The sequence below is a fragment of the Thermosinus carboxydivorans Nor1 genome (assembly GCF_000169155.1).
GTDB classification, from domain to species: Bacteria; Bacillota; Negativicutes; order Sporomusales; family Thermosinaceae; genus Thermosinus; species Thermosinus carboxydivorans.
The window spans coordinates 57,400-171,333 of sequence record NZ_AAWL01000003.1 but is presented as its reverse complement, the minus strand read 5'-3'; the positions used below and the strand labels follow the sequence as shown (position 1 = coordinate 171,333).

General features: G+C 53.2%; 115 protein-coding genes and 3 pseudogenes (2 of these 118 cut by a window edge). 46 read left to right on the top strand and 72 right to left on the bottom strand.

Going from position 1 to position 113,934, the window contains the following annotated elements; all coding sequences use genetic code 11:
- The 5 genes from TCARDRAFT_RS16175 to TCARDRAFT_RS03740 all read left to right on the top strand — a co-directional run.
- Nucleotides 1-59, top strand: partial view of a hypothetical protein gene (locus tag TCARDRAFT_RS16175; RefSeq protein WP_007288736.1) — the 3' portion only. 67 nt of this gene lie to the left of the window's left edge; the window shows 59 of its 126 coding nt (coding positions 68-126); its start codon lies off the left edge, out of view; the stop codon is at nt 57-59.
- 29 nt (nt 60-88) lie between these two features.
- Nucleotides 89-274, top strand: coding sequence for a cation:dicarboxylate symporter family transporter (locus TCARDRAFT_RS16350; RefSeq protein WP_198003886.1), 186 nt, complete (start codon nt 89-91; stop codon nt 272-274).
- A complete protein-coding gene (locus TCARDRAFT_RS03750; protein WP_198003885.1) occupies nt 234-1,226 on the top strand; it encodes a dicarboxylate/amino acid:cation symporter in 993 nt (330 codons plus the stop codon). The genes TCARDRAFT_RS16350 and TCARDRAFT_RS03750 overlap by 41 nt, the downstream gene beginning before the upstream one ends.
- 101 nt (nt 1,227-1,327) lie before the next feature.
- A complete protein-coding gene (locus TCARDRAFT_RS03745; RefSeq protein ID WP_007288669.1) occupies nt 1,328-1,885 on the top strand; it encodes a flavodoxin family protein in 558 nt (185 codons plus the stop codon).
- Between the two features lie 248 nt (nt 1,886-2,133).
- A complete protein-coding gene (locus TCARDRAFT_RS03740; RefSeq protein ID WP_007288668.1) occupies nt 2,134-2,805 on the top strand; it encodes a DUF1836 domain-containing protein in 672 nt (223 codons plus the stop codon).
- Nucleotides 2,806-2,873: 68 nt separating this feature from the next.
- Here the strand turns inward: TCARDRAFT_RS03740 and madB are convergent, their stop codons facing one another.
- The gene (gene madB, locus TCARDRAFT_RS03735; protein ID WP_007288667.1) at nt 2,874-4,082 is read right to left on the bottom strand and encodes a Na+-transporting malonate decarboxylase, carboxybiotin decarboxylase subunit; all 1,209 of its coding nucleotides are present in this window, start codon (nt 4,080-4,082) and stop codon (nt 2,874-2,876) included.
- Between the two features lie 948 nt (nt 4,083-5,030).
- Here madB and TCARDRAFT_RS03730 point away from each other — a divergent pair.
- Together TCARDRAFT_RS03730 and TCARDRAFT_RS03725 are read left to right on the top strand one after the other, a co-directional pair.
- On the top strand, nt 5,031-5,630 hold the full coding sequence (locus TCARDRAFT_RS03730) for a hypothetical protein (RefSeq protein ID WP_007288666.1): 600 nt from the start codon (nt 5,031-5,033) through the stop codon (nt 5,628-5,630).
- Between the two features lie 98 nt (nt 5,631-5,728).
- The gene (locus TCARDRAFT_RS03725) at nt 5,729-6,553 is read left to right on the top strand and encodes a HipA family kinase (protein ID WP_007288665.1); all 825 of its coding nucleotides are present in this window, start codon (nt 5,729-5,731) and stop codon (nt 6,551-6,553) included.
- Nucleotides 6,554-6,860: 307 nt separating this feature from the next.
- Here TCARDRAFT_RS03725 and TCARDRAFT_RS03720 read toward each other — a convergent pair whose 3' ends face one another.
- Nucleotides 6,861-7,190, bottom strand: coding sequence for a winged helix-turn-helix transcriptional regulator (locus TCARDRAFT_RS03720; protein WP_007288664.1), 330 nt, complete (start codon nt 7,188-7,190; stop codon nt 6,861-6,863).
- Between the two features lie 173 nt (nt 7,191-7,363).
- Between TCARDRAFT_RS03720 and TCARDRAFT_RS03715 the strand changes: the two genes are divergently transcribed.
- The 3 genes from TCARDRAFT_RS03715 to TCARDRAFT_RS03705 are packed head-to-tail and all read left to right on the top strand — an operon-like array spanning nt 7,364 to nt 9,608.
- Nucleotides 7,364-8,218, top strand: coding sequence for a carbon-nitrogen hydrolase family protein (locus tag TCARDRAFT_RS03715; RefSeq protein WP_007288663.1), 855 nt, complete (start codon nt 7,364-7,366; stop codon nt 8,216-8,218).
- 28 nt (nt 8,219-8,246) lie between these two features.
- Complete coding sequence (locus TCARDRAFT_RS03710; protein WP_007288662.1) at nt 8,247-8,924, top strand: GNAT family N-acetyltransferase; 678 nt, start codon at nt 8,247-8,249, stop codon at nt 8,922-8,924.
- Nucleotides 8,925-8,936: 12 nt separating this feature from the next.
- On the top strand, nt 8,937-9,608 hold the full coding sequence (locus tag TCARDRAFT_RS03705; RefSeq protein ID WP_007288661.1) for a hypothetical protein: 672 nt from the start codon (nt 8,937-8,939) through the stop codon (nt 9,606-9,608).
- Between the two features lie 339 nt (nt 9,609-9,947).
- Here the strand turns inward: TCARDRAFT_RS03705 and TCARDRAFT_RS16170 are convergent, their stop codons facing one another.
- Nucleotides 9,948-10,793: a methyl-accepting chemotaxis protein gene (locus tag TCARDRAFT_RS16170; protein ID WP_007288660.1), complete on the bottom strand. Its 846-nt coding sequence runs from the start codon at nt 10,791-10,793 to the stop codon at nt 9,948-9,950.
- Nucleotides 10,794-10,977: 184 nt separating this feature from the next.
- On the opposite strand from TCARDRAFT_RS16170, the gene TCARDRAFT_RS03695 reads away from it, so the two are divergent.
- The 8 genes from TCARDRAFT_RS03695 to TCARDRAFT_RS03655 all read left to right on the top strand — a co-directional run bounded on the left by TCARDRAFT_RS03695 (nt 10,978) and on the right by TCARDRAFT_RS03655 (nt 22,084).
- Entirely contained in the window at nt 10,978-12,123 is a 1,146-nt protein-coding gene (locus tag TCARDRAFT_RS03695) for an iron-containing alcohol dehydrogenase (RefSeq protein WP_007288659.1), read from the top strand.
- A 310-nt stretch (nt 12,124-12,433) separates the two neighbouring features.
- Nucleotides 12,434-15,874 carry a pyruvate carboxylase gene (pyc, locus tag TCARDRAFT_RS03685; RefSeq protein ID WP_007288658.1) on the top strand — a complete coding sequence of 1,147 codons (3,441 nt, stop codon included), beginning with the start codon at nt 12,434-12,436 and terminating at the stop codon, nt 15,872-15,874.
- A 508-nt stretch (nt 15,875-16,382) separates the two neighbouring features.
- Nucleotides 16,383-16,997 carry an FmdE family protein gene (locus TCARDRAFT_RS03680; RefSeq protein ID WP_040683008.1) on the top strand — a complete coding sequence of 205 codons (615 nt, stop codon included), beginning with the start codon at nt 16,383-16,385 and terminating at the stop codon, nt 16,995-16,997.
- Between the two features lie 3 nt (nt 16,998-17,000).
- Nucleotides 17,001-18,602: an ABC transporter substrate-binding protein gene (locus TCARDRAFT_RS03675; protein WP_007288656.1), complete on the top strand. Its 1,602-nt coding sequence runs from the start codon at nt 17,001-17,003 to the stop codon at nt 18,600-18,602.
- A 13-nt stretch (nt 18,603-18,615) separates the two neighbouring features.
- On the top strand, nt 18,616-19,653 hold the full coding sequence (locus TCARDRAFT_RS03670; protein ID WP_007288655.1) for an ABC transporter permease: 1,038 nt from the start codon (nt 18,616-18,618) through the stop codon (nt 19,651-19,653).
- Between the two features lie 8 nt (nt 19,654-19,661).
- Nucleotides 19,662-20,471, top strand: a complete 810-nt coding sequence (locus TCARDRAFT_RS03665; protein ID WP_071934007.1) for an ABC transporter permease — start codon at nt 19,662-19,664, stop codon at nt 20,469-20,471.
- On the top strand, nt 20,468-21,268 hold the full coding sequence (locus tag TCARDRAFT_RS03660; RefSeq protein WP_083795378.1) for an ABC transporter ATP-binding protein: 801 nt from the start codon (nt 20,468-20,470) through the stop codon (nt 21,266-21,268). Before TCARDRAFT_RS03665 ends, TCARDRAFT_RS03660 begins: the two co-directional genes overlap by 4 nt.
- A gap of 15 nt (nt 21,269-21,283) precedes the next feature.
- Nucleotides 21,284-22,084 (top strand): ABC transporter ATP-binding protein, encoded by an 801-nt coding sequence (locus tag TCARDRAFT_RS03655; RefSeq protein ID WP_007288652.1) that lies wholly within the window; start codon nt 21,284-21,286, stop codon nt 22,082-22,084.
- Between the two features lie 72 nt (nt 22,085-22,156).
- Here the strand turns inward: TCARDRAFT_RS03655 and TCARDRAFT_RS03650 are convergent, their stop codons facing one another.
- Complete coding sequence (locus TCARDRAFT_RS03650) at nt 22,157-24,226, bottom strand: TonB-dependent receptor (protein WP_007288651.1); 2,070 nt, start codon at nt 24,224-24,226, stop codon at nt 22,157-22,159.
- Between the two features lie 432 nt (nt 24,227-24,658).
- Between TCARDRAFT_RS03650 and TCARDRAFT_RS03645 the strand changes: the two genes are divergently transcribed.
- Nucleotides 24,659-25,195, top strand: coding sequence for a pyruvate kinase alpha/beta domain-containing protein (locus TCARDRAFT_RS03645; RefSeq protein ID WP_007288650.1), 537 nt, complete (start codon nt 24,659-24,661; stop codon nt 25,193-25,195).
- Between the two features lie 107 nt (nt 25,196-25,302).
- Here TCARDRAFT_RS03645 and TCARDRAFT_RS03640 read toward each other — a convergent pair whose 3' ends face one another.
- The 3 genes from TCARDRAFT_RS03640 to TCARDRAFT_RS15945 all read right to left on the bottom strand — a co-directional run bounded on the left by TCARDRAFT_RS03640 (nt 25,303) and on the right by TCARDRAFT_RS15945 (nt 27,003).
- Entirely contained in the window at nt 25,303-25,590 is a 288-nt protein-coding gene (locus TCARDRAFT_RS03640; RefSeq protein ID WP_040683007.1) for an IclR family transcriptional regulator domain-containing protein, read from the bottom strand.
- Nucleotides 25,591-25,846: 256 nt separating this feature from the next.
- Nucleotides 25,847-26,383, bottom strand: coding sequence for an efflux RND transporter periplasmic adaptor subunit (locus TCARDRAFT_RS15950; protein WP_007288735.1), 537 nt, complete (start codon nt 26,381-26,383; stop codon nt 25,847-25,849).
- A 20-nt stretch (nt 26,384-26,403) separates the two neighbouring features.
- Nucleotides 26,404-27,003, bottom strand: coding sequence for an efflux RND transporter periplasmic adaptor subunit (locus TCARDRAFT_RS15945; RefSeq protein ID WP_232199085.1), 600 nt, complete (start codon nt 27,001-27,003; stop codon nt 26,404-26,406).
- A gap of 156 nt (nt 27,004-27,159) precedes the next feature.
- Here TCARDRAFT_RS15945 and TCARDRAFT_RS15700 point away from each other — a divergent pair, with 156 nt between their 5' ends.
- Both TCARDRAFT_RS15700 and TCARDRAFT_RS14510 read left to right on the top strand, forming a co-directional pair.
- Complete coding sequence (locus TCARDRAFT_RS15700; RefSeq protein ID WP_007288733.1) at nt 27,160-27,435, top strand: hypothetical protein; 276 nt, start codon at nt 27,160-27,162, stop codon at nt 27,433-27,435.
- A pseudogene (locus TCARDRAFT_RS14510) lies at nt 27,404-27,816 on the top strand (M23 family metallopeptidase); the annotation flags it as partial. The gene TCARDRAFT_RS15700 and the pseudogene TCARDRAFT_RS14510, both read left to right, overlap by 32 nt.
- Nucleotides 27,817-28,036: 220 nt before the next feature.
- On the opposite strand, the pseudogene TCARDRAFT_RS03625 reads toward TCARDRAFT_RS14510, so the two are convergent.
- From TCARDRAFT_RS03625 to TCARDRAFT_RS03525, 24 genes and pseudogenes are all read right to left on the bottom strand, one after another.
- Nucleotides 28,037-28,586, bottom strand: a pseudogene (locus TCARDRAFT_RS03625) (NADH peroxidase).
- A 216-nt stretch (nt 28,587-28,802) separates the two neighbouring features.
- A complete protein-coding gene (locus tag TCARDRAFT_RS03620; protein ID WP_007288646.1) occupies nt 28,803-29,126 on the bottom strand; it encodes a winged helix-turn-helix domain-containing protein in 324 nt (107 codons plus the stop codon).
- Between the two features lie 12 nt (nt 29,127-29,138).
- Nucleotides 29,139-29,372 (bottom strand): hypothetical protein, encoded by a 234-nt coding sequence (locus tag TCARDRAFT_RS03615; RefSeq protein ID WP_156784632.1) that lies wholly within the window; start codon nt 29,370-29,372, stop codon nt 29,139-29,141.
- Between the two features lie 5 nt (nt 29,373-29,377).
- The gene (locus tag TCARDRAFT_RS16345) at nt 29,378-29,701 is read right to left on the bottom strand and encodes an ArsR/SmtB family transcription factor (protein WP_083795376.1); all 324 of its coding nucleotides are present in this window, start codon (nt 29,699-29,701) and stop codon (nt 29,378-29,380) included.
- A gap of 415 nt (nt 29,702-30,116) precedes the next feature.
- Nucleotides 30,117-30,449 carry a type II toxin-antitoxin system PemK/MazF family toxin gene (locus TCARDRAFT_RS03610; RefSeq protein ID WP_007288731.1) on the bottom strand — a complete coding sequence of 111 codons (333 nt, stop codon included), beginning with the start codon at nt 30,447-30,449 and terminating at the stop codon, nt 30,117-30,119.
- Complete coding sequence (locus TCARDRAFT_RS03605; protein ID WP_040683005.1) at nt 30,442-30,639, bottom strand: DUF2281 domain-containing protein; 198 nt, start codon at nt 30,637-30,639, stop codon at nt 30,442-30,444. Before TCARDRAFT_RS03605 ends, TCARDRAFT_RS03610 begins: the two co-directional genes overlap by 8 nt.
- A 187-nt stretch (nt 30,640-30,826) precedes the next feature.
- Nucleotides 30,827-31,141, bottom strand: a pseudogene (locus tag TCARDRAFT_RS03600) (transposase); the annotation flags it as partial.
- Between the two features lie 173 nt (nt 31,142-31,314).
- Entirely contained in the window at nt 31,315-32,319 is a 1,005-nt protein-coding gene (locus TCARDRAFT_RS03595) for a DMT family transporter (protein ID WP_232199084.1), read from the bottom strand.
- Nucleotides 32,320-32,687: 368 nt separating this feature from the next.
- Complete coding sequence (locus tag TCARDRAFT_RS03590) at nt 32,688-33,380, bottom strand: aspartate/glutamate racemase family protein (protein ID WP_007288644.1); 693 nt, start codon at nt 33,378-33,380, stop codon at nt 32,688-32,690.
- A 362-nt stretch (nt 33,381-33,742) separates the two neighbouring features.
- Complete coding sequence (locus TCARDRAFT_RS03585) at nt 33,743-34,072, bottom strand: ACT domain-containing protein (RefSeq protein WP_007288643.1); 330 nt, start codon at nt 34,070-34,072, stop codon at nt 33,743-33,745.
- A 291-nt stretch (nt 34,073-34,363) separates the two neighbouring features.
- The gene (locus TCARDRAFT_RS03580) at nt 34,364-34,846 is read right to left on the bottom strand and encodes an HD domain-containing protein (protein ID WP_007288642.1); all 483 of its coding nucleotides are present in this window, start codon (nt 34,844-34,846) and stop codon (nt 34,364-34,366) included.
- A gap of 148 nt (nt 34,847-34,994) precedes the next feature.
- On the bottom strand, nt 34,995-35,474 hold the full coding sequence (rlmH, locus tag TCARDRAFT_RS03575) for a 23S rRNA (pseudouridine(1915)-N(3))-methyltransferase RlmH (protein WP_007288641.1): 480 nt from the start codon (nt 35,472-35,474) through the stop codon (nt 34,995-34,997).
- Between the two features lie 2 nt (nt 35,475-35,476).
- Nucleotides 35,477-36,583 (bottom strand): S1C family serine protease, encoded by a 1,107-nt coding sequence (locus TCARDRAFT_RS03570; protein WP_007288640.1) that lies wholly within the window; start codon nt 36,581-36,583, stop codon nt 35,477-35,479.
- Nucleotides 36,584-36,597: 14 nt separating this feature from the next.
- Nucleotides 36,598-37,380: an MBL fold metallo-hydrolase gene (locus TCARDRAFT_RS03565; RefSeq protein WP_007288639.1), complete on the bottom strand. Its 783-nt coding sequence runs from the start codon at nt 37,378-37,380 to the stop codon at nt 36,598-36,600.
- Between the two features lie 62 nt (nt 37,381-37,442).
- Nucleotides 37,443-38,726: a phosphomannomutase/phosphoglucomutase gene (locus TCARDRAFT_RS03560; RefSeq protein WP_007288638.1), complete on the bottom strand. Its 1,284-nt coding sequence runs from the start codon at nt 38,724-38,726 to the stop codon at nt 37,443-37,445.
- Between the two features lie 208 nt (nt 38,727-38,934).
- Nucleotides 38,935-39,807 (bottom strand): peptidase MA family metallohydrolase, encoded by an 873-nt coding sequence (locus TCARDRAFT_RS03555; RefSeq protein WP_007288637.1) that lies wholly within the window; start codon nt 39,805-39,807, stop codon nt 38,935-38,937.
- Nucleotides 39,808-39,889: 82 nt separating this feature from the next.
- Nucleotides 39,890-40,528 (bottom strand): deoxyribose-phosphate aldolase, encoded by a 639-nt coding sequence (deoC, locus tag TCARDRAFT_RS03550; protein ID WP_040683032.1) that lies wholly within the window; start codon nt 40,526-40,528, stop codon nt 39,890-39,892.
- Between the two features lie 182 nt (nt 40,529-40,710).
- Nucleotides 40,711-40,821, bottom strand: coding sequence for an RCKP-type rubredoxin-like domain-containing protein (locus tag TCARDRAFT_RS16275; protein WP_332248956.1), 111 nt, complete (start codon nt 40,819-40,821; stop codon nt 40,711-40,713).
- A 12-nt stretch (nt 40,822-40,833) separates the two neighbouring features.
- Entirely contained in the window at nt 40,834-41,253 is a 420-nt protein-coding gene (locus tag TCARDRAFT_RS03545) for a transcriptional regulator PerR (RefSeq protein WP_007288635.1), read from the bottom strand.
- 146 nt (nt 41,254-41,399) lie between these two features.
- Nucleotides 41,400-41,702: a spore coat protein gene (locus TCARDRAFT_RS03540; protein ID WP_040683031.1), complete on the bottom strand. Its 303-nt coding sequence runs from the start codon at nt 41,700-41,702 to the stop codon at nt 41,400-41,402.
- Nucleotides 41,703-41,723: 21 nt separating this feature from the next.
- Nucleotides 41,724-41,900 (bottom strand): spore coat protein, encoded by a 177-nt coding sequence (locus TCARDRAFT_RS16340; RefSeq protein ID WP_071934004.1) that lies wholly within the window; start codon nt 41,898-41,900, stop codon nt 41,724-41,726.
- Nucleotides 41,901-42,049: 149 nt separating this feature from the next.
- Nucleotides 42,050-43,843 carry a carbon starvation CstA family protein gene (locus TCARDRAFT_RS03535; protein ID WP_007288633.1) on the bottom strand — a complete coding sequence of 598 codons (1,794 nt, stop codon included), beginning with the start codon at nt 43,841-43,843 and terminating at the stop codon, nt 42,050-42,052.
- Nucleotides 43,844-44,009: 166 nt separating this feature from the next.
- Nucleotides 44,010-44,774, bottom strand: coding sequence for a LytR/AlgR family response regulator transcription factor (locus TCARDRAFT_RS03530; protein ID WP_007288632.1), 765 nt, complete (start codon nt 44,772-44,774; stop codon nt 44,010-44,012).
- Complete coding sequence (locus TCARDRAFT_RS03525; RefSeq protein ID WP_007288631.1) at nt 44,761-46,458, bottom strand: sensor histidine kinase; 1,698 nt, start codon at nt 46,456-46,458, stop codon at nt 44,761-44,763. Before TCARDRAFT_RS03525 ends, TCARDRAFT_RS03530 begins: the two co-directional genes overlap by 14 nt.
- 270 nt (nt 46,459-46,728) lie before the next feature.
- On the opposite strand from TCARDRAFT_RS03525, the gene TCARDRAFT_RS03520 reads away from it, so the two are divergent.
- The gene (locus tag TCARDRAFT_RS03520) at nt 46,729-47,292 is read left to right on the top strand and encodes a flavin reductase family protein (RefSeq protein ID WP_007288630.1); all 564 of its coding nucleotides are present in this window, start codon (nt 46,729-46,731) and stop codon (nt 47,290-47,292) included.
- Between the two features lie 40 nt (nt 47,293-47,332).
- Here TCARDRAFT_RS03520 and TCARDRAFT_RS03515 read toward each other — a convergent pair whose 3' ends face one another.
- Nucleotides 47,333-47,683 (bottom strand): hypothetical protein, encoded by a 351-nt coding sequence (locus TCARDRAFT_RS03515; protein ID WP_007288629.1) that lies wholly within the window; start codon nt 47,681-47,683, stop codon nt 47,333-47,335.
- Between the two features lie 78 nt (nt 47,684-47,761).
- Nucleotides 47,762-49,084: an MATE family efflux transporter gene (locus TCARDRAFT_RS03510; protein WP_007288628.1), complete on the bottom strand. Its 1,323-nt coding sequence runs from the start codon at nt 49,082-49,084 to the stop codon at nt 47,762-47,764.
- 270 nt (nt 49,085-49,354) lie between these two features.
- On the opposite strand from TCARDRAFT_RS03510, the gene TCARDRAFT_RS03505 reads away from it, so the two are divergent.
- Nucleotides 49,355-51,526, top strand: a complete 2,172-nt coding sequence (locus tag TCARDRAFT_RS03505) for a Tex family protein (protein WP_007288627.1) — start codon at nt 49,355-49,357, stop codon at nt 51,524-51,526.
- Nucleotides 51,527-51,566: 40 nt separating this feature from the next.
- Here the strand turns inward: TCARDRAFT_RS03505 and TCARDRAFT_RS03500 are convergent, their stop codons facing one another.
- The 6 genes from TCARDRAFT_RS03500 to TCARDRAFT_RS03475 form a co-directional block, all read right to left on the bottom strand.
- Complete coding sequence (locus TCARDRAFT_RS03500; RefSeq protein ID WP_007288626.1) at nt 51,567-52,016, bottom strand: hypothetical protein; 450 nt, start codon at nt 52,014-52,016, stop codon at nt 51,567-51,569.
- Between the two features lie 125 nt (nt 52,017-52,141).
- Nucleotides 52,142-52,822, bottom strand: a complete 681-nt coding sequence (locus TCARDRAFT_RS03495) for a cyclodeaminase/cyclohydrolase family protein (protein ID WP_083795375.1) — start codon at nt 52,820-52,822, stop codon at nt 52,142-52,144.
- A 271-nt stretch (nt 52,823-53,093) separates the two neighbouring features.
- Nucleotides 53,094-54,176: an ABC transporter ATP-binding protein gene (locus tag TCARDRAFT_RS03490; protein WP_007288624.1), complete on the bottom strand. Its 1,083-nt coding sequence runs from the start codon at nt 54,174-54,176 to the stop codon at nt 53,094-53,096.
- A 21-nt stretch (nt 54,177-54,197) separates the two neighbouring features.
- On the bottom strand, nt 54,198-55,841 hold the full coding sequence (locus tag TCARDRAFT_RS03485) for an ABC transporter permease (protein WP_007288623.1): 1,644 nt from the start codon (nt 55,839-55,841) through the stop codon (nt 54,198-54,200).
- Between the two features lie 83 nt (nt 55,842-55,924).
- Nucleotides 55,925-56,950 (bottom strand): ABC transporter substrate-binding protein, encoded by a 1,026-nt coding sequence (locus TCARDRAFT_RS03480; protein WP_007288622.1) that lies wholly within the window; start codon nt 56,948-56,950, stop codon nt 55,925-55,927.
- Nucleotides 56,951-57,101: 151 nt separating this feature from the next.
- Complete coding sequence (locus tag TCARDRAFT_RS03475) at nt 57,102-57,284, bottom strand: hypothetical protein (protein ID WP_040683004.1); 183 nt, start codon at nt 57,282-57,284, stop codon at nt 57,102-57,104.
- 255 nt (nt 57,285-57,539) lie between these two features.
- On the opposite strand from TCARDRAFT_RS03475, the gene TCARDRAFT_RS15940 reads away from it, so the two are divergent.
- From TCARDRAFT_RS15940 to TCARDRAFT_RS03460, 4 genes are all read left to right on the top strand, one after another.
- Nucleotides 57,540-58,676 carry a cell division protein FtsA gene (locus TCARDRAFT_RS15940; RefSeq protein WP_007288621.1) on the top strand — a complete coding sequence of 379 codons (1,137 nt, stop codon included), beginning with the start codon at nt 57,540-57,542 and terminating at the stop codon, nt 58,674-58,676.
- Nucleotides 58,654-59,676, top strand: coding sequence for a ubiquitin family protein (locus TCARDRAFT_RS15935; RefSeq protein ID WP_007288620.1), 1,023 nt, complete (start codon nt 58,654-58,656; stop codon nt 59,674-59,676). Before TCARDRAFT_RS15940 ends, TCARDRAFT_RS15935 begins: the two co-directional genes overlap by 23 nt.
- The gene (locus tag TCARDRAFT_RS03465; protein ID WP_007288619.1) at nt 59,648-59,950 is read left to right on the top strand and encodes a hypothetical protein; all 303 of its coding nucleotides are present in this window, start codon (nt 59,648-59,650) and stop codon (nt 59,948-59,950) included. The genes TCARDRAFT_RS15935 and TCARDRAFT_RS03465 overlap by 29 nt, the downstream gene beginning before the upstream one ends.
- Before the next feature lie 200 nt (nt 59,951-60,150).
- Complete coding sequence (locus tag TCARDRAFT_RS03460; protein ID WP_007288618.1) at nt 60,151-60,828, top strand: hypothetical protein; 678 nt, start codon at nt 60,151-60,153, stop codon at nt 60,826-60,828.
- A 64-nt stretch (nt 60,829-60,892) separates the two neighbouring features.
- On the opposite strand, the gene TCARDRAFT_RS03455 is transcribed toward TCARDRAFT_RS03460, so the two are convergent.
- The 3 genes from TCARDRAFT_RS03455 to hemL form a co-directional block, all read right to left on the bottom strand.
- Nucleotides 60,893-61,666: a serine hydrolase gene (locus TCARDRAFT_RS03455; RefSeq protein ID WP_007288617.1), complete on the bottom strand. Its 774-nt coding sequence runs from the start codon at nt 61,664-61,666 to the stop codon at nt 60,893-60,895.
- Nucleotides 61,667-61,683: 17 nt separating this feature from the next.
- A complete protein-coding gene (locus tag TCARDRAFT_RS03450) occupies nt 61,684-62,364 on the bottom strand; it encodes a Crp/Fnr family transcriptional regulator (RefSeq protein WP_007288616.1) in 681 nt (226 codons plus the stop codon).
- Nucleotides 62,365-62,427: 63 nt separating this feature from the next.
- Entirely contained in the window at nt 62,428-63,744 is a 1,317-nt protein-coding gene (gene hemL, locus TCARDRAFT_RS03445) for a glutamate-1-semialdehyde 2,1-aminomutase (protein WP_007288615.1), read from the bottom strand.
- Nucleotides 63,745-64,153: 409 nt separating this feature from the next.
- Between hemL and TCARDRAFT_RS03440 the strand changes: the two genes are divergently transcribed.
- On the top strand, nt 64,154-65,392 hold the full coding sequence (locus TCARDRAFT_RS03440) for an IS110 family RNA-guided transposase (protein ID WP_007288614.1): 1,239 nt from the start codon (nt 64,154-64,156) through the stop codon (nt 65,390-65,392).
- Nucleotides 65,393-66,113: 721 nt separating this feature from the next.
- Nucleotides 66,114-67,244: an HD-GYP domain-containing protein gene (locus TCARDRAFT_RS03435; RefSeq protein WP_007288613.1), complete on the top strand. Its 1,131-nt coding sequence runs from the start codon at nt 66,114-66,116 to the stop codon at nt 67,242-67,244.
- Nucleotides 67,245-67,335: 91 nt separating this feature from the next.
- Here the strand turns inward: TCARDRAFT_RS03435 and TCARDRAFT_RS03430 are convergent, their stop codons facing one another.
- Both TCARDRAFT_RS03430 and TCARDRAFT_RS03425 read right to left on the bottom strand, forming a co-directional pair.
- Entirely contained in the window at nt 67,336-68,190 is an 855-nt protein-coding gene (locus tag TCARDRAFT_RS03430; protein WP_007288612.1) for a UbiA-like polyprenyltransferase, read from the bottom strand.
- 13 nt (nt 68,191-68,203) lie between these two features.
- A complete protein-coding gene (locus tag TCARDRAFT_RS03425) occupies nt 68,204-68,941 on the bottom strand; it encodes a demethylmenaquinone methyltransferase (protein ID WP_007288611.1) in 738 nt (245 codons plus the stop codon).
- 143 nt (nt 68,942-69,084) lie between these two features.
- Here TCARDRAFT_RS03425 and TCARDRAFT_RS14505 point away from each other — a divergent pair, with 143 nt between their 5' ends.
- The 5 genes from TCARDRAFT_RS14505 to TCARDRAFT_RS03400 all read left to right on the top strand — a co-directional run bounded on the left by TCARDRAFT_RS14505 (nt 69,085) and on the right by TCARDRAFT_RS03400 (nt 73,325).
- A complete protein-coding gene (locus tag TCARDRAFT_RS14505) occupies nt 69,085-70,122 on the top strand; it encodes a metallophosphoesterase family protein (RefSeq protein ID WP_007288610.1) in 1,038 nt (345 codons plus the stop codon).
- Between the two features lie 290 nt (nt 70,123-70,412).
- Nucleotides 70,413-71,075: a nucleoside recognition domain-containing protein gene (locus tag TCARDRAFT_RS03415; protein WP_007288609.1), complete on the top strand. Its 663-nt coding sequence runs from the start codon at nt 70,413-70,415 to the stop codon at nt 71,073-71,075.
- On the top strand, nt 71,065-71,517 hold the full coding sequence (locus TCARDRAFT_RS03410; RefSeq protein WP_007288608.1) for a YjiG family protein: 453 nt from the start codon (nt 71,065-71,067) through the stop codon (nt 71,515-71,517). Before TCARDRAFT_RS03415 ends, TCARDRAFT_RS03410 begins: the two co-directional genes overlap by 11 nt.
- 65 nt (nt 71,518-71,582) lie before the next feature.
- Nucleotides 71,583-72,701, top strand: a complete 1,119-nt coding sequence (locus TCARDRAFT_RS03405; protein ID WP_007288607.1) for a M20 peptidase aminoacylase family protein — start codon at nt 71,583-71,585, stop codon at nt 72,699-72,701.
- Nucleotides 72,702-72,824: 123 nt separating this feature from the next.
- Nucleotides 72,825-73,325, top strand: coding sequence for a flavin reductase family protein (locus tag TCARDRAFT_RS03400; protein ID WP_007288606.1), 501 nt, complete (start codon nt 72,825-72,827; stop codon nt 73,323-73,325).
- A gap of 249 nt (nt 73,326-73,574) precedes the next feature.
- Here the strand turns inward: TCARDRAFT_RS03400 and TCARDRAFT_RS03395 are convergent, their stop codons facing one another.
- The 14 genes from TCARDRAFT_RS03395 to yedE all read right to left on the bottom strand — a co-directional run bounded on the left by TCARDRAFT_RS03395 (nt 73,575) and on the right by yedE (nt 88,752).
- On the bottom strand, nt 73,575-74,600 hold the full coding sequence (locus TCARDRAFT_RS03395; RefSeq protein WP_007288605.1) for a LacI family DNA-binding transcriptional regulator: 1,026 nt from the start codon (nt 74,598-74,600) through the stop codon (nt 73,575-73,577).
- Nucleotides 74,601-74,616: 16 nt separating this feature from the next.
- Nucleotides 74,617-75,639, bottom strand: a complete 1,023-nt coding sequence (locus tag TCARDRAFT_RS03390; RefSeq protein ID WP_007288604.1) for a sugar kinase — start codon at nt 75,637-75,639, stop codon at nt 74,617-74,619.
- A 35-nt stretch (nt 75,640-75,674) separates the two neighbouring features.
- Nucleotides 75,675-76,325 carry a bifunctional 2-keto-4-hydroxyglutarate aldolase/2-keto-3-deoxy-6-phosphogluconate aldolase gene (locus TCARDRAFT_RS03385; protein ID WP_007288603.1) on the bottom strand — a complete coding sequence of 217 codons (651 nt, stop codon included), beginning with the start codon at nt 76,323-76,325 and terminating at the stop codon, nt 75,675-75,677.
- 285 nt (nt 76,326-76,610) lie between these two features.
- Nucleotides 76,611-77,567 (bottom strand): 3-hydroxyacyl-CoA dehydrogenase family protein, encoded by a 957-nt coding sequence (locus TCARDRAFT_RS03380; protein WP_007288602.1) that lies wholly within the window; start codon nt 77,565-77,567, stop codon nt 76,611-76,613.
- Between the two features lie 24 nt (nt 77,568-77,591).
- On the bottom strand, nt 77,592-78,965 hold the full coding sequence (locus TCARDRAFT_RS03375) for a short-chain fatty acid transporter (protein ID WP_007288601.1): 1,374 nt from the start codon (nt 78,963-78,965) through the stop codon (nt 77,592-77,594).
- Nucleotides 78,966-79,194: 229 nt separating this feature from the next.
- Nucleotides 79,195-80,571, bottom strand: coding sequence for an NADPH-dependent glutamate synthase (gltA, locus tag TCARDRAFT_RS03370; protein WP_007288600.1), 1,377 nt, complete (start codon nt 80,569-80,571; stop codon nt 79,195-79,197).
- Nucleotides 80,559-81,407, bottom strand: coding sequence for a sulfide/dihydroorotate dehydrogenase-like FAD/NAD-binding protein (locus TCARDRAFT_RS03365; RefSeq protein ID WP_007288599.1), 849 nt, complete (start codon nt 81,405-81,407; stop codon nt 80,559-80,561). The genes gltA and TCARDRAFT_RS03365 overlap by 13 nt, the downstream gene beginning before the upstream one ends.
- 75 nt (nt 81,408-81,482) lie before the next feature.
- Nucleotides 81,483-82,859 carry a short-chain fatty acid transporter gene (locus TCARDRAFT_RS03360; protein WP_040683002.1) on the bottom strand — a complete coding sequence of 459 codons (1,377 nt, stop codon included), beginning with the start codon at nt 82,857-82,859 and terminating at the stop codon, nt 81,483-81,485.
- A gap of 316 nt (nt 82,860-83,175) precedes the next feature.
- Nucleotides 83,176-84,564, bottom strand: coding sequence for a sigma-54-dependent transcriptional regulator (locus TCARDRAFT_RS03355; RefSeq protein ID WP_040683001.1), 1,389 nt, complete (start codon nt 84,562-84,564; stop codon nt 83,176-83,178).
- Complete coding sequence (locus TCARDRAFT_RS03350) at nt 84,554-86,038, bottom strand: ATP-binding protein (RefSeq protein WP_040683000.1); 1,485 nt, start codon at nt 86,036-86,038, stop codon at nt 84,554-84,556. The genes TCARDRAFT_RS03355 and TCARDRAFT_RS03350 overlap by 11 nt, the downstream gene beginning before the upstream one ends.
- A gap of 338 nt (nt 86,039-86,376) precedes the next feature.
- Nucleotides 86,377-87,153: an HpcH/HpaI aldolase family protein gene (locus TCARDRAFT_RS03345; RefSeq protein ID WP_007288595.1), complete on the bottom strand. Its 777-nt coding sequence runs from the start codon at nt 87,151-87,153 to the stop codon at nt 86,377-86,379.
- A gap of 74 nt (nt 87,154-87,227) precedes the next feature.
- A complete protein-coding gene (locus tag TCARDRAFT_RS03340; protein WP_007288594.1) occupies nt 87,228-87,461 on the bottom strand; it encodes a DUF3343 domain-containing protein in 234 nt (77 codons plus the stop codon).
- 4 nt (nt 87,462-87,465) lie between these two features.
- A complete protein-coding gene (locus TCARDRAFT_RS03335; RefSeq protein ID WP_007288593.1) occupies nt 87,466-87,675 on the bottom strand; it encodes a sulfurtransferase TusA family protein in 210 nt (69 codons plus the stop codon).
- Between the two features lie 3 nt (nt 87,676-87,678).
- Nucleotides 87,679-88,752 (bottom strand): YedE family putative selenium transporter, encoded by a 1,074-nt coding sequence (yedE, locus tag TCARDRAFT_RS03330; protein ID WP_007288592.1) that lies wholly within the window; start codon nt 88,750-88,752, stop codon nt 87,679-87,681.
- A 136-nt stretch (nt 88,753-88,888) separates the two neighbouring features.
- On the opposite strand from yedE, the gene TCARDRAFT_RS03325 reads away from it, so the two are divergent.
- Nucleotides 88,889-89,797: a LysR family transcriptional regulator gene (locus TCARDRAFT_RS03325; RefSeq protein WP_007288591.1), complete on the top strand. Its 909-nt coding sequence runs from the start codon at nt 88,889-88,891 to the stop codon at nt 89,795-89,797.
- A 71-nt stretch (nt 89,798-89,868) separates the two neighbouring features.
- On the opposite strand, the gene TCARDRAFT_RS03320 is transcribed toward TCARDRAFT_RS03325, so the two are convergent.
- The 7 genes from TCARDRAFT_RS03320 to TCARDRAFT_RS03290 all read right to left on the bottom strand — a co-directional run bounded on the left by TCARDRAFT_RS03320 (nt 89,869) and on the right by TCARDRAFT_RS03290 (nt 97,869).
- Nucleotides 89,869-91,080 (bottom strand): NAD(P)/FAD-dependent oxidoreductase, encoded by a 1,212-nt coding sequence (locus TCARDRAFT_RS03320; RefSeq protein ID WP_007288590.1) that lies wholly within the window; start codon nt 91,078-91,080, stop codon nt 89,869-89,871.
- An 18-nt stretch (nt 91,081-91,098) separates the two neighbouring features.
- The gene (locus tag TCARDRAFT_RS03315; RefSeq protein WP_007288589.1) at nt 91,099-92,547 is read right to left on the bottom strand and encodes an anaerobic carbon-monoxide dehydrogenase catalytic subunit; all 1,449 of its coding nucleotides are present in this window, start codon (nt 92,545-92,547) and stop codon (nt 91,099-91,101) included.
- 3 nt (nt 92,548-92,550) lie between these two features.
- Nucleotides 92,551-93,105, bottom strand: a complete 555-nt coding sequence (locus TCARDRAFT_RS03310) for a 4Fe-4S dicluster domain-containing protein (protein ID WP_007288588.1) — start codon at nt 93,103-93,105, stop codon at nt 92,551-92,553.
- A gap of 33 nt (nt 93,106-93,138) precedes the next feature.
- The gene (locus TCARDRAFT_RS03305; RefSeq protein WP_007288587.1) at nt 93,139-93,780 is read right to left on the bottom strand and encodes a hypothetical protein; all 642 of its coding nucleotides are present in this window, start codon (nt 93,778-93,780) and stop codon (nt 93,139-93,141) included.
- Nucleotides 93,777-94,523 carry an ATP-binding protein gene (locus TCARDRAFT_RS03300; RefSeq protein ID WP_007288586.1) on the bottom strand — a complete coding sequence of 249 codons (747 nt, stop codon included), beginning with the start codon at nt 94,521-94,523 and terminating at the stop codon, nt 93,777-93,779. The genes TCARDRAFT_RS03305 and TCARDRAFT_RS03300 overlap by 4 nt, the downstream gene beginning before the upstream one ends.
- Before the next feature lie 218 nt (nt 94,524-94,741).
- Nucleotides 94,742-96,655 (bottom strand): sigma-54-dependent Fis family transcriptional regulator, encoded by a 1,914-nt coding sequence (locus tag TCARDRAFT_RS03295; RefSeq protein ID WP_007288585.1) that lies wholly within the window; start codon nt 96,653-96,655, stop codon nt 94,742-94,744.
- 104 nt (nt 96,656-96,759) lie between these two features.
- Nucleotides 96,760-97,869, bottom strand: coding sequence for a M48 family metallopeptidase (locus tag TCARDRAFT_RS03290; protein ID WP_007288584.1), 1,110 nt, complete (start codon nt 97,867-97,869; stop codon nt 96,760-96,762).
- A 146-nt stretch (nt 97,870-98,015) separates the two neighbouring features.
- Here TCARDRAFT_RS03290 and TCARDRAFT_RS03285 point away from each other — a divergent pair, with 146 nt between their 5' ends.
- From TCARDRAFT_RS03285 to TCARDRAFT_RS03270, 4 genes are all read left to right on the top strand, one after another.
- Nucleotides 98,016-98,540 carry a hypothetical protein gene (locus TCARDRAFT_RS03285; RefSeq protein WP_040682998.1) on the top strand — a complete coding sequence of 175 codons (525 nt, stop codon included), beginning with the start codon at nt 98,016-98,018 and terminating at the stop codon, nt 98,538-98,540.
- Entirely contained in the window at nt 98,534-99,775 is a 1,242-nt protein-coding gene (locus tag TCARDRAFT_RS03280) for a hydrogenase small subunit (RefSeq protein ID WP_007288582.1), read from the top strand. Before TCARDRAFT_RS03285 ends, TCARDRAFT_RS03280 begins: the two co-directional genes overlap by 7 nt.
- A gap of 1 nt (nt 99,776) precedes the next feature.
- Nucleotides 99,777-101,243 carry a nickel-dependent hydrogenase large subunit gene (locus TCARDRAFT_RS03275; RefSeq protein ID WP_007288581.1) on the top strand — a complete coding sequence of 489 codons (1,467 nt, stop codon included), beginning with the start codon at nt 99,777-99,779 and terminating at the stop codon, nt 101,241-101,243.
- 156 nt (nt 101,244-101,399) lie between these two features.
- A complete protein-coding gene (locus tag TCARDRAFT_RS03270; protein ID WP_007288580.1) occupies nt 101,400-101,783 on the top strand; it encodes a DUF302 domain-containing protein in 384 nt (127 codons plus the stop codon).
- 112 nt (nt 101,784-101,895) lie between these two features.
- Here TCARDRAFT_RS03270 and TCARDRAFT_RS03265 read toward each other — a convergent pair whose 3' ends face one another.
- Nucleotides 101,896-102,492 (bottom strand): nitroreductase family protein, encoded by a 597-nt coding sequence (locus TCARDRAFT_RS03265; RefSeq protein WP_040682997.1) that lies wholly within the window; start codon nt 102,490-102,492, stop codon nt 101,896-101,898.
- 290 nt (nt 102,493-102,782) lie between these two features.
- Between TCARDRAFT_RS03265 and TCARDRAFT_RS03260 the strand changes: the two genes are divergently transcribed.
- The 7 genes from TCARDRAFT_RS03260 to TCARDRAFT_RS03230 all read left to right on the top strand — a co-directional run bounded on the left by TCARDRAFT_RS03260 (nt 102,783) and on the right by TCARDRAFT_RS03230 (nt 107,184).
- Nucleotides 102,783-103,580, top strand: a complete 798-nt coding sequence (locus tag TCARDRAFT_RS03260) for an NRDE family protein (RefSeq protein ID WP_007288578.1) — start codon at nt 102,783-102,785, stop codon at nt 103,578-103,580.
- 208 nt (nt 103,581-103,788) lie between these two features.
- Nucleotides 103,789-104,217 carry a DUF134 domain-containing protein gene (locus TCARDRAFT_RS03255; RefSeq protein WP_007288577.1) on the top strand — a complete coding sequence of 143 codons (429 nt, stop codon included), beginning with the start codon at nt 103,789-103,791 and terminating at the stop codon, nt 104,215-104,217.
- A 59-nt stretch (nt 104,218-104,276) separates the two neighbouring features.
- On the top strand, nt 104,277-104,603 hold the full coding sequence (locus tag TCARDRAFT_RS15695; protein ID WP_007288576.1) for a DUF5320 domain-containing protein: 327 nt from the start codon (nt 104,277-104,279) through the stop codon (nt 104,601-104,603).
- Between the two features lie 28 nt (nt 104,604-104,631).
- Nucleotides 104,632-105,498, top strand: coding sequence for a nucleotide-binding protein (locus tag TCARDRAFT_RS03245; protein WP_007288575.1), 867 nt, complete (start codon nt 104,632-104,634; stop codon nt 105,496-105,498).
- Complete coding sequence (locus tag TCARDRAFT_RS03240) at nt 105,477-106,397, top strand: ATP-binding protein (RefSeq protein ID WP_007288574.1); 921 nt, start codon at nt 105,477-105,479, stop codon at nt 106,395-106,397. The genes TCARDRAFT_RS03245 and TCARDRAFT_RS03240 overlap by 22 nt, the downstream gene beginning before the upstream one ends.
- Before the next feature lie 16 nt (nt 106,398-106,413).
- Nucleotides 106,414-106,782, top strand: a complete 369-nt coding sequence (locus tag TCARDRAFT_RS03235; RefSeq protein ID WP_007288573.1) for a NifB/NifX family molybdenum-iron cluster-binding protein — start codon at nt 106,414-106,416, stop codon at nt 106,780-106,782.
- Nucleotides 106,783-106,806: 24 nt separating this feature from the next.
- Nucleotides 106,807-107,184 (top strand): NifB/NifX family molybdenum-iron cluster-binding protein, encoded by a 378-nt coding sequence (locus TCARDRAFT_RS03230; protein WP_007288572.1) that lies wholly within the window; start codon nt 106,807-106,809, stop codon nt 107,182-107,184.
- A gap of 97 nt (nt 107,185-107,281) precedes the next feature.
- Here the strand turns inward: TCARDRAFT_RS03230 and TCARDRAFT_RS03225 are convergent, their stop codons facing one another.
- The 6 genes from TCARDRAFT_RS03225 to TCARDRAFT_RS03200 form a co-directional block, all read right to left on the bottom strand.
- The gene (locus TCARDRAFT_RS03225; protein ID WP_040682996.1) at nt 107,282-107,968 is read right to left on the bottom strand and encodes a response regulator; all 687 of its coding nucleotides are present in this window, start codon (nt 107,966-107,968) and stop codon (nt 107,282-107,284) included.
- Nucleotides 107,968-109,566 carry an ATP-binding protein gene (locus TCARDRAFT_RS03220; protein WP_232199083.1) on the bottom strand — a complete coding sequence of 533 codons (1,599 nt, stop codon included), beginning with the start codon at nt 109,564-109,566 and terminating at the stop codon, nt 107,968-107,970. The genes TCARDRAFT_RS03225 and TCARDRAFT_RS03220 overlap by 1 nt, the downstream gene beginning before the upstream one ends.
- Before the next feature lie 96 nt (nt 109,567-109,662).
- Nucleotides 109,663-111,201: a citrate lyase subunit alpha gene (gene citF, locus TCARDRAFT_RS03215; RefSeq protein ID WP_007288569.1), complete on the bottom strand. Its 1,539-nt coding sequence runs from the start codon at nt 111,199-111,201 to the stop codon at nt 109,663-109,665.
- A gap of 11 nt (nt 111,202-111,212) precedes the next feature.
- On the bottom strand, nt 111,213-112,085 hold the full coding sequence (locus TCARDRAFT_RS03210) for an aldolase/citrate lyase family protein (protein WP_007288568.1): 873 nt from the start codon (nt 112,083-112,085) through the stop codon (nt 111,213-111,215).
- A 14-nt stretch (nt 112,086-112,099) separates the two neighbouring features.
- On the bottom strand, nt 112,100-112,372 hold the full coding sequence (citD, locus tag TCARDRAFT_RS03205) for a citrate lyase acyl carrier protein (RefSeq protein WP_007288567.1): 273 nt from the start codon (nt 112,370-112,372) through the stop codon (nt 112,100-112,102).
- Nucleotides 112,373-112,654: 282 nt separating this feature from the next.
- Nucleotides 112,655-113,934, bottom strand: the 3' portion of a protein-coding gene (locus TCARDRAFT_RS03200; protein WP_040682995.1) for a CitMHS family transporter. 49 nt of this gene lie beyond the right edge of the window; only the last 1,280 of its 1,329 coding nucleotides appear in the window; the start codon falls outside the window, past its right edge; its stop codon occupies nt 112,655-112,657.

Below are 113,934 nucleotides of genomic sequence, written 5' to 3'. Positions count from 1 at the left end.
ATTTCTTACCGCAAAAAACCTACCCGTTCATGAAAACCTTTACTGATTTTGCACTTTGACCGGTGCAGTATTCCTTAGATTGATTTTCATGGTCGTTGTGCCCCTGCTGGTATCAGCGCTGATGCTGGGTGTTTATGAACTGGGTAAAGGTCGCAACCTAGGCAAAGTAGCGGGCAGATCCATAGCGTTCACTCTGGTTTTAAGCTTTTTGGCAAGTAATTATCGCTGTTTCGTTGACCAGTATACTCCAGCCGGGTGTCGGGGTGACCTTTGATAAGGCTGAGCTCGCCAAAAACCAAGGCGTACTGTCTATTAGCAAAAACGTCGAAGCCGCAAAAAATAAACCCTGGTACCAGTATTTCATTGAACTAATTCCGCAAAACCCGGTTGACTCCGCGGCCAGAGCCTTCGGCGGCGAAATTATCGCGCTCATGTTTTTCTCGCTAATTTTCGGCTACGCGCTTAGCGTGACCGTTAAGGATGAAAATAATCCGCTTATCAAAGGACTTGACACCGTATTCACTGCCTCATTGAAGGTTATTGAGTGGGCTATGCTGCTCGCACCCTACGGCATCTTCGCCATCGTTTTCAATACCACCTACAGACTCGGCGCAGGCTTTTTGCAGAACGTGGCTTACTTCGCCGGCGTCGTCGTGCTCGGTCTGCTGATTCAACAGTTTGTTGTTTATAGCGCTTTCCTAAAAATCTTTGCAAAAACCAACCCCTGGGAGTTCTTCAAAGGCTGTAAAGAAGTTTACGTTTATGCGTTCTCAACCGCTTCTTCCAACGCGACTCTGCCGATCGCACTTGAAGCTGCTGAAAAGACTTTAAAAATGCCCCCGCAGATTGCCCGTTTCGTACTAACGTGCGGCGCATCCGCCAACCAGAACGGGACAGCATTGTTTGAAGGCGTCGTTGTTTTATTCTTGGCGCAAGTTTATGGCATCAACCTCCCCCTTGAAAGCCAGTTTGTTGTTGTGTTAATGTCCGTATTGGCCGGCATAGGCACAGCGGGTGTTCCAGGCGGGTCTCTGCCGCTGATCGCAATACTATGCGTTTCGGTAGGTATTCCTGCGGAAGGCATGGGCTTGATACTGGGTGTTGACCGCTTCCTGGATATGTGCAGAACTACGTTGAACGTATCCGGCGACTTGGTCATCACCAAACTGGTTAGCGCAACCGTATCCCAAAAAGATATTGAAGCGGCGAAAAACTTTGAATGTTAATTAAACGGATGATAAACCTCAAAGGGCACTCTTGACGAGTGCTCTTTATTATGCTAATTAATTATATAACATAACCAGCTGGTAACGGGAGGAAGTTGGCAATGAACGTTTTAGGTATCATCGGAAGTCCAAGGAAAAATGGCAACACAGCCGCGCTGGTAAACGCCGTCTGCAAAGGAGCCGCAGCAGCCGGGCACCAAACAGAGGTTATTAATATAACTGACCTGAACATTCACGATTGTGTCGCATGTGGTACGTGCAAGACCGGCAAGATCGAATACTGCGCCATTAACGACGACATGCAGAAATTATATCCGAAAATTGTAGAGGCAGATTGTCTTGTTCTTGGCACGCCGGTGTACATGGGCCAAATGACCGGCCAAATGAAGAACTTTTTTGACCGCTGGTACACCTTCATGGATGCTAACTATCAAATACGGTATCTGCCAGGCAAAAAATACATTACCGTTACGGCCAGCGGCGCCCCCGCAGAAGCTTTTCAATCTTTATCAGACTACCTAAACCATTGGCTTGGTAGCTTTTTCAAGCTGGAGCTCGTGAAAAATATTGTCGGCGGAAGTTTGGGCCCGGCCGATGCCATTAACAGCCAGCCAGAACTTTTGGCCATGGCCGAGAACATCGGTCGTAACCTAAAATAATTCAAGGCCAATAACGCCGCCTTCATAGTAATAGGGCTTCACCACTACCGTGGTGAAGCCCTATTACTCTTTCACATTACGTATCAACTGAAAAAAACAATCTAAACACGTCATGCGTTATTGAGATTATTAGGGTATTATAACAGGTAATGTTGTAAGCGGCGGCGAAAATATTAAGCGCCACAGAAGAAACAGATAAGTATCAGACTGGATCCACAACCAGAAAACAAACGAGGTGCAGCATTGCCATGAAAAAAATGAACTTAACCGAACTAATCGAGCGCGTCCGCGAAATAAATAATATCCCGATTGAAACAATCCCTGACATCGAATTATATATGGATCAACTATTAAACTTCCTTAATCAACGCTTAAATCCCGATGGCAGAAAAACAGACAGCCAGATTTTTACAAAAACAATGATAAATAACTATACAAAAGACCGTATCCTAATCCCGCCCAAAAACAAAAGATATTCCAAACAGCACATTCTGCTTCTGATATTAATATATAATTTGAAAGGTATACTGTCCATCAGCGACATTAAGCGCTTATTTGAACCGATTTTGCGGGACATTGATACGCCGGATGATGATTTAATTCCGTTAGAAAGCATCTATTCCACTTACCTAGATCTCACCGAAACCGCTTTGAATGAGTTCAGCGAAAACTTTGGTAAATATTTATCCTTTATCGACAATAAAACGAAACACTTGGAAGGCGAAGCAAATGTTAATGTTGCCAAGCTGTTCTTAAGCGTCCTTGTCCTTATTGCGCAAGCCAACCTGTCGAAAAAGATGGCGGAACTTATACTGGAAAGTTACTTCCCGCCTGTATCCGCAATTGAGGACGTAAAAGGAATTGATTGCCCCCTCGCCCTTGATGCCGCAGACGGTAAATCACTCGAAAAAACCGTTTAAACGTCAACACAAAACCACCAGGGTTTACTGGTGGTTTTGTGTATCTCCTGAGTATAATTGGGCCTAGCTTATTTAACCAGGTTTACTGTAGAAATAAAAACGCCGGTTGCTATTGCCGTTACGATAACGCCACAAATATTGGCGCCCAAGGCAATGGGCAAAATCATGACGCCGGGATTGGCTTCCCGCGAGGCGTATTGCGCCAGCTTGGCAGTCGTAGGTACGCAAGATACACCGGCAATGCCTATTGTCGGATTAAAATTGCCTCTGGTAAACCAATAAACTATCCAGCCGCCCAAAATGCCGCCGATGGCGGAAAACGCCAAGGAAAGTATGCCGAGTAAAATTAACAGCCCGACTTTAGGATCCATTATCGTCCGCGCATCGCACAGGATGCCGAGAAGAAGCCCCAAGAATAAGGTGGACGCATAAAGCAGAGTGTTATCCAATAAAGCTTTATACTGCTCGATTTCGGCTTCCCTGATTGCCACTCCCAGGAAGAAGGACATAATGAGCGGCGCTGCTACTGGCAGCAAAATACACAGCACCCCACACATGACTACTGTAAAAATAAATTTTTGTTTTTTCGGGACATCAACATGTTTAATTTCCACCGGTATCCCACGATATTTGCGGGGTATAAATAACTTAATCAGATAGGGATAGCCAGCATAGGTCAGGCTTAGGTAAAGATAGGCGATGATGGAAATCGGCACAAACAACTTAGGGGCTAACATAAGCGAAGTAAAAAGAACCATGGGGCCATCCGCGCCGCCGATAATGCCGACCGCCGCTGCTTCCCCGATTGGCAAACCAAGCTTATAGCCAATAACCAAAGTAATGAATGATCCCAATTCAGCAAATATGGCGACAACAATGCTGGCCCATGGCCGGGCCAAAACAAAGCCGATATCGCTCATTGAGCCGATCCCAAAAAAGATAATGCAAGCAATCAGACCGTTGCTAAAAGTAAAATTATAAATAGGCTGCAAAAAGTTTACTTGCATTATGCTCACAAGCTGGTCAGGCCGCTCCACAAGGGGGTCAAGGAATATATTGCCTATACCGCCGCCTTTCATAAACAGGACCCCTGCATTAATCGCTATCATGCCAATACCCATTGGCACCATGATCAATGGTTCGAGCGTCCTTTTAAACCCCAGGTAGGCAAGAACAAATCCGAAAACGATTAAGAACAAGCGAACATACGCTACAGATGCATCCTGTACGAATAACGAAAAAATACCCGGAAACAAATCGTGCAATATCCCGATCATGGTCTTCATCCTCCTCGGTTTAAATGCGGTTTACAAGGTTATTAATTATTAATATTAGGCCAACTGTGGCTAAGGAAATAGCGGCTGTAATCCCATAAGCAAAAACAGCATAGCTATAAATGTCCATTGTTTTCCCTCCCTTCACTTGTATTAAACAAGGAAATAAGTGACATTATTGCATACAGTATACAGTGCATTATGTACATCGATAAAATTTGAAGAAATATCACCTCTTCTCTAAACTATTGGGGATGATCTTGGTAGTTTTCAATACTACGTGAAGTAGTTCATAGGGTTGAAAACAAAGAACACCTGGTTTGTTTTGAATATCAAAACAAACCAGGTGTAGACTACTAAGCGCCTATTACCTTTCCAGTAATAGACCGTAAACTCCACGGCTTGTATCTCGGCTTCTTGCATGGAAATGTTTCTCCCATCCAATCTGCCCCGCATACACAGTTGCCGCATAAGTATATTTAATTTTAGGCGCAAAGAAAAATAGAAACTTACTTTAGTATTTATGATACCAAATTCTCAATTATTATTCAATATATAATTATCATTATATAATTATCATTCAAGCCCACTCCTCTGGAAAGTCGCATATTACGCCGCAGAGATACCTTTCTTAGGCTCCGCTGCGTGAAACGGCGTACGGACAGCAGCCAGGCGGCAGTGGGCGATTCTATCAAGCCAGCTCAGGCCCGTACTAGGCCATGGAAAAAAGGAACGCATCATAACCCCAGTTCCCAAAGAGCTCTATGGTTTTCCCTATATCGCCATCAGCATGCCCATCTTCGACGATTATGTTAACTTTATCGAGGAGGTGTGCCTTCTTAAAAAATCCTACAATGCCTTAAAAGCCGAAATTAAGATTTCAATTCCGGTGACATATTCGGCGATATGTTCATATAAGTATAGTAGATACATCTTTAGGAGGGATAGATTATGGGTATATTTACACAAATACGCAACGAGTGCCTTATCAAAGAGCTGTCTCGTGAGCTGAATACAGACGTTTTGCTATTTGGCTTTGACGGGTTTGTCTACTTTGGTAATTTGCAGGCAATTGACGACTGCCGGATTGCCATTCTGACACCGGCAATTGAAGCCGACACAAACGCCGTGGAAATCCTTACTCCGGGAGGCGAGCGTATTGAAGTAGAATTTGCCAACGTGGATCTATGGCAAGTAGTTGCCAAAGGGACTGGTATCGCCGAAGACCCGCTTGAAGAAAATTCGAATAACGCCAATGCTGCTCCTCCTGCCCCTGATGCTGCGGCTGAGGTTCGTACAGAAGCTGAAAGGCAAGAAAGTCACGAGTTGATTCATCAGTTAAGGCGGAGAATTGGGGACGAAGTGGTCATAACAACTCTCGGTGGTTTTCTGTTTGATGGCATTCTTACCGACGTAGAAGATGAATTGGCGATTTTGCGAGTACAAGATATATTTGTACCTGGCGCTTCTGAGGCAATTTCAGGCGACAACGTAAGGTCGGTTATCGTAAACCTGGAAGCGCTGACCTCGGTATCCGGAGCTGCTAGTTGATGCTGTTGTTAGTCCGCGAGATCAAGGACTTTTAGATCCGGTATCTTTCCCTACCGGATCTTTTTAATTAAAGTGCGTATTGACCGGGGGCTGAAAGTATGCTCACTGCTGTTGAATATATCGGCAAGGTGGGGATTGGCATAACCTCACCCCGTTTTTTTCGTGCTGATGACGGTAAGGTGTATGTGGTGAAACTGCAAAACAACAAGCTTGGCGTGAAGGTATTGGTAAACGAGCTGTTGGCGGCCAAAATTGGCCAATTTATGAATTTGCCTTTTCCGCCCAGCGGCGGTATTATCGAGATTGGCGAGTCTCTGCTCGCGGATGGCGCGGAGTCGGCTGAATACGGCGTGCTTCCAGGACGGCACTTTGCCTCAGAGTACTTGGTCGGCGCGGAATATTTGGGACAGCATAATCTAGATAAAGCGTCCAACACGTCGGAAATGGCTGGTGTACTGTTATTTGACCATATGTTTCATAATCCCGACCGTGCATATAACAAAAAAAATCTCTTATTGCGCCATGAAGAGGATCGATATATAATATATGCCATTGACAATTCTCACCTGTTCAGGTCTGGCAAATGGACGCTCAGGTCGCTCGAAAGATTGAGCACTCGAAAACGGGTATATTTTCGTTTTATTTATGCATGGCTACTTAGAGAATGCTTGACAGCACAGGATTTTCTCCCTTACCTTGCCAGGGTGAAAAATCTGACTGATGAACGAATTTGCGGACTGGTGCGGGAGATACCCTATGATTGGCTTCCGGACGAAAATGAACGGCAGGCTCTGGCGGAGTATATCAAAGTGCGGCGCGACATGGCTGAAGAAATCTGGCAGAGGCTGCGTAAGCATATTCCCAGCTCGCGCGGCGGGCGCCGTTGGCCACCCGCCGCGGCCCGGGCGTCTGTTGCGCCATAGTATGTGAAAAAACTCCCGGTCCTTGTCCACCGCAAAACCGAGAGCCTTATGGTGCGCCCGGCAAGGGCGTCGGCCAATCTTTACTTGTCAAAAACATGTGGCGCGAAGACTAAATCATCGCAATGACTCAAGGCCTGTGGCAAGTCTGCAGGCTTTTTTATATTTACCTATCCGTGAGGCTGACCAGCCATTTTCAGAGCCTGGCGGCAGTATCCCAGGAGGTGAACTCAGTTTCTCAGGAACTGGCTAGCACCATGCCGCAAGTAGCGCACAGGGCTACATCACAGGCCGGTGGGCCTTTTTCTTTTTATGCTTTTTCTCTTATCCGTTTTTGATGCTGCCGTCCCCATTTATACATGACATCCAAAACTTCCTGAATGGTCTGGCCGTATTCAGTAAGGGAGTATTCCACTTTGGGCGGTACTTGGGGGTACACTTTACGGGAAATAATACCGTCCTGCTCCAATTCTCTTAGCTGTTGAGCCAGCATTTTTTCTGTAATTTCGGGTATTTCCCGTTTAAGTTCGCTGAAACGCATTACGCCTTCTTTAAGAAAACAGAGGATGACTGGTTTCCACTTCCCACCAATCGTTTTTAAAGTAGTCTTGACGGCGTTCTTGAATTCCTGGTCTCCCATAGGTCATTTCCTTTCTCTAAATATGTTTAATGATACTAACTTACGAAAAAGTGCGTACTTGATATAAAAGCGGTATATGCATAATAATAATCGTAGTGTTTTTTATTATAAAGTCTAATGAACCTTTTGGAAATGGTTTTCATATTTTGGGCTGATATAAAGGAGGGGTTACAGTGAGATTAAGAGTATCAGCGGTGCAGTATCATCTTCATACCATTAAATCTTTTGCTGAGTTTGCGCAGCAGGTGGAGCATTATGTCAAGACTGCTGCCGAATTTGAAGCTGATTTTGTCCTATTCCCCGAGTTTGTTACGACGCAGTTGCTGTCAATTGGCGACAGCCACGGGAATGCGCTCAGCATCCATAATTTGCCTGATTTTACCGAGCAGTATTGTTTATTATTCACCTCACTGGCGCAGCAAACCGGAATGCATATAATCGGTGGAACCCATGTTATTCGGGAAGATGAGCGTTTATATAATGTGGCCCATCTGTTCTACCCCAATGGCAAGATAGTCCGACAGCCTAAGCTTCACATTACGCCAACGGAAGTAAAAGAATGGAATATGGCTGCCGGCCATGACATCAATGTATTTGAAACTGAAAAAGGGACTATTGCCATTCTGACTTGTTACGACATTGAGTTTCCGGAAATTGTCCGTATGGTTAGAGCCAAAGGGGCTGACGTTATTTTCTGTCCTTCTTGCACTGATGATCGTCATGGGTTCTACCGTGTACGGTACACCAGCCATGCCCGGGCGATTGAAAACCAGGTGTATGTTGTAACCACCGGAACGGTTGGTTCTCTGCCCACGGTGGATTTTATGCGGGCCAATTTTGGTCAGGCGGCTGTTATCACCCCTAACGATATTCCTTTCCCGCCAGGAGGTCTATTGGCGGAAGGGGAAATAAACCACGATATGATTATTACAGCTGACCTTGACTTGGAATTGCTATACCGGGTTAGAGAGCGCGGTTCTGTCACGACGTGGCGCGATAGGCGAACAGATCTCTATCCTGACTGGTGAAGCCGTAAAACCAGAGCAAGGGGGAACTATGATGTACCGCAAAGAATTTTATGCGTTTGATAATAATCGCCCAATCAAAACAATTATTCGCAATTACCGGGTAGAAGATTTTGCTGCCCTCATCCGTATTCAGCAAGAGAGCTTCCCTCCACCGTTTCCGTCTGAGCTATGGTGGAATGAAAAGCAGCTATATAACCATGTTACCTTGTTTCCGGAAGGGGCCATGTGTGCAGAAATCGACGGCGAGCTTGTGGGATCAATTACCAGTCTGGTGGTCAAACTCGATACTGATCATCTGGATCATACCTGGGAAGAAATTACTGACAGTGGCTACATTCGTAATCATGATCCGGCTGGGGACACACTGTATATTGTTGACATCTGCGTCCGCCCGACATATCGAAAGCTTGGACTAGGCAAAGCGCTCATGCAGTCGATGTATGAAGTGGTAGTCCATAAAGGGTTGCGACGACTGTTAGGTGGCGGCAGGATGCCAGGATATTACAAGAAGGCCGGCGAGATGACTGCTGACCAATACCTGGCGGCGGTAGTTAAAGGTGAACTTTACGATCCGGTTATTACTTTCCTGCTGCGCTGCGGCCGTACTCCGGTAAAAGTGGTAGCCAACTATCTGGAAGATCGCGAATCATGCAATTATGCAGCTTTGATGGAATGGAAGAACCCTTTTTTTCAAAGCAGCAAATAGGAGGCTAAAATAGTGGAATATATTAGAATAACGGATATTACTGACCCCTTGTTTGTTCAAATGCACCGGCTGATGCAACAGATTTTTCCTAAGGAGGAAGTATTGGCATTCGATTTGTGGAAAGAACCCCTTGCCGACCCTGGTATTCGGGTTTACGTAGCCGTACATGAGGGAAAAGTTGTAGGTGCAACCGAGTACCGTTATTACCCTGATTTTAATGTGGCAATGACCGATTTTACCATCATCGGACAGGCAGGCTTAGGTATTGGCCGCTTCTTGGCGCAAAAGCGGCAAGAAGATTTGTTTGCGTTGGCTAAAGCAAGCAATAACAAATTATTTGGCGTATTTGCTGAAGTTTACGATCCGTACAGAGTCGAAAAATTTGAATTTGGCGGTATCAAACCCATGGATCCGTTCGTGCGCCGTGAAGTTCTTTCCCACCTTGGCTACAAACGCATCAATATTGATTATGTTCACCCATCGTGGAAAAATGACGGCGAGGCCGTAACGGGATTAGATTTATGTTTTCTGCCTTATGACGAAGCAACTGTAAGTATTTCAGCCGAACTGGTGGCAAAGTTTCTGAAACGTTACTATGCTGTACTGCCGAACAAACCCCAAGCTTGGTATGACATGATATCAAAAATAGAAAAACAGGACGTCTTGGCCTTGTTACCGTTATAAAATTACCAAATCTTTCAAACGCAAAAAGCTGCCCACACCTTCAGATTTATTACAAAACCAGCCACCGCCTTGTGAAGACGATGGCTGCCAGGCTGTTGGGAAACGCACTTTTTAAGAAGTGCATTTTTTGTAGCCGGGTGATAGGAGAAGGCTGGCGGGAAAGATCTGGCCGGTCGCTTGCATGTAGCTGCGGTAGCCAGCGCGTGGCGGGCGCCGCTGGCCGGTCGCCGCGGACCGGGCGTCTGTTGCGTCATAGGCCTAGTATATAAAAAAGCTCCCGGTTCTTGCCCGCCGCAAGACCGGGAGCTTTATGGTGCGCCCAGCATGGGCATTGTCTTGTTAAGCCTGATCCTGACTGAGACTCTCCGCCAGCCGGTCAAGCTCCAGCGCCAGCGTGTTTGTCTGCTGGATAGAGCCGGTAACATGGGTTATTGCCGCCGTAATTTGGGACACCATATTATGGATATTGTCCATCTCGTTATAAGTGCGACTGCTGTCAGACTGGATAGCCTTGATGATTTTCTCAATTTTCTGAATGGACTCGGCGCTTGAGGCTGCCAGTTTGCGGATTTCTTCGGCAACAACACCGAACCCGCGGCCCGCGTCACCCACGCGGGCTGCTTCAATGGCGGCGTTTAGTCCCAAAAGATTGGTCTGGTCAGCCACCGATCTAATAAACCCCAGCACTTGGTCAGTCTCGCGCATGCGTTTTTCCGATTCGCGGGCAAGTTTTGCCAATTCCTGCGTAATTGCCGTAATCTCCTCGGCTTGGGCGGTAATTTCTTCAGACGTACTGGCCAGGACGGCAATACTTTCAGTCAACTTGCCGGCCATTTCTTTCAGGGTATCCTGGCGGTCAACCGTTTCCTGCGTGCAGGCTGCGCCAATGACTTCGCCGCTTGAATTAACGATAGGGATGGCTACCGCAATATAGGGCTGACCAAAGAGTGATTTGTCGCCGCGGATGACTACCCGCCTCTTTTCGTGAATCGCCCGGTACACGGCGCTGCCTGGCTTTAGCGGTGAACCGACTTGCACCTTAAGGTCCAGTTTTTTGCCGGGCTTATAATACAAGTATTTTTCCCGGTCGGTGAGGCTAACTCCGCAGTCGCCAGTGGAAAGGTCATTGAAATATTCGAGAACAAAGCGAAACTTTTCTAATAATGCTTCATCATTCTCCTGCATAGCGCCATCTCCTTATATCCAAAATACAAAACAGTTAAACAATATTAAGTTTTCTAGAAAACTAAGCAAAACCCTGCAATAACCACTGACATTTACCGTCTTGCCGCAGCCGGCGCAAAGAAAGATAATGCAAACGGTAAGCGATGGTATAATATACCTAAAAGGTCAATCGAGGTGATGGTGCATGAAACGAATTATCCTGGGCGGACAAGCGGTCATCGCCGGCCGCGGCTCGTTAGACAGCCTAAGGGAGATAAATGGGGCCAGAGCGTTTATCGTTACCGGCGGCAATTCCATGTTCGCCAACGGGACAATTGCCAAAATCGAACAAGTGCTACAAGACAAAAAAATTGAAACATACGTATATTCCGGTATCGGCAAAAATCCTGATACCGGCGCCGTCTTAGGCGGCCTTGAAAAAATGCGCGAGCTAGCGCCAGATGTGGTGATTGCCGTTGGCGGGGGCTCGCCGATTGACGCTGCCAAAGTCATGGCCCTGATGTACGACTATCCGGACCTTACATTTGACAATATGTTAACAGACGAACTGCCGCAGCAAAGGCGCGGTGTGCAGTTTATCGCCATACCGTCAACATCGGGGACAGGCAGCGAGGTGACCAGGGCGGCGGTCATTACCTTCCGGGACCAAAACCTTAAAATCGGTTTAAAGACCGATGCGTTTGTGCCTGATTTGGCCATTCTTGATGCGGACATCACCATGAGCATGCCGCCCCATATTGTGGCCGAGACGGGCATGGACGCCGTCACGCATGCCGTGGAGTGCTATATTAACAAAAGCCTTGACGACTTTAGTGAGGCTTTGGCCAGAGGGGCAGTGGCCGGCCTCTTGGAGTATTTGCCGGTTTCCTATCGTGACAAGACGCCGGAGAGCAGGGAAAAAGTGCATCACTATCAATGTATGGCGGGGCTGGCCTTTGCCAATGTCGGCCTCGGCGTGGTGCACGGCATCGCCCATGCGGTCGGCGGCCAGTTTGATCTCGGCCACGGCCTGATTAACGCCGTTGTCCTGCCATATGCGCTCAAGTATAATTCTCAGGACGCGATGGTTGTGCGCCGCCTGGCCAGGCTGGCCCGCGAAGTCGGGTGTGACGACTTTATCAGTGCCGTTGAAAAATTAAACGACTTTCTTAATATTCCCAAGTCGCTGCGGGAAACGGGGATAACTGAGCAAGAGTTTACCACGGCTTTCGACCAACTTGTCGAAAACTCCCTGAAAGGTTCGACCCGCGTCAACCCCATACCTGTAACAAAAAGTGACATGGCAGCTTTGCTTAAATGCATTTACAGCGGTACGCCTGTCACCGTTTAAAGTAGCAGTCTTAATAGCACAGCAAAAATCGGCCTGAATCCCATTACTAGGCTTCAGGCCGATTTTTTTTTTGCAAGTTCCGCTGACCATGTTCATTCAAGGGAAAACAATTAAAAAGACACATGACCAAAACATCAGGATTAATCGCTTTGGCGGCGTCATGAATGACAGTGATGTCTTCTTCTATTTTCCACCAATTATAAGTGTATGCAGGTATACTTTTCGCAAACCTATTTACTTTTTTTTGCTTAATTAATAACATCACATCATAACTGTATATTTGTGGAAAATTTAGGAGGGAATCGAAAGCGTGAACAAGATTGGTACTGTTCTTGTGGCTAATCGCGGCGAAATTGCTATACGGGTTTTTCGCGCCTGTCATGAGTTGGGCATACGAACGGTAGCGGTTTATTCCAAGGAGGATAATCTGTCACTACACCGCTATAAGGCTGACGAGGCTTATCTCATCGGGGAAGGCAAAAGTCCGGTCGAAGCTTATCTGGATATAGATTCAATTATCAATGTCGCCAAAAAAAATAATGTGGATGCAATCCACCCTGGATACGGATTTTTAGCGGAAAATATGGATCTGGCCAAGCGTTGCGCGGAGGAGGGGCTTATTTTTATTGGGCCGCGGCTTGAGCATCTTAATATGTTTGGCGATAAGATCAAAGCCCGCAACCAGGCGATAACCGCGGGACTTCCGATCATTCCCGGTACGGACGGACCGGTGCAGAGCATCGACGAGGTTAAAGCTTTTGCCATGAAACATGGTTTCCCTATTATTATTAAAGCGTCCGCAGGTGGCGGCGGCCGCGGCATGAGGATTGTACGCGGGCCTGAGTCCTTAAGTGAGGCTTATCATCGGGCTAAATCGGAGGCGAAGACGTCTTTTGGCAACGATGAAATTTATGTTGAAAAATTGCTGGAGAATACCAAGCATATAGAAGTCCAGATACTAGGAGACGCCGAAGGCAACATTGTTCATTTATATGAACGCGACTGCTCGGTGCAGCGGCGCCACCAGAAAATGGTGGAGATTGCTCCCAGCATAGCTTTTTCGGATTCTTTGCGTCAAGCAGTCTGCGATGCAGCAGTAAAGCTGATGAAACACGTAAATTACCTCAGTGCAGGAACTGTAGAATTTCTCGTGACGCCTGATGAAAAATTTTACTTTATTGAAGTCAATCCTCGTATCCAGGTGGAACATACCATAACCGAGATGATCACCGGAATTGATATTGTTCAAGCTCAGATTTTAATTGCCGACGGGTATAGCTTACATAGCGAGGAAGTTGGTATACCAAAACAGGAGAATATCAGCTGTCACGGACACGCCATTCAATGCCGAGTGACGACAGAAGATCCTGCCAATAATTTCATGCCGGATACCGGGAAGATTACCGTCTACCGTAGCGGCGGCGGCTTCGGCGTGCGGCTTGATGCCGGCAATGCTTATGCCGGGTCTGTAATCACGCCGCATTATGATTCTCTGCTGGTCAAGGTTTCCACCTGGGGGTTGACTCATAAAAGTGCGATTAACAGGATGCGGCGCGCCTTGGGAGAATTCCGCATCCGCGGCATCAAAACCAATATCGCATTTCTTGACAATGTGGTAAAACATGAAAAATTTCTGAGCGGAACCTGTGACACCATATTTATTGATTCTACACCCGAATTGTTTGTGCTTCCGGAAAGAAGGGACCGCAGCACGAAACTGCTTAATTACCTTGGCAATATTATCGTGAATGGTTTTGAAGGTTTGCCCAAGCGGGAAAAACCGACTTTTGGCCCGGTACGGGTTCCCAAGGCGCCCGCAGGCGATCCCCTGCCCGGGACTAAACAAATTCTCGATAAACGGAGACCGGAAGGGCTGGTAAAATGGATCAAGGAGCAACAGGAAGTACTGTTGACCGATACCACATTGCGGGACGCGCACCAGTCATTGCTGGCCACTAGGCTTCGGACGTATGATATGCTGAAAGTAATAAGCGCCACAGCAAAAATGCTGCCTAACCTTTTTTCATTGGAAATGTGGGGAGGAGCCACTTTTGATGTCGCTTTCCGTTTTTTGAAGGAAGACCCGTGGGAGCGACTCGCATTGCTGCGCCAGGAGATGCCCAACATTCTGTTCCAGATGTTACTGCGCGGTTCTAATGCCGTGGGTTATGCCAATTATCCCGATAACGTCATCAAGGTTTTTGTGGCAAAATCGGCTGAAGCGGGGATAGATGTATTCCGTATTTTTGACAGCCTGAACTGGGTGGAAGGAATGAAAGTGGCGATTGAAGCCGTGCGCAATGCCAATAAAGTAGCGGAAGCGGCTATATGTTATACCGGGGACATTCTGGATAAAAACCGCAGCAAATACGATTTGCAGTACTACGTAACGATGGCCAAAGAGCTGGAGAAAGCTGGAGCGCATATCTTGGGAATAAAAGATATGTCGGGTGTTCTGAAACCGGAAGCCGCTTACCGGTTGGTATCGGCTCTTAAGGAAGCGGTTGATATCCCGGTGCATCTTCATACCCATGATTGCAGTGGCAATGGCATTTATACCTATGCCCGGGCGATTGATGCGGGGGTGGATATCGTTGATGTGGCGCTTTCGGCGTTGGCGGGAATGACTTCGCAGCCTAGCGGTAATACACTGTACTATGCCCTGGCAGGCCACAAACGCCAGCCCCGCATTGACATCCAAGCTCTTACCGAATTATCCCGCTACTGGGAAGATGTCCGGGGCTACTACCGGGATTTTGAAGCGGGGATTGCCTTCCCGAATCCGGAGGTGTATCTGCACGAAATGCCCGGCGGCCAATACAGCAATCTAAAGCAACAAGCCAAAGCTTTAGGGTTGGAAAATAGATGGGACGAAATTCAGGTCATGTACGCCAAAGTTAACGAAATGTTTGGCGACATAGTAAAAGTGACGCCTTCCTCCAAGGTTGTAGGGGATATGGCCTTATACATGGTCAAAAATAATTTGACGGAAGACGACATTTACGAGCGGGGCGAGTATCTTGATTTCCCTAATTCTGTCGTGGAGTTTTTCCGGGGACAGCTTGGCCAGCCTTATTGCGGGTTTCCCAAGGAATTGCAGCGTATCATTCTAAAAGGGCAAAAACCGATTACCCAGCGACCGGGCGAATTGCTGGAACCCCTCAACTTCGAGGAAATCCGGAGCACGCTGAAGGAAAAGTTGCCGCGGCCGGTTACAGACCGTGACGTACTGTCCTACGCTTTGTATCCGAAAGTTTTCTTGGAATGGGTTGAGTTTATCCGGAAATTTGGCGACGTTTCGGTACTGGATACTCCTGCTTTCTTTTACGGTTTGCGTCCGGGCGAGGAGATCAAAGTGGAAATAGAGAAAGGAAAGACGTTAATTATCAAACTGATTTCTGTCGGGGATCCCAATCCGGATGGTACAAGAACCGTCAAATTCGAACTGAACGGGTTGCCGCGGGAGACGCTAATCAGGGATTATAGTCTAAAGACCATCGTATTGGCCAAAGCAAAAGCCGACAAAGACGATCCTCGGCAAATCGGGGCCATTATGCCCGGTACTGTGCTGAAAATATTGGTAGAAAAGGGCTCAAAAGTTAAGAAAGGGGATCCTCTGTTGGTAACAGAAGCCATGAAAATGGAAACGACGATTCAAGCTCCTTTTAACGGTTATGTCAAGGAAGTATATGTAAAAGAAAAGGATCTCATAGAGCTGGACGACTTACTAATGGAACTGGTGAAACACTAAAAATAGCATGTTGTCATGCAATTGTCAAAATCTTGATTTTTTTAACATTGACCGAACGCAAAACCCGGGCGGAGGTTATTGTCCCCCTTGCCAGCAAAACCAGTAGCTGTGTTATTGAATTGAAGACCGGTTTGGCGCTCTGTTTCCTAAAGTGTTTTGGACGGAGATTTCATACCGTCAATTTCTCTGGGTGTTGCATTTGCTATTGCAATTTAGAAACATAAATTAGGACTTAATCCATAGCACGGTTGTATTGACAAAAAAATCCATGAAAGCTATAGTGTTATTAGAAAATGGGAAGCGTGAAGTTTCCCGCCGCCTTAGTAGTCGCGAAGCAGCTTCAAAAAAGTCATACTTAGCACAATTACGGGTATGAAACCCGAAGGAGATTAATTCCTTTGGCGTTTCTTTTTTTTTAGAAGAAAAAGTTTTAGAATGGAAAGTCCCTGTGACCATTTCCAGAATTTTGCCACCATCGTTGGCACAAGAAAATATATTGGGAGGTACTATGATGAAACAAGACTATCCAAAGGATTTACAGAAGGCTATCGATTTTCACGGACATTTTTGTCCCGGCCTGGCCATCGGCTACCGGGCAGCTAAGGCGGCCATGGAAAAATTACAGGTAGAGCGTGCCGAAGATGAAGAGTTAGTCGCCATTGTCGAAACCGACGCCTGCGGTATCGATGCTGTGCAGTCACTGCTTGGCTGTACCATGGGAAAAGGCAATCTTATCTACAAGGACTATGGCAAACAAGTCTATACCATAGTCAGCCGCAAACAGAATAAAGCGGTACGTGTTGCAATGAGAGCAAATGTCTTTCCCCAGTCACCCGCCCAGGAAAAATTGCGTTCCGCTGTTTTTTCGGGTCAGGCTACAGAAGAAGAGCGTAAGGAATTCCAGAAGATGCAGCAGGCAAAAATTAAGCAACTACTGACAACAGATACCGACACACTGTTCAAAGTGGAATTTGTAGAAATGCCGTTACCGCAACCTGCCAAAATATTCAGATCGGTAACTTGCGATTACTGCGGCGAGCCGGTGATGGAACCCCGCGCCAGAATAAAAGACGGAAAAATCGCCTGTCTGCCCTGCAATGAAGAGTATTCGCGGGGGTGGTAAAGCTTGAGGCGCCGCAAGTTGTTCTTGGCTTTAGCGGCGATTTTAGTCACAGGCATTAGCCTGCTGTTATACCATGTGTCTAGTTCACCCGGACTGGTAGCAACCGAGAAGCAACCAGTAACGCTAAAAATCGCCGCAGAGGATTACGGCTATCCGTCGCCTTATACTTTCTACCCGCGCGGGCCCGGGTATATCCGGATGTCACTCTTGTTCGATACGTTGGTGTGGAAGGATCAAAAGGGGGTCATCCCTTGGCTAAGCGAACGATACGAAGTATCGAAAGACGGGCGGGAATGGGTTTTTTATCTTCATCCCGGTGTGAAATGGCATGACGGCCAGCCGCTTACCGCCGAAGATGTTAAATTTACTTTTGAATATATTCGCAGTCACCCTCATCCCTGGTATAGCAGAGAAATAAACATCATCGAAAGCATCGAAGCAATTAATGCCCAACAAGTCAGACTTACTCTCAAAACGCCTTACGCTCCATTTTTGACTAACATTGCCGCCACCATCCCAATCATACCGAAGCATATTTGGCAAACCGTCAGCGACCCGATGAAGTTCACCGATCCGACCGCCGTTATTGGCAGCGGTCCATTCAAACTGGTCAAATACGATAAGGCAGCTTCTCTGTACATATACGAAGCCAATCCTCAATATTTTAAAGGCAGAGTAAAAATCGGGCGACTTGTCTTTACTTGGCCGGGCCAGCCCTTGCTTGCCTTTCAAAACGGCGAGGTAGATGCGTTCAACCCTGATGCCGACCAAGTGGCAGTGCTGAAAGGCGGAAAAAACGTCAAAATCATTGAAGGCAGTGGGTTTTGGATTTTCCGTCTTATGTTCAACCTTGCCCAACACCCTTTTGACCAACTTGAATTTCGCCAAGCTGTAGCCTATGCTTTGAATCTGCCTGAAATTGTGTCGCGGGCCACTCATGGCGGGGCGACTCCCGGCAATCCCGGTTATCTTTCGCCTGAGCTAGGCGAATGGTATAATCCCCGGGTCGCAACTTATCCCTACGACCCTGAAAAAGCCAGAAACTTGCTGACCGGTCTGGGCTACACACAGATAGGCCCGGACGGAATACGCAGGGCACCTGACGGAAAGCGCCTTAGTTTTGAACTCTTAACTTTCCAGCAGGGACAGGATGGGGAGATTGTGAAAAACATGCTGGCCGCTGTCGGAATAGATGTCCGAATCAAAGCGATGGAAAAAGGCGCGCATGATCAGCTGATCGACAGCGGACAATACCAAATGGCGCTCAATGGCCACGGCGGAATCGGCGGCGACCCTGTTTTTCTAAACCAGTTAATTAAACCCCTGACGGCTGTAAAAGACAATCCGACCCTTTATAACAATCCCGAATATATCCGGCTGGCCCGGCAACAAACCGCCATGATTGATAAAAACGAACGCCGGCAAGCCGTGTTTAAGATGCAGGAAATACTGGCCAACGATCTACCCACCATACCGCTGTATTATCGCAAAATGTACTTTGCTTACCGCCCCGACAAGCTGGACGGTTGGTTTTACACACCTGGCGGCATCGCCATCGGCATCCCGACCGAGTTTAATAAACTAGTCTTTATCGAGCCACGGTAGAGGTTGAAGATTTATGAGTTGTGTAGTGGACAAAGAGTCAAAACGGCGGCTTGCGAAAAACAAACTGCATTTCCTGAAGCGCCGGTTGCTGGATTATCTGCTTACCATAGGTTTCATTCTCGTAATTAATTTTTTTCTGCCTAGACTGCTGCCGGGCGATCCTTTCGCCCAGCTCAGCGGCACGGGAGTCGGTTCTGAAATGGCTATAAATCTTGATGCCGCGAGCGAAGCCGCTCTTCGCCAGTATTACGGCCTTGACAAACCGCTATGGGAGCAGTTCATTATCTACCTTGATAATCTGTTGCATGGCAATCTGGGCTATGCCTATTATTTTAAGGCTCCGGTAGGTGAGCTGCTGGCTGAACGTCTACCGTGGAGCCTGCTGCTTATGTTCCCTGGCATCCTCCTGGCCTCGATCATCGGCATCGCGGGCGGTGTTTTCGCCGCTTGGCGGCGCGGAACACGGTGGGATCATGGGTTACTGGCGCTGCTCTTAACCATACGAACCATTCCGCCTTTTTTTCTCGGCAGTATCCTGCTCCTGCTTTTCGGCGTCAAGATGCAATGGTTCCCTATATTCGGCGCTTTCAGCGTAGAGGCTGCCGATGCCTCCGTGGTAACCCGACTCAAAGATATTGTCTGGCATCTGATTCTTCCGGTAACAACGCTCACCTTGACCGAACTGCCCGGTAAATTTTTGCTGACAAGGAGCGCAGTACTTGATACGCTACGCGAAGATTATATTACTTTCGGGCGTGCCCGCGGCTTGAGCGTTAGGCAGCTCATGTTCGGACATGCGCTGCCTAACGCTCTGCTCCCTGTCATAACCCACATCGGCCTGCGGCTAGGCCTGGCAGCCGGCGGGATGATCTATGTCGAGACGGTTTTCGGTTATCCCGGTATGGGCAAATTCATGTTTGAAGCACTAACAGCCCGCGACTTTCAGGTCCTGCAAGGAGGATTTTTGGTTATCAGCCTAACTGTTTTATTGCTCAACTTGCTCGTCGATGTTTTATATGCTTATCTTGACCCGCGGGTGGAGGTGCAATAGTGTCGAAAATGGGTACTGCTGGCGGCATCCTTCTCGCTTTATTTCTGCTTACTGCCGTGTTAGCCCCCGTGCTTGCGCCCTATTCGCCCCTGGATTACAGCGGTTCCCCCTTGGAGAAACCCAGTTTTCGCCATTGGCTCGGAACCGATGGCACCGGCCAAGACATTCTCAGCCAACTGATCTACGGTAGCCGAGTATCCCTTCTGGTAGGAATAAGCGCGGCGTTCGGCAGCACCTTGCTGGGTGCCGGCATAGGCTTGGCGGCAGGCATGTACGGGCGGTTTGCCGACCGATTCTTAACGCGCTTTATTGATATTTTTCTGACTATCCCTCACCTGCCCTTTATGTTGCTATTGGCTGCCCACTTCAAACCTCAACTGTCAACAACTATTGCCGTCCTCATCTTTTTTTCCTGGCCGGTAGAAGCAAGGCTGATCCGCGCACAAGTATTGATGCTAAAGCGGCGGGAATATCTGGATGCCGCCCGCCTTGCCGGAGCTTCCAACAGTTATTTGATCCGCCGGTACATCTTGCCCGATCTTATACCGCTCTTATTGACACAGGTGGTCGTCCGCTCAAGCTGGGCGGTATTGGCCGAATCGGGTTTAGCTTTTCTCGGCTTGGGTGACCCTACTGCCAAAAGTTGGGGCATGATGCTAAAACATGCGTTGGATTATCAGGCTATTTATTTTACTTCTGCCTGGCAATGGCTGGTATTGCCACCCGGGCTTTGCATTACGCTCCTCATCTTAGCGTTGACTATGGTAGGATATGCCTTGGAGGAAAAGTATAATCCATCCCTCAACGAGGTGAAATGATGCCTCTTCTGCGCGTTGAAAATCTTACGGTATGTTATCGCAACAAAAATGAAGCCACTTTGGCTTTACACGACTTCTCCTGTCAGGTTAATGCCGGGGAAGCTGTAGGCATTATCGGTCAGTCCGGCGCCGGCAAGACTACGCTGGCGCTGGCCCTTCTCAATCTGTTGGGCGACCGCGCTGTTATAGAGTCAGGATCTGTCTTTTTCCGCGGACGAAATCTTTTCAAACTGTCCCCGCATGACTGGCAAAGCATCCGGGGCAAGGAAATCGCGCTCATTCCTCAGGCTTCGCAAAACGCCTGGAATCCAGTGCTGACCATCGGCCACCAGATGGCCGAACACATCGAAAACCAACTGGGTATTGCCCGCAGCGAGGCCGTCCGCAGGGCCGCAGCGGCTTTACACGAAGTAGGGCTAACGGAAACAGTCCTGTCTTCCTACCCCCATCAGTTGAGCGGTGGCATGCGCCAAAGAGTAGCTATCGCTACAGCTTGTGTCACTGAACCGGCCTGCATCATCGCCGACGAATGCACCAATTCTCTCGATGCTGCCCATCAAAACGATGTACTTCAACTGTTAGATAACTTAAGCCAAACGCGCAAAATGGCGATAATCATTATTTCCCATGACTTGACTGTCATTGCCAGATTGTGCCGCAGAATCTATGTTCTTTACCAAGGAAAACTGGTTGAAACCGGACCAACAGAAGCTATTTTGCGGTTCCCCACCCATCCCTACACCCAAAAAATCATTGCCGATACCCAATACCTTTGCGCCAGCCTTTTGGCTGTTTAGAGAGGGAGTATCAATTTGTCTAATCCTATACTTTCGGTAAAGAGTATAATAAAAAGTTTTCCGCGGCACCACCAACCGGCGCATGTAGTCTTAGACCAGATTTCTTTCACAATCAGCGCGGGCGAAGTGGTGGGCTTAATCGGCGAGAGCGGCAGCGGCAAAACAACTCTGGCAAGACTTATCGCCGGCCTGGAATTGCCGGACAGCGGTTCAATCGATTGGCTCGACACATCGGGCAACATACCACATAAGGCCCAAATGATTTTTCAAAACCCGTATGCTTCATTATATCGTGGTATGACCATACGCGAAATAATTCAAGAACCATTAGTCATCCAAAAAACCATCCCCAAGAAAAATTTGCAGGAGCAGGCTGTGCGGGCCGTTATCGAACAAGTCAAACTGCCTGGCGACAAGAGTTTTCTCGACCGTTATCCTCACCAGTTGAGCGGCGGCCAGCGGCAGCGGGTAGCCATCGCCCGAGCCCTCATCGCCAAACCGCGTCTGCTCATAGCCGACGAACCCACTTCCATGCTGGATGTAGCGGTACAAAATGATATTTTAAATCTGCTAGTAGAGCTGAATCAACAGCACCATCTATCCATCCTTCTCATCACCCATAATCTGGCTGTTGCCGCTTATGCGTGCAGCCGCATTATGGTTTTGCATGAAGGAAGGATCGTGGAAGACGATATTACTGCCAATATCGTCCATTCCCCTCAGCATCAGTATACAAAGCGCTTAGTGCATGCTGCCCGTCAAAACTGCCAACTTTTATCCCTTCACTCTGCTCAAACAAAACCGTCCGTAAACTAAAAAATCCCGGTACGAACTCGCACCGGGATTTTTTATGCTTCTTCCGCTGTCAATCACCATCAACCATAGCGACTAGAACTTGGTCTGCCACGAAAAATGATAGGTCGTCCCTGGCATGGGGTAGCCAACGTATTCTTGATACTGTTTATTAAAGATGTTGCAGATAGCGAAAGTGTATGCCGCGTCTTTGTGGTTAAGTAAGAAAGAGACATCGGTGGTCACATAGCCACCAAGGGTTGCGCCGCTAACCGACCTCCTTCCGGTATATCTGGTATCCAAAGCGGTGCGGAATTCTTTATTGACCTGATAGCGCAGCCCAAAATTGACGGTGTTGCGCGGGATATTATTGAGCGTTGAACTAGGATCAAGCGGATCGCCACTCTTGCTGCCGGTTTGGTGGGTAAACGCCAGCACCGAGGTCAATCGCTTATCGAATGTGTAATCCGCCGAGGTTTCAAAGCCTTTTATCTTTGCATTCCCTATATTGTAGGTGGGGGGATATCCTTTGATATACGAAGGCATAAATGTAGTGATATAGTTATCGATATCGTTGTAGAAACCCGTGACGCGCCAGCCGAGTTTACCATCAGCCTTCTTCCAGCCGAGTTCATAAGACATGCCATGTTCCGGACCTAAAACGCCAACCGCTTTTTGCCACTCAGCCTGACTGGCAAAACCTAAGGCTGCAGACGCTAGCCTCGGATTACTGCCTACAGACCAATCGAAATAGTTGCCGCTCCACCGGTAGTAATCAGATGCCGTTGGCGGACGGAAAACCGAACTTGCGCTGGCGAAAATCGCTTCGTTATCATTCAATTGCCGCGTTATGCTCACCTTCGGGCTGAGCCTGGAATCCGTATCTTTGCGCGGTTTTTGCGCCAATGACGAATTAAACACCTGCATATCAAGTTTGTGTTGGTCGTAGCGCAATCCAACCCCGACGATCACGTCCTTTTTCCATTTCCAGTCATCTTGCAGGAAGACTCCGGTTTGATCTGTGTTTAAAGCCGACTGTGATGAGATCAGATCGTAATTTATTGTTTGATATTGCAAACCATATGTAATTTTGTGGTCCTTTTGGCTTAGGGTCTGCTGCCAGTTAACGCCGCGGTTGACCAGATCCGATTCCCAGCTTTTGGTCAACGTCGGTATAAGGATTGTCCGAACCCACTCCTGCCGAAACTGATCATTTTGGTAAAGACTCAATTTGGTAGTGTCGGTCGTATAATTTAACGAATAGTTGTTGCCTTTCCAGTACCGATAACTGCCATCAATCCATGGTTTAGGGGCTATGCCAGGCAACCCAAACGTCGGCGCGTCGGGAACGGTAGGATAGTTTGGATCATAGCCATTGGTGGATGTAGGATTGTTGCCAACGATAGAGCCTTCCTTGCGTTCGATGGTTGTCCAGGCAAAGGTAAGCTTATCGCTATCCTGCAACTTGTAAGAAATGTTTAGGTTCAGGTCCCTGATATCGTTCCAGTTATTCCTGTAAAATCCATCGGATGTATCTTTATTGCCGTTAATCGTCCAGAAGAATTTACCATCGTTAGTCGAACCCTGCGTTGTGATTGCAAATTTTCTGGTGTCATAGCTGCCGTAGCTAAACTTGGTCTCCGTTTTGGTTTCTCCCGGTTCCTGAATTGTTACGATATTGACAAGGCCGCCCCACGTACCTCCGTAGATTGCGGAACTCGCCCCGCGCATGATCTCGATCTTTTGCACATTCGTGATGGGAATCATGTCCCATTCCAGACCTCTGCCGCGCATCAATCCGCCTTGATTTTCTAAGATGTTTCCGTTAATGGCCACTAAAAAACGTTCGCCGCTGACGCCGCGCATTGTGACCTGCGTTCCGGACTGAGGACTAAATTGCACCGTAAAGCCGGCAACATCACGCAGAAGGTCGGTGACACTGTTTATTTGACCGGCGTCAATTTTATCTTTCACGTTGATTGATAGTTTTTTCTGCGGTTCATTTTCTCCCTGAATGCTCTTACCAGTGACATAGATGGTTTCGAGACTGAATTCTGGCGAGTTTTCCGCTTCATTGGCTCTGACAATGCTAAACGGCAAACAGACTAAGAACATTAGAGCAACAGCCGCGGTTAACAGTTTCCCTGATACAAACTTTGGATACATCGGTCAACCTCCCGGAATAATTAATTTTGCAATCCACCGGATAGTAAATTTACAATTCAGAATGCGATAGACGTGCTGGCAATAAACTTCGCGGCAACTCTCCTTTCAAAATAAAACACCGCGAAAGTAATCCCCAAACATTCTTGTTTGGAAGATAACCTTCGCGGCTATTGTTAATCTTAATACAGCTCCAAAAACAATCCCCAAGCCTATTCCTAGGCCAGTTCTGCAAAACCATTTCATATGGTGGTTCTGCTAGTATTATCCATTTTTTCAATAAGCTTGTCAATAGCTTCCAGGTTTTTTATCTTATACGAAGTAGTAAGCGAAAATGGTGGAATGATTTTGATTCCCATTGTCTGTGGCGCCAATTTATTGGCATAATTAACTTAGTATAGTTGTTGTAACAACAAATTAATCGAGGTGACAAAAATGTATTGGAAATCTGCAGGGCCTGTTCATACGGCCAACACAGTGGCGTTAGCCTTACAAAAAGCTAAAGAAGCCAAAATTAACTCGATTGTGGTTGCCTCTTGCAGCGGAAAAACGGCGGAAATGGTTGCCGGAAAAGTGGAAAATGTGGTGTGTGTAACCCATGTCAACGGCTTTGAAAAACCTGGAGCCAATGAGATGACCCCGGAAATGCGGGCACGGCTCACCGAAAAAGGCGTAAAATTATTAACGACCACACATGTCCTATCTGGCGCGGAGCGCGGCATCAGCCGCAAATTCGGCGGCATTTATCCCGTCGAAATCATCGCCCACACGCTCCGTATGTTCGGCCAGGGCGTCAAAGTATGCGTAGAAATCGCCGTCATGGCATTAGACGCCGGACTTATCCCATACGGCGAAGACATTATTGCCATTGGCGGCACCGGCGAAGGCGCTGACACGGCCGTGATCATACGCCCGGCCCATGCGGCCAATATTTTCGATACCTATATCGCGGAAATTATCTGCAAACCATAAAACCTAATAAATTACCTGCAGCCGTTCTTCAATACTCCTTTGCGTGGCCATAATCAATGGCAAGTAACTATGCAAAGTGCTATCGTCCATAAGGTACTTGCGAGCACTTACGCTAATGGCCCCGCACAGTTTTCCGTTGGTCGAAAGCGAGACAGCAATACAGCAGTATATTTTTCAAACCTGGTTTTGGCTAAATAGCGCTCCAACTCTTCATCGGAAAAAATAGCCAACATGGCTTTGCCCAGGCCTGTGCAATAAAGCGGGGCCGTCTTTCCGATGCGTGATATGATTCGCACGGCTTGCGTGCTTTCAAGTTTTGCCACATAAATCAGGCTATCGTCATTTAATACGCCCAAATGAATCGTTTCCCCGGTTTCTTTGTTCAATTCTTCCAAGCAGTGATCCGGCCTACCGCCATGGCACTCACTTACCCCGCCTCTAACGGCGGCACCTGAATGGAAACTTACTCGTGAAATGTAGGAACTTTTGCGTTCTGCCGCTATACAAATTGGGCAAAGCGAATATTTCATGAAGACATCATCTGGGGGTAATCTATTTTGATTACTCAACCCACCAAGGGATAGTGATGTCTTCTTCTATTTTTTCCCTGCAAAATCCTACAGTAATTTAACACTAACACGGAGCAGCTTTTTATTGCATTACTACGATGGCATCACCATTTTTTATTTCATTAACGTTACTAGTTATGACCATAATTTCCTGAGGCACATTAGAAGTGATTTCTGTGAAATCACCGATGGTTTCGCCGATACTTATCTGCTGGCGGACAGCTGTACCATTGGCTACTACGTATATAAAATTCCGCCCTTGCTCGTCTTGGAATATTGATGCTGTAGGAACTGCGGGAACTGTTACTGATTGGCCGGTGTCTATACGAACATTTACGGGCATGCCAGGTTTTAGTAAATCATCCTGATTATTCGTGAGTTTAATATGAGCCAAGAAGGAAGAAATTTTGTCATCCTTAACTTCAGGATAGATACTGGAAACCTGGCCCATTATGGTTTGGTTCGATACTTCTGCTGTAGCTGTAGTACCCAAATCGACCAGATACAAATCATTTTGGTCAAGATGAACGACAATCTCTATTTCTTGACCACTTCCCAATGCCATCAGTTGTTGACCGGCCTGCACTGTTTTCCCTGGAGCTATAGACAGCCCCGTCACTATGCCATCAATTGGGGCCGTTATCGTGGCGGAACCATGAGCGTTGTTGTAATGGCATTTGTATTTGTAGATGACATAGCGTTCTGGCCGTTGTTCAAGCTTGCTTGTGCTTGTTGTAGGCGGACCATGGCATCTTCCAATTGTCGTCGTGGAATAGCCCCTTGTTCATATAATTTTTGATAGCGCTTAACATCTTTTAGTGCATTATCATAATTATCTTGTACTTGCTGAGAGACTCCCGCTTTTTGGTTTTCTCCCGTTGCTGTTGAAGGTCCACTGTCACCGGACGGTCCGGAAGATCCCTGAAGCTTGAGCAGGGGCTGGCCTGCCTTGACTGCCTGGCCTTCTGTTACATATATTTCACTAACGCGACCGGAAAATTCGGTATGTAAAGGGATGGAAGTCGAGTTTTCTATGAACCCCGGCCGATCTATTCGTATTGGCTTATTTATGGTACCTATCGGTACCGCAGTAACATTAACGGGAGTGCGCGGGATGTGCTGGAACCAAAGGGTAAACGGAAACAGGTCGGAACGGGCAGCCAGCACTAGTGCCACGCTGAGCAAAAATACGGTTATTATTATCGCCGCCGGACGATATTGCTGAGTCATTTTCCCCATATCTGTCGTCTCCAATAATCAAGACTAGCCGTTACTATGTTCTCACTTTTCACTTTTTGCGTCAAGTGTTGACACAGTGCGAAATTAGTTGGAAAATGGGAAGGTATAATTGATGAATATTGAGGCTTCTCTGGCTTTTGAAGGGGGAGATACTAGATGCCTATTCCGCACGAAGCGCATAATAAACAGAAAGTAGATATTAGTCGGAAGCCAATGCTTACTGCACGATGGATTGTTTTGCCGATGTTTATACTTATCCTATTTTCAGTAGGGATTTTTGCAAATTATCACCAGGCTCTTAGTGCAAATGCTGTTGCAACGACTGAACTAAGACTTAACCAACAGAAGGAAAGTGGACAAGCTCAAGAAAATAAAAAAAATGGCAAGAAATACGAATACGCTTGCAACCACTCCTTCCATTTGGCCGGTTAGCGGAGCGGTTACCTCCCGGTTTTGGCTGGCGCAATTCGCCTTGGGGGGACGGTAGTGAATTTCATCCGGGTATTCGACATCGCTGCCAGTATAGGTACACCAGTTGTTGCGACTGCTGATGGTGAGGTTGTAAAGAGCGGATGGTCTGGAGGTTATGGCAATATAGTGCAAATCAATCATGGTAACGGCATTGAGACTATTTATGGCCACAATTCACAAATAGCAGTAAGCGTTGGTCAAAGTGTAAGAAAAGGTCAAGTGATTGCTTACGCCGGCAGCACTGGGAAAAGTACCGGCCCACATGTTCATTACGAAGTCAGAGTCAACGGCACCGCTGTAGATCCTATTAAATTTCTGGTTCTATCCCGACTTCGACAGTAAACCGCCATTTTAGGGGGGCAGGGTCCACAAACCCAATGTAGACATGAGTCAAGTTCCGGAAAAGCTCAAAAACGTAGTGAACTATTTTGCCATAATCTCTTTAGCTTTTGCGGTCACCTGCTATAATGTAATGTGAACCATAAAACCAGTGTCAAAGTTGGGAAGGTAAATAGCAGAAAGACCTACTAGCCGACTAATCGGCTTGTAGGTCTTTCGAGTATTACTTGCTAAAATACCTTTCCAATAAGCCCTTAAAAGCTGCCCCATGACGTGCTTCGTCTTTGCACATCTCATGTACAGTGTCATGAATAGCATCTAAGCCAAGCTGTTTTGCTTTTTTTGGCAATTGCTAGTTTACCCTCACAGGCGCCACGTTCAGCCTCTACACGGAGCTCAAGGTTCTTCTTAGTAGAAGGATGTACTACTTCGCCCAACAACTCGGCAAATTTCGCAGCGTGTTCAGCTTCTTCGAAGGCGATGCGCTTATAAGCTTCGGCTACTTCTGGATAACCTTCCCGGTCAGCTTGGCGGCTCATTGCTAGATACATACCAACCTCAGTACATTCACCGATAAAGTTCATCTTCAGTCCTTCAACTATCTCGGCGTCTACACCCGCGGCTACGCCAATTCTGTGCTCGTCAGCCCAGCTTAAACCTGTCGTAGCTTGCTCAACAAATTTGGTGGCAGGTGCTTTGCATTGCGGACAAGCATCGGGAGCGGAATTGCCTTCGTGAACATAACCACAGATGGTACACACAAACTTCTTCATAAATATACCTCCTCAATGGATAATTAATATCATGAAATAATTATACCAAATTATAGAAAAAAAGCAATACGTTTTTTCAATGACTGTACTGTTTATTTTTCCGGTGTAGCATTGGCTATTGCAATTTACCTATGTATTTACAGTTAGCAACCCTTGACAACGTCCGAATTGTCTCAGCATTTGCCTACCCAAACTAAATCTTCAGCCACATTCTTCCTACCTCCAAAGCACTTCCATCTTGTCCCGAATCAATTTGCTGATAAAGTAAAGAGCAGTGTCCTCGCTAACCTTCAGCTCCTGGGCTATTTCAGCAGGGCTTACCTGCCCTTTTTGCCGCATCAATTCCAGAACTTCCCCCTCAACCTGGTTGACCCAGTCCTCAAACAAAGCCATGACTTCTGGTGTAGCGTAACCCGCCATTTGAGCAGTAGTCTTGACAGCCTCCATCATGTTCTTGCACATTTCCATAGGGTTGAATCCCTCACCCATTTTTTCCACCATCATGCCCATCATGGGCGGCATCCCTGACATTCCCTTCATCTCAGCCCCTCCTTACTTTTTCTCTTTCTTCAATTCTTCTACTTCTTGACGTAGTTTCCGTACCTCTTCGAGCAGTTCTCTATTTGTAACATCGCTGTGAACTTGATCGCGACCATGGCCGAACGGAAAGCCTCCTCGGCTGAAGAAGTAAAACATAAACCCAAGGCAAACCAAGAAAAACACGGAAAATAGGAACATGCCGAGCGGCATACCCCATCCGCCCCACATTGGATGACCCCACCACATACACATCATCCTTTCATCCATGGCGGGCGGCACGGAAACGGGAAGTTCACTTCCGTTTCTGAACTACCGCCATTATATTTTTCAAACTGTCGTATTAGCCTTGGCAAGTCACTATCCGCAAGGCTATTGAACACTAGGGTTGCCTTCCTGCTCGTAGTTACGAGTCCCGCCTCCCGCAATGCCTTCAAGTGGAAAGACACGAGCGGTTGGGACAATCCCGTCTGCTCGATTAGCTGTGAAACTGACTTCGGTTCTTCTTCGAGCGCCAGGAGAATTTTCAGTCGGTTAGCATCACCGAGTAGTTTGAATAAGCGGGCTAGGCTCTCTATATTGTCACCTTCCTTCCTGCATCAATTCACGCTTATATAAATGATTACTTATATTTTATACCTCTCCCCTTGTCTTATGCAATACTCCTTGCATCTTTTTTTGAGGGCAATGCGGGCAGTTCTCTATCAACTAGAAATCACTGTTGTTCATACATACTTGCAAAATTGCAGGGCAATCAGGCTAGACCCCTACCCCAAGCTCCAGGAACGCACAAAAAACAAAGCCTCAACCCCACGTTACACAAGGGTTGAGGCCATTTTTCGCCGTTACCAATGATACGGTTCTCCGTATCACCCATTATCAAAAACAATTTTGAGTACACAATCTCAATTTAAACTTCTCCCACCAAAAATTATAAGCTTCTTTTTCAAGAAGCTATAATACTGCGATCCTGTCAAATTATTCAAGGTCATTTTATATTAACTCGTAGAGCCTTTTCTTTACAGCATCTATAATATATTTTTTCACGGTGCCAAACTTGCTAATTACAATATTTTGGGATAAAGTATAAATCTTATCCACTCTTATGCAAGAATCCACCTTTAAGGTTCCCTCGTCAAGGTCACTACTGGACAGCATTACAATATAATCCTTTGTTGTCAGGTTCGAAGTAATAGCAGCAACCACTATATCTTCTGTTTTACTATTATAATCATCATTAGATAAAACGAGAACAGGGCGTTTTTTATTGGAAGTCAAATCACTGAAAGGTATTGGAATTAACAAGATATCGCCCTGTTTATACATTATTCCATACCTCATCATCAATATCATTGTCCCAGAAACCTATGCTACTTTCACTTGCACATACTAAATCTTTAAATACCTGTTTATCCGATTTATTTTTTAAAAACATAATGAAATCAATAACTTCTGGTATTTGACTTTCTGGAATTTGGTCAATCAATTTTATTAAAATGCTTTTGGCTGTACTCATTCATACCACCTCAAAATTATTATATCACAAAAATTCCTTGCCGAACCCAGCTGACCACGTACCAGATAGTGTCAAGACATTGTAAGATTTTTTTAGAAGACATACATCCTCGGTCGAGTTAACATAATTTTAAGTGATCAAGTCCTAATCTATGTGTAAAATTCATCCTCAGTTAGAAACAGAGCATTTAACAGATTTTAACAATTTTATTGTCTGCTGCATGAGCCTGGCGTTCACGCCAATCCCAATATTCGGCCATATCTAAGTATTTTTTTACCGCTTGCCCATTTGTCGTCAATTCCATCAGCAAAGCGCCAATCAGACGCAGAGCGGAAGCTCTGTTTGGAAAAATACGAATAACCCGTTCACGACGCCGGATTTCTTTATTGAGACGCTCAATACCGCTCTCTGTACGCAACCGTTTGCGGTATTTTCCCGGCAGTGCCAAAACAGCGATTGCATCATCAAACCCTTTTTCTAATATAGCCATTGCTTTCGGCGCTGGTGCCAGGTTACACCTTGAAAGTGCTGGCGAATAGCACGGACTAGCCCGCTGTGATGATCAGATACGATCAAATCATGCCACCAGGGTTGAGGCCATTTTTCGCCGTTACCAATGATACGGTAACTTTGGCATACGATATCCCCTTCTCTACATGTAATAATTAATCTTGGTTAATCACCTTGTTGTATTGACTCTATCTCACGAGATGCCGTATGGCCATTGACAAGCCAAATGCCGCCTAGAATTAACGCCATCCCCACCACGGTATTCCAGTATAGCGTTTCTTTAAGAAAAATCACTCCTGCCAGTACGCCAATAATTGGAATAATCAACATCGAAATAGACGCCTTCCCGGCCTCCGTGTTTGATAAAATATACGTCCAGAGGAAATAAGCCAACGCCGAGGCAAGTACGCCGTTATACACCAGACAACCTACCGCATACCAACCCCACTGTATAGTACCATGCCCAAATAAAGCTGAATAAATTGACAGCACAATAGCCCCTACCACCATCTGCCAGGTTGTATATTGCAAAATATCACAGTGCTGCAATTTTAGTTTGACAAGAATACTCGAAAATGCCCACGCAACGGCACCTGTGAGTGTCAAAACAATTGCCCACCAGGCACCGCCGCCACTTACGTTTAATAATGCAACCAGTCCAACCATGCCCATGGCGACACCAGTCATTTTCCGCCTGGTCAATTTTTCGCCTAGTAAAAAATGCGCCATTATTGCCACCCAAAAGGGCATACTGTAAGATAAAACCGAAGAAAATCCAGCACTTAAAAACTGCATCCCAACTTGAACGGCGGTGTTAAAAAATGCAGTTTGCAGAATACCGCCTAGAATAACCCACTTCCAATCCTCACGCCGCGGAATAGGTATTTTCTTAAAATAGGTCACAATAAGCAATACACCCGACCCTAAAATAAAACGATACGTCGTAAATAACACAGGTGGGAAGACCTGATTGGCCTGCTTCATTACCACCCAATTAAGCCCCCAAATTAAACATAGAAGCGCTATTGCCCCATTCATAATTACACCTTTAATTATTTTTAATTTTGCCTGCTGAAACCCTGTTCTGCAGGAATATGCAGTTTTCTTTTCGACTTCACATAGTCCTATTCCTGGTACCTGTTCCTTTATTTTAGGTTTCTTGTTCGACAATTTATTAAAGCACACAAATTGCCGACAATAAGTTTAGCTAGTACCGCCACAATGACATTCATTGTGAAAGAAGGGGTATTGCTAGCGGTATAGAGTTATGGCCCAAAATCTGCAATTAAGTCAATTATACTATGCACAGGCTTAACACGGATGTGCGTCCAGTTGTTCGGACTGATAATGGACCGCAATTTACGTACCACGCATTTGAAGAAGCGTGTGCGGCTCTAAGTATCGAACATGAGCGCATACCAACCAAGACACCCAATATGAATACCCATATTAAAGCTTTCCAACGTTTACTTGAAGATGCATGCCTGTGCGGCATGAGTTTGAAAGCTATCAGAAATCGGAACTTTAGCGTTTTACCTTTATGCAAGCATATAGTTTAATATCGCATCAATATGGATCTGCGTTGTGTCCAAAAGCAAAACGTCCAAATCATTTTCCTGTATTATAAGCGGCAGTTCGGTGCAGCCAAGAACCAATGCATCTGCATTTTTCTCAGCTATCATTCGCTTCGCGATCTGTAGTATTGTCCTTTTATCTTCTGGTAAAACGATGCCCGCTTGCAAATTCGGAAAAATAATATTATGGATCGCTTTTTGCTCATCTGCCGTGGGGACAAATGCATCAATCCCGTATTTCGCAAACGCATTTGAATATAGCCCGCTGCTCATCGTGAAAGCCGTGCCGAATATTACAACGCTTTTGCAATTCTTTGATTGTGCGTATTTGCACGTTTCGTCGACGATGCTTATAAGGGGCAAAGGGGATTGGCTATTGACTTCATCAAATACGATATGAGCAGTATTGGCCGCCATGGCCGCAAACTCAGCCCCACCGGCCGCTAAATTTTTTATTGAGCCGACCAACCGGTTAATAAACATATCCCATTGCTTGTTGGACACATAAGCGTACATTTCGGCAAGATTTAAGCTGTCAATAATCATTTGCGGATAATTGTCGCTAGCTGTCCTCATCCGATAACCCTCGGTGATGCCTTTGTAGTAATCCAGCGTCGATGCCGGGCCAATCCCGCCTACCAGCCCGAGTTTTTTCATTATAAACACCTCCAGTAAATATTAGCATCGTTTCAAATATTGTTTGATTATACTAACCTAATCCATTAGCCATCTCCCATTCCAATAATTACCACTTTGTATAATACAACGCTAACCATTCTTTTCCTGCCCCCTTGACTTAAAGTGACCTAAAGCCCTAATAATTTCTGTTACAAAAGAAGACCCCTTTGAAGCTGGTTTTCCTGCCCCAAAGGGATTTTGTTCATCATTTTTCGCCCTTACCAAGTTTTATTCCAGATATTTTATGTTTTAAATGAAAATCGCCTGAATCAGTATTGAATAATATCTTATAATTATTCACATATCCACCTTTTGAGTAAACTGCCCTCATTGTGCGAGCCTTAATATAAGACTTCATGCCCTTCATTTCTAAGTATATCTACCGCGCTATTAAAATCCCTATCCTTAACTAAGATATAGTCAGTATTATAAGTCGAAATTGCAAATATACTTATGCCCGCTCTTGCAAGTGCCGTGCTGACCATCGCTAATATACCCACCAGTCCAAAATCTAGTGTCCCCTGAATTTTGAGTATCTTCCATCCTTTTTCACATAATACATTTTCGGGTACAACACCCTCTGGACATACAATGGAAAGTTCATCCACCGTTTTAGTGATTGAAAAAAAACTCCCCTTGGTATGCCCATATTGGAATCGTCCCCCTGGCATCCAATTTACAAACCCCTACATTCTCCTGCAAAGCCATAAAAACTAATTTTTTCTCAGACATAATTCACAAATCTCCTCTACATACCTTCACTAGAAAATACTGAAGTCGTTAACAACTTCTTTTGAGTCTAAAATTCGCAAACGCCAGATAATTAGGCGCTTGGGGCATGCTTTCAAATCCTACGCCACAGCAGCATCCGTTTTGCCCAGCATTATTGACTGACCGAAAAGTTCAAATGCTTTCATACCAGATCCGCACAGCTGGTCACCATTATGTAAGTTTAGCCGGCACTAAGACAGTTCGCTATACCCTAGCTCAGCTATAACCTTTTTTAAACGTTCACGCTGTTCGGGTCGCTCAAGTTCGTCGCCATATTGGTAGCAATCAAGCACATCCGCATCCTTGACAATCTCCTCCAGCGGCGTGCCAACAACATGCTTATTGCTGTGGTTTTTAACTGCTTGCGCAAGTTTTTCTATCTCGTCATTGGTAAACAGCCCAATTTCCGCGAGAAACTCTTTTACTGGCTCATAGCCATTTACCGCATGATAGGCTTGCTTGCCGGTCACGATCCGACCGTAGTCATGCAGCGAGCAAGCTATCGCCGCCATTTCCGGCTCAATGTTGCGCTTGGCCGCTAAAAGCAGGCCAATTTTGGCACAGCTAGCCATATGTATTTTTTCCCATTCGATCGGGTAGTCACGTTCGGCAATATGTTTATATTGATTAATTTTATTAAGCAGTTTGGATTGAACTAATAAAATTTTGTTCATGGTTACCTCCCTACAATTAAAAGCTATATTATAAAATTAAAAATTTATAATAAATAACATATATAGAAACGGAATCTATACTAAGTCAACGGTTTTCTTATCCTTCCTGCGGCCATACTCATATCCTCATCCGAGATGCCTATCCACCTTACCAATGATACGGTTCTCCCCTGCTAATCTTAAACGCCCGATAAAGCTGCTCGACGAGTATCAGCCGGATCATCTGATGGGTAAACGTCATCCGGGAAAAGCTCAGCCGCTCATTGGCCGCCGCCACAACGGCCGGCGCGAGACCAAAGGCGCCACCGATGACAAATGTAACATCGCTCTGGCCCGCTAGGGCCAGAGCGTCGATTTTTTCCGCCAATTCTTCCGAGGAAAGGGCCTTGCCCCGGACGTCGAGGACGATTAAATAGCTGCCGTCGCGAACGTGCTTAAGCAGCCGTTCGCCCTCACGGGCCAACACCTTCTCCTTTTCCGCAGGCGAAGGGTCGGCCGGCATACGTTCTTCGTCCACCTCGACGATTTCCAGGCGGCAGTAAGGGCCGAGCCGTTTGGTATACTCGGCGATGCCGGCGGTGAGGTATTTTTCTTTAATCTTGCCTACGGCAACAATCGTAATTTTCATAGTTATTGACTATCAGCCGGCATTTCCTCAAGCAGCACGCTAATGGTGCGGGTCTGGTCGCCGCGAAGGATAACCACATCGACGCGGGAGCCGACGGCCTGGTTATCCAGTACGGCCCGGAGGTCTGCCACGCTGTTAACTTCGGCGCCGGCAACTTTCAGAATAACATCACCCTCGCGGATACCGGCCTTGCCTGCCGGGCCGGAGCGTTCAACCCGGGCTACATAGACGCCTTGGTCGATGGTAAGTTCATAGCCATAACGGGCCGCCGAGTTTTTGTCCAGTACCCCTACGCCAAGATAAGCGCGAATAACGCGGCCCTTGTCAATGATCGACTGGAGAATGGGGCGGGCGGTGTTGATGGGAATGGCAAAACCGATGCCCTCCACACCAGGGACGGAAATCTTAGCGCTGTTGATGCCGATGACCATGCCGTCGGCATTGACCAGCGCCCCGCCGGAGTTGCCGGGGTTGATGGCCGCATCGGTCTGGATAAGCTTAAATTTGCGTTCACCGATTTCAATAGAACGGTTAAGGGCGCTGATAACGCCAGCCGTCACGCTGCCTTTGAATTCCAGCCCCAGTGGATTGCCGATAGCAATGGCCGGCTCGCCCACCATGAGAGAATCAGAGTCACCGAGAACGGCAGCCGGCAAGCCGGTCGCGTCCACCTTGACTACCGCCAGGTCAGTAGCCGGGTCAACGCCCAATACACGTCCGTTGAAGGTGCGGCCGTCAGCCAGGGAAACAACGATTTCCTGGGCATTCTGCACTACATGATAGTTAGTGGCGATATAGCCATTGCTATCAAAAATAACCCCCGAACCGGTTCCCTGCTCGATAAGAACTTTACGGTTGAAAAAGTCGCGAGCATAAGCTTTGTTGGTAATGCCGACAACCGCCGGACCAACGGCCTGGGCGGCGCGGACGATAGGCGTGTTGCGAGCGTCGGAAAGCTGTGCTTGGGCAGCAGGCGGCTGCAAACTGGGCAGAGGCGCCTGGGGTGCGGGTTTGGCTAAAAACTTGCCGCCGTAGCTTAATACCAGGCCGCCACCAATCAGAATACCAATCAGCGCTACGATAAGAAATGGCATTAATCGTTTCGTCATAACCATTCCTCCTTTTATAGGTCTTCGACCAGACTAGCCGTGCGGTCAGGATAGGTCAGCCGCAGGGTAATTTCACTGTCAAGGCAGCAGCCCTGGTCGGCCAAAATGGTACTGACCGTCGTCTTGGCCAGGTCGGGTCGGTTGTTTTCCTGGCTTAGGTGTGCCAGAAAAACTTCTGTCTTGCTTTTCCTGGGCAGACGGGCCAGCGCCCAGCCTGCGTCGGTATTGGAAAGGTGTCCGCGGCTACTCATGATCCGCCGCTTGAGCGACCAGGGATAAGAGCCCTTTTTCAGCATATCCACGTCGTGGTTGGACTCCAGGACGAGCACATCTGAGCAGGCAATAGCTTTTTTTACACTGTCAGTGACAAAACCTAGGTCGGTAGCGACACTATACTTGCGGTTGCGATAATAGAAATTGAACCCTACCGGGTCGGCGGCATCGTGCGAAATGCTGAAAGCCTCAATTTTGACGTTGCCAATCTCGAGACTGTCCCCAAGCTCGTAGCAGCACGCGCTTGGAATCAGTTCCCGGCAAAACATATTTTCCCATGTCCCCGGGCGGGTATATACCGGCAGACCATAGCGCCGCGTCAGCGTCGGCAGGCCGCTCACATGGTCGCGGTGCTCGTGGGTCACCAGGATGGCATCCACTTCCTCAAGCGATGTACCGATCCCGCATAGCGCCTGCTGGATGCGCCGGGCGCTGATGCCGGCATCGACCAGAATTTTGGTAGTATCGAAATCAAAGAACAAAGCGTTGCCAGTGCTCCCGCTGGCCAGAACGTGGACTTGCATGAACAGGCTCCTTTGGTAAATTTAACAGGTAATATTTCGCCCTGGAGCCTGTAAATCCCTTTCTATTTTTCTGCCATTTTGTCCCTAATCGCCGCGCGCAGCTGGTCGGGAAGCGCATCAAGCAAAATGGCGGTAATCTCCCGTAGCCGCTTGGCTGTTTTGGCCTCAAACCGCAGGGTAAAGAGCGGTTCGGTAACCGAGGCGCGAATCATGCCCCAGCCGTCGGGAAATTCGATGCGCACACCGTCAATGAGGTTAGGCTGGTATGCGGCAAGACGCGCGGCAACACCGGCCAGGATTGCGTCTTTGTCCGGGCCGGGATAAGGTACGCGGATGTCAGGCGTCAATATGTAGTTAGGAATTGTGTCGACGAGCGCCCCCAGCGGACCAGACTCGGCTACTATTTCACATACTTTTAACCCGGCATACATGCCGTCGTCATAGCCAAGTTCCCGGAAGAAGAAGTGGCCGCTGATCTCGCCAGCAAACAGCGCTTTTTCCCGTAGGAAAGCGGCTTTGCTAAATGTGTGGCCCGCCCGCGCCATCACGGCCCGGCCGCCGGCTTTGGCAATTTCCTCGGGAACGACCATTGAGCATTTGGCATCATAGATGACAGCGCCTTTTTCCCGGCGGAGATAATGGCGGGCCAGCAAAACGAGAATGTCGTCATTGTCGATTGCCTGCCCAGTTTCATCGACAAAACCTACCCGGTCACCGTCGCCGTCAAAGGCAATGCCCAAGGCGGCGCCCGTCTCTCTTACCCGCCTCCCTAAAGCTGCCAGGTTTTCCGCCAGGGCCGGATTGGGCGGCCGATGCGGAAAGGCGCCGTCGGGTTGGCAATACATTTCAATGACGTCATAACCAAGAGCGCGAAACAGGCGGGGGGCAATGGGCGCCGTGGCGCCGTTGCCAGCGTCGACAACGACGCGCAACCGGCCCGGTTTAGCCATACTGGCGGTAAACTGCACGTAATCGTCCACCATCGGCCGGGCGATAATCGTACCATTACCGGTAGTACGCCGATCAACGGCTACCATCGCCGCGATTTCCGCGATATCCGCCTCGGTCACCGGCTCAGGTCCCAATACCAGTTTAAATCCGTTATACGGCGCCGGATTATGGGAAGCGGTAATCATCACCCCGCCGGCAGCGCCGGTAGTTTTTAGCGCATAATAAAAAACCGGCGTGGCAACGGTGCCAATATCAAGAACATGGCACCCCGATTCGGCCAGGGCATCCAGTACAATGCGCTGCAGCGCCGGTGTCGACAGGCGGATATCGCCGCCAACCACCACCGTTTGGCCGGTTAGTTTCACTCCCACCGCCAGGGCAATGCGGCGGGCCATATAATCGGTCAGGTCTTACCGACAATACCGCGAATATCGCAGGCGTGAAAAATAGACATACTGTTCTCCTTTCGCAATAGCTACATCAGGGATATTGTAGCACGAGCGCAGGAAATCATTCAATTGAGCGCCGGTACTTTCCATAGCAAACGCAGTGCCTGCGTCTAAAATAAAAAGCCGTCTACACTGCTTGCGTGCAAACGGCTTTTTATTTTTCGTCATAATTTTTCATATTGGTGACAGCCCACCGTTGCCAGGCTTGTTCAAATGCCTGATAATCCATGCCCAGAACGCCGGTGATGGCCGCCTCGGTACTGCGCCCCTTTTTCAGGTCGGCAATAATGGCCATCAGTTTGTCCTCGCCATGCACTTCGGCAATATAGCGGACCGCGGCCAGCGCTTCGCGATAAGCAAGCGACTGCTCGGGCAGGTTGTCGAAGTTCTCGTCCAGTTCGGCCATGGTATAAAGCTTACCGGTCAGCTTATTGCGCGGCGTAAGCCACTCATAACCGTTGGCGCGATATTCCATATACTGGGCCAGCCCCTCGGTAAACCAGCGGGTATAGTTGCCGCTTGTCATATGGTCAAATACTAGGTGCGTGAATTCATGGACCATTGGCCCCTTATGGATGAACTCCTCAGTGGATTCGCCGGCTTTCAGCCAGACGCGAGGCGATAAAATCTGAATAACGCCGCCCCAATAGACCCCCATGGCACTTTGGTCGCCGGACCAGCCAAAAGCCTGGTTGAGCTGGCGGCGGTCGGGATAAACCAGCAACAGTGTTTTTTCGGCCGGCTCATACTTAAGCGCCTGGGTTACAGGTCCATAAGCGGCTTCGGCGGCGGTCGCAAGCATCGCTACCGCATCAGCATCAGCCGCAGTATATTTGATAATAAAGTGCGGTGTTTCATAAACGGCCATATCGCGCGTCTGGTAAGCGATTTTCGCCACAGCTAACTGGCGCGCCAGCGGGTATAGCCACATACGGGGAAGCTGTGCCGGAACAAAGGCCAGCAGCACGATCACCAGACCAAGAGCGATGAGGGCTGTCACCTTATCGTGAAACAAAATGGTACGCATGGGTACCCCCTCCTCTCCCGGTTCTCATGGAGTCCCATTATACCACAACAACAGGCCCCCGCCTATCGGTATTTTCTGTAAACTATTTGACTAAACTAACGCCAACGCTGGTGCCGATGCGGGTCGCCCCGGCTGCAATCAGCTTCAGCGCCTGCTCACGCGTCCGGATGCCGCCCGCGGCCTTGATGCCAAGCCGACCGCCTGCTACCCTGGCCAGCAAACGGACATCTGCTTCGGTCGCCCCACCCGGCCCAAAACCGGTAGACGTCTTGACAAACTGCGCGCCTGCTTCCAGGATGGCCAGACAGGCCCGCTGCTTCTCCTCATCAGTGAGCAAAGCCGTTTCAATAATAACCTTTACAACCCGCCCTTCGGCGGCCCGGACGACCGCCCGGATATCTTCGACGACCGCCGCCCATTGGCCGGCTTTAGCCGCACCGATATTCATAACCATGTCAATTTCGTCGGCTTTATGCTCCACCGCCGCCTGCGTTTCAACAACTTTAACCGCCGTAAGCGTCGCCCCGAGCGGAAAGCCGACTACGGTCGCCACTTTTACGCCGCTGCCGGCCAAACGATGCGCCGCCAGGCTCACATAACACGGGTTGACGCAAACTGCCTTAAAATTATGCTCGGCCGCTTCAGCGCACAGGCGGAGAATGTCGTCCACCGTCGCCTCCGGCTTAAGCAGGGTGTGATCAATATATGCCGCTAAGTTAATACAAGACCCTCCCTTCCCCAAGCCTGGCGGGTCAGGCTTGACTTATTTCCGACGAGCAGCCGAAAACCGTTATGTTTTCAGTTACCGCCCCAATTGAATTCGCCAATATCGGGCAAAACTCCTGGTGTAAACGACAAAAAACGAAGACCCCGGCCTGCGCATTGGCAAACCGGGGCTATGAACTATCCCTGTTTTTCAAACTTGTCTTTTGGGGCGCCGCACTCGGGGCATTTGCCGGGACGGCAACGGCCTTCCTTGGTAGCGCCGCACACAGTGCATTTCCAGACTGCCATTAAGTGCACCTCCTATTCTTTGGCCGCGCATTCAGGGCATACGCCATAGAAATAAAACTGTTGGCCCGTAATCCGGTAGGGCGTGGCCTTTACTACCTGTTGCACAAATTCGGTGCTGTCGATGCCGTGCAGGTCATCCACCCGGCCACATCGCTGACAGCAGATGTGCGAATGGTTGGAAGTGTCGGCATCGTAACGGAAGCTGTCTTCACCGGCGTTTAACACCTGGATTAGCCCAAGCTCCTTGAGGATTTCAATGGTTTTGTACACTGTCGCCAGACTCATCGTTGGATAAATAGGCTGCAGCTGGTGAAAAATCATTTCGGCGCTGGGATGGGCTTTGCTTGCGGCTAAAACGTTGTAAATCGCCAGCCGCTGCGGCGTAACTTTAAAGCCCTTTTCCCGCAACAAAGTTGTTACACAAACGTTCATAACTACACCCATTTCAAAAAATAATTAAACTAAAATAACAATGATTATCCTATAATGTTATTTTTATTTTACCTTGTTCTGTGAAAAATTGTCAAGGTATAGTTTGCAAATTAAAGTCTCGTGGGACTGCCACGAGACTGCGAGTATTACCTCATTTGCTGGCTTTGGCCGGAAAACTTGTTTTTAGCTTGTGCAATGTCCTGAGGACTGGCGTTTTTGACATTATAGAACCCTTTTTGTTGCATGTAATTAAACAGTTGCTGCTCCTGGCTGTACAAGTCGCCAAGAATCGTCATGTAATCGCGGCGCAGTTGCTCGTTCACCGTTTCGGAAATATAAGTATTGGTCGACGATGCCAGATGCTTCGTCTCGTTCAGACAAACCTGCAACAGATCTTTGTCGGAGATTTGCATGCCCTGTCCAGACATGGCGCCCTGACCTTGTCCCATTTGTGCCACTGTTGTCACCTCTTACTGTAATGTTTGGCCTGCGTTCAGATGTTTGCTAAGCGTTTGTACATGCTGCTGGTGTTTTTGCGCCATTTGCTGGAGCATTTGCCTTGCTTGGCTGTCCTGCAACTCGTTGGCGAAATGGTTAAGCGTCTTAACACATGTTTGATGCATGGTAAGCGAGTCTTCCAGTTGCATCAGTTCATTTCTGCGTCAACACCAAAATCCCTCCTTTCCTGCCAAAAATAGCATGCGCGGCAAGGAAGGCTTATATGCCCGTCAGAAGAGCAGCTTTGCCATCCAATTATAGGAAAAACCGCCTGGCATACGCCAGGCGGTTTTTAAGCTTATTGGCCAATACTTTCGGCCGGGCATGCAGACACACGTTTGTCGTTGGCAAGCCGGAGCCAAGTGCGTATGGCATCAGCGATGACAAAGATAACTAAAATTATCATAACGGCGCTGGCGCCGGCCAGGAGGTAATTGTTTTTCGGCAGATACTTGGTCGTAATGTTGAGGTAACCGGCAGCCACGGTGGTTGCGCCCAGGAAAGACATGGGAATAATCGTTGTCCATGCGTAGCGCCCCTTGCCCATCCTAAACAGTACCGTAGTACCGATCGCCAGGGACATTGTGGCCAGCAGCTGGTTCGCTACGCCAAACAAGGGCCAGATGGTGGAGATGGAGCCGCCGTACAAGAGATAGCCCCAGGCGAACGAGATGGCAGCACTACTGAAAATAATGCCAGGAACCCAGTTGACATTTTTCAACGGCTTATAGACCATGCCGCCAAGTTCCTGGATGAGATAGCGGCCGACGCGCGTGCCGGCGTCAATGGTCGTCAGAATAAAGAGCGCTTCAAACATAATAGCAAAATGGTACCAGAAGGATAGGAGGGTGTTCATGCCGGGAATTTGCGCAAAAATGTGCGCCATGCCTACCGCCAGGGATACGGCGCCGCCCGGACGGCCAGCGACATTTTCACCTACCAATTCGGACAGCATGGGCAGTTCGTTCACCTGCATACCCAGTTTGGCAAACACGGCAGGGGCGGTATTAATGGCAAAGTAGTCGGCGGGATAGAGACTGGTAGCGGCAATCAACGCCATCAGCGCGACAAAGGATTCGACCAGCATGCCGCCAAAACCGACAGCACGGATTTCCGCTTCATTGGCCAGCATTTTCGGGGTGGTGCCGGTGCTTATCAGCGCGTGGAAGCCCGAGATGGCGCCGCAGGCAATGGTGATAAACATAAAGGGCCATACGGGGCCGGGAATAATCGGTCCGCCGCCGTTAATGAACGGCGTCACTGCCGGCATATGAATTTCCGGACGGACGATGATAATGCCAACGGCTAACGCCAGGATGGTGCCAATTTTCATATAGGTGCTGAGGTAGTCGCGCGGCGCCAACAGCAGCCATACCGGCAAGGCAGCGGCGACAAAACCGTAAACCGCCATCATGACCGACAGCTGGCCGCGGCTAAAGGTGAAGTACGGCGCGAGTGAAGACTGTTGGACCCACGGTCCGACAAATACGGCGATAAGGACCAGCGTAACGCCGATGAGCGAACCTTCGCCAATATGACCGGGCCGGATATAGCGGAGGTAGAGGCCGACAAAAATGGCGATGGGAATGGTGGCGGCCACCGTGAAGGTGCCCCAGGAACTGTCGTAGAGGGCGTTGACGACGGCGATGCCCAAACCGGCCATCGTAATAATCAAAATAAACAGTACGGCAATACTGGTCGCCAGGCCGGAGGCCTTACTGATTTCCTTCTTGGCGATCTCGGCCACCGACAATCCGTCGTGGCGGATGGACGCAAAGAGAATGACCATATCGTGGACCGCGCCGGCGACAACGGCGCCGATCAGCAGCCACAGCGTACCGGGCAGATAGCCAAACTGGGCAGCCAGCACCGGGCCGACGAGGGGACCGGCCCCGGCAATCGCCGCAAAGTGATGGCCAAACGTTACCCATTTGTTGGTCGGCACATAATCGCGGCCGTCGCTCAGGCGAACAGCCGGCGTAGCTCGCCCTGGGTCAAGAGCCAGCACTTTGGCCGCCATGAAGGCGCCATAAAAGCGGTACGCCAAAGTTAGAATGAGAGCGGCAATAATGACAAGAGCAATACCGTTCATGTTTCTCCTCCTTTGTATGGTGCAACAAATTTCGACAATTAGCATAATACCAAAAGTTACGGCCAGTACGACAGTTAAATCACGTGAATGGAAGAAATTCAGGTTTAACCGGAAATATCTTTCGCCAAACAGAAACACGGCTGCGGTGACAAACAAAAAACTGGAGCTATTTCAGCCCCAGTATTTCCTTAATCTCTTTTATTTGGCCTTTGCTGACAGGAATTTCCGCACCGTCTGGTCCACCCACCCGCAGCCAGTAGGTTCCTTTAAACCAAGGAATAACTTCCACTACCTTGTCCAGGTTAACAATATAACTCTTGTGCACCCGCACCAAACTGGTCGCTTGCAGCCGCTGCTGCAGGTCCGAAAGCGTACCTGGGTAAACGGCCTTTCCTTCGCTAGTGACCACCATTACTTCCCCGGCCTGCATGTAGGCATACAAAATATCGCGGTAATCGACCATAACAATTTTGCCGTTTCGCTCCACTGCCAGCTTTTGGATGGAAGCACGTATAGCCGCCAGTGCTTGGTCAACCCGCTGCGCCGCTGCCGCCCATTCGTCGGAGCGGTACTTCTGCAAGCGCTCTACCGTGGTCGCCACCCGTTCCTCTTCAAACGGCTTGAGAAGGTAATCGACGGCGCCAATCTCAAAGGCCTTAACGGCATAATCGTCATAAGCGGTGGCAAAGACGATCAGTGCGTCCGGCGCTACCGCCCGCAGCGTGAGCGCCGTTTCCACGCCGCTCATGCCGCGCATCTCTACATCGAGAAAGACCACATCGGGCTGGTGCTCGGAAGCCAACACCAAGGCAGCCGGCCCGCTGTCGGCTTCACCTACAACAATAATTCCCGTCTGACGAGAGAGTAAGAACTTGAGTTCATCGCGGGCCGGTAACTCATCATCCACAATCAGCACTTCAAGCACAGTCATCCACCTCCTCAAGCCCCCTGGGCACTCGCATGGTTACAGTGGTGCCGTGCCCCGGCCTACTCTCCACGGTCAGACCGTAAGCGGGTCCAAACTGTCCCCGCAGCCGTTCATGGACGTTGATCAGCCCAATGGCCTCATTGCCCGGCTGCCGCAGCGGATGGTGACGGGTCAGGTCCATGCCGACGCCGTCGTCGGCAATAACAATTTCCAGCGCCGCCTCTGCCCCCTCCCGCACGGTAAGCCAGACGCAGCCGCCTTCCTCCTTCGGCCCAAGACCATGTTTAATGGCGTTTTCAACCAAAGGCTGAATGGTAAGGGAAGGAATGAGACAGTTTACCAGATGGGGCGCGATGTCCTCCACGACCTTAAGCTTTGGCCCGTGACGGGCCTGCTCAATGGCCAGGTACGCCCGAACCTGGGTTAACTCCTCAGCAATTGTGATATTGCGCCCTGTTTTGTGGAGGGTATAGCGGAAAATGGTACTCAGCTTCAGCAGCAGTTCCCGCGCCAGGTCAGGATTGGTGCGGATCAAAGAGGTGATGGTGTTGAGAGTATTAAACAGAAAATGGGGGTTTATCTGCGCATGCAGCGCTTTTAGTTTGGCTCTGGCCGCCATCTTGGCCTGTTGATCGATTTCGGCCAGTTCCAGCTGAGTCGAAAAGAGATGGGCTATCCCCTCGGCGAAAACAATATCGGCGTCCCCGACAGCATTGGCCCGGGTGTAATAAAGCTTCAGCGTCCCCACAACCAAGCCCGCCCGCACCAGCGGGACCACGACCGCACTGGCCAGCCGGCAGTCACCGCACCGGCAACCAATTTCCTGGCGGTTGCGGGCAACCCAAATGCGTCCGGTGGCCAATACATGCCGGGTAGCCCGGGTCAAACCCGCTCCGGGGACAGCGTGGTGGGCCGCCTCGGCGCCGACGAAGGCCAGCACCCGCTCGGTATCGGTTATCGCCACGGCGTCATAGCCGGCGGTAGCAAAAATAATCCGGGCCGTTGCCTCAGCCGAATCGGCAGTGAGGCCGCGGCGCAAAAACGGCAAGGTTTTCGTCGCAATTTCCAACGCTTTGTGCGACTGCTCGGCCCCTACTTTCCGCTGGGCGTCCCTGGCCATTTTCATGATCTGCATAAAGATGGCTAAGCCGATAGAGTTGACGACGATCATTGGCAGGGCGATTTCCTGCACCAGCGCAAGGGCAGCCGCAAAGGGGCGGGCCATGAGCAAAATGATCATCATTTGCAGCGTTTCGCCGGCCATGCCGGCCGCCAGTGCCAGCCACCAGGGAATAGGCCGGGTGGGGCAGCGCCGGTGAATATAGCCGGCAAGAAGCCCCTCGCAGATGTTAGCCAAAGCGCAGGCGCCAGCCGTGAACCCGCCGAGCAGATAGCGATGACCGCCGGCAATCAGTCCGGCCGCCAACCCCATTTTCGGGCCGCCAATCATACCGGCGGCCATAACGCCGACTACCCGGGAATTGGCTAGCGCATCATTGACCGGAATGCCGGCGTAAGTCCCGAGAATGCCAATTAGTCCGAAGAATAGGGTCAATAATAGCTGGTCCCGGCCCGTTACCCGCTGCTGCACCAGGCGGCGAAAAGTCGCGGTTTGGGCCAGAATGAGGGCCATTGTCACGGCAACGCTCATGCGTTCAATCATTTCCACTAAGAGGATTTCCGACATTCTTGCACCTCCCCTTCAGAGCATACACCGTTTCGGTTATCTGTGGCAAGCATCACGCACTGGAAAATCGGAAGCAACCCTGACCTGGCAGGATGAGTCCGCCACCAAGCCGAATTAAGCATGTAATTTGTTCATGAAAGGATGGTATACATCTTGCCGCCAGCATCAGCCTACCTTTTCGTCATCCTGGCGATGCTCATTTGGGGCAGTGTCGGCATTTTTGTCCGGCTGGCCGAGCAGCCGATCACCCCCATGTAGTAAGGAGGTTTTATGAAACAGCACCTTACGCCCACTACCCTGCTCTTTCCTTTGCCTACCGTCCTGGTATCATGCGCCGCACCCGGCTTCCGCCCTAATATTACCGCCATTGCCTGGACAGGCATCGTCGGCGCGCGACCGCCCCTGGTAAGCATTTGCCTCCGGCCCGACCGCTACAGCTACGGTATAATTACTGCCTCAAGACAGTTTATCATCAACATCCCTACCGAAAACCAACTTGCCGCCATTGATTTGTGTGGCGTCGTGTCCGGTCGCGAGGTAGATAAATTTGCCGCCGCCGGCTTCACCCCCAGCCCCGGGGTAAAAGTGACGACGCCGGCGATTGCCGAGTGTCCCGTCAACCTCGAATGTGTCTTGCGGGAGACGCTGCGCCTGGGCAGCCACCATACTTTCATCGGTGAAATCGTCCACATCCAGGCCGATGCGTCCGTCCTCACCGCCGCCGGCACCATTGACTTCGGCAAATTGCGCCCCGTTACCCTTAATGGAGCCGAATACTGGGGGCTGGGCGAACGCAAGCTGGCAGACTACGGCTTTACTGCGAAAAATAAATAGCGTAGAATCACAAAGCACCTCCGGCCGGAGGTGCTTTGTTTTAGGAGAGAAACTCGCGCCGCGCCGCGTCGTAGACCAGTTTTTTTGCCGCCACCAGCACGCCCACCAACAGCCAGAACGACCAGTACATCAGAATAAGCGAATAGCTTAGGGCAAACGGAGCGCCATAAAGGGCAAAGAACGGTTTCAGCACTAAAAACCAAGCCGTCATGCCGGAGCCAAGGGCAAAGGCGAAAATGCAGAACGCGGCCAGACAGGGGCTGCTGCGTCTGAGCGCCAATTTACTGCCCCGGTCGCCGATACCCACCAACAGGGCGATGAGGACAACCGCCGCCAAAAACGGTTTGGCAACCAAAAATACGCCGGTAACCTTGGCCAACAATGCTTCCACTCGCGTCACCCCCACAAAAATATACTACTATATGTTATATATTGCTAACGCCGCCAATATATGCACAGAAAATTGCATTTATTGCCATTTCGTGTTGACAAACCGCCGCCAGAGGATTAGGCTGCGCACTAAAAAGTCGAGGGCTGTTATTACCCAGGCGGCTGTCACATCATACCGCCATAAGACGATGAACAAATAAATCAGCGGCAATCGTACCAACCACACGCCGGTAATTGTCACATACATCGGCCAGCGGGTATCGCCGGCGCCGCGCATCGCCCCGCCCAGGGTATAGGTGATGGCTATGGTGGGCTGCTCAAAGGCGGCAATCATCACACACTGGGCACCCCAATAAATTACGCCCGGGTCGTTAACAAAGAGCGCCGTAAGCGGGCGGGCAAAAAAGAAAAAAATCACGCCCATCATGGTCATGCTCAGCACCGCGATGCGGTTGGTCAGCGCGGCATACTGAACCGCCCGGTGCGGCAAGCCACGCCCGAGATGTTGGCCCACCAAGGCCATAGCAGCAACCGAAAAACCAAACCCTGGCATAAACGAAATGGACTCCACCTGGAGGGCGATCTGGTGGGCGGCAAATTGGGTCGCTCCCACGCCGGCAAGCATAAACGTAAAGGCAATCCGGCCGCCCTGCATGGCCAGCTGCTCCAGTCCGGCCGGCAGGCTGATGTCCACGATCCGGGCCAAATAGGCGCGCCGAATGATGAACACATGGCACCACCGCAGGCTAATTTGCCGCACTACCGCTAGTGCGCCCAGCGCCAAAAGGCCGCCTGACGCCTGGGTAAGACAGGCTGTCCACGCCGCGCCATACGCCCCCAGCGGCTGGCCGGCTACGCCGAAAATCAGCACATAGCCGAGGAGGATTGCCAGCACATTATTTATTGCCGTCAAATAAAAGGTCAACCGCGTCAGGCCAATGGCCCGCAGGACATTGTTGGCCACGGCCATGGCTAAAAATAGCGGCGTGGTAGCAAAGGTGATACGCAATAGTTCGCCAGCCAGGTGCGCAACGGCAGGGTCGGCGCTCGTCACCAGAAAAAGATACGGCGCCGCGGCAAAGCCGATAGCCCCCAGAACCGTACCAAGGACCAGGCCGAGGAGTACCCCCTGGCCGGCCACGACCCGCACCGCTTCCCAGTTGCCAGCCCCGGCCTCACGGGCGACGATGGCCGCTGCGCCGGTGCCGGCTGCGGCGAAAATGATAGACGAAGCCGCCTGGACCATCGTCGACAGCCCCACGGCAGACAAGCTGACGGCGCCGAACTGTCCGACCATGGCCGTTGTGACGACACCGACCAGCATGACGCCAAACCCCTCCATGACCACCGGCCAAACAAGCGTTAGGATCCTCTGTCGCATATAATCCGCTGATAGTGACATTGCCAAATCCCCCGCTTTTACCCCTGTGAAACATCCGCCCCGAAAAGCGGCAACCGTAAAAACCTCCCTGCCAATAAATTGGCCCACAACCAATGGAAATCAACATCATTCCACAACTTTTCACTTACCTCATACCTCATACCTCATACTTCATACTTCATACCTCATACTTCATACCGCATACCACTATCCGGAATGGTCCAATTTACTGGCATAATTATCTTTGTGGTATAATAGGGGCGTGTAAAAAACAAAAAAGTTGGTGAAACAATGCAACTTGCCGAAATTCCCGCTTTCATTGCCCGTGAACTGGGCGTAAGACCGCAGCAAGTAGAGGCCGCCATAAAATTATTAGACGATGGCAATACCGTTCCCTTTATCGCCCGCTACCGCAAAGAAGCAACCGGCGAACTTAACGAAGAACAGCTTCGGACGGTTTTGGACCGGATGCAGTACCTGCGCAACCTGGTAAAGCGTCAGGAAGAAGTTATAGCCAGCATTGCCGAGCAGGGCAAACTAACGCCTGAGCTGGCCGCTGCCATCACCGCCGCCACCAAGCTGCAGGAAGTGGAAGACCTGTACCTCCCCTTCCGCCCGAAAAAACGCACCCGCGCCCAGATCGCGCGCGAGCGGGGGCTTGAGCCGCTCGCGGAAATTATGCTGGCCCAGGAAATGACGGACGGCGATCCGCTCGCCGTAGCCGCGGAGTTTATCGACCCGGCCAAGGACGTACCTGACGCCGATGCCGCCCTGGCCGGCGCTATGGACATCATCGCCGAGTGGATAAGCGAGCGGGCCGACTTCCGGGCCTTGTTGCGCAAAGAACTGTGGGACAAGGCGGAAATCGTCACCTCCCTGGCTGTTGATGAAACAGCAGGTAAGGAGTTCCTGAACTATAAGGAATACCGCGAACCGGTCAAACGCATGCCGTCCCACCGCATTTTGGCCGTCAACCGCGGCGAAGCAAAGGATATTTTGAAAGTCGACCTGGTTGCCCCCCATGAGGCAAACATCGCGCGGATTACGAATGAAGTAGTCACCAGACCCTCGATCTTCGCCGACCACCTCCGCGCCGCCATTACCGACGGTTACAAGCGACTCTTGTTTCCCGCCCTGGAGCGGGAAATCCGCTCGCTGCTAACCGAAAACGCCGAAAAACAGGCCATTCGCGTCTTTGCCCTCAACCTCCGCCAACTCCTGCTGCAACCGCCCCTGGCCGGCCACACCGTCATGGGGCTCGACCCTGGCTACCGCACCGGCTGCAAAATGGCAGTGGTCAGCCCCACCGGCACGGTGCTCGCCACCGGTACCTTATATCTAACGCACAGCGACGCTCAGCGGGAACGGGCGGTAAAGGAGGCGCTGGCGACAATCGAGAGCTACGGCGTCACCCTCATCGCCATCGGCAACGGTACCGCTTCCTATGAGACCGAGGAGTTTGTCGCCCGTCTCATCAACGACCATCAGCTCCCTATCCATTACCTCATTGTCAACGAAGCCGGCGCCTCGGTATATTCGGCCTCAAAACTGGCCAAGGACGAATTGCCTGATCTTGATGTCTCCCTGCGCGGCGCCGTATCTATCGCCCGCCGCGTGCAAGATCCGCTGGCCGAACTGGTCAAGATCGATCCCAAATCAATCGGCGTCGGCCAATACCAGCATGATGTCAACCAAAAAGAACTGGCCAGCGCCCTCACCGCCGTTGTCGAGTCTTGTGTCAACCATGTGGGCGTCGAGCTTAACACTGCTTCGCCCGCCCTGCTGCAGTATGTCGCCGGCATCAATGCGAGCGTGGCCAAAAACATTGTTGCGTTTCGCGACGCCAACGGCCCCTTCCAGAGCCGGGACCAGCTCCGGAAAGTCCCCCGTCTCGGACCGGCGGCCTTCACCCAATGCGCCGGCTTTTTGCGAATCAAGGGCGGCGCCAACCCCTTGGACAATACGCCGGTACATCCCGAGTCTTACCCTATCGCCGAAGCGGTCTTGGCGAAATTGGGCTTCTCCTTAGCCGACCTGACCGACCGCCAGCGGCTGCGCGCCTTGCAGAGCCAGCTGGCCAAAGCCGATGCCGGCCAGTTGGCCGCCGACCTTGGCGCCGGCGAGCCCACCGTGCGGGACATCCTCGCCGCCCTGGCCAAGCCGGGCCGCGACCCGCGCGAGGAGCTGCCGCCGCCGCTGACGCGCAAAAATATTGTCAAACTCTCGGACATTACGCCCGGTACCCTGGTCAAAGGAACGGTACATAATGTCACCGACTTCGGCGTGTTTGTCGACATCGGTCTCAAGACCAACGGCCTTATTCATCGCTCCGAACTCAGTCACAAGCCCTTCCGCCACCCCCTTGACATCGTCGCCGTCGGCGACATCGTAGAATGCATAGTCCTCAGCGTCGATGAGGCCCGGAGCCGCATCGCCCTCAGTCTCAAGCAAGCCCAAAAATAGCAATGCGCACCAAAGCCGGGACATATGCCCCGGCTTTTCGTTATATCCCCGGATGGTAATGCAGCCACCGACCCGTCAATTTGGCCGCATCGTACCGCGTCTCAATGTCCACCGGCAGCTCGCCCCATACGGCGTCCCGCTCTTCTAATAGCTGCTGCAAGGTAGTCAGCAGTTCGTCCGGCTGAGTGAGGTCGGCATCCTGCGCCAGCAGGGCCGTCAAAAATTCACTCACGCCATCCATCCCGAACGACGGCACTTCCATGGAAACGACCGTCCAGTAATCTTCGTCTTCGTCCAGCACAAAGACAATGTCAGGATAACGGCGGTTGGTCGGATCGGGCAGAATGAGTTCGCCATCGCCAGAGTCGGCCTCGAAGGACGGCACGCTCCGCAGATACACTTCGACTACCGGTACATCGCCATCGTATTCGACGCGGTAACAGCCGTTCAAACCAACATATTTGTGAAAACCGGGATACCGTTTGGCCACTCTTTTCAACTCCTTTCATGCCGCTTCAAATTTAGTGTCTACCAAACAGCCCATTCTCATGCCGTTCAAAAATTAACACCGGCCGCCCTTTTCGCAACCGGTGTTAACTTTTTCCCATTTTTGCTTTAGTCCATCCGCATGACGGCAAAGGTTTCCGTACTGTACACTTCGTCCGCAACAGTTTTATACAGCTCGTCCGCCGCGGTGCGCAAAACATGAATTTGGCCTCTTAGGGCCGCGACTACCGCCTGGTCCCGCAAGGCCGGCAAATTGATGGCCGTATTAAGAAGCGCGGCCGTCACGGCGTTATAACTTAAGAGCACGCCAATCATAAGGTCGCTGACCACATGAGCGTTGATTTTCCCCAGCAGCGACTTGCCAATTTCCAGGCTTTCCAGCGCGGCCCGCGCTACTTCGGTAGGTACCTCCGCCGCCTGCCGCAGCGCTTGCTGGATTTGGGCCGCCCGCGCCTCTTTCTCCTCCGCCGTTGCCTTCGGCAGCCCATAGGCCGCTATTACCGCCGAAAAAGCGTCAGCATCACGGTCAATGAGTTCTTCCAGTTTTTTATGTAATACAGCCAAGCCTTTTTGCCGTTCGACAAGCATGTCGGCGTACTCCGCTAAATCCGGACGCCCCAACGACAGATTCACTACCATTTCTAGCAAGCTAACACCTAAGAGGCCGGACACGGCGGCAGCGCTGCCACCGCCCGGCGCCGGCTGACGTGACGCGAGCTGCGCGGCAAATTCATGGATTGATAGTTCTCTGAGCAACATATATCCCTCTCTTTCAAATTTTAGCTGCATACCCTTCTACTCGCTAAAAGTCTAGCGGGGCCTATTTAATTATTGTATCAAACTTTGCCGAACAAATATACCACCACCGTGTCACGCATGTCACGGGGACATTATTGTAAAACGTGTAGTTTTCATTTGCCCACCTGCGTCAAGCATTGCATAATTGTCCTTTAGACTCGGTCCGGATGATAGGCACAGCTTCGGTGCTACCATAAAAACAAGGAGACAGCACACCTGTCCCCTTGTCGCTAGATAGGGCTCAATATCTTGAATTAAAAGGTCACTGTGCAGACTTCAATATATGAACGCTTTCGCGCCTTATCAAGAGAGCCGCCCGGTCGCCGGCCTGAAAGGCGGCCTTTTGGACCGGATCATAATCGATGACGGTTAGGCTTTGACCACCGGCAGTAATTTTATACTCCTGATATGCCCCCATGAACACCGAAGCCGCAACTTGCACAGCAAGCGGCCCTTCAGTAGCCAGCCTAAGCGTTTCCGGCCGCAGGACCACGCTCACCGGTTCGCCTGGACTGAGTACAAGGTCGGTCGCGACCGTGAAGGTCTGGCCGAGGAAGCTGACAGTGGCCATCCCATTGCCGGCGGCAACGACCTCGCCGGCCAGGATGTTAGCCATGCCGATGAAATCGGCGACAAACTTGGTCCGCGGCCGAGTGTAAATTTCAAAGGGCGAGCCAATTTGTTCAATATTCCCTTGGTTCATAATGACAATCCGGTCAGACATGCTCATGGCTTCGGCTTGGTCATGGGTCACATAAATGCTGGTAATGCCAATATCGCGTTGAATCCGCCGAATTTCACCGCGCATATGCACCCTGAGCTTGGCGTCCAAGTTTGACAGCGGCTCATCGAACAGCAGAACCGACGGTTCCATCACCAGCGACCGAGCTAAGGCCACCCGCTGCTGCTGGCCTCCGGAAAGCTGGTTGGGGTAGCGCCCTTCCAGGCCGGTAAGGCCTACTAATTCAAGAATATGGTTGACTTTGGCGCGGATGTCGCTGTCTTTCATTTTTTTGATACGTAGACCGTAGGCGATATTCTCAAAAATGGTAAGGTGCGGAAACAACGCGTAGCTCTGGAACACCATCGCCGTGTCGCGTTTGTCCGGGGTAAGGCGAGTTACTTCCTCGCCGCCAATATAAATATTGCCGCTTGTCGGTGTTTCAAAGCCGGCGATCATGCGTAAAATAGTCGTTTTGCCGCAGCCGGAAGGCCCCAGCAAGGTAACAAACTCACCCGCCGAGACATCAAGCGTTACATCGTTAACGGCCAATACGCCCCGGCCGGCCGCACCGTTATACCGTTTCACCAGATTTTGCAGGCGAACGCTTTTCGAATTTTTCAATTTGTTTTCCCCCTCAAAACTTTACACACCCTCGACATTTATTCCCATGCGATTGAACACGAACTTAAGCATGCCCGTTACTACCAGGACAATGACAATGAGAACGGTGGAATAGGCCGCCGCTACCCCCAACCGCCCGACATCGACCTGGCTCATAATAGCTACCGTCAGCAGGTTGTAGCTGGCCGAAACCAGGAAAATAACGGCACTGACTGCCGTCATGCTGCGGACGAAACTGTAAACCAAGCCGCTGAAAAAGGCCGACTTAATCAGCGGAATAGTAATCGAAGTAAACACTTTGAACGCGTTGGCGCCAAGGTCTTGGGCCGCTTCCTCGATGGACGGGTCAATCTGCTGCAGGGATGCTACGCCAGCGCGGATACCGACCGGCATGTTGCGGAAAATAAAGGCAATAAGAATGATGGTTGCCGTACCGGTAAGCACCAGCGGCGGTTCATTATAGGCCAGCACGTAGCCCATGCCAATGACGGTGCCGGGGACGGCCATTGACAGCATCGAAATAAACTCGATTGCCTTACGGCCGAAAAAGCGCTTGCGCACGATGAGAAATGCGATAATCATACTCAGAATACCGGTCATGGGCATGGACAACAGCGAGAGATAGGTGGTATCAAGAATTGGTTTTAGACCCAAAGAAAAGATATATTCATAATGCTTCAGCGTCGGTGTATAGTCGATACCCCACAGGTTGGTAAACGAACCGTAAGGAATAAGAATATAGAGCACCAGGACGAACAGGCTGACCAAAAAACAGGGCAGACCAATCAGCCAGTTCAGGGAACGGTCGGTGACCAGTTCGCGCTGGCGGGACGGCTTGCCGGTAACAGTAACATATGACCTTTCCCCCACCCAGTATTTCTGAACAATAAACATAAGGACCGAAAGGCTGAGCAGCACCGTCGCCAGCGCCGTACCACCCTTGATATCGTAGTTTCCCATGGCCTGGAGATAAATCTTCGCGGCCAGGGTGGTAAAATTGCCGCCAATCACCATGGCATTGCCAAAATCGGCCACCGTTTGAATAAACACCAGCAAGAAGGCATTGGCAATACCGGGCGTAAGCAGCGGCAGAATAATGGTCCGGAAAATATGCCAGCGGGAAGCGCCCATGTTGCGGGCCGCCTCCTCATAAGACGGGTCGATTTTTCGCATCAAGCCGGCCAGCACGAGATAGGCAATAGGAAAAAAAGTGAGAACCTGTACAACCACCAGGCCGGTAAAACCGTACACGTTGGCATCCTTGATGCCCAGCAAGCTGTAAGTAATAAAGCCCCGCTGACCGAACAACATGATGAAGGACATCGCCAGGGCAAAGGGCGGCGAAATGATGGGCAGAAAGGCCAAAATGTTGAATAGGCGTTTAAAAGGGATATTAAGAAACGCATCGGCGTAAGCGAACAAAAAGCCCACGGTCGTGGCAAAAAAGCTGACGACCACCCCTGCCATCACGGTGTTGACAAGTACCCGGACGTTTTCGTCCTGCCGGAAAACATCACGATAATATTGAAGCGTCAGGTCGCCTTCCGCCGTCACTATCCCCTCTTTGAGCACCGCGTACAGCGGCCAGACGATAAACAAGACCAATGAACAAATAACGAGAATAATAGTTACCAATAAAATAGGGTCGTGAATGATTTTGCGCATTGCTCCACCTCATAAGAAGCGGGCGCCTTACCGGGGCGCCCGCTTGGCTGAAAAGACGCGCTAAGTATCCCTGCTATTTTAAATTATTTAATGGCGTTGTTCCATTTCTCAACAAGCTTGCTGCGGTTGGCGCCCGCCCAGTTCAAGTCGTAGTTGATCAGTTTGGTATCCTTGATTGCTGCCGCCTGGGACGGTGCTATCGCTTCCGGATTGGTCAAAAACTGATACGACCCGGCTTTTTGGCCGATTTCTTGGGCCTCTTTGGTCAGGCACCAGTCGACAAATTTCTTGGCCGCGGCCTGGTCGGGGCCGCCTTTGATGATGGCGACGGCGCCGATCTCATAGCCCGTGCCTTCCACCGGTGCGGAAATAACAATATCTTTCATGCCTTCTTCCTTGTATTTGATGGCATCATGCAGGAAGGTCACGCCGACGGTGGCTTCACCCTGGCCTACCATCCGACCCGGGGCCGTACCGGATTTAGGATAGGTCTTGATCTGGCCATGCAGATCTTTCATGTATTTCAGGCCTTTTTCCTCGCCCATGAGCTGGACAATGGTGGCCAGCATAGTGTAAGCCGTCCCGGATGAACCAGGGTTAGCAATGACTACCTGGCCCTTCAGCGCCGGATTAAGCAGATCCTGCCAGCTCTGCGGAACCGGCAGGCCCTTTTCGGCCAGCAGCTTCTGGTTCGAAACAAAACCTAGATAGCCCACGTAGATACCCGTCCAGTATCCCTCAGGATCTTTGTATTTGGCCGGAATCTTGGCGGCGCTGGGCGAAACGTATTTTTCCAAAAGCCCGTCTTCCTTAGCCTGAATAAAGCCGTCAGCCGGTCCGCCGAACCAGACGCTGGCCTTGGGATTGTTTTTTTCCGCCTTGATGCGGCCCAGGATCTCGCCGGAACTCATGCGCACCGCTTCCACTTTAATGCCGGTCTCTTTCTCAAACTGTTGGACAGCCTTTACCATGTGGTCTTCCATAAGACCGTAGTAAATGATCAGTTTCTGCGGCTGAGCGCTTTGCGGCTTGCTGCCGCACCCCGCGGCCAGCGCCACCATCAGGACAATAACCAGTATTGCCGTCACTTTTTTCCACGTCTTCGACACGCCGTGCTCCTCCTTACTGCTTTTCCCTGCCGCGGAAAGAGCTAATCATTTCAGTATTTTTCTAATTCTTTGGCTTTTGGGAAAATCCTGCCGCCCTGCCAAAATAGTCCGGATCGCACTATGCAAATATTGCTCAAAAAAATAGCCGGGATTACCCGGCAGTTTGTTCGCAATACTCTTCTTTGACAATCTCGGTATCCGCACCATGGACGCCGCACTCGGGACATACCCAGGTCTGCACCCGCAGCAGCACCTCACGGCCGTCAAAATTATATTTTTGAACTGTGTACTTGGACGCCTTGTCAAGATGTTCACACCAAAACTGTTGTTTCACTACTGACTCCCCCCTGCTAAATATTAACCGAACTAAGACCTGATAATATTACCTGCTACCATTACAGTTTTATTATATTTTATTTTATCGCAATTTTCAATATATTATTAGCTGATAATATTATCTATTAATAGCTATGCCTCCATTTCCACTATATGCCGCACTCCCCTCCTTCATGCCTCGTCAGTGAAAAAGGAAAAGAATGGCGGAAGCGAGAAATAATTAACAATTTACATGCAACAGGAGTTATGCGCTATGGATAAAAAGCTGCTCTTCGCCTTGGACATCGGTACGCGCAGCGTCGTCGGCCTGCTTGGGGAACAGGTTGCCAATAAAATTAATCTCCTGGCGGTCGAACGCCAGGAGCACTATACCCGCGCCATGCTGGACGGGCAAATTCATGATGTCACCGAGGTGGCTGGCGTTTTGGCCGAAATAAAAAGCCGCCTGGAGCGGATCGTCAGCCCCTTGCCCAAAGTGGCCGTGGCCGCCGCCGGCCGGGCCCTTAGCACCCTCCGCGTTACCGCCGACCTCGACGTGGGCGGGCGCGGAGCGCTGACGGAAAGTGACGAGCGGGCGCTGGAGCTTGCCGGCCTGCAGACGGCGCAGCGCAGTTTAGCCACCGCTGGCGCTGCGTTCGACCCTACTGCCTACTACTGTGTCGGCTATAGCGTGGTTACCTTTAGCCTGGACGGCTGCCCCCTTAAAAGTCTGGTAGGACAACGGGGAAAAAGGGCGGAAATTGAACTCATCGCCACTTTCCTCCCCCGCCAGGTCATCGATTCGCTGCAGTCCGCCGTCCAGGCGGTGGGACTGGAAATTGCCACCCTCACCTTAGAGCCGATCGCCGCTATCAATGTCCTCATCCCGCCCACCATGCGGCACCTTAATCTGGCCCTGGTTGACGTGGGAGCCGGCACTTCTGACGTGGCCATCACCCGCGGCGGGTCAGTCATCGGTTACGGCATGGTGCCCTGCGCCGGTGACGAGATTACAGAAGCCTTATCGCAGCAGTATCTGCTGGATTTCAATGTTGCCGAGCAGGTTAAACGCCAACTTGGCGATAAAAAGAAAAAAGTGAATTTCACTGATGTTCTTGGCATGCAACATAAGGTACCGGCCAAAGAATTGATGGCCAGCCTTGCCCCGGCGGTAGGCGACCTTGCCCAGCTCATCGCCCGCCAAATCCTTGACCTTAACGGTCAGCCACCACAGGCCGTGCTCCTCGTTGGCGGCGGGGCGCTGACGCCGCTCTTGCCGGCGGCGCTGGCCCAGGCGCTGGACATCCCGGCCGCCCGCGTCGGCATCCGCCGCCCGGACGCCGTTGACGGCTTTACCACTATTCCGCCGTCGCTACAAGCGCCCGACGGTGTACCCCGCTCGGCATCTTAAGCTGGCCGGCAGCTCTGCGCTGCATTTCGCCAATATTTTTCTAAACGGCCAGCCGCTTCGGCTATTCAACTTCGGTAAACTTACCGTCACCGATGCCCTCCTCGCCGCCGGCATCGATGCCCGCAGCCTCCACGGCCGGCCAGGCCTGGGGATTACCGTGCGGGTCAATGGCGAAACCAAGTTTCTCCCTGGCAGTCACGGCCAGCCGGGAAGTGTCACCATCAACGGCCAGCCCGCCGGCTTCGACCACCCCCTGCAGGATGGCGATGTCATTACCGTCACAAAAGGCAGGGATGGCGTCACGCCCCGACCGCGCGTGACTGATGTCGCCACCTTGCCCCAGCCGTTTACCGTTATCGTCGATGGCGAACCGATTACCGTCGCGCCGCTTGTCACCGTTAACGGCAACCCGGCAGATGCCGCTACCTTGCTTGCCGACCGCAGCGAAGTAACCTGCCGCTTGCCGGATACGCTGGGTGAAGTGCTTACGCAGCTTGGGCGGGCCGCGGGCCCTGTTCAATTTACCTATACCGTAAATGGCTGTGAACGCACCTACCGTCAGTGGCCGCGCTACCTCATCAATGGGCAGGAGGCCAGTCCCGACTGGCCCGTAAAGCCCGGCGACGTCATCACCGTGCCCCCGCCCGCACCGCCTACCCTGGCCCAGTTACTTGGCTTGGCCGGCCTTAATGAAGAATTCATCACCGTTACCTTTAACGGCGCGCCCTGTCAGGTGCCGCTCAGGCGATTGACGCTTATCCTCAATGGCCGCCCGGCCGACCCCGAGGAAACCGCGCCTGCCGGTAGCGTCATCGAGTTTAGCTTAAGCGAACAGCCGCCGACGGTCAGTGATGTACTCCTGGCCGCCGCTTTCAACCCCCGGGCCCTGCATAACGTTATTCGCATCGACCTTTTGCTCAACGGCCAGGCGGCCGAATACACTACCCCGGTAAAAAAAGGGGACCGCATCGATGTCATTGCTATCACCGATAGGCAGTAGCAAAACCGCCAGCAAATGGCTGGCAATAATTTACACCGGGGCCGCCGTTATCCTGGCCGCCAGCCTGGTTCTCTTGTCCACCGCTTCGTTCCACCATATTGACCTTGGCTGGCTGTTGCTCGTGGTCGCCGCCGTGCTTTTTCTTCCGGGCGTTAATCTAATGAACAAAGACAAATTCCGCAAAATTGACTTTATGGATCAGTATATTTTCCCCTATCAATACGGAGTGCTGATGCTGGCGCGTTTAGCTCCGGCTATATGTCGTGGCCGCTGATGGTTCGCGTCTTTGCGGTCAAAATGGCGCTGACGCCCCTGGTTTTGCTCACTATTGCCCAGGCCTACTGGCGCTGGCTTGGCCTTTTGCCGTAAAAATAGGCCCTATGGCCCGTCTTCTTGAGACTGGAGCCGGTGGAAAACTGCCATTCCCTGTGATATGCTGAAATCAAAGGTTATGAACAGGAGGATGAGCAACCAATGTTCCAAAAACAGTTTTGGCTAATGATATTATTGGCCGGTAGTTTGGTGCTGACCGGCCCGGCCGCGGCTTTCGCTGAAACAACGGCTGACGTAAGCGCTACCTCGGCGGTAACTGCAACAGTAGAAACTACTGTGCAGATGCAGACGCAGACACAGACACAGACACAAACACAAACACAGACTCAGACTCAGACCCAAACTCAGACTCAGTCACAGACGATAGCTACAAAGCGCGACAGCGTCGTTGCTGACAGCATAACCAAAACCTATGGAATGACCGTGACGGCACAGGAAGTGGCCAATATGCGTCAGGCCAATTATGGCTACGGCGAAATTTCTCTGGCTTATAGTCTGGCTCAGCTAAGCGGCAAGCCTGTTGCGGACATCATGGCCATGCGGGAAAATAAACTCGGATGGGGCGTCATCGCTAAACAGTTGAATGTCAGCTTAAATGCCGCCGCCACGAAAGCAGCTGCGGCGATGAAGGATGCTAAACTGGATCACGAAGCCCAAGCGGTGAAAAATGCCGCCAGTACAGATACCATCGCAGAGAAGAACACCACTGGTAAAAAGAGCGATAACGGCCAGAAAAGCAATACCAACGCTTCCGGAGGAAGCAAAGGGCCCACCAGCGGCAAGGGAGGCGCTGGCAGTAGTCACGGCGGCCGAAAATAAAGCGAATAATAATAGAGCAGCGTGAGCCAATCGTGCATCACGCTGCTTTCATTTTCCGCCGCTGCTATTTACGCAAGAGATTATATACCTTGGCGGCGATATTGGCGATGTAGTCGCTCTTATAATCTGTCGCGGCCGAAGATGAAGTATAAACACTGATAAGGATTGGATTTTTGCCGTCGTCGACAATCCCTACATCACATAGCACGTCATCCAGTTCGCCCACTTTGTGCATCACCGGTGTGAGCATGTAACGGGGGATTTCGTCCGTAAATATAGTGCGGCTTAACGTATCCAAAAGATGTTGCGATGTTTGTTTGCCTAAATATTTTCCCCGATAAATCGTCTCCATTACCGCCGCCATCTCTTTAGGGGTGGTTACGCTGTGGTAATTATATAGCTGAAAAGCCCGGTCGTCATGGATCATCGTTTTTTTCAGGCGCAAGTCTTTGAGCGTCCGGGCCAGCGCCGCCGGCATTTTCTCATCAAATTCGTTGAGCAAATCATAAAACGCCTCATTGTCGCTGACGGTGATCATTTTTTCAATATCATCGTCATAAACGGTTCGCTTGTCGGCGTCGGCGGCCGGATATAAGTACTTATAAGCGGCCAACGCAACAACAAGTTTGCTTGTTGAGGCCGTAGGGAAGACAACGTCGGATCGATAGGCATAAGTCTTCCCGGTTTTGAGATTTTTGGCATAAATGCCGATACTGCCTTCAAAAGTGTTGGCATAGGCCGTAACTTCTTTGGCGGTCGGTCTTGGCGCGCCAAAAACGGTCGCATTGGCAAGTACTATCGTGATGCCTAGGACGATTGCAATTAACCATTTTTTCATAGTTTCACCTGTTTAGATTACTGTACCAGTCTGGCCAGCTTCTCGGGCTGCAGCAATATGAGGATGTCGCCGTCAAAGTCAATCAAGCGGTCTTTCTTCATGGAGCTGAGGGTACGGGTGACCGTCTCCCGTGTCGTTCCCACCAGGCTGGCCAAATCTTGCCGCGATAGGTCAAGCTCGACTTCAATGCCCCGCGCCGTCCGCCGGCCGTGCTGCTTACCCAGCCTGAGGAGCGTTTCGGCCGTGCGGGCGGTCACATCATTAAGAGCCAGATTTTTAATCTTCTGCTGAGCGTAAAGCAGGCGCTGGCTAAGGGCTTTAATAAGCTGAAGCGCCAGGAGGTTGTTGCTTAGCACCAAGCGCTCCAAATCGGTGTTTTTGATCATGCCGACCCGCGCGTCCTCGGCGGCGATGGCCGTAGCCGGGTAAGGCCGGTTGTTAAAAAGCAGCACCTCGGCGAACAGGTCGCCGGGCCCCAGAATATGAATGATATGTTCACGGCCATCGTCCGTCATCTTGACGATCTTGACCTTGCCGCTTTTGACAAAGTAAAAACCCTCGCCTGGTTCGCCCTCCATAAAGATAACCATGCCCTTGCGATAGAGCCGCTCGGTGGTGAGGCTGTGGATCTCGGCCAGCTGCCGGTCAGTCAGGTCGGCGAAAATCGGCAGTTTTTTCAAGTATTCAATGGAGTCCATACCCCGCCTCCTTCTGCGCTGCAGGCAACCACTTACCAATTCCTACCTTCCACTTTTCACTTTCTACTTTCCATTCTTATAATATTCCTCCACCTTGGCAAAGGCACGGGCGCTGGCGCCGATGGTGGCCGCGATGTCATCGTCCGAGTGCGCCGCCGACATGAAGGCGGCTTCGAACTGGGACGGCGCAAGATACACGCCTTGTTCCAGCATGGCGTGGAAGAAGGTGTTGAAGGCGCCTACATCGGACTGTTTGGCGCTGTCATAGTCATAGACCGGTTTATCGCTGAAAAACAGGCCGAACATGGAGCCGATTTGGTGGAACTGGAGGTTAAAGCCGAACTTCTCGGCCTGGGCCTTGAGGCCGGCGCACAGCGTTTGCGTCTTTTCGGTCAGCTTTTGGTACATATCCGGCGTTTCGGCCAAAATCTTCAGCGTTGTCAGGCCGGCCGTCATGGCCAGCGGGTTGCCGCTGAGGGTGCCCGCCTGATACACCGGCCCTGCCGGGGCAATGAGTTCCATGATATCTCGCCGGCCGCCGTAAGCGCCGACCGGCAGGCCGCCGCCGATGACCTTGCCGAGGGTGGTTAAATCGGGCTTGATGCCGTAGTACGCCTGGGCGCCGCCGTAGGCGACGCGGAAGCCGGACATAACTTCGTCGAAAATAAGGAGAGCGCCGTACTCTTGGGTAATGCGGCGCACGGCGGCCAGATACCCATCCCGCGGGAGGATAAGGCCCATATTGCCGGGCACCGGCTCGATAATGACCGCGGCAATATCCTCGCCGGCTTGGCGGAAGACTTGTTCCAGTCCGTCGATATCATTATAGGCTACCGTGATCGTATTGCCAGCAATGCTTTCCGGCACACCAGGACTGTCCGGCACGCCGAGGGTCGTGGCACCCGACCCGGCTTTAACCAGCAGGCTGTCATGGTGGCCATGATAGCAGCCGGCAAATTTGACGATTTTATTGCGCTTGGTGTAGGCCCGTGCCAGCCGGAGAGCGCTCATGGTCGCCTCGGTGCCGGAGTTGACCATGCGGACAAGTTCCATGGACGGCACTGCCTGCTGGATCATCTTGGCCAGTTCGGTCTCCAGCAAGGTTGGCGCGCCGTAGCTGGTGCCCCGCATCAGGGCGTCGCGCAACGCCTCGGTCACCGCCGGATGGGCGTGACCGAGAATCATCGGGCCCCATGAGCCGACATAGTCAATGTATTCATTGCCATCAATGTCATAAAGACGGCTGCCGGCGGCGCGGGCGATAAAAGGCGGCGTCCCGCCGACCCCCCGGAAGGACCGTACCGGACTGTTTACCCCGCCGGGAATATACGCTTTGGCCTCGGCAAACGCCTGGGCCGATTTTTTCAAGCTGAAGGCCATAACCCTTCCCTCCTTGTATATTAAGAGTAGCGACCAGTTGATTAACATAATCAACCAAAGCTGCTCTTCTTTATTTTTGAAAATGAAACATCCTCAAAATCTCTTTACGGTCCTGGGATGTCTTTGGGAAAATAGCCATAGGTGGATGTCTACCAAGGGAATGTTCCGTTTCCCCCTGTTGCCCCTCTTGAAGGGTTCTTCCACAGTAAGAGTGTTCCCCTGGCCCCATGGTATAGACCTACACGCTGAATGTTTCCCGTTCGGCCGCCCCTTCCGCCAGCAGAGGAAGGCTTGTGCACCGGTGGCCTCCGGTGTATTCCAATAGCACGCAAGGCTGTCGTTCATGGGTTTCCCAGGGACATCCCAGGACCGTAGACATCCTCATCCTGTTTGAAAGGAGGTGTTTCCTATGCCATCTCCCTTGTTTGTCGGAATTGATGTAAGCAGTCAGGACAATGTTGTTTGTTGCTTAACACTTCAGGAAGAAAAACGGCCTTTGTGTCGTTTTTCCGTTGCCAACAACCGTCCTGGCATCTTAGAATTCCAGGACCGCATTGTCTCTCTTGTCCATAAACACGGTTTTGATCAAGTCCTCTTTGGCTTGGAACATACAGGTTGTTATTCCACTCATGTCGCCATGTATTTGCAACATCATTTATCGTTTGATTGCCCTGAAACCAAGGTATATGTTTTCAATCCAAGCCTGATTAGGGATTTTAAGAAATCACACTACCTCGACGCTCCCAAGAATGACCGTGTGGATGCCTGGTTCATTGCATCCAAGCTCCGCTCTGGCCATTTACCTCACCCTTTTACTTTAAATGAGCCGCTCTTGGCTTTACAGCGCTTAACCAGGGCCCGCCTTCATCTAGTTCGCGAACTTACGCGCAATAGCAATATTCTTATGACCAACCTGTATTTAAAGTTTAGTGATTACACCGTCGGACCTTTTTCTAACAAGTTATCCGCTACTTCCTTGGCCGTTATGGAAGAGTTTGATTCTGCTGAGGAGATAGCCAATATCTCCCTGGATCAGCTTGTAGAGTTTCTGGTAGAGCGCGGCAAAAACCGTTTTGATGACCCTGTTGCAGTTGCCAAGGCCTTGCAAAAAGCCGCTCGTTCTTCGTACAGGCTTCCTCAATCTATGGCCGATTCCGTTAATTTAGCTATGGCTTCGCTCATTCGGGTCATCCGTACTCTTCAGGAGCAAATCAAATCCCTTAACAAGGCTATCGAAGACCATCTGGCGACTATTCCCCAGACCCTTGATACAGTTCCGGGCATTGGCCCAATCTTTGCCGCCGGTATTTTGGCCGAAATTGGCGATATCAACCAATTTAAAAATCATCGCCAATTAGCTAAATTTGCCGGTCTTGCTTGGACTGAGCATCAATCAGGCAACTTTACGGCAGCCCAATCAAGGCTTATTCTTTCCGGCAACCGCTATCTGAGGTATTATTTGATGGAAGCGGCAAACAGTGTCAGGGTGCACGACCCTGTTTTCGCCCGGTATTACGCTCAGAAGCTGGCCGAGCCTAAAACCTTTGCCACAAAACGTGCCCTTGCGCTTACAGCCCGTAAACTGGTACGGTTGGTCGATTCTCTGCTGCGTACCAACCGAATTTATAAACCAGAAGGGGGAGTCTGACATAACCGATTAAAAAGACCATTTTTCTTTGTCCACCAGTTACCATATATTACCATCTTGATGTGGATATTGGTGGGTCTAGTTAAGGTTTGCCTTTTTTCGGTTCACCACCTTAGGTAGCAGCAATACATAGTTTTTTATGTTAAATTAGCCTCTTGACATCGTACCGCTGCTCTTTCCGTTTACCCAATAAAAAAATCCCGCCCCTGGTTTGGGGCGAGATTTAGTCCCGCGGTGCCACCCACTTCTTGACCGTAACAGCAGGGCCAGCCCACATGCAAAAAACCTCTCATCCCAGCAGGGACGAGAGGTTGCTCCCGCGTTGCCACCCTAGTTGCCATCCGGCCAACTTTGCTCCGCTGTATCGGGCGGTTCCCGTCATGATTCATCACCAGCCGCTCAAGGGCGGAACGCCTGCCCCGGCCGCCGGCTCGCACCACCCGCCGACTCTCTGAAGGCCTAAAAGCATTTGCTTCCCTGTCATCGCGTTAACCGTGTGGAGTTAGTTTGATTATACCGTTTCCTGTTCATACAGTCAAGTGTATTTTTTGGATGTACATCTTGCACAAATTGTCCATAATTCAAGCGGTTCGCTTACGGTAATGTCGTTGCCAATAAAATACCTAATTCGGCAGGAAAAACCATTTTAACAGTCGAAAAAAATCGTATTTTACAATAAATTGCCAAACTAGCTATCAACCAGATGCTGGGGGAGAACACGATGCAACGTATTTCCGTAGCCCACCTGCAGCCAGGCATGGTAGTCGCCAAAAACGTTTTCAGCGCCCAGGGCCAGCTGCTGCTAAGCCAAGGCACTATTCTCACCAAGCGCTATATCGACCGCCTGCCCCTCCTGGGCATTACCTCTATCTACATTGCCAACCCTTACACCGATGACCTGGAAGTGCCGGAGACCATCAGAGAAGAAACCAGGCAACAGGCGATCGCGACCGTCCAGCAGTCTTTCGCCAAATTCCGCCTGGGCCGGCGGCTTGATCTGAATGCCCTCGAGACAGCGGCGCAGGCCATTGTCGACGAGATCCTGCAGAATCGCGCGGCGCTTATTCACCTCACCGACATCCGCACCTACGACGATTACACTTTCGGCCACTCGGTCAATGTCAGCATTCTCTCGGTATTTACCGGCCTCAGTCTGGGCTATGCCCGCGGCCAGTTGGAAGAACTGGCCCTCGGCGGCATGCTGCATGACCTAGGAAAAATCGCTATCCCGCCGGCCATCCTCAATAAACCGGGCAAACTTTCAGCGGAAGAAATGGCCATCATGCAGCAACATGCCGCCACCGGCTTCGAAATCCTGCGCAAGCAAAATCCCGAAATCCCCCTTCTGGCCGCCCACATCGCCTTTCAGCACCACGAGCGGTTGGACGGCAGCGGCTATCCCCGGGGCCTTAAGGGCGACGAAATCCATCCCTACGCCCGCATTGCCGCCATCGCTGACGTGTATGACGCGCTTACCTCCGACCGTCCCTACCGGCGGGCCATGCCGCCCCATGAAGCCTACGAGATTCTTCTCGTTTTCCACAACAAACATTTTGACGGCGCAATGCTCGACCAGTTCCTTCGCCGGATTGCCTGCTATCCCGTCGGCAGCTTCGTTCAGCTAAATAGCGGCGAAGTCGCCGTAGTTATCCATGTCCCGCCCGACCTGCCTCTCCGGCCTACCGTCCGACTGCTGACCGACCGCGAAGGCCGGGCCCTTCCCCAGCCGTACGAGGTGGATTTGACGAAAGAGCTTTCTGCCTTTATCTGCAAAGTATTAGCCGAAGATGAGATTATCGCCCTCGGCAACCGTTTAAGCGTCCAAGACTTAAGTCAGGCTTTAAACTACTAACCTTTTAACCTTTGCCCCGCCCGCCGACGGCGAGAATTGCCAAGAATACATAAGGCCTGCGGTTTCGCCAAGCTGCAGGCCCGCGACTTTTCTACAGCAAAATGTCGAGAAACGTACAGACAAACATCACCATGCTTAACGCTCCGTTGAGATTGAAGAAGGCGACGCCCGACCGCGACAAATCATCAGGCGCCACCAGGGTATGCTGGTAGTAAAGCAGCGCCAGCGCCCCGGCCAGACCTAGCCAATAAAAGACGCCCAGCCGGAGAATAATACCTACGGCAGCGAAAAACAGCGGCGCCACCACATGGAGCACCGTGGAAATTTTGAGCGCCGCCGCGATGCCGAACCGGGCGGGAATGGAGTAGATGCCCGCCTGCCGGTCAAAATCGTAATCGTCACAGGCATAGATGATATCAAAGCCGGCTACCCAGAACATTACGCCCAGGGCCAATAGCACTGGGGCCAGCGTTATTTCGTTAGCGATAGCGATCCAGGCCCCAAGGGGCGCCAGACCGAGCGTCCCGCCCAAAAAGAAATGACAGGTCCAGGTGAACCGTTTGGTATAGGAGTAAAAAGTCAGGGCAAGAACGACCAGGGGAAAAAGTTTAAAGGCCAGTGGGCTGAGCATGTAGGCCGCGAGGGCGAGCAACGCGAACGAAACGATGATGTACAGCCACACCTCGGCTACGCTGATCAGTCCCCGCGGCAACGCCCTTCCTGCCGTGCGGGGATTGCGGGCATCAATATGGCGGTCGATCAGGCGGTTAAGGGACATTGCTGCCGTCCGCGCTCCCACCATCGCCACGGTAATCCACAGCCAGTGATAGGCTGACGGCACCTTTTGCTCGGTGAGCAGCGCTCCCATGTACGCAAACGGCAGGGCAAAGATGGTATGTTCAAATTTAATCATTTCCAAAAAAACGGCAATTTTACCAGCCTTCACACTAGCCCCCCTTTCATTTAATCCCGACATGAACAGCCACAATGCCGCCGGTAAGTTCATAGTAACAAGCCTCTTTCAAGCCAATGCGGGCAAACAGGGCGCAAATCTCCCGCTGGTGGGGAAACAGCCGCAGCGACTCGGGCAGCCAGCGGTAGGGGCCGTCGATGCCTACGCCCAATTTGCCGAGGAGCGGCAATACCTGTTCAAAATAAAAATAATAGAGGTGCTTGAAAACAGGCGCGCTTGGCTTGGCCAGCTCCAGCGAAACAACCGTCCCGCCGGGCCGCACTACCCGCCGCATTTCTGCCACCGTCCGCTCAATATCAGGCACGTTGCGGAGGGCAAAACCAATGGTCGCACAGTCGAAAGCATTGTCGGCAAAGGGCAGGTCCATGGCGTTGCCCTGCACGAGCTCAATCGTCGCGGCATAGGGCGTTTTCCCGATATTTTCCCGGGCCTGAGCCAGCATATTCTCACAAAAGTCCAGTCCTACCACCCGGCCAGCCGGACCGGCCAGCTTCGCCAGTTCGAGGGCCAGCATGCCGGTGCCGCAGCAAACATCAAGCGCCGCGCCGCCGGGCGCCAGACCGGTTTTAGCGGCGGCAAAGCGGCGCCACCGCTTGTCTTGGTTGAAACTAAGGGCCGTGTTGAGCAGGTCGTAGCGGTGGGCAATCGTCGAAAATACGCTATGGACAAAAGCCTCTTTTTCCTTGCCGGCGAGCTTGTCCTTCTGCTGGTAAGTCTCCGCCATGCCCCTTACCCCCTTTCGCGATGTTAGTGTCATTCCTAAATTATATACCGTCGGCGCCGCTTCGCCAAGACCCGCTTTCCGGCAGGGAACCGGTCTGGCCGGCCCGAATGGCTTAAGCAGCCTGCCGTTAGGAGTGTGCCCTTATGAAAAAACTATCGTTTGCTATCGGTTTCGTCCTCGTAATCTTGCTAGTTACCGGCTGTTTGTCCAAAGCCCAGACAGAACCGGCAGCCATTGTCGCCGACGGGGCGGTCGTAACCGCCACCGGCAGCTCGTCCTATACCCTGCGGGCTTACCGCCCCGAAATTCATGTCGTCTTCGACACCAAGGAGTGGCAAGCGCCGCATGGCGTAAGCATTATCCTGACCAACGTCGCCGTCCAGGCCGTCAGCACCCGCGGCCTCGCGCCCGTTACGGTCGAGATCTTAAGCCCGACCAGCGCCCGTTATCAGTTTATCCTGCCGCCCGGTACGACGCCGGCGGTATCGTTTGTGACCGCCACCGGCCCGGCCTTTTCTTTCGCCGTCTTCGGCGACAACCGCGACGGTCGGGATGTTTACCTCTCCTTGCTCGACAAAATCAATGCCCTGCGGCCCGAGTTTGCCGTCAACGGCGGCGACCTTGTCCCGGCGGGCAGAGCCGGCGAATACGAGCAGTTTTTGGCCGATTCGGCCAGACTAACCATTCCCTACTATACCGCTCTCGGCAATCATGACATTCAGGGCGACGGCCGCACCCTCTATAATCGCCTGTTGGCCCCTAACTATTATGACTTCGTCTGGGGCAACAGCCTCTTTCTCGTCCTGGACAACGCCGACGGCGACATGGACGCGCGCCAGCTTGCTTGGCTGGAAAACAAACTAAAGGAGCGGACGGCGCGTCACACTTTTATCATTATGCATAAACCGCCTTTTGATCCGCGCCCCGGCCGCTCGCACACCGTAAACAGCCGCGAACTGGCCGACCGGCTGCAAAACCTGGCGGCGCAGTACGGCGTCACGGCCGTCTTCTGCTCTCATATCCATATGTATTATCAGGGTGAACGCCTGGGCGTTCCCTACTACATCACCGGCGGCGCCGGCGCCCCCCTCTATGCTGCCCGCGCGGCCGGCGGCGTGTACCATTTCGTCCTGGTGAAAGTAAACGGCGACGTCGTTGAGATTACGCCGGTCCAGCTATGAGGACGAAGTGGCGCCTTGCAACAGACGCCGCCTCGTCCTTACTTTGTATAGTTAACATTTGTTCGAGAACCCTGCAGGAAAATTGTCCACCTACCAAGAATATTGTTATTGCCATGAATTTACATTTACCGAAGGGCTGGCAGACGCTACCCAAAGCCCTGTACGGTAGGCCCGCCGTGTTGCGGCAAATTTTTGCGAAAGGCTAGGTGAGTAGCGCAGGCGATACAGCAAGTAGGTGCACTGTATTTTGCATGCAATATTTAAAATTCAAAGCTTAAAGGAGGATTAAAATGAACCAAGATAGCCAAAACGCCAAACAAGAGCTAAAGGTACCGGTAGCCGGTTACCTGGCGCTAATTTTCGCCATTATCTTTTTCTCGGGAATTTTCGCCAGTGCCAAAGGCTGGATATCCGCCTTCGATTTCAATGTCATCAACGGCAAATTCGGCACCATGAAAGACGCCGCCAAGGCAACCTTTACCGGCATGGGCGGGGCCGGCGCCCGCGACGGCTTTTTGTTCGCGCTTAGCCTTATCCCTTCGGTAATGCTGGCCCTCGGTATTATCGAAGTCGTCGACCATCTTGGCGGGCTAAAGGCCGCCCAAAAACTGTTAACCCCGATTCTTCGCCCTTTGCTCGGCATTCCCGGCATCGCCGGTCTGGCCCTCATCTCCAGCCTGCAAAGCACTGATGCCGGCGCCGGCATGACGAAAGCGCTGCGCGAAAACGGAGCGATTACCGAAAAAGAAAAGACTATTTTTTGCGCCTTTCAGTTTTCGGCAGGTGGCACCATTACCAACTATCTGTCAACGGGCGCGGCGCTCTTTTCGTTCCTGACCGTTCCCATCATTTTGCCATTGGCCGTCATCTTCGTCATGAAAGTGTTTGGCGCTAATGTCATGCGGTTGTACCTGAATAAATTCGTGAAGGAGGATCTTGACAATGGCAAATAAAACCATCACCGACGTTTTTGTTGACGGTGCCCGCAAAGGATGGAACGTTGCCATCAACAGCATGCTTCCCAATGTTCTAATGGCCTTTGTCATGATTCAATTTTTAAAAGTTACCGGCCTGCTGGACATTCTCGGTAAGGTGTTTGCACCCATTATGGCCCTCTTTGGGCTACCCGGACAGGCCGTGATGGTGCTTGTGAGCGCCTGGCTGTCGATGGGCGGCGGCGTCGGCGTCGCGGCCAGCCTATACTCCCAAGGCATTTTGAACAACAGCCATGTCACCATTTTACTGCCAGCCATTATTCTGATGGGCGCCCAAATCCAATATATGGGACGACTGCTCGGCACCGCCGGCGTCCAGTCACGGTTTTATCCGATGTTGTTCGGCATTTGTATTGTCAACGCCATGATTGCCATGCTGATTATGCGTTTATTTGCCTAATAACGCCATCCCGGCTGCTTTGCGCACAAAGCCCAAAGCAGCCTTTAACCTAAGGAGGGATTATTATGACCGATTTAGCGACAAGAGTGAAAGAAGTATGGGCCACCCTGCACGCCATGCCGGAAGTGGGCTTCGAAGAGGTGAAGACATCAGCCTACCTTGCCGAAGAGCTGCGTAAGGCTGGATATCAAGTACAAACCGGTATTGGCGGCACCGGCGTGGTCGGCGTCCTTGACAGCGGCAAACCCGGCCCGGTTTTGGCGCTCCGCGCCGATATGGACGCTCTGGGCCATATAGTTGACGGCAAGCCCTGCGCCATTCATTCCTGCGGCCATGACGCCCACTCGGCGATGGTGCTGACGGTGGCGGAAGAACTGGCCCGTAAAGGCATTGAACGGGGCAAGCTCAAAATTCTCTTCCAGCCGGCCGAAGAAAAGCTGTTTGGCGCGCTGCGGGTGATCGAAGACGGCGCCATCGACGATGTCGACATGGTGGTAGGCATCCACCTCCGCCCCATTCAGGAAGCCCGGGTCGGCCAAGCCACTCCCGCCCTCTACCACGGCGCCAGTTACATCATGGAGGCGACCATTCACGGCCTGACTGCCCACGGCGCCCGTCCGCACCTGGGCATAAATGCCATTGACGCCGCGGCGGCCGCGGTCAACGCCGTAAATGCCATCCATATGAACCCGACGATACCGGCAACGGTCAAAGTCACGAAGCTGCACGCCGGCGGCGCGGCGCTAAACGCCATTCCGGACAAGGCCGTCATGGCCCTCGACCTGCGGTCGCAGGACAACGGCCTGATGGATGACCTGATCAAGAAAACTACCCGGGCCATCGAGGCGGCCGCCGCTACCGTCGGCGCCACCGCCGAGGTAAAAGTATCAGGCGGCTGTCCGGCGGCGGAATATGACAACGATATGGTTGAACTGGCGAAAGAAGCAATTACCGACGTACTCGGCCCGGCCGGCCTGCTAGGACCCATAACCACGCCCGGCGGCGAAGACTTTCACTTCTTCGTGAAACATAAGCCGAGCATCAAAGCCGCGTATATCGGCCTTGGCGCCGATGCCGCCCCCGGCCTGCACCATCCGGAAATGAAGTTTAATCCCGATGCCCTGATTAACGGGGTAAACATCCTGCTCTACATGGTAGATAAATTAGTCGGCATTAAGGCCTAAATTTAGAACCCTCATTCAGGCTGCCTGAGTGAGGGTTTTTCCTTCGACGATTTATATAAAAACAAGGAAATCAGACATAATTTTAGAATATCATGGTAAAATAATTTTTAGGAGGTTGATGCTATGCGCGAAGTTCCCTATACCGAATATGCAACTAAAGCCATTGAAATCCTCAGCAAGGGCGCCTTTCTGACCACCGCCCACGGCGGCAAAACCAACACCATGACCATTGCCTGGGGCAACATCGGCTTTATGTGGGGCAAGCCGGTATTTACCGTCATGGTCCGTCCCTCCCGCTATACCTACCAATTAATCGAACAGAGCGGCGAGTTTACAGTCAGCATCCCCCTGCAGGACATGCAGCAGGCCCTGGCCCTGTGCGGCACTAAGTCCGGCCGGGATCTAGACAAGTTCGCCGCGGCCGGCCTCACCCTGCTCCCCGGTCAAAAAGTCGCTACCCCGATCATTGCCGGCTGTGGTCTTCACTACGAGTGCAAAATTGTCTACAAGCACCCACTGGACCCCGCCGCCCTTGACCCGGCCTACAAGGCCAAATGCTACGCCAGCGGCGACTTCCATACTCTGTACTTTGGCGAAATCGTCGCCTGCTACCGCGAAGAGTAAAATATAATACTAAACATTAACCACGGAGAACGCAGAGCGCGCGATATTTATCGCGCTAAAGTTTAAAAAATATCCCCTCCGTGTCCTCCGCGGTTCTATAAATATAACTTCAAGCGACAACCGTCGCACGCGTAGCCCTTTGCGTTCTTTGCGGCCTTAGCGGTTTAGCGCTTTGCAGGGTAAAGCGCGCACCAATAAATTTTAAGAGGTCAACCCACAAAGGTTGACCTCTTACTTCTTATTATCCGGTTATGCGTTTAGGAGTTCGCCGCAGGACGCACGGACGACCAGCTGCGGGGCAAATACTACCGTGGCCGGTTTTTTCGGCGGCTTGCCGGCCTTAATCCGTTTGATCAACACGGCCGCCGCTTTAACCCCCATATCGTAGACCGGCTGGGCAACAACGGTGATCGGCGGATCAATAAGCTCGGCCCATTCCCAGTCGTCAAAGCCGATGACCGCCATATCGCGGGGAATGGCTACCCCCAGGCGTTTAAGGGCTTTAACAATGGCCATAGTCATGAGGTTATTGGCACCGAAGATCGCCGTGGGCCGCTCACCCGGCGCTCTTGTCAGCAGCTCCCGCACCTTGGCGATAACTGTTTCCAGCTGCGTATCGGTCTCAACGAGCAGCTCCGGCCGGAAAGGAATGTTATATTCGGCCAGGGCGGCTTGATAGCCGCGTACCCGTTCCAGCCGGGGACTTACCTGGTCGCAGGGCAAAGTAAACATCGCAATGCGGCGGTGACCAAGGCCGACCAGATGGCCAATCGCCAACCGCGCTCCCAGGTCGCTGTCCACGGTAACGGTATCAAGGCCCATTTCCGGTGCTTTTCGGTCAATGAGGACGACGGGAACGCTGGCATTTACCTCTTTGACCAGGGGATTGTTGCCGCCGGTAGTATTGATAATCAGGCCGTCAATCTGTTTGGCGGTCAGCATTTCGATGTATTCGCGCTCTTTGACCGGGTCGTCGTCGGCGTTACACAAAATCAGGTTGAACCCGTGCTTTTTGCAGTGGTCCTCCACCCCGCGGATAATACTGGTGGAAAAAGGGTTAAGAATATTGGCGACAATGGCCCCCACGGTATGGGTCCGTTTCTGCTTCAGACTGCGGGCCACGGCGTTGGGGCGGTAGTCAAGTTCAGCGATGACCCGGGCGATGCGCTCCCGCGTCTCAAGGCTCATGCACTCGTAGCGCCCATTGAGATAACGGGAAATAGTGCTTTTGGATACGCCCGCCTGCTGGGCAACGTCCCGAATGGTGATCGGCATAAGTTGCTTCGGTCCCTTACCGCTGTACGCGGCCCGAACCGTCGCCGGCCATGAGCGCCTTAACTTCGCTCAAGGTTACATGGTTGTGGTCACCCTCAATGGTGTGCTTGAGGCAGGATGCGGCTACGGCAAACTCGAGGGCATCTTGGTTGGAATAGCCGTTGAGCAGGGCGTAAATCAAGCCGCCGCCGAAAGAGTCGCCACCGCCGACGCGGTCCACAATGTGGATGGCGTAATTGCGGGAGAAGTAGAATTCGCCGTCTTTATACAGCATGGCCGCCCAGTTGTTGTCCGAAGCGGAAATGCTACCGCGCAGGGTGATGGCCACGGCCTTGAAGCCAAACCGCTCCGCGAGCTGTTTGGCCACATCCTTGTAACCCTCATGGCTGAGTTTGCCGCCGATGATGTCGGTATCGGCCGCTTTAATGCCAAACACTTTCTCGGCATCCTCTTCGTTGGCAATGCAAACGTCGACATACGGCATATACTGCGCCATGACCTGGCCGGCTTTTTCGCTTGTCCAGAGGTTTTTCCGGAAGTTGAGGTCGCAGCTTACCGTCAGGCCGGCTTCCTTGGCCGCCTTTACCGCGTCCAGCACGCATTCGGCCACGTTGTCGCCCAGCGCAGGGGTAATACCGGTAAAATGGAACCAGTCAGCGCCTTCAAAAATTTTGGTCCAGTCAAAGTCTTCCCGCTTAGCTTGGGAAATGGCCGAACCGGCCCGGTCGTAAACCACCTTGGAAGCCCGCTGGGAAGCGCCCTTTTCGCAAAAGTAGATGCCCAAGCGCTTGCCGCCTTTGATCATGTAGCGGGTATCAACGCCATAGCGGCGCATTTCGTTGATGGCCGCCTGACCAATGGGGTTGTCAGGCACTTTGGTAACAAAAACGGCCTCTTCGCCGTAATTGGCCAGCGAAACGCAAACATTGGCTTCGCCGCCGCCATACACAACGTCAAAGCTGGTGGCCTGCTCAAACCGGAGATAGCCGGGAGGGGACAGCCTTAACATAATTTCGCCGAAACATACTACTTTTGCCATTGCAATACTCCTTTCGCTTTTGCATTGCGTTTGCCTTATTTTTGCCCGCGGGCTTCGCGGATTTTGGCAATGAACTGCTGGGCAATGGCCGTGATGGACTCATAGTCGCCCTTCTTGGCGCCGGCCGTAAGGTTGCCGCCTACACCAACGGCCACGCAGCCGGCCTTAATCCATTCGGCCACATTATCGAGGCTGACGCCGCCGGTCGGCATCATGGGCGCCTGGGGCAGCGGGCCCTTGACCGCTTTAACAAAGGTCGGCCCCATCGACTCGCCAGGGAAGATCTTGATAATATCCGAGCCGGCTTCCATAGCTTCCACGATTTCCTTAATCGTCATGGCGCCGGCCATAATCGGCACTTGGTAGCGGTTGCACAGCTTTACGGTCTCTACGTTGAGGGACGGGCTGACGACATACTGCGCCCCAGCCAGAATCGCCGCGCGGGCCGTCTCCGGATCGAGGACGGTGCCGGCGCCGATAATGATTTCACCCGACTTATAAGTATTGGCCAATTCCTTGATGACATCGACCGCCCCCGGGACGGTAAAAGTAATCTCAATCGCGGCCACGCCGCCTTTGATGCAGGCATCGGCGATTTTGCGCGCCTGGTCGGCGTTTTCCGCTCGGACAACGGCCACTAAGCCGGCGTCCACAATTTTTTGCAATACGGCAAGTTTCGGGATCATATGTATCCACCCTCCGTTTTTTAGTATACCGGTTTAGGAAACCGGTTTATATGTAAAAATTATATTCCCTGCCGACTTGCATTTTCCTGCCAGCAGAGAGATAATTACAAAAAATTTTTTCAATTAAGCGCCGTACGTTGTCACGGGAATAGTTATTGTGAAAATATTGCGGGTCATTTTTGAACCACAGAAAACGCGGAGGGCAACTATCTCTCCTGCCCTCCGTGGTTTCTTTTGCCGCCCGAAAACATCAGGCCGCGGTAAATCCGCGGCCTGTGCCTATTTTTAGAATACCTGTCCTTCTTTGTCTTTGCGCAGCCATTCGATAAGCACGTTTTCCCGTGTCTTCTTGACTTTCGCGAGCGCCTCCGGCGTCCAGTCATATAGGCCGGTGCCGGTCTTGGCGCCGAGGGTGCCTTTTTCCACCGCTTCTTTAAGCAGCGGCGATATTTCCGTGCTGTTGCAGAGATCGGCCAATAGATAGCTGGAGATATTGTAGAAAATATCCAGCCCGCCCAGGTCAGCGCTTTCCAGCGGACCGGTCGTGGCCAGCCGGCGGCCAAGGCTGTACTTCATGGTCGTGTCGACCGCTTCTTTGGAGGCAATGCCGCTCTCGACAATGTACAGCGCTTCGCGCAGCAGGGCGAGCTGCAGGCGGTTACCGATAAAGCCCAGGGCTTCCCGATTAAGGGCTACCGGCTTCTTGCCGATTTTCTCCATTAGCTTCCAGGTAAGGTCCACCGTTTCTTGGGCGGTGTGCTTGCCGGGAACAACCTCGACCAGCGGCACCAGATGCGGCGGGTTCCAGAAGTGGGCTACCACGAATTTGTCCTTGCGTTCAATCGCTTCGGCGATCGCCGTCGGGCTGAGACCGGAAGTATTGGTGGCAAAGATGGTGTGCGGGGCGCACAGTTTGTCCATTTTGGCAAATACTTCCCGCTTGGTTTCCAGGTTCTCGGCGATGGACTCGATGACAAAGTCGGCGCCTTCCGCCGCTTCTTCCAAAGTGGTAACGCCTTTAATACGATTAAGGATAACGGGAATGTCGGCTTCTTCGACCAGCCCGTGTTCGCGGTAGGTGGCCAGCGCCGCTTTGATACTGCTGAAGCCGCGCTCAATGCTCGCCGCCGAGCGGCCGAACATCCGCACATTATAGCCGGCCATGGCAAAGGCGAGGGCCGTACCGAACCCCATCGTGCCGGTGCCGAGGTTGCAGATATTCTTGATGTCTGCCAGTTGCATAAATTACCCTCCCAGAATTAAAGTTTAGAACGGTATGAAGGTCAGTCCCAGCAACATGATAATGCCGACGACAATCCAGGTGATAAAGGTGTAGCCGACAAAATCGCGAAACTCGAGGCCCACTACCGACATAAACGGCAGGGCCCAGAAGGGCTGGATGAGGTTCACCCAGTCGTTGCCGTAGGAATAGGCAATGACCGTCTTGGCGTGCGGCACGCCAAGCGCCGCCCCGGCCTGGATGATGTACGGCGCTTCAACCGCCCATTTGCCGCCGCCGGACGGGATAAAGTAGCCGATGACGTTGGACAAAATGGCGACAAAGGCCGGGAAGGTGGTCGGAGTGGTGAAGCTGATAATCCATTGGGCAAAAACCTCGACCAGCCCGGTGAATTTCATCATGCCGAAAATGCCGGCGTAGAAGGGGAATTGTAATAGCACGCCCCAGCAGGCCGGGGTGGCCGCCTTGACGGCCTTCATCAGGTTGGCCGGAGTACGGTGGAGAAAGATGATGAGCATGAGGAAGATGAAGTTAACCAAGTTGATGTCCAGCGATTTCTTGGCCTCAAAGAAGTGGTAATACAGATAAACAATGAACATGATGCCGATGAAGTAGGACAAAATCGGCGTGTACGTCAGCCGCTCGCTGGGCGTAGAAATGACCGCTTTGTCGTCTTTGACCACCAGGCTCTGTTCAAGCAGGTCGGGCCGCAGTTGGCGCATGGTGGCAATCATGCTTTCGTCCTTGGGCGGAAATACTTTCCAGAACATGAACATAATTGCCAGCATCACGAGGAGCAGCACCCACAGGGTGTAGGGCCGAAAGAGCGTTTCACCGACCGGGATAACGCCCATTTCCTTGACCATGAAGTGGGTCGGGGTGGCGACAAGGAGCGGCACCGAACCGGATAGGCCGACATGCCAGATCATGAAGGTCGAATAGGTAGCAGCTACCAGCAGCTTGTAGTGGACTTTGATGCCGCGCAGTTCGGCCTGCCGCGCCAGCTCCCGCGTTAACAGGGCGGCGAAAATCAGGCCGAAGCCCCAGTTGAGATAATACGAAACAGCGGAAAGAATGACACCGTACAAGTAGACCTGTTCAGCCGTGCGGGGCTGGCTGCACAGCGCGGTAAGCAGCCGGTTGCACTGCGGCGTTGTCGCCAGGGCATAGCCGGTGACGATGATTAGCGCCATCTGCATGGAAAACTCGAGCAAGATCCAGAAGCCCTTGCCCCAGGCCTGCACGACCTGATAGGGATTAGACGGGGTAAAGATAAGGGCCAGGACGAAGGTCAGCAAACTGAGGATAAGCAGGATAACATAAGAGTCCGGGACATACCGTTCGGCAAAACTGGTAATTGCTTCAATAATCCCTTTGTTCTTTTTTGGCTGATCGGACATACTTTTCCTCCTTTTGTTTTTTTTGTGGCTGGTTGCCCGTTTTTTGTATAAGCAAATTCCGTGCCAGCTTTCACAAAAGGAAAACCTATGGCCAAATCAGCCTGTTATATTTACATAAAAACTAACCTTGTGTTGTAATTGTGCGAATTGTATAATTTTTTCTCATTTCCTGAACTCTACCCTGCTTCAAGAGTGCATTTTTCTGCGCAACTGACTACTTTTTGCACACCTATTGGCCCAGTGCCGCCCGGATGGCCTTGGCGGCCCGTTTGCCAGCGCCCATGGCGCTGATGACCGTCGCCGCACCGGTAACAATATCGCCGCCGGCATAGACATTGGGCCGGGACGTCTGGCCGTGCTCGTCAACGACGATTGTCCCTTTGCGCGTAACGATAAGGCCCGGAGTCGTTTGCGGGATCAACGGATTGGGGGTGTTGCCGATGGCCATGATGACCGTATCGGCCGACAGCATAAAGTTGGAACCGGCCACCGGCACCGGGCTGCGGCGGCCTGATGCATCTGGTTCGCCCAGCTCCATCTGCAGGCATTCCAGTCCGTCCACCCACCCTTGCGCCGTACCGTTGATTTTAATCGGATTGGTAAGGAGCTTAAAGATGACGCCTTCTTCTTTGGCGTGCTCGATCTCTTCGCGGCGGGCCGGCATTTCGGCCTCAGACCGGCGGTAGACCAGCCATACCGTTTCCGCCCCCAGCCTGAGTGCCGTTCGCGCGGCATCCATCGCCACATTGCCGCCGCCGATGACCGCCGCTTTTTTGCCGATATAGACCGGGGTAGGATGCTCGGGGAAACGATAGGCCTTCATCAGGTTGACGCGGGTGAGAAATTCATTGGCCGAATAAACGCCGTTGAGGTTTTCGCCTGGAATGTTCATAAACTGGGGCGCGCCGGCGCCAGAGCCGATAAACACGGCCTGGTAGCCCTCGGCGAAAAGGTCGTCGACCGACAGCGTTTTGCCGATTACGACATTGGTTTCGATGCGTACCCCCAGGCGGCGGATATAGTCGATTTCGGCCTGGACAATGGCCTTGGGCAGCCGGAATTCGGGGATGCCATAAACCAGGACGCCGCCCGGCTGGTGCAAGGCTTCGAAAACCGTCACGGCATAGCCAGCCAGGGCAAGGTCGCCGGCGCAGGTCAGACCTGCCGGCCCTGAGCCGACAATGGCCACGCGGCGTCCGTTACGGCTGAGCGCCGGCGGCGTGCTCACGCCCGCCTGGCGCTGGGTGTCGGCGGCAAACCGTTCCAGGCGGCCAATGGCGACCGGCGCGCCTTTTTTCCCCAGAACGCAATGGCTCTCGCACTGCGTTTCCTGCGGGCAGACCCGACCACAGATGGCGGGCAGGCTGTTTTTTTCCTTAATTTTGTCGGCCGCCGCCCCATATTGTCCTTGGCGGATAAGGGCGATAAACGCGGGAATATCTACTTCCACCGGACAGCCCGTGCGGCACGGCGCTGCCTTGCACTGCAGGCAACGCGACGACTCGCGCAAGGCCTGCTCTTCCGTGTAGCCGAGCGCTACTTCGCCGAAATTGCGCACCCGCTCAGCAGCCGGCTGCTCGGGCATAGGTTGTCTCAATGCCGGCATCGGCAGCCACCTTCTTTCTGATAGGTCTGATTATCGGCGTATTTTTCCTGCTCCACATACATGCGCTGGCGAGCCATCAGGCCGGCGAAGTCGACTTGGTGTCCGTCGAATTCCGGTCCGTCGACGCAGGCAAACTTTGTCTGGCCGCCGACGCTGACGCGGCAGCCGCCGCACATGCCGGTGCCGTCCACCATGATAGGATTAAGGCTGACAATTGTTTTGACGCCGTACGGCCGGGTAGTTTCGGCCACCGCCCGCATCATGACCACCGGGCCGATGGCTATGACCTCGGCGATCGGTTCGCCGCTGTCGAGCAGTTCTTGCAGCACGTCCGTCACCAACCCGCGCCGGCCGTAAGAGCCGTCGTCGGTAGTAATATAGACCAGGTCGCTGACGGCCTTCATTTCCTGCTCCAGGATAAGCAGTTCCCGCGTGCGGGCGCCAAGGATGCTGATGACCCGGTTGCCTGCCTCTTTCATCCCCCGGGCGATTGGGTAGATGGGCGCGATGCCGATGCCGCCGCCGACGCACACGACCGTGCCCATTTTTTCAATATGGGTGGGCTTCCCCAGCGGTCCGGCCAAATCGCTTAGCGCATCGCCGGTTTCCAGTCGGCCCAGCCGCCGGGTGGTCGCGCCTACCTCTTGAAAGATGAGCGTTACCGTCCCGGCCTGCCGGTCGAAGTCGGCAATGGTCAGCGGGATGCGCTCACCGTTTTCGTCGACCCGGAGGATGACAAACTCGCCGGGCCGCGCTTTACGGGCGATGAGCGGCGCGCTCACCACCACCTGTTTCACCCCTGGTGACAGCACCTTCTTATCCAGAATGGTATACACGATAATCCCCTCATTTCTCCCGATAAAACTGGCAAGTTTTTGGAAGCGGCCAAGGTAAAGCGTATTTTGCAGGGTTTAGAACGGGATATAGGTCAAGCCGAGTAGCATGATAATGCCGACGACAATCCAGGTAATAAAGGTGTAGCCGACAAAATCGCGAAACTCGAGGCCCACTACCGACATAAACGGCAGGGCCCAGAAGGGCTGGATGAGGTTCACCCAGTCGTTGCCGTAGGAATAGGCAATGACCGTCTTGGCGTGCGGCACGCCAAGCGCCGCCCCGGCCTGGATGATGTACGGCGCTTCAACCGCCCATTTGCCGCCGCCGGACGGGATAAAGTAGCCGATGACGTTGGACAAAATGGCGACAAAGGCCGGGAAGGTGGTCGGAGTGGTGAAGCTGATAATCCATTGGGCAAAAACCTCGACCAGCCCGGTGAATTTCATCATGCCGAAAATGCCGGCGTAGAAGGGGAATTGTAATAGCACGCCCCAGCAGGCCGGGGTGGCCGCCTTGACGGCCTTCATCAGGTTGGCCGGAGTACGGTGGAGAAAGATGATGAGCATGAGGAAGATGAAGTTAACCAAGTTGATGTCCAGCGATTTCTTGGCCTCAAAGAAGTGGTAATACAGATAAACAATGAACATGATGCCGATGAAGTAGGACAAAATCGGCGTGTACGTCAGCCGTTCGCTGGGCGTGGATATGACCGCTTTGTCGTCTTTGACCACCAGGCTCTGCTCAAGCAGGTCGGGCCGCAGTTGACGCATGGTGGCGATCATGCTTTCATCCTTGGGCGGGAATACTTTCCAGAAGAGAAAGATAGCCGCCAGCATTACGAGCAGCAGTACCCACAGGGTGTAGGGCCGAAAGAGCGTTTCACCGACCGGGATAACGCCCATTTCCTTGACCATGAAGTGGGTCGGGGTGGCGACAAGGAGCGGCACCGAACCGGACAGGCCGACATGCCAGATCATGAAGGTCGAATAGGTGGCGGCTACCAGCAGCTTGTAGTGGACTTTGATGCCGCGCAGTTCGGCCTGCCGCGCCAGCTCCCGCGTTAAGAGGGCGGCAAAAATCAGGCCGAAGCCCCAGTTGAGATAATACGAAACAGCGGAAAGAATGACGCCGTACAAGTAGACCTGTTCAGCCGTGCGGGGCTGGCTGCACAGCGCGGTAAGCAGCCGGTTGCACTGCGGCGTTGTCGCCAGGGCATAGCCGGTGACGATGATTAGCGCCATCTGCATGGAAAACTCGAGCAAGATCCAGAAGCCCTTGCCCCAGGCCTGCACGACCTGATAGGGATTGGACGGGGTAAAGATAAGGGCCAGGACGAAGGTCAGCAAACTGAGGATAAGCAGGATAACATAAGAGTCCGGGACATACCGTTCGGCAAAACTGGTAATTGCTTCAATAATCCCTTTTTGCTTTTTCGGTTGTTCCACAACCATCCTCTCCTTTCTATGGTGTTTTACCTTGGCCACCCCTGACTATTATTAATGCAAGCAACGTGCCAACTTTCACAAAAATTGTCCGCCGATTGTTTGGCGTGATATCCGGCAACGCCGATAAAGCCTGTCTTATCGCCCGCTGTGGGCCTGAAAAGTATATTTTTAAGAATATGAAAAAAGCCCCTATGCTGCCCTGTGCCGAGCAGTATAGGGGACCGGTTGAACTCTTAATTACGGAAAAATTGTATAAATACTTTACACCTTGCGGGAAAACCGCCGGCAGAGCTGTGCACCATTTTTCCCATCCGGCCATTTTTTACTCAACTACGCCTTCTTCCTCGCCCTCGCGGCCTAAGCCGTATTCCTCGATCTTGTACAACAGGGCCCGACGGCTGATGTCGAGGGCCTGCGCCGTTTTCACGCGGTTGCCATGATGGGCTTTGAGCGCCCGGGCGATGACCTGCTTTTCCACTTGGTGGAGAATTTCCCGCAGCGTGCCGGTCTCGGGAATGACAATAGCCGGACTCGCGGCCGTGGTACTCAGCCCTGGCAGGTCCTGCACGCCGATTACCCCGCTGGACATGATTACCGCCCGCTCCAGCACGTTGGCCAGTTCGCGTACGTTGCCCGGCCAATGATAACGCTTAAACAGCTCCATGGCCTCCGGGGTGACATAGGGCACCTCGCGGTGGGCTTCGGCGGCAAAGCGGCGGACAAAGTAGTCAACAAACAAGGGAATGTCTTCTACCCGCTCGCGCAGCGGCGGCACATGGATAGGCACCACTTTCAGGCGATAATACAGATCTTCCCGGAACAACCCTTTATGAACCATGTCCTCCAGGTTGCGGTTGGTGGCAGCAATAATGCGCACATCAACTTTGATGGTCTCGGTGCCGCCGACCCGTTCGAACTCGCGCTCCTGCAGCACCCTGAGCAGCTTGACCTGGAGCGGCGGGGTGAGTTCCCCCACCTCGTCAAGAAAAAGCGTGCCCTGATGGGCCAGTTCAAAGCGGCCGGGTTTGCGGCCTACCGCCCCGGTAAACGCTCCTTTTTCGTAACCGAACAATTCGCTTTCCATCAGCCCTTCGGGTAAAGCGCCGCAATTTACCTTAATAAACGGTCCATCGCGGCGCGGGCTGTTGTTATGGATGGTCTTGGCAATCAGTTCCTTGCCGCTGCCGCTCTCGCCCGTAATGAGCACGGTGGCATTAGTGGGCGCGACGCGGCCCACCGCTTTGTAGACCTGCTGCATGACGGCGCTCTTGCCGATAATATTGCCGAGCTGGTATTTATTCTGCACCTCGTGGCGCAGAGCCGCAACCTCCTCGCGCAGCCGCCGCATCTGAAACGCCCGTTCCAGGACGATGCGCACCTCAGTAACATTGGACGGCTTGACCAGGTAATCAAAGGCACCCCGTTTCATGGCCTCCACCGCCGTGTCCACCGTGCCATGGGCGGTCATGAGGATGACGGCCACATCTGGGTAGTCAGCACGGATGCGCTCAAAGGCCTCCAGACCGTCCATCACCGGCATTTTTATATCCATAATGATAACGGCAGGCTTTATCTCTTTCGTTTGCTCGATTGCTTCCTGGCCGTTTTCGGCGAGAAAGGCTTCATACCCGGCGCGGCGGGCGACCTCAAACAGCAGCCGGCGTACGCTCAGTTCATCGTCCACAATCAGAACCCGATTGTTAATCGCCACAGCTTTCGCCCCCAATCGCTGGTAGTACCAGGGTAAAAGCACTGCCCTGCCCTGGCGTCGACTCTACCAAAATCCGGCCGTTCCAGTTTTCAACCAGGCGGTGGGCCACCGCCAAGCCAAGGCCGGTACCGTTTTCTTTGGTGGTAAAGAAGGGGTCAAACAGTTTGCTCATATTTTCCGGGGCAATGCCGCACCCGGTATCGGCCACGGTCAGGTGCAGCCCATCGGCCGCCTGGTTGGCGCTGACCCGGATGACGCCTTTTTGCTCAATGGCCTGAATGGCATTAAGAATGATATTCAGCAGCACCTGCTTAAGCTGCTCGCTGTCGACCAGCACCAGCGGCAGCGGCCGGTCCAGGTCGCGGATAATTTCGATGTGGCTGCGCAGCCGCTTGGTCTCTACCAGCAACAAGGTGCTTTCCACCACTTCTTTCACGTCAGTAGGTGCCACCTGGGTCGCCGCCGGGCGAGCAAAGCACAGCAGCTGTTCAATGAGCCGGTCAAGGCGTTCGGTCTCGCGGACAATAATATCGCTGTATTCGGCCTGTTCCGCCGGAGTTATATCTTCTTTAAGAAGCTGGGCAAAGCCTTTTACGGCCATGAGCGGATTGCGGATTTCATGGGCCAGGCCGGCCGCCACCTCGCCGATGGCCGCTAGCCGCTCAGCCCGCTGGACCTGCGCTTCCAATTTTTTGCGTTCGGCCAGTTCCCTCGCCATCTCGTTGATGGCGGCGGCAATTTCCCCCACCTCGCCGCCGGCAACGGGGACAGGTTCACTTAGGTCGTGCTTGAGCCGGAGCACACCGATCTTGAAGGCTTCGATGTCGCTGCCCAGCCGTTTTACCACATAGGCCACACCGCTAATTCCCAGCAGCAGGCCAAACAATACCGTAAGGTAGATATGCCGCTTCATAGCGCCGATTTGGGCGGCGATGTCGGCCGTCAGTTCATTGGCCCAAATGTAGCCGATCACCCGTCCGCCGCGGATGATGGGATGCATGGCATTCATAATCGCGCCCCGCACTTGTTCGCCTTCATGGACGCGCGGTACGCCGGTCGCCATGACCAGCCGGCCTTCATGGCTGGCGCCGATGGCCAGGCCCACTTTATCGGCATAGACCGCACTGGGGCCATAAGTAATGATGGCGTCCAAATCGCGGGAATAGTAGCCTACGCCAATGCCCGGATAGGCCCGGGCTACCTCATCGGTAAACTTGGCCAGCTCCCGGTTCAAAATAGCGATTTTGTCCTCGCGGCTGGCGTTTTGCGCCCCATAGCGGCGCAAAATATCTTCATAGTCACCGGTTAAGTGCAAATCAAGTAGGCGGGCAGCGCCAAACAGTTTTTGCTGTTTTTCCGCAACGAGCGCATCTTCGGCGCTAACCATCATGAAATAGCCGGCGCCGATGATCGGCAGGGCGACGACGATAACCATTAACAGGAGGAGTTTACTGCGCAGACTGGTCGGGCGCACCGTCAAGCCTCCTTTCCGCTCGTACAACCCTTCACTTATTACCTTATCACAAACTGACATCAGGTCAAGAGATTGAACAAAAGCGCCAGCGTGTCTTTTTGATAAAACCGCGAAGGTCGCTAAGGACGCAAAGGGCTACGCGCGACAATTGTCGCACTTGAATTTAATATTTTAGAACCGCGAAGGACGCGGAGGGTATTTTTACTTTAGCGCGATGAAATCGCGCTCTCTGCGCTCTCCGTGGTTAAACTTCAATGTTTTCATGTTTTATGATACCGCTTCGGCAACAAAGAAAAAGCCGCCCTCCCCTGGGCAGCTTTTTCTTTCACATTTTCCCTTTAACCCAAATCCTTCACCAAATCGCGCACCGCGGCCGCAAACAGCATGGTATCGGCGCCCACCGCCAGCATATCTGCGCCGGCTTCGCGCCAATACCGGGCATCGGCGGCTTTGGCGCAGAAAATACCCACCCGCACGTCGGCAGCCTTGGCCCGGTCGATAATGCCGTGAATCGTTCGGCGAAACTCGCTATTTTCGAATTGGCCGGCAAGACCCATGGACTGGGAAAGATCGGCCGGACCGATAAACACGGCATCGACCCCGTCCACGGCAAGAATAGCGTCTAAATTCCGCACGGCCGCCATACTTTCCACTTGAACAATTACCATGGTGTTGTCATTGGCCGCCTGGATATATTCACCTAGCGGCACAAAGCCGTAGCGTGCCGCCCGCACAATCCCGGCCATGCCGCGCTCGCCCTGCGGCCCATATTTAGCCGCCCGCACTGCCGACTCCGCCTCGGCGGCGCTATTGACCTGAGGGATCAAGAGTGCCTGGGCCCCGACGTCCAGGGCGCGCAAAATATAGGCAGGGTAATTGGCCAGGACGCGGACAACGGGCGTGATGCCGGCCAGCTCGGCGGCCCGTACCAAGTGCTGCACCTGTAGACTGTCATTAGGCGTATGTTCGGTATCAATAATGACAAAGTCCAGGCCGGCGTAGCCCATAATTTCCACCAGGGCGGGCTCGCCGGTAAACAGGAAAGACCCGGCCGCTGGCTGACCAGCCGCCAGTTTGGTTTTCAGCCTGTTGACAGGAAAATTCGGTCGGCTCATTTATACCACCCTTTATTGGTTTTTTCCCTCTAGTATTGGCGGCCCAGGGTGTAAAATCCTGCCACAGGACATAACTAATCTATCTTTACTTTGACGCCTTTATACAACATGGCCACCCCGGCGGCGGCCAATAGCTCTACCGCCGCCGCCACCTGTTCATCGGCTACGACCGCAGCCAGCCCCTCGCAAGAGCCGGACAGGGCCCGCGGCACGGGAATAAGGCGAACGCTCAAGCCCCGCTGGCCAAGTAGTTTCTCCGCCCGAAAAGCATGGGCGACAGAGGGGAAAGTGATAACCGTCTGCTCCATGGTCTTACTCCCGGCAAATACGGATGGTATATTCGCCCGCGCGCTCCTGGCAGTCAACTTTATAGCCCTGCGACTTGGCAAAGCGCAGGATGTTTTCTTTCGGCGGCATATCGTCGACCAGAACAGTGACCACCTTGCTGTCTCGCAAAGCATCACGGGTTTTGATGAGGGGAATGGGACAGCTCAAACCCCGCAGGTCCAATACTTTGTCCATTCTCTACACTCCTTCCACGGCAACTGCCTGTTTTTCACGATACATCCAGCCAATGACGGCCGTGACGGCTAAGGCAATGCTAACAGCGACCTGCCCGTTAAAGGCCACACCGGCCGGTGAAGCGGCCGTGTTCAGCGTATGGGCAATACCCGCCCCGACCAGCATGCCAAGTACGCAGATCATGGCATCAGTATTGCCTTCGCCGGCCATAATGAGCTGGCGCAGCGGACAGCCGCCGGCCAGCGTCGCCGCCAGGCCGGTAACAAACAGGCCGAGGAAATTCCAGATATGCATGGTATGGGCTAACGGCTGGTTAATAAAGCCCAGCTTAAAAAAGCCGAAATACATATTGCCGGCTAAAGCGGCGAGAAACATAACGCCGTAAATTTTCAAGAGGTAGGTGTCGCCTACTAGTAAAAAATCGCGGATACCGCCGCTCAGACACATCCGCGTGCGCCAGGCGAGCGCTCCGGCTGCCAGTCCCGCCGCCAGGCTGGCCCAAACCGGCGCGTGCAATGAACCAGGGCCTTTGGCGCTAAAATTAAGCAGCGGCGACTTAACCAGGACAGCCAAAACTAAACCTAACGCCACGGCTGCCGCCAGATAACCGGCCAAACTGCCGGCGGCGCTGTGCAGACGGGCCCGGCCCAGGTTAAAGCCCTGTTTGAGGAAATAAATACCGGCGCCAATGCCAGCGGCGAAGCCGGCCAACCCGGTAATACCGTTAAGGTCGCCGGCCGCCAGCCGCAAGATGGCCCGCAGCGGACAGCCAAGAAACACTAAGGCGCCTATCATCATTGTCATCCCCAGGATAAACCGTACCATCGGCCGCGACCCACCCCGCGGCCGGAACTGGCCGGATGCTTTGGCCATGCCGAAGGCGCCCAACACCCAACCCAGAACCTCCGGCCGGGCATACTGCAGCGTTGCGGCTTGGTGAATACCGAGCGCCCCGGCAATGTCCCGCAGGTGGCAGGCGGCGCAAAACCCATAGTTGCCGGGATTGCCCAGCTTAACGAGCAAAACGGCGCCAAGGCCGAAGACCACCCCGGTCGCAAGCATGAGTGCAATGTTCATACATCACTCCCCCTTCTCCATATGCAAAATTTATTATAAATAAAGATTTATTCAATACCTGGATAAATATTCCTGCCGGTTATGCCGGTAGGAAGTTTTTTCAGCAATGTGGAACCTTAATTATGAGGTGTTTTGCATGTCGTATCTGCAGGCATTGTCGGTCTTCTGCGCCGTGGCGGAAGAAGGCAGTTTCACCGCCGCCGCCAAACGGCTCGGCCTGACCCAGCCAACCGTTTCGTTTCATATTGACAACCTGGAAAAAAATTTTGGCTGCCCGCTGTTTATGCGGACAGCCAAAGGCGTGGAACTGACCGTCTACGGCCAGACGCTTTATGAAAATTCGCGCCGCGTTAATGCTATCCTCGAAGAAGCGCAAAACCAGATCAAGGCCCTGGTGGCCGGCACGAGCGGCCATATCCCGGTCGGGGCAAGCACCATCCCTGGCGAATACATCCTGCCCGGCCTGACGGCCGCCTTTTTGCGCCACCATCCTGGTGTCAAAGTCTCGATTACGACCGGTGACAGTCAGACCATCTTGACCGCCTATTTTAGCGGCCATTTTCCCATCGCCGTTGTCGGCGCCAAGCCGGACGACCCCACCGCCCAGCCCCTGTGGCAGGACGAACTGGTGCTGGTGGTCCACCCCGCTCTGCTCGCGGAAATCCACCTCCCCGACCTCGCGGCACTGGCAAACCTGCCCCTTATCTTACGCAAGGCGCCCTCGGGCTCACGCCACACGTTGCTGGCGGCGCTGACCGCTAGCGGCATCGACGTGGAACGGCTTAAAGTCTCGCTGGAAGTTACCGGCAACGCCGCCCTCAAACAGGCCGTCCTGCATAAGGCCGGCGCTGGCTTTCTCTCGCGCTGGGCCGTCCAGGCCGAAGTAGCAACCGGCCGGCTGGCCATTCTCCCCGTGCCAGGGCTGCGCATCACCCGCACCTTCTACGGACTATGCAATCCAGCCCTCATGCCCGCCGCCGTCAGCCTCTACTGGCAAACCCTTGTCAACAGCGCCGGCATGCAAGTCGGGAGCATGCCTGAGTGACCTGCCCCCTATGTGACTCCTTAGTAATAACAGCCATAACTATCATTCCTTCCCCGTTTATTTACATATATTTACATTGCAAGCAAATCGACAAACCCAAAATCCGGCGCCAGCAGCCGTTTTGCCGACCTGACCTCCGCCTGGCGGAAAACCAGCCCGCCCAGCACCCCGGCCTGGCGGATGTCGCCAAGGCACAGCACCCCGCGGACGATTTTGTCGCGGATGACGAGCTTTTTGTAATTATCTCCCCGGGCGGCAACGAGAATGTCGTCGCCAGGACCGCCTTCGACGTCGCCGACCGCAATAAGCGGCAGGCCCGCTACTTCCACCGCGTTCATCGCCGGAACCGGCGTATAGGCCGTTTTGCGGCCGGCCATGTTGCGGGCGGCAACTTGCCCCTGCTCCACTGCTACCGGCCAGAGAGCCGGGATGCTATACCCCCCGGTCAGGTCCGGCACTTCGGCAACATCGCCGGCAGCATAAATGTCAGGCAGCGACGTCTGGAGAAAACGGTCAACGACAATGCCGCGGCGCACTTTGAGTCCGGCCTGCGCGGCCAGCCCGGCGTCAGGCCGGACGCCAACCGCCACCACCGCCAGCTCGCAGGCCAGCGTTTGACCGGCCACTTTCACCCCGGTAATGGCGCCGTCCTCAGTCACGATGCCTTCCACCACCGTCCCGGTCATGACTGCAACGCCCTTTTCCGCTATGCGGCGCGCCACAATTTCGGCCGCCGCCGCGTCCACCTGGCGGGGCAAAACGCGCGGCAGCTTTTCGACAAGGGTAACGGTCAGCCCCCGCGCCGCAAGGGCCAGGGCCGTCTTGACGCCGATCAGGCCGGCGCCAATGACCACGGCAGCGCGCGCCCTGGCGGCAGCCCGGATAATGGCCTCCGCCTGGGCCATCGTCCAGAGGGTATAAACTCCTTTCGCCTCCAGGCCAGCGATAGGCGGCAGGACCGGCGCCGATCCCGTCGCCACCAGCAGTTTCTCATATTCCAGACATTCGCCGCCGGCCAGCCGAACGATTTTCTTGTCCGGCATTATCGCCGTGACCGTCTCCCCCATCCGGCAGGTTATCCCCAGTTCGGCAAACCGTTCATGGGTCTGCAGCACCGCGGCCGACGGCGGGTAATACCCGGCGATAATGTCGGGCAGGTCGACGCGGCTGTAAAAATAATCGGTTTCCCTGGTTATTACCGTTATCGCCTTTTTCCCGTCCAGCCGCCGCAAGGTATTGGCGGCAGCCGTTCCGGCCGCCCCCTGACCAATTATGACATACATCCCTATCGCCTCCGGTCGTTATTGGGCGGCGGCAACTTCGGCCAACGCCTGCGGCAGTTGCCGTAAATCGGTCAAGGGCAGCAGCCGCTCCTCACCGTAAAGGCCGCTGACCTCCGCCGCTTCGCCCAGGCCCAGGAAAGTAACAATGCCTTGTCCGGCAAAACCGACGGCCGTAGCCAAAACTTTGCCATGGGTAACCTCCGGCATAACGGCAGTCACCGGAATACCGCTCGCTTGCAACGCCCCAGCCAAACGCAGAAACTCGCCGGCGTCATGACAGGAACCAATCGAAAGAACCGCCGGGACACCGTGCGGCAGTACCGACCGCAGGGCCTCGCCTTCAGCGGCGTCCGGACGGCACAGTCCGGCTTTGGCCAAAGCCACCCCGGCGCAGCCGCCGGTAACAACCAAGTAGTCGTCGGCGAGCAGTTCTTGCGCCAACTGGACAATCGCCGCATCCTGGGTAGCGGCTAACTGACCGCAGCCGCCGAGGTAGATAGCCCCACGGACAATCCCCTGGCCATAACCTTTCACCAGGCCGGCCGCTACCGCCGCGCTGTTAGCCGTAAAGCCCGCCTGGACGGCGGCTGACGCTGCGGGAATATCAACACTACGACCATTGCGGCGACGGAAAGCTTCTTGCGCCATGGCGATAGCCTGCGCAGCAGCCTGGGCATCCCGGAGAGCCGCAGCCTTCACCACCGGCACGTTAAGCTGCTCGGCCAAGGACAACGTCGCCGGCATTACGCACTGAGAGCCAATGATCAACAGGTCAACGGCGCCAGTTAACAGCGGCGTTTCCTGGGACTGGTAATTGGTAAGGGCCGGCAAATGATGAGGAGCGCCCAGCTCATTGCCGCACATGGCAACTATATTGACCGTCCCAGAGCGTTCTGCCGCCTGAACGAGTAACTCAACCACTTGGGGCGCAATATGACCGTGCAGGACAATGTTGGGCATCTCGGCTTTGAGCGTTCCCAGACCGGCCTGGGTGACCCCCGGTGCTGCCTGATCGCACATGCGCTCCTTCACTTCGGCGATTGCCGCGAGCGCTTGGACGGCGGCCCGCCCGGCCGCCGCCAGCCGCTCCGTACCGGCAGTGGGCGCCAGCATGTCATCGCCAGAACACACTACCGCTTCCCACATATCCTGGCTAACAGGAGCGCCAAATTCGGCGGCCAGTTGCACAAGGCCGGCCGCGCCGTCCGTCACTTTCCGCAGAAAATAGCCTGCCGCCAGTTCCTTTTGGCCCCGGCCGCAGATGGTGCGCTGCTCGACCGTGGCAAAGGGATTAACGCGGCACGGGCCGTCATAGCAGTCGCTGCAGCAAATACTCAGCCGGCCGAACCCGCATTGGGGCTGCATGGCTTCGGCCCGGTCCCAGGTAAGTTCGGTCTGACTGCGGTACGCTTTTATAATCATTTGGTTAACCGCCGCATCGGCTGATTTCTTGCGCACTTGTTTCATCGTCTACTCATCCTCCCGCACGAAATCTAGGCTGACAACATTCGTCCGACCCACGCCCGGCGCTTGTTTAACAAAGACGGCAATGCGGCCGCGCCTGGCCGCCAGCGCTTTCTCATACGCCGCCTCATCCCCGTAATAAAGCGCGCCGGTAGGGCAAGAAGCCACACAGGCCGGCTCCTCCATATCCACGCAGGCGTCGCACTTGTGAGCTACCTTGTATGCAGGTAGCGGCGTCACCGCCCCGAACGGGCAGACCATGACGCACATCCAGCAGCCCCGGCATTGGGACTGATCAACATAAACCGTTTGCCACTCGTCACTGCGCCGCATCGCGCCGGACGGACAGGCTTTCAGACAGGCCGCGTCCTGACAGTGCCGGCACTGGAGCGGGAAACTGGCCCCGGTCGGCCCGGATACCTCTACCCGCGCTACCGGTTTGGGATTTTCCCGGACGGCCCCGACCAGTGTTTTGGCGACTGAATTCCGTTCCACGGCGCATTGCAGTTCACAGGTTTTGCAACCCAGGCATTTATCACGGTCAACCCATATCCGTTTCATACCATCCACCGTCCTTTACCGCCTGTCGGCCGGTTAGGCAATCCTAACCCCCCACAGGCATAAAATTTCTTCAAGCATGGCGGCGGCCCGGCTCGGGTTAAACACGCCGCACTGGCACGGTTTGGCCAGTTCTTCGGCCGCTTCCCGGACAGTGCGCCGGCCGGCCTTGATATCCTCGATCATTTTCTTTACCAGACTGAACGCGACCATCCCGTGGCCGCACATCGTCGTAAAGCGCAGGATATCCTCGTCGGGCAGCCGTTCGGTCTTACCCCAGATACCAAGCGACGTCTCGCAGGTATGGCGGTCGACGCCCGCCTGGCGGCAGCATTCGTGCACGTCGTCGAGCAGTCCGGAAATAATGACCGACACACCCAGGTCGGCTTCCTTGACCGCCTTGAGGGCTTTAATCAGCGCCTCCCGGTTGTCAAACACGCCGTGGACAATGGAAGTGTCCTTGGTATTGCCGATGATAGTTTCCGGAGAAGTAATAAAAGAATTGCCGGTTTTCATGTCGCCAAGGTTCACCGGATTAAACTGGCGGATAATCTCAAGAAAACGCTGCAGTTTGACATGAGACCCCGCTTCGTTGATTCCTTTGGCCGACATGGCAAAGATGACATAATCGTTTTTCAGACTGTCGGTTGTGCCGCGCCGGTGCAATGTATGGCTCATTGCCGCACCTCCTCCACAAACAGGGGTCTGCCCAGCCCCACGTTGGTCTTGCCGTTGGGCGTGGGCTGCACCCCGGCCGCTTGCGCCAACTCAAAGGCCGGCAGCGTGTCGCCGGGGTGGACCTTGCAGGTCAGGTCGAAACTGCACACGGTATTGATCTTTTTGGCAACTCTCCGGACCGCGTCAATGACCTCCGGTACGCGCGCCAGCGGCACCGTCATTTCGATAATGGCCGACAGCACCTTTTCGTCCATTACTTCCGGATGCATTTTGCCGGTCTTCTTATCGACCATCAGGCTGGTAAGGGGGTTTTTCGGTTCAAACGTGATATCGCCCAGGGCAGCAATGGCCATGGCCACTTTTTCAATGTCAGTAAACCGCGCCCCCATGCCCGGCCGGCCCATTTCCACGGCCATGCCGGCCTCGCCCCACTTAAAGCGGCCGGTAACATCGTTGGTTTTCATTTCTTCGGTGCCCCGTCCGGGAATACGCGTCTCCTTGTGCTCTACCAGGGGATTGCTGAACGTGCCGCGCACCGACCGGGGCCACTGCGGCACTGGTTCGTAGAGCGCATCGCCCGGGCAGACTTGGGCGCGGAAACACACGCCACAGTCTACGCATTCGTGCTGGTCAACCTCGGCCACCACCCGGCCGCGGTCGTCGCGGGTAAAGCGGATCGCCCCCATCGTGCAGTACGCCCGACAACGTCCGCAACCCAAACACTTTGTCTCGTCGACTTTCACCGCTTGCGTCTCCTTTCTTCGCTTGTTATGGAAAATTTACCGCTCCACTACAGAAAGCAAATTTCATGCCAATATTAGCAATTTTGCGAAAAAGAAAAATACAGGCCGCCGTGCCTGTATTTACAATCATTGTTAATTTATTCACTTTCCCGGGCGGCGTTCGAGGGACGCACCAGGGCCCACCCTATTATTTCATTTGTTGCAATTGTTTCAAATAGCTATTCCCCTACCTGGTATTGCTTAAGGCGCCGCCACAGCGTCGTCCGGCTGATGCCAAGCCTGGCCGCGGCCCGGCCGTAATGGTAGTCCGCTTCTTCCAACGCTTTTAGCAGGATGGCCCGGTTAAGGTCCACATCATTGGCTCCGGCAAGCGCCGCGGCCGGCTCAGCCGTCTCGTTTATCGCCTTTCTCCTGCCTGTCTCCCCGGTAAGGACAGCCGCAATGTCGCGCGCCCCGATAACCGGACCGCTGGCCAAGACCGCCAGCCGCTCGGCAATATTACGCAATTCCCGCACATTGCCCGGCCAGTGATACCGGCGGAGCATCGCCTGGGCGTCAGGGCCGATTTCCTTGACCGGCCGGTTGGACCGCAGACAATATAGCTTGAGGAAATGCTGCATGAGAGGGATAATATCCTCCTGCCGCTCCCTAAGCGGCGGAAGGACCAGTTTCAGCACGTCCACCCGGTAATAAAGGTCCTGGCGGAACAGGCCGGCCTGCATCATTTGGTACAGGTCGCGGTTGGTCGCGGCAATAATGCGGACATCGACCGGAATGACCCGGTCGTCGCCAAGGCGCATAATTTCCCGTTCCTGCAGGACCCTGAGCAGCCGTCCCTGCAGTTTGGGGGAGATTTCCGAGATTTCATCGAGAAAAATCGTGCCGCCGTGGGCCAGTTCAAACAAGCCCATCTTGCCGCCGCGCGCCGCGCCGGTAAATGCGCCTTCGGCGTAGCCGAACAGTTCGCTTTCCAGCAGGTTTTCCGGCAAAGCGGCGCAGTTGACCGCTACGAACGGCCCCTTGCGGCGGCTGCTGGCGTTATGAATGCTCTGGGCGAAAATCTCCTTACCCGTTCCCGTTTCACCGGTGATTAATACATTGGAGTTTACCTTGCTGAACTCGCGAGCGATGGCGATTGTCTGGCGGATGGCCGGGCTGTCGCCCAGGATATCGTCAAACGTCAACCGGGCGACAAGACCGCGCTTATAAATTTTCTGCCTGATTTTTCCCTCCAGAGCTTGAATGTCGGCTACCGGCTGAAAGGTGGCCACCGCCCCGACCGCCTGGCCCCTGATAATGATAGGCACCCGGTTGACGGCCACTTGCTGTCCGTTCACCGTTTCGACCTCGCCAAGCTCGGCCCGACCGGACGCCAGCACCCGGCTCAAGCCCAGCTGGGGCAACAGCTTGTCAACAGCCAAGCCGACCGCCTCTCCGGACAAGCCGGTTATTTTCATGGCGGCGGCATTCACCAAATTAATGGCGCCGGCGGCATCCACCGTAATAATGCCCTCGGTCGAATAGTCGAGAATGGTGCGGAATTGTTCGCTGCGCTCCTGCTCCTGGCGTCGCACACGGGCGACCCGTTTCGCTTCCCGCAGGGCATGATAGATCGCTTCCCGGCCGGTTTCGATAAACACGGTTTTAAGCCCCAGACGTTCGGCAATCTGCGTCGACATTACCCCGCCGATGACAATATCGACCCCGCTATTTTTAATGTTCCGGATGCTCTGTTCGGCGTCATCCTCCTCCCGGACCTCGACCACCGCCAGCTTGATGTCCATAATATCTTCGATGCTTTTGGCTCCGTAAATCATGTCCTGGGAACCGACAATCGCGATCTTGGTGGCGGCAAAGCGTTGTTGGCAGGCTTTGACGGCCCGCAGAATATCATAACCGCTTACCGGCATATCGACAACCGGCGTATCGCCCATCAGCCGCTTCAAGGCAGCGGCCGTCACCCCGCGGGCCACAACAACGTCAGTGCTGAAGTCCCGCCGCCGGGCAATCTCCCGTACCCCGGTAGCGAAAATAATATCCAGCTCCCAGCCCGGATCATTCTGTTCCTGAAACGTCCGTTCCACGACCGCCTGCATTTGGGAATATGGTATTATAACCGTTATCTTGCCCACGCTCTCCCCTCCGCTTAGAAAAAAGCCCCCGCAGGGGCTTTTGTCGCACCACAGACGACCATCGGGATAGCCCGCCGCAGCCGGGCAGAGTGGCAGGCCGAGACTTAATCCGTCGCGGCCGTACGGCGCCGCTCGGCCCATTCCCGCAGCTTAAGCACATAGTTTTCCGCAAAGGCGGCCAGGTCCTGGCCGTGATCGGCCGCATCGGCCGGCGTAAGAGTAGTAATGGCCATGTCGTCATAGTAGACGGTCATGTTGGTACCGTCGCTGGTCAAATAGAAGTAGTCGCCAGACAAATTAGGATAGTGTTGAGCCACCTGATAGAGAGCGCCAGCGGTGAAATAGGCGCGGTATATCGGTTTATAGTTATTGTAGGCACTGAAAAAAGCCGGCAGCTGCCATGTGCCGTCCACGACCTGGGCGCTTTTGCCGCTGACGATGACCTGAGGCCGGATATTGTCTTTTTTTATGTACGCTTGCAGTCGCCCCAGCCGTGCTTCCGGCTCGGGGTGAGACGAAAAGATGCCATAACTGGGTTTATTCTCCAAGTCAGCCAGTTTTTGCATGGCCATGATCATGCTGTAGGGGTTGTAGCCCGCCCGCGTACTATAAAGATAACCGAGATAGTCGGCCTCACGCTCGTCGTCGCGACTGTACCCGGCCATAATCGCGTTATAGGCCAAATTTTGCAAAAGTGCTGCCCGATCACCCAGCACGGCGCCGAAAATCAGGCTTACCGCCAGGCTCTTTTCCATCTGGCGCACGCTGTGCCGCTTGACGACGTGTCCAAGCTCATGGCCCAGAACACCGGCCAACTCTTCGTCGGACGGCATATAGTCTACCAGACCCTTAAACACGTAAATAAAACCGCCCGGCAGGGACAAGGCATTGACTTCCTTGGAATTTAACACCTTAAAGGTATATGGCAGTTCTTTGCGGTCACACACTTCTACCAGGCGGGCGCCAATGCGGGCAACCCGCTCCTGTAAGGCCGGGTCGTCGACCAGGCCGTATTTTTTTTCCAAATCCTTGGCCACATCGCGGCCGATCGATATTTCTTCCTTGGTACTGATAAGCGCTGCTTCGGCCGGCGCCGGCCCCGCCAGGACAAACACCAAGGCCAGCATAAGGACAACCGCGCTCACGCGTCTTATTAACAAACCGCAAAGGACGCTAAGGTCGCACCAGATAATTTGCCGCTTCAGGCGAAACATTTCTTTCCCTCCTCCGCTGTGGGATAAATTCGCCTTTCGCTATAGCAAATCCTGCCGCCGCTGCCGTTCTGTTCCATTTGCTGTATAAAGACAGCAAATGTGGGTACTTTATACTTGGGATTCTTTTGGAGAAAGGAAGACAGAACGTGACCAGTCAACGCATCCTAGCGGCCGGTGGACTGCTGCTTTTTCTGCTCAGTACGGCTTACAGCGTTTATTATGACGTTTTTCTCCGGCAAGAACTGCATTTAGCGCTTCTATACAACCTGGACATGGCGCTCAATATGGCGACCAAAGGCGACCTTGCCATGGCCGGCGCCTTTGCCCGCGACTACGCCTGGTTCGCCCAGGCCGCGTACTATCATGCCCGTATCCCCGTGCATCTGGCGGCGGCCGGGGCCATGACCGCCACGGTGCTCTGGCTGGCCGGCAAACTGGATGTGAGCGAACGCATGAAGCGCGTGCTGTCACTTTTCCTCGTCGCCGGCGGCCTGGTCCTGGCCGCCGGTGACTGGCTGCAGGCCAGTGGCAGGTTGCCAATTGGCCGCTACCTTGTTCTCACCGGCTACGCCTGGCTGCTGCTTGGGCTTTTAGGCTATACGCTCTACGCTGCCCTCTTTGCCTGGCTAAGCGCCGCACCCAAACCACGCCGGAGACCAAAGTCATGCTGACCCGCCGCGCGTTTCTCAAATTATGCAGCAGCGCCGCCCTTTCCCTTAGCCTGACCGAACAACTCTACCCCCTGGTACAGGAAGTTTACGCCGCAAAACCGTCAGCCAAGCCCCCGGTCATCTGGCTGGAGCTGGGCGGCTGCACCGGCAACTCCATTTCGTTGGATAACGCCGTCAATCCCACCTTGTACCAGCTTTTGTTCGACATGATTGACCTCCGCTACCACTGGCTGCTCAACGCCGCCCAAGGGGCGCCGGTCATTGACCTTTTGTACGATACGGTAGAGCGGGAAGCAGGCAACTTTTGGCTTATCGTAGAAGGCGCCGTCATGACGGCGGCGGACGGCAAGTTTGATATTCTCTTCATCGACCGGCGGGACCAGGCTGTCACCGGCCTGGCGGCGGTGCGCGCAATGGCCCCCAAGGCCAAATACATCATAGCCGTAGGCGATTGCGCCTGCTATGGCGGTCCCTCCGCCGCCTACCCTAATCCGGGCGGTGCTAAGGGAGTGGGGAAAGTAGTCAGTCAGACCGTCATCAATATCCCGGGCTGCCCGGCCCACCCCGACTGGATAACCGGTACGCTTACCCACCTGTTACTATACGGTATGCCCCAGCTGGACGCTTATAACCGACCAAAAATGTTTTTTGGCAAAACCGTTCACGAGCTGTGCCAGCGGCGGCAGCAGTTTGAAGACGGCATTTTCGCCGACTTTCCCGGCGATGACGGCTGCCTTTACAAAGTAGGCTGCAAGGGACCGGTCACCCATGCTGACTGTCCGCTGCGCCAGTGGAACCATTATGTCAACTGGCCGGTCAAAGCCGGCACGCCGTGCATCGGCTGCGCCAGTCCCTATTTCCCTGACGGCTTAATGCCCTTTTACAACTACCTGCCCGATATCCGCACGCCGGCAGTAACCATCAGCGCCGCCAAAACCGGCGCCGCCGTGGCTGCCCTCGGCGCGGGCGCAGTGGGCACCCATTTGGCGGCCAGCATTTTTGCCCGCCGCATCCACAAACATTTTGTCGAGGGCACCAAGCCGAGCGACCCGACGCCACCGGAGAGCCTAGAACAAGTCAAGCAGGAACTGGACGACCTTATTCGCCAGCAAAACGCCCTCCTGGCGGAAACCAAAAAATTGGAAAGCTATCGCGCCACCAGGCGCCGCAAGTCGTTTTTGCGGCGGCTGGCCGACTTCTGGCGCACCGAGGACAAGGACGGAAAGGGGCGGTAACATGACCGTCAAAACGTTGTTTCCTGTCACCCGCATCCACGAGCCCATTCGTGTGGAAGTGGACGTCCAGGGCGGCCGCGTAGTCGACGCCTGGATTGGCGCTTGTCTGTTTCGCGGCGTGGAGCTCATGCTCACCGGTCGCGACGTGCGCGATGCCCCGCTGTTTGTTCAGCGTATCTGCGGCATCTGCTCCAGCGCCCATGCCGTTGCGGCCGCCCAGGCGCTGGCCAGCGCCTGCCGCGTCCAGCCCACGCCGGCCGGCCAGTATCTCATCAACCTGCTGATGGCCGCCGATTTTCTGCAAAACCACCTGCGCCATTTTTACCTGCTGGTCCTGCCCGACTATGTGACCGGGCCGGACAGCGCCCCGTTTTTCCCCCGCACCAAGGGCGACTTTCGCTTGCCCAAAAAGCTCAACGACGAACTGTTCGGCCATGTCCGCCCCGCCCTCGACCTGGCCGCCCGCGCACATGAAATGATGGCATTGTTTGGTGCCAAAGCCCCCCACCAACAAACCATCATGCCTACCGGCGTGACCGAACGGGCGAATGCCGAGCGGCTGATGGCCTATGGTGCCATTTTGCAAGAAATCAAGGAATGGGTGGAAAAAGTCTACCTTGCGGACGTACTGACCATCGCCGAGTACTATCAAGACTATTTCACCATCGGCCGGGGCTATGGTCATTTCCTGTCGTACGGCGGGTTTCCCGAGCCGGGCACCGGCCAGCCTGCCTTTCCCGTCGGCCTGGTGGAGAACGGCGGCCTCCCCCAACCGCTTGACCTCACCCGCATCACCGAGCACATTCACCATGGCTGGTATCAGGACGATCAGGAAAGCCGTCACCCTATCGAGGGCCGCACCGCAGCCGCCCCGGACAAGTCAGCGGCCTACTCGTGGTGCAAGGCGCCGCGCTATGGCCGTCTGCCGGCCGAGACCGGACCGCTGGCTAGGGCATGGATCAGCGGTGAGTACCGGCGCGGCATCTCGGTCATGGACCGCCTGATCGCCCGGGCCCGCGAGGCGCTCAAAATCTGCCGGCTGGCCCAGGAATGGCTGGCGCGGATAGCTCCCGGCGCGCCCACGCTGGCGCCCTATACCCTGCCACCCCGCGGCGAAGGCGTCGGCCTTCTGGAAGCTATGCGCGGCGCGCTGGGCCACTGGCTGCGCTTTGAAGAAGGCAAAATCAGCCACTACCAGATTGTCACGCCAACAGCCTGGAATTTCTCGCCCCGGGACAATCTGGGCCAGCGCGGCCCGGTCGAGGAGGCCCTCATCGGCACCCCCATCGCCGCTCCCGAAAGTCTGATTGAAGTGGGGCGCGTCATCCGCTCCTTCGACCCCTGTTTCACCTGCGCCGCCCACCTCATCAGCGCCCCCCTTCGCCAGCACCTGCGCCAGGCTGGCTGCATCCCTGACCGGCGCCCGGCAGGCAAAATCCTGACAGACCTAGGCGGTTTCCCCCAATAGGTCCAGCCCCTCTTCCTGCATCGGCATCTTCGGCCGAATAAAAGCCCTCTTCCGGCGCGGTCATATCCCGCAGCACATAGGTCAAAATCTCTTCGGCTACCGCCACGTTATTGATTCAGCATCCGCAGAAGAAATTCCAGAAGGGAGAATAACACATTGTTCGACTATACGGTGACTTCGCAAAAAAGTTTTCAAGAGGCGATTGATAGTTTAAAAGAGGCACTGATCTCAATAAAGTTTGGTGTTTTATGGGAACTTGATGTACCCGGTAAGCTCCAGGAAAAAGGAGTACAGTATAAAAGGAACTTTCGAATTTTAGAAGTCTGTAATCCGCAAAAGGCCAAAGAGGCACTGGAAGCGGATATACGTGTCGGGTATTTTTTGCCCTGTAAGATAGTGGTATATGTAAAGGATGATATTACGCAAATTGGAACAATCCGTCCTACAACTATGATACAGATGTTTAATAATACTGCTCTTCATTCTTTTGCTCATGAAGTTGAGCAAGAACTAATAAAAGCCATTGATATGGCAAAGTAACAATATAAATTTAATTAGACCAGCATACCGGTTTTAACGGCTTGCTGGTCTTTATGTTCAGCTGTATTTACAAAAAAAAGCGCCAGCAATCGCTCGCGCTTAAGCTACACCTTTACTTATAGATCTTGATGCGCTCTGCCAGGGGCTGAAACTCTTTTGCGCCCGGCTGGGAAACAGGCTTGCCAAACGGCATCTGGGCCAGGAGTTTCCAGCTGTCCGGAATATGCCACTCGGCTTTTACGGCGTCATCAATGACCGGATTGTAATGCTGCAGCGATGCACCCAACCCTTCTTGCTCCAATGCCGTCCAGACGATAAACTGCAACATCCCCGCCGAATGATTAGAAAACGTCAAAAAAGCGTCGCGATATGTCGGAAACTGCTGCTGTAGTCGTTCAATTACCTGCATGTCCTCAAAAAACAGAATTGAACCATACCCGCTGCGAAAAGCGTTGTTGATTTTATCTTCCGTAGCCGAAAATTGCGTTGCCGGCACGATTTTCTTTAATTCCGCTTTGACAATATCCCACAGCCGGTCATGGTGCTCCCCTAGCAGCACGACTACGCGCGCGCTCTGGGAATTGAAGGCCGAGGGCGCATGTTTTACCGCCTCGCTCACAATCTCCAGAATGCGCTCAGCGGCAACGATTGGCTCTTTACTGAGGCTATAATATGTTCTTCTGTTTTTTACCGCGTCCCAAAAAGACATCTTCACGGCCTCTTCCCCCTTTTTATATTGCTGCTACTTCAGTTACGACTCCGCCATCAGCATTTTACTGTTCTTTCCATAATTCTACTTTACCACTAATTAACAGCAATAACAAGTGTTTATGAATAATAATTAGCAAAAGCCTTGTTTAGATAATAGCCTTAAAATTTTGTTTGTCACAAGTGGCTGTCTTGGGGGGAATGAGAAAGTTGTGTTGAATCATGTTGATAACCGCTTTTTAGGATAGAACGCAAAAAGTGCGATTTCATCAAAAAGGAGCCCTTGCCGTCATGTGTATCATTTTATTCGCGTATCGTCACCACCCCCGGTATTGGCTGGTGCTGGCCGCCAACCGGGATGAGTTTTACCGCCGCCCCAGCGCGCCGGCTCACTTTTGGCCAGATCAGCCAATGCTGCTGGCTGGTCGTGACCTTGAGCAGATGGGCACCTGGCTGGGCATCACAAGAAGCGGCCGCTTAGCCGCCCTGACTAATTACCGGGACCCGGCCAGCTACCGCCCGGACGCCCTGTCCCGCGGTAAACTTGTCAGCGGCTACCTGGGCAGCGAGCAGCAGCCGCGCGACTACCTGGCGGCCGTCGACCGCCAAGCTAATGAGTACAACGGCTTCAACCTGCTGGTCGGCGATGCGACCGGGTTATGGTATTATTCTAACCGGCACAACAAAGTTACCGCGGTCGCCCCCGGCATCCACGGTCTCAGCAACCACTTGCTGGACACAGCCTGGCCGAAAGTGGCCAAAGGCTGCCACAAGCTGGCCGCTTGCTTGGCAGCCGACGACGTCAAGGAGGACAATCTTTGGGACATTCTCGCCGATAGACAGCCGGCGCCGGATCATGAGCTGCCTGCGACCGGCGTCAGCCGGGAGCTGGAACGGGCCTTATCGCCCATATTTATCGTCACGCCGGACTACGGCACCCGCGCGGGCACCCTGCTGCTGATTGACTATGCCGGCAACGTCCGGTTCATTGAAAGGACCTATTCGCCTGCCGGGGACAGCATCGCAACCAGGGAATATATATTTAAGCTCAGGCTGACTTCCGGGCAAGGCTTTCAGCCCATCGGCTAATTGACTGCCGATCAAAAGCATAAAAACCGCTTAACTAACCTTTCGCCTTCTCCCCTAGGCGTATAATCAAAACACTGTGCCGGTTGCACATGGAAAGTCGAACTGGCGAAGCCAATAAAATTTCGCGCTTGATGGAAAAAATATTGACATTTCCACAAAACTGTTATATATTGTTTATGAAATATATTTCATAAACGAAAGGAGCGCCATGGGTCGTCCGCACAAAGAACGTCTTGTTGAACAACTGCCACCCGTTACTCACTACAAACCAGCCGGTATACCGCTCAGAAACATCGCCGAAGAGATGACGATATCCGTGGAAGAAATGGAAGCCATGCGCCTGGCCGACATCGAACAACTTGACCAGTCTGCCGCCGCCGCCCGCATGGACATATCTCCCGCTACCTTCAACCGGCTTTTAAGCAGCGCCCATCAAAAAATTGCGACGGCGCTCTGGCAAGGTTATGCCTTGCGCATCGAAGGCGGCAATTTCCGCATTGTTGGGTCGCAGCCATCACCTACCTTTGTCTGTCACGCCTGCGGCCACCACTGGGCGGCGCCGCGCGGCCACGGACATTGCGGGCGCCGTGCAACCTGTCCGGCCTGTCTGTCGCCAAACGTCAGCCGTCAGCACTAATCTTTTTTTAACTTCGTTATGAAATATATTTCATAAAATAACGAAAGGAGGTGAAACCTATGCCTGGCAGAGACGGAACCGGTCCTATGGGCACCGGCCCGATTGGCCGCGGTTTGGGCGGCTGTCTGGGGGCTATTGCTGGCTTCGGTCGCGGCATGGGCCGCGGGTTTGGCGTTGGGTTCGGCCGCGGTCGCGGCATGGGCTGCGGCTTTGGCTTTGGTTTTGGCCGCGGCATGGGCCGCATGGCCGCCAGTGCCCAGGGAGCATCGGCTATGATGAGCACCGAACAAATGCAAATGATGGCCGACCAGCTGGAAAAGCGGGCGGCTAACCTACGCAGCCTGGCCAATAAATCCACTCAAGAAAAGGCGGAGGAAACCAAATAACCTCTAGCCGTTTAGCGGAGGTATTGATGTGATTATCAGCATTGCCAGCGGCAAGGGAGGTACCGGCAAGACCTCCCTCGCCCTCCTTCTTGCCAGCGTCCGCCCTGGCGTAACCGTCGCCGATTGCGACGTGGAAGAGCCAAACTGCCACTTGCTCCTGGCGCCCACATGGCATCAGCCTGACGAAGAAATAACGGTAATGACCCCGGTGCTTGACGCCGGTCGCTGCACAGGCTGCGGCCGCTGCAGCGAGGTATGTATGTTTAATGCCATCGCCATCGCCGGCGACAAGGCAGTAATCTTTGACGAACTTTGCCACAGCTGCGGCGGTTGCATCCTTGCCTGCCCCGCATCAGCCCTTGCCGAAGGAACAAAAACCATTGGCGTCATCAACTCCGGGATGGCTTCCGTCTTCCCCGGCATCAAGTTGGTAAGCGGCCACCTACGCGTAGGCACGCCCAACGCCACCCCGCTCATAAAAGCCTTAAAAAAAGAATTAGCCGCCCAGGCCGGCGACATCATTGTCGATTGCCCGCCTGGCACAGCCTGCGCTATGGTCGCGGCCGTAAAAGACAGCGATTTTTGTTTGCTGGTCACTGAACCCACCCCGTTTGGCCGGCATGACCTTGCCCTCGCCATTGGCATCGTCCGCATGCTCGCATTGCCGGCCGGCGTAGTAATCAACAAGAGCGATCCGGCCGCCGACCACATCATCGACGATTTGTGCCGCGAACACGGCATGCCGGTTATCGCCAGACTGCCGTACAGCACTGACTTTGCCCGGCAGTATGCTGCCGGCAAAATCAGCCATGAATTTGCCGAAATCGCCAGCCAAATTTGGGACTGGCTTACGGCCGCTAAGGAGGCATCTGCATGCAAGAACTTGTCATCGTAAGCGGCAAGGGCGGTACTGGCAAGACCAGCATCGCGGCGGCGCTGGCGCATCTGGCCCCGCGCAAAGTCATTGCTGACTGCGACGTGGACGCCGCCAATTTTCACCTCATAGCAGGCGCATCGCAGCGGGAGGCGCATGGGTTTACTGCCGGCTTCGAGCCTCATGTCGACCACACAAACTGCAACGGCTGCGGCATATGCACCCGCCTGTGCCGGTTTGGCGCCATCACCAGCGGCACGCTTACTTCGCCGCTAGACTGCGAGGGCTGCGGCGTGTGCGCCTTCAACTGTCCCCAGCACGCCATTGCCATGCGGGAAAAAGAAGCTGGCCATTGGTTTATCGCCGATACCCGCCTGGGCCTGCTCGTGCATGCCAGATTGGGCCTTGCGGTAGAAAACTCCGGCAAACTGGTAAGCAAGGTTCGCCAAGAAGCAAAAAAACTTGCTACCGCTAATAAATATCCGTTAATCATCACCGACGGCCCGCCTGGTATCGGCTGTCCGGCGATTGCGGCCATTTCCGGCGCCAGTCTGGTCTTAGCCGTTGTGGAACCCACGCTGTCCGGCCGGCATGACCTCAAGCGGCTGGCCAGCCTGGTTAAACATTTTCAGTTGCCTATGGCCGTTTGTATTAACAAAAGCGACTTACATACAGAAAACACCAATGCCATCGCTGCCTGGTGCGCCGATGCCGCTATCCCCGTCGTTGGCCGCATCCCCTACAGCGATGCGTTCCGGACAGCGGTAAACCAGGGCAAAACCGTCATGGACACTGACGATACCAGCGTAACAGAGCCTCTAAAAGCCATGTGGCGCAGTCTGGCAGAAATGCTGGGTATTGCCGACATGCGCAGCAAGTCGTTTTTGTCCCGCTGGCTAACCAGATTTAAACAATCATGAAAGCGAGGGATGAGTGATGAAAATCGCCGTTACTGCCCATGGCCAAGACCAAAATGCAACCGTTGACAGCCGTTTTGGGCGAGCGGCCTATTTTGTCGTTTATGATCAAACAGCAGGCAGCTGGTCATGCCACGACAACACCCAGAACCTGGAGGCTGCTCACGGCGCCGGCATTCAGGCGGCGCAAAACCTCATAAAAACAGGCGCAAAAATTCTGATCACCGGCAATGTGGGGCCAAAAGCGTTTAAAGTGCTGTCAACCGGCGGCGTCAAAATATATTCGATTGGCAATGCCTCACCTACTGTCGGCGAGGCAATTAAGTTGTTTAACGCCGGTGAGCTTCCTGAAATCGCCGCGCCCAATGCGCTGGAAATCAAAAAATAAAGTAAAGTGAAAGGGGAAAATATTATGTCGTTAGAAAAAATGGAAAAAATTGCTGTCCCGACCGCCAGCGGTAAACTTTGCGCCCATTTCGGTCACTGCGAACAATTTACCTTTTTCACTGTCAAAGATGGGAAAATAATTGTAAAAGAAACTTTGACGCCCCCACCGCACGCGCCCGGCGTCATCCCCAACTGGCTGGCCGACCAGGGGTGCACCCTGCTGCTAGCCGGCGGCATTGGTGAAAACGCTCAACAAATTCTGGCCCAAAAAGGCGTTAAGGTATTATGCGGCGCACCGTCGGCACCGCCTGAAGAAGTTGTCAGCCTTTACCTTGCCGGCAAACTAGCGAGCCGGCAAAACGCCTGCGACCACGGTCACCATGGTCATGGCTGCAGCCATTGAATACCGCGCCCGCAATCTGCCGGCACAGGCCGGGGAAAAAATTAAACGCACACTCCAAAAAGCGGTGCCTGCTCGTATGCAGGCACCGCGGACTTTACTATAACACCAATTTAAACCGGTGAACCGGACGGCCGACAGTCAGATATTCCATTGTCCGCTGCACCCGGCCCAGGTCGACGAAGTATTCCAGGTAGCGCCGCGCCGTTACCCGCGAGATGCCGACCCCCGCCGCAATCTCCTCGGCCGAGAGAGGCGCGGTTTGATTGGCGAGAAAGTCAATGATCAAATTCATCGTCTGCTGACTGAAATTTTTGGGAATGTCGTCCGGCCCCGCGGACCGTTGGCGCACAGAAAACATCTCGTCAATATCCTCTTGAGCCAAATTGGTCTTTTTCAACGTCTTTTCGCGAAAACTGCGGTATGCTTCCAGTACGGCTCGATAGCGCTCAAACTTAAACGGCTTGGCGATATAGCCGACCACTCCTTGGCGGAGTATCCGACTAACCGTCTTGCTGTCGTCAGCCGCCGTCACCATAATGACATCGACCGGCTGATCGCGGCGCCGCAGTTCGGCCAGTACCTCCACACCTGTTTTCTCGGGCAGATAATTGTCAAGAATTATTAAGTCTACACTCTTTTGGGCAACAAACGCCAGCGCCGCCGCGCCGTCTTTAACGACGCCGACCACGGTAAACCCGGTGACCGCCTCGGTAAATTTTTTATTGATTTCGGCCACCATCGGATCGTCCTCGACAATCAGGACACGGATATCGTCCACAGCCATCACCCCCGCCCGTATGGTATGACAACAGTAAACTCAACCCCGGTCGGCTCCAAATTGCGGTGAGTAATCGCGCCACCAACCAGCTTAAGCTTTTCCGCCACCAGCGCCAGCCCCAGGCCACTGCCGGTCGGCTTGGTCGTCACGCCGCGCTTATACATGTGGGCGGCCAGCGTTTCATCAATCGTCGGGCCGGAGTTACGGACGATGATCATTAGCTTGTCGGCCTGCTGCCTGATACTGACCCACACCGCCTTGTGCGAACTTGCAGCAAGCGCTTCCACCGCGTTTTGCAGCAAATTCCCCAGAATCAATACAATGTCGCCGCTGGCAACATTGACCGGGAGCTGCTCCAGGCTGGCGTCAGGGTCGATCGTAAACTCAATCCCCTGCTCTTTCATTTGACTGGTCTTGCCGACCAACAGGCCGTAGATGACTGCATCCTTAATCTGAGCAAGTTGCGTAAACAGGCCTTGCTGGCTCAGTTGACTGTCGATGGCGAAGTTAACCGCTTCGTCATAGCGTCCAAGCTGAATCAGGCCGGCAATGGTGTGCAGCTTATTTTTAAACTCATGGGCCTGCGCCCTGAGTACATCCACCAAGCGATGGACGCCAGTCAACTCCTCCGCCAGCCGATTGATTTCCGTCCGGTCGCGAAAACTAATCACTGCGCCGACGACCTTACCATCGACCACGATGGGCACACTGTTAGCCATAATAATGATTTCGCCGACCCGTTGCTCCTCGTCTTGGATCGGCCGGGCCTCGCGCAGCACGTCGGCCAGCCGGTTGTCAGGCAACACCTGGTCGATTAATAGTCCCCGGCTGGCGTCGGCATCAACACCCAGAATCCGCGCCGCCTCATTGTTAATGACACGAATGATTTTCTGGGTATCGACGGCGATAACCCCCTCGCGAATGGCCTCCAGCGTCGCCTCCCGCTCCTTAAGGATGGTAGCAATTTCCCGGGGTTCCAGCCCAAACGTCGCCTGTTTGACGTTTCTGGCCAAGAGGCCAGCGCCGACCGAACTCACAGCCGCCGCCACGACCAACACAACCAATAGTTTTTCGACCGTTTTGCGCGTGATGGTATAAATATCGTCTAAATAAAAGCCCACTGAAACAAACCCGATTTGGCGGCTGCCGTCAGGAGCATAAATGGGCGCATTGGCGCGCAGCGACGGGGCAAGATTCCCCTGAGCAATATACACGTATTCCTCGCCCCTGAGCACCGGCTCGCGGTCGATCCAGGGCGCCATCGGCGTGCCCACCATGGACGGAACAGGATATGACAAGCGCACTTCCTGCATGTTGCTGATAATGATAAACGCCGCTCCGGTCGCCTCCCGCCACCGCTCGGCGAACGGCTGCAGCACCGCCGACGGATTGTCCGACATAATCGCCTCCTGCACGGTCGGTACCCGGGCGACAACCCGGGCAATGGCCAGGGCCCGGTTACCGACACTGGTCTGAACATGGTCGGACACCAAATTATAAACCAGCACACCCACCAGGGCCAACGTTAGGCACATGGTGGCTAGACTGAGCAATAAAATTTTCGTGCGTAATTTCATGTTTTTTTCAAAAAGCAAGCCAATCACCCCGCTGCCAAAAATTCAATGCCTGGCGGCATATTCCTGCCGGCGCGGGGCGATTGGCGCCTGTCAATTGTTGTTAGGGTAAGTTTTGCTAGCGGTTTAAAGCGGCTTGCGGATGACGTCGATGATGCTGCCGTCCCGGTACTCGACCACGGCGACCACCTCGTCGCCAACCGGGATGGGATCGGGTTTGCCTGCCAAATCGTAAGCGATTTTTTGCAAATCCTCGATGTTCATCACCGGCACTGGCGCGTCCTTAAGGCGATCGACCAGATCCTGGCGACGCGGATTGACGGCCACCCCGCGCTCGGTGACAATGACGTCCACCGTTTCCCCTGGCGTGACCACGGTATGCACCTTGTCACGCACCATCGGCAGCCGTCCCCTGAGCAGCGGCGCCACCACAATGGCGAGCGCCGCTCCTGCGGCAGTGTCACTATGGCCGCCGGACGCGCCCATGATGACCCCATTGGAGTCAGTAATGACGTTGACGTTGAAATCGACGTCAACCTCGGTTGCGCTCAAAATAACCACGTCTAGGTTATTGACAATCGGCCCCCGGTTATGGGGATTGGCATAAAACGACGCCGACATTTCCAGGTGGTTGGGGTTTTTGCGCAGCGACTGAATGGAAACGATGTCAAAGTCCTGGACGTCGTACATCGCCTTAAACAGCCCCTGTTCCAACATCTCGACAAACGGCGCGGTAATCCCGCCAACGCCGAAGCTGCCGGTAATGCCCTGGGCCACCATTTTTTCCTTGATGAACTTGGCAGCGGCCAGCGACGCGCCCCCGCTGCCCAGCTGGAGCGAGTAGCCGTCCTTGAAATAGCCCGAATACTCAATTACCGTTGCCGCATACTCGGCAATTAGAAGCTCGCGTGGATCGCGGCTGATCCTGAGCGCACCCGAGGCGATGCCTTTGGGATCACCGATGCTGTCGACGACGACGATATAGTCCACCTGCGTCTGAGGAATGCTGATGGGATAAAGTGGCGCGGTTACCAGATTGTCGGTAATGGCGACCACCTTGTCGGCATAGGCCGCGTCCACCATGGCATACCCGAGCGAACCGCACGCCGATTTACCTTCAATGCCGTTGATGTTGCCATGAGTGTCACAGCATGGCGCCCCAATAAACGCGACATCAATGTGCAGTTCACCGCACTCGATAGCTCTGGCCCGGCCACCATGCGAGCGGATAATGGCCGGTTTGGCCAACTTGCCGGCAGTAATGAGTTTGCCCAATTTGCCGCGGGCGCCGCTGGTCTCAATGGCAGTAATGACGCCCTGCTCGATATAAGGAATGATCGCGTCGTTGACATCGTTAAGCGAGCTCGGCGCCAGCGTCAGCCCCTTGATGCCCTTGCGGGCGATGGCCTCGACGACCATGTTAAGGATATAATCGCCATTGCGGAAATGATGGTGAAACGAGATAGTCATGCCGTCTTTGAGGCCGGCGGCCTCAATCGCCTGCTCGATCGACGCCACCAGTTTTTCCGACCGCGGCTTGTTAACGCTCAGTTTCGGCCCAGTCGCCCGCCCCTCCGGCATGAGCGCAAACGGTCCGGCATACGGCCGTACTTGGTTGAAACCGGTTATTGTATCAGGAATTTCCCTGCCAATCGCATTAATCATGCCTACACCTCCTAGATAACGCCGGCAGCGGCGGCATACGCAAGCGTCCGCTGCGCCCGCGCGACAATGGGCGCGTCAATCATCTTGCCATCCAGCGCGATGACGCCCGACTTACGCGCCAAGGCGTCCTCGTACGCCGCCAAAACGCGTTTGGCTTTTTCAATTTCTGGTAGCGACGGTGTAAACACCTTGTTCGCCAGCTTGATCTGCCGGGGATTGATTACCGACTTGCCGTCAAACCCGAGCTGCTTAACCATTTCGGTTTCGGCAATGAACCCTTCTTCGTCATTGACATCGCTGAAGACGGTGTCAATGGCCTGGATACCAGCTGCCCGCGCGGCCAGCACCAGCTGGCTACGGGCGGCTTGCAGTTCAATGCCGCTCTTGCTGCGCGTCGTTTTGAGGTCGGCAATGAAATCCTCGCCACCAATGGCAATCGCCACCATCCGCGGGCTGGCCGTCGCGATCTCGTACGCCGCCAGCAAACCTTTGGCTGTTTCGATGGCGGCCATCATTTTAATCGAACCAGGCGCAAACCCGTGGGCTGTTTCCGCCGCCGTGATGATCTCATCGACCGCGCGGATATCGTCGGCCGTCTCCGCTTTCGGCAACCGGATCAAATCCGGTTTGGCGGCCAAAATTACCGCCAGGTCGTCCCGCCCATAGGGCGTCTGAATGTGGTTGATACGTATCGCCACCTCGCACGGATATTTGATGGCCGTCAACGCGCTATGCACCAAGTGACGGGCCGCATCTTTCTCGGTTACCGCCACCGAGTCCTCCAAGTCAAAAATAATGGTATCGGCGCCGTAAATGCCGGCGTTTTGTACCATCCCCGGATTGTTGCCGGGGACGAACATCATTGTCCTCCGTAATCTGTCCATAATCTGCCCCCCCTCTATGCCAGCGCCCGGGCAATAGCCGTTTTAACGCGGGCGCGGATCGTGCAGTCCAGCGCCCCTTTGTCCTGGGCGGTAACGATGACATCGGTTACGCCCTCGGCGGCTAACGTTTCCAGAATAACGGCTTTGATCTGCCGGCCGTACTGCTTGCTCACCGGGCTGGTCAATTCAATCGTCACGCCGCTTGCCGGCGCCGCCGGCGCAATAATAATCAGGATATCGCTCGATTCGACCGTTCCCGCCTGACCGGGATGAGTGATTGTCGGCATAAACGCCACCTCCTTGCATGGTAAGCCACGGCCGGCCATCGCCGGCGGGCAAGGCTAGTTAGCGATCAATTGGGGAATATCCGCTCTCAGATATTCCCCAATCGTTAACATTGCACTTGTGCGGCTTATAAAGATTATCTAAAATTAAGTGTAATAAAATGCGGTTTATCAGTAAAATATCCGGGTTTTATTTACGGCCATTAAATTTTTTTATCCTATTTTGTTCCAAGAATAACAAAGTAGGCTGGTCGTTATTGCCTTGCCTTAGGTAAAACGTAGATGCTAAATTGGGAACAACCCTAATGCAAGGGCAGTGGCGAGCATCACCAGCGACGTCCCAATCGACGGCAGCAAGGCACTCTTGGTCAGGTCACCGAGCGTGACCCCAGACATGCCGCACAGAAGATAAGTCGAAGCAACCAGCGGGCTCAGGAGATGACAACCTTGGGCAATAAGTGAAGCCCGGGCGATCTCCGCCGCACCAATCCCGTAATTTGCCGCCGTTTTGGCCAGGATCGGGACAATGCCGAAGTAGAAAGCGTCGTTGGACAAGAAGTAGTCAAACGGCAAACCGGCCAAGGCGGTGATTAAGGCGATATGGCTGCCCATGGATGCGGGTATGGACGAGGTGAGCGAATTGGCCATGGCATCGACCATTTTGGTCCCCGACATGATCCCCATCAGCACGCCGGCGGAAACAACCAGCGAAACGGTCGGGATGGCATTCATACCGTGCTTCATGATCAGTTCCTGTTGGGTTTTGAGGTTGGGGTAGTTAATCATAAGGGCCAGCGCCGTGCCAACCATGAACAGAACGGCGAGCGGGAATTTGTCCGAAACAAGCGCTGCCATCAGCAAAGCGGTTAAACCAAGGTTAGCCCAGAACAAATGCGGCCGTTTGAGTTTGGCGCTGTCTTCGTCCAGTTCCACGACATACTCCTGCGCAGCCGCGGCTTCTGCCATGGTAACTGTTCCCAGCCGGGCCCGTTCTTTCATTCCCAACAAATAGGCCCAAAACATTACCCATATTGTTCCCACAACCATCCCAGGGATCATCGGCACAAACACCTGCGATGCGTCTAGGCCCAGCGCGCTCATGACCCGACCGGTCGGCCCACCCCAGGGGAGAATGTTCATAACCCCGTTTTGCATGATGGCTACGGTAGGCAAAATGATCGGATTTATACCAATTCGTTTATGGACGGCCAGCATTGCCGACGTCACGATCATGTACGTGGTGGCGCCGTCGCCATCCAGCGATACGATGCCGGCTAACAGGGCAGTACCGACAATAACTTTTAACGGGTCGCCGTGCGTTACCTTCAGAATCTTGTTAATCAGCGGATCAAACAGACCGGCGTCGATCATGGTCCCGAAATATAAAATAGCAAACATAATCATGATACCGGTTGGCGCCGCTTTCCTGATCCCATCCATTACCATTGAGCCTAGCTTACCTAGTGGCGCCATACCGGCAAGCCCAAGGCCAATACCGAACAACAGCGGTACCAAAATTAGGGCGTTCATGGCGGACAGTCGTTTGGACATAATCAGGTACATGA

Excerpts from the sequence above, each read along its gene's own strand:
- TCARDRAFT_RS16350 (WP_198003886.1), top strand. The coding sequence starts at position 89 with ATGGTCGTTGTGCCCCTGCTGGTATCAGCGCTGATGCTGGGTGTTTAT.
- TCARDRAFT_RS03745 (WP_007288669.1), top strand. The coding sequence starts at position 1,328 with ATGAACGTTTTAGGTATCATCGGAAGTCCAAGGAAAAATGGCAACACA.
- TCARDRAFT_RS03740 (WP_007288668.1), top strand. The coding sequence starts at position 2,134 with ATGAAAAAAATGAACTTAACCGAACTAATCGAGCGCGTCCGCGAAATA.
- madB (WP_007288667.1), bottom strand. The coding sequence starts at position 4,082 with ATGATCGGGATATTGCACGATTTGTTTCCGGGTATTTTTTCGTTATTC.
- TCARDRAFT_RS03730 (WP_007288666.1), top strand. The coding sequence starts at position 5,031 with ATGGGTATATTTACACAAATACGCAACGAGTGCCTTATCAAAGAGCTG.
- TCARDRAFT_RS03725 (WP_007288665.1), top strand. The coding sequence starts at position 5,729 with ATGCTCACTGCTGTTGAATATATCGGCAAGGTGGGGATTGGCATAACC.
- TCARDRAFT_RS03720 (WP_007288664.1), bottom strand. The coding sequence starts at position 7,190 with ATGGGAGACCAGGAATTCAAGAACGCCGTCAAGACTACTTTAAAAACG.
- TCARDRAFT_RS03710 (WP_007288662.1), top strand. The coding sequence starts at position 8,247 with ATGATGTACCGCAAAGAATTTTATGCGTTTGATAATAATCGCCCAATC.
- TCARDRAFT_RS16170 (WP_007288660.1), bottom strand. The coding sequence starts at position 10,793 with ATGCAGGAGAATGATGAAGCATTATTAGAAAAGTTTCGCTTTGTTCTC.
- TCARDRAFT_RS03695 (WP_007288659.1), top strand. The coding sequence starts at position 10,978 with ATGAAACGAATTATCCTGGGCGGACAAGCGGTCATCGCCGGCCGCGGC.
- TCARDRAFT_RS03680 (WP_040683008.1), top strand. The coding sequence starts at position 16,383 with ATGATGAAACAAGACTATCCAAAGGATTTACAGAAGGCTATCGATTTT.
- TCARDRAFT_RS03670 (WP_007288655.1), top strand. The coding sequence starts at position 18,616 with ATGAGTTGTGTAGTGGACAAAGAGTCAAAACGGCGGCTTGCGAAAAAC.
- TCARDRAFT_RS03665 (WP_071934007.1), top strand. The coding sequence starts at position 19,662 with ATGGGTACTGCTGGCGGCATCCTTCTCGCTTTATTTCTGCTTACTGCC.
- TCARDRAFT_RS03660 (WP_083795378.1), top strand. The coding sequence starts at position 20,468 with ATGATGCCTCTTCTGCGCGTTGAAAATCTTACGGTATGTTATCGCAAC.
- TCARDRAFT_RS03650 (WP_007288651.1), bottom strand. The coding sequence starts at position 24,226 with ATGTATCCAAAGTTTGTATCAGGGAAACTGTTAACCGCGGCTGTTGCT.
- TCARDRAFT_RS03645 (WP_007288650.1), top strand. The coding sequence starts at position 24,659 with ATGTATTGGAAATCTGCAGGGCCTGTTCATACGGCCAACACAGTGGCG.
- TCARDRAFT_RS15945 (WP_232199085.1), bottom strand. The coding sequence starts at position 27,003 with ATGGGGAAAATGACTCAGCAATATCGTCCGGCGGCGATAATAATAACC.
- TCARDRAFT_RS15700 (WP_007288733.1), top strand. The coding sequence starts at position 27,160 with ATGCCTATTCCGCACGAAGCGCATAATAAACAGAAAGTAGATATTAGT.
- TCARDRAFT_RS03620 (WP_007288646.1), bottom strand. The coding sequence starts at position 29,126 with ATGAAGGGAATGTCAGGGATGCCGCCCATGATGGGCATGATGGTGGAA.
- TCARDRAFT_RS03615 (WP_156784632.1), bottom strand. The coding sequence starts at position 29,372 with ATGTGGTGGGGTCATCCAATGTGGGGCGGATGGGGTATGCCGCTCGGC.
- TCARDRAFT_RS03610 (WP_007288731.1), bottom strand. The coding sequence starts at position 30,449 with ATGTATAAACAGGGCGATATCTTGTTAATTCCAATACCTTTCAGTGAT.
- TCARDRAFT_RS03605 (WP_040683005.1), bottom strand. The coding sequence starts at position 30,639 with ATGAGTACAGCCAAAAGCATTTTAATAAAATTGATTGACCAAATTCCA.
- TCARDRAFT_RS03590 (WP_007288644.1), bottom strand. The coding sequence starts at position 33,380 with ATGAAAAAACTCGGGCTGGTAGGCGGGATTGGCCCGGCATCGACGCTG.
- TCARDRAFT_RS03585 (WP_007288643.1), bottom strand. The coding sequence starts at position 34,072 with ATGCCAGGGGGACGATTCCAATATGGGCATACCAAGGGGAGTTTTTTT.
- TCARDRAFT_RS03580 (WP_007288642.1), bottom strand. The coding sequence starts at position 34,846 with ATGAACAAAATTTTATTAGTTCAATCCAAACTGCTTAATAAAATTAAT.
- rlmH (WP_007288641.1), bottom strand. The coding sequence starts at position 35,474 with ATGAAAATTACGATTGTTGCCGTAGGCAAGATTAAAGAAAAATACCTC.
- TCARDRAFT_RS03570 (WP_007288640.1), bottom strand. The coding sequence starts at position 36,583 with ATGACGAAACGATTAATGCCATTTCTTATCGTAGCGCTGATTGGTATT.
- TCARDRAFT_RS03565 (WP_007288639.1), bottom strand. The coding sequence starts at position 37,380 with ATGCAAGTCCACGTTCTGGCCAGCGGGAGCACTGGCAACGCTTTGTTC.
- TCARDRAFT_RS03560 (WP_007288638.1), bottom strand. The coding sequence starts at position 38,726 with ATGGCCCGCCGCATTGCCCTGGCGGTGGGAGTGAAACTAACCGGCCAA.
- TCARDRAFT_RS03555 (WP_007288637.1), bottom strand. The coding sequence starts at position 39,807 with ATGCGTACCATTTTGTTTCACGATAAGGTGACAGCCCTCATCGCTCTT.
- TCARDRAFT_RS16275 (WP_332248956.1), bottom strand. The coding sequence starts at position 40,821 with ATGGCAGTCTGGAAATGCACTGTGTGCGGCGCTACCAAGGAAGGCCGT.
- TCARDRAFT_RS03545 (WP_007288635.1), bottom strand. The coding sequence starts at position 41,253 with ATGAACGTTTGTGTAACAACTTTGTTGCGGGAAAAGGGCTTTAAAGTT.
- TCARDRAFT_RS03540 (WP_040683031.1), bottom strand. The coding sequence starts at position 41,702 with ATGGGACAAGGTCAGGGCGCCATGTCTGGACAGGGCATGCAAATCTCC.
- TCARDRAFT_RS16340 (WP_071934004.1), bottom strand. The coding sequence starts at position 41,900 with ATGCAACTGGAAGACTCGCTTACCATGCATCAAACATGTGTTAAGACG.
- TCARDRAFT_RS03535 (WP_007288633.1), bottom strand. The coding sequence starts at position 43,843 with ATGAACGGTATTGCTCTTGTCATTATTGCCGCTCTCATTCTAACTTTG.
- TCARDRAFT_RS03530 (WP_007288632.1), bottom strand. The coding sequence starts at position 44,774 with ATGACTGTGCTTGAAGTGCTGATTGTGGATGATGAGTTACCGGCCCGC.
- TCARDRAFT_RS03525 (WP_007288631.1), bottom strand. The coding sequence starts at position 46,458 with ATGTCGGAAATCCTCTTAGTGGAAATGATTGAACGCATGAGCGTTGCC.
- TCARDRAFT_RS03520 (WP_007288630.1), top strand. The coding sequence starts at position 46,729 with ATGAAACAGCACCTTACGCCCACTACCCTGCTCTTTCCTTTGCCTACC.
- TCARDRAFT_RS03510 (WP_007288628.1), bottom strand. The coding sequence starts at position 49,084 with ATGTCACTATCAGCGGATTATATGCGACAGAGGATCCTAACGCTTGTT.
- TCARDRAFT_RS03505 (WP_007288627.1), top strand. The coding sequence starts at position 49,355 with ATGCAACTTGCCGAAATTCCCGCTTTCATTGCCCGTGAACTGGGCGTA.
- TCARDRAFT_RS03495 (WP_083795375.1), bottom strand. The coding sequence starts at position 52,822 with ATGCAGCTAAAATTTGAAAGAGAGGGATATATGTTGCTCAGAGAACTA.
- TCARDRAFT_RS03485 (WP_007288623.1), bottom strand. The coding sequence starts at position 55,841 with ATGCGCAAAATCATTCACGACCCTATTTTATTGGTAACTATTATTCTC.
- TCARDRAFT_RS15940 (WP_007288621.1), top strand. The coding sequence starts at position 57,540 with ATGGATAAAAAGCTGCTCTTCGCCTTGGACATCGGTACGCGCAGCGTC.
- TCARDRAFT_RS03465 (WP_007288619.1), top strand. The coding sequence starts at position 59,648 with ATGTCATTGCTATCACCGATAGGCAGTAGCAAAACCGCCAGCAAATGG.
- TCARDRAFT_RS03460 (WP_007288618.1), top strand. The coding sequence starts at position 60,151 with ATGTTCCAAAAACAGTTTTGGCTAATGATATTATTGGCCGGTAGTTTG.
- TCARDRAFT_RS03455 (WP_007288617.1), bottom strand. The coding sequence starts at position 61,666 with ATGAAAAAATGGTTAATTGCAATCGTCCTAGGCATCACGATAGTACTT.
- TCARDRAFT_RS03450 (WP_007288616.1), bottom strand. The coding sequence starts at position 62,364 with ATGGACTCCATTGAATACTTGAAAAAACTGCCGATTTTCGCCGACCTG.
- hemL (WP_007288615.1), bottom strand. The coding sequence starts at position 63,744 with ATGGCCTTCAGCTTGAAAAAATCGGCCCAGGCGTTTGCCGAGGCCAAA.
- TCARDRAFT_RS03440 (WP_007288614.1), top strand. The coding sequence starts at position 64,154 with ATGCCATCTCCCTTGTTTGTCGGAATTGATGTAAGCAGTCAGGACAAT.
- TCARDRAFT_RS03435 (WP_007288613.1), top strand. The coding sequence starts at position 66,114 with ATGCAACGTATTTCCGTAGCCCACCTGCAGCCAGGCATGGTAGTCGCC.
- TCARDRAFT_RS03425 (WP_007288611.1), bottom strand. The coding sequence starts at position 68,941 with ATGGCGGAGACTTACCAGCAGAAGGACAAGCTCGCCGGCAAGGAAAAA.
- TCARDRAFT_RS14505 (WP_007288610.1), top strand. The coding sequence starts at position 69,085 with ATGAAAAAACTATCGTTTGCTATCGGTTTCGTCCTCGTAATCTTGCTA.
- TCARDRAFT_RS03415 (WP_007288609.1), top strand. The coding sequence starts at position 70,413 with ATGAACCAAGATAGCCAAAACGCCAAACAAGAGCTAAAGGTACCGGTA.
- TCARDRAFT_RS03410 (WP_007288608.1), top strand. The coding sequence starts at position 71,065 with ATGGCAAATAAAACCATCACCGACGTTTTTGTTGACGGTGCCCGCAAA.
- TCARDRAFT_RS03405 (WP_007288607.1), top strand. The coding sequence starts at position 71,583 with ATGACCGATTTAGCGACAAGAGTGAAAGAAGTATGGGCCACCCTGCAC.
- TCARDRAFT_RS03400 (WP_007288606.1), top strand. The coding sequence starts at position 72,825 with ATGCGCGAAGTTCCCTATACCGAATATGCAACTAAAGCCATTGAAATC.
- TCARDRAFT_RS03395 (WP_007288605.1), bottom strand. The coding sequence starts at position 74,600 with ATGCCGATCACCATTCGGGACGTTGCCCAGCAGGCGGGCGTATCCAAA.
- TCARDRAFT_RS03390 (WP_007288604.1), bottom strand. The coding sequence starts at position 75,639 with ATGGCAAAAGTAGTATGTTTCGGCGAAATTATGTTAAGGCTGTCCCCT.
- TCARDRAFT_RS03385 (WP_007288603.1), bottom strand. The coding sequence starts at position 76,325 with ATGATCCCGAAACTTGCCGTATTGCAAAAAATTGTGGACGCCGGCTTA.
- TCARDRAFT_RS03380 (WP_007288602.1), bottom strand. The coding sequence starts at position 77,567 with ATGCAACTGGCAGACATCAAGAATATCTGCAACCTCGGCACCGGCACG.
- TCARDRAFT_RS03375 (WP_007288601.1), bottom strand. The coding sequence starts at position 78,965 with ATGTCCGATCAGCCAAAAAAGAACAAAGGGATTATTGAAGCAATTACC.
- gltA (WP_007288600.1), bottom strand. The coding sequence starts at position 80,571 with ATGCCGGCATTGAGACAACCTATGCCCGAGCAGCCGGCTGCTGAGCGG.
- TCARDRAFT_RS03360 (WP_040683002.1), bottom strand. The coding sequence starts at position 82,859 with ATGGTTGTGGAACAACCGAAAAAGCAAAAAGGGATTATTGAAGCAATT.
- TCARDRAFT_RS03345 (WP_007288595.1), bottom strand. The coding sequence starts at position 87,153 with ATGAGCCGACCGAATTTTCCTGTCAACAGGCTGAAAACCAAACTGGCG.
- TCARDRAFT_RS03340 (WP_007288594.1), bottom strand. The coding sequence starts at position 87,461 with ATGGAGCAGACGGTTATCACTTTCCCCTCTGTCGCCCATGCTTTTCGG.
- TCARDRAFT_RS03335 (WP_007288593.1), bottom strand. The coding sequence starts at position 87,675 with ATGGACAAAGTATTGGACCTGCGGGGTTTGAGCTGTCCCATTCCCCTC.
- yedE (WP_007288592.1), bottom strand. The coding sequence starts at position 88,752 with ATGAACATTGCACTCATGCTTGCGACCGGGGTGGTCTTCGGCCTTGGC.
- TCARDRAFT_RS03325 (WP_007288591.1), top strand. The coding sequence starts at position 88,889 with ATGTCGTATCTGCAGGCATTGTCGGTCTTCTGCGCCGTGGCGGAAGAA.
- TCARDRAFT_RS03320 (WP_007288590.1), bottom strand. The coding sequence starts at position 91,080 with ATGTATGTCATAATTGGTCAGGGGGCGGCCGGAACGGCTGCCGCCAAT.
- TCARDRAFT_RS03315 (WP_007288589.1), bottom strand. The coding sequence starts at position 92,547 with ATGAAACAAGTGCGCAAGAAATCAGCCGATGCGGCGGTTAACCAAATG.
- TCARDRAFT_RS03310 (WP_007288588.1), bottom strand. The coding sequence starts at position 93,105 with ATGAAACGGATATGGGTTGACCGTGATAAATGCCTGGGTTGCAAAACC.
- TCARDRAFT_RS03305 (WP_007288587.1), bottom strand. The coding sequence starts at position 93,780 with ATGAGCCATACATTGCACCGGCGCGGCACAACCGACAGTCTGAAAAAC.
- TCARDRAFT_RS03290 (WP_007288584.1), bottom strand. The coding sequence starts at position 97,869 with ATGTTTCGCCTGAAGCGGCAAATTATCTGGTGCGACCTTAGCGTCCTT.
- TCARDRAFT_RS03280 (WP_007288582.1), top strand. The coding sequence starts at position 98,534 with ATGCTGACCCGCCGCGCGTTTCTCAAATTATGCAGCAGCGCCGCCCTT.
- TCARDRAFT_RS03275 (WP_007288581.1), top strand. The coding sequence starts at position 99,777 with ATGACCGTCAAAACGTTGTTTCCTGTCACCCGCATCCACGAGCCCATT.
- TCARDRAFT_RS03265 (WP_040682997.1), bottom strand. The coding sequence starts at position 102,492 with ATGTCTTTTTGGGACGCGGTAAAAAACAGAAGAACATATTATAGCCTC.
- TCARDRAFT_RS03260 (WP_007288578.1), top strand. The coding sequence starts at position 102,783 with ATGTGTATCATTTTATTCGCGTATCGTCACCACCCCCGGTATTGGCTG.
- TCARDRAFT_RS03255 (WP_007288577.1), top strand. The coding sequence starts at position 103,789 with ATGGGTCGTCCGCACAAAGAACGTCTTGTTGAACAACTGCCACCCGTT.
- TCARDRAFT_RS15695 (WP_007288576.1), top strand. The coding sequence starts at position 104,277 with ATGCCTGGCAGAGACGGAACCGGTCCTATGGGCACCGGCCCGATTGGC.
- TCARDRAFT_RS03240 (WP_007288574.1), top strand. The coding sequence starts at position 105,477 with ATGCAAGAACTTGTCATCGTAAGCGGCAAGGGCGGTACTGGCAAGACC.
- TCARDRAFT_RS03235 (WP_007288573.1), top strand. The coding sequence starts at position 106,414 with ATGAAAATCGCCGTTACTGCCCATGGCCAAGACCAAAATGCAACCGTT.
- TCARDRAFT_RS03230 (WP_007288572.1), top strand. The coding sequence starts at position 106,807 with ATGTCGTTAGAAAAAATGGAAAAAATTGCTGTCCCGACCGCCAGCGGT.
- TCARDRAFT_RS03225 (WP_040682996.1), bottom strand. The coding sequence starts at position 107,968 with ATGGCTGTGGACGATATCCGTGTCCTGATTGTCGAGGACGATCCGATG.
- citF (WP_007288569.1), bottom strand. The coding sequence starts at position 111,201 with ATGATTAATGCGATTGGCAGGGAAATTCCTGATACAATAACCGGTTTC.
- TCARDRAFT_RS03210 (WP_007288568.1), bottom strand. The coding sequence starts at position 112,085 with ATGGACAGATTACGGAGGACAATGATGTTCGTCCCCGGCAACAATCCG.
- citD (WP_007288567.1), bottom strand. The coding sequence starts at position 112,372 with ATGCCGACAATCACTCATCCCGGTCAGGCGGGAACGGTCGAATCGAGC.